Genomic DNA, 115,343 nt, shown 5'->3' with positions numbered 1-115,343 from the left:
GATGGCAGACTGAAAGCAGATGCCCTGGCAGAAGGCTTGCAAATGCATGTTGATCAGTTGATCAAAGCTTTTGATACCTACACGGCTGGAGATTACGCCACCACCTACCCTTCAGTTAGGGAAGCTTATGGACATATGTTTGGAACATCAAAAGGACTATCGGGAGCAATCGTAGACCAATTCCCTGACAAGTTCAAAGCAGAAATGCCTTCTGAAATGCCTAAGACTGGAATGGGCGGCACTGCTTCCCAAGGACTTCCATTTGAGGCGATCCTAATCTCAGCCATTCTGGCGATAGCCGCTGCAGGATTCGTAACTGTTCGACGTCTCGCTGCTGACAAAAAATAATAAGCTAGATTGAGAGAAGGAATCTCCCCTTCTCTCTTCTGACTTTTTACTGAGGTGATTCATTTGAAAAAAATTCTTATAATAGTTGCTGCACTGATAATGGCAGGCTGCTCAAGCCAACTCGGTGCTGAAACGGCAGAAGAAACTCAAGCTCCAAATAATGAGCAGCAAGTGGCTTCTGTATCTGTCCCTTCCTCAGAATCAAAGGTTGAAATCATTAAAGATAACCGGACAGGGATCGTTCCTGTGACAATTGAAATTCCTGCAATCAGTGTCAAAACACAGATTGAACAAGTAGGCACCTTGAAGGACGGTCGCATGGATGTTCCGAAAAACCCTGACAATGTTGGCTGGTATGAGCCTGGCACATTACCAGGAGCTCCAGGAAATGCTGTCCTCGCCGGACATGTAGACGACCTGACAAGCCCTGCTGTTTTCTATGACCTTCACAAACTGAAAAATGGCGACAAAATCATGGTAACGGACGCCGAGGGCCAGACACTGACCTTTGAAGTCTACGAGCAAAAAACCTTCCCGCGTCTGGATGCCCCAATCGAGGATATCTTCGGCTTCTCATTTGCCAGCACGCTCAACCTCATTACCTGCAGCGGCGACTTTGATCCCAAAACAACCGAACGTGCTGAACGGACTGTTATTTATACCAAATTGGTTGAGGATGAAAATGATCGTCTCTGATGTATAAAACTGCTGCTAGAGACAGAATGAAGGCCGCCTCCTAAATACAAATATCGAACCAAACTCACTATAAGTTAGCAAAGAAAAATGCTTGGAGAAACTCCAAGCATTTTTTACATATACTCTATATTTACATTAGAACCCTATTGTGTACATTGTTTACAATTCATTAGGATTTATAAATCAAATTATTTCTACTAAAAAACGTCATTTTTGCTTACCCCAAAAATTGAGAGTATGCAAATCCTCGAACGTAGACAAAAATGATTTGTGACAATCTCTGTTTATCTCCTGTTTCCTCCATTTTTCATATTTGCTAAAAAAAAATTAATTTTATATGCTTGTCGCAAATGAAAAGGAGGAAGAAAAATGTTCAATTTAGAACCAGAAACAAAGGAAACAAATATTCGTTGTCCCAGATGCGGAAGCAGGCTTTTAGAAACAAGTCAAAGTGATAATTTATACTGTCCAAGTTGTGAAGATGATATCGATGCAAGTGATTTCTTGGACTAAGCCTACTTGGTATCGAAAAAAGCACTAAGCAGTCATGCTTAGTGCCTTCCCTCTTATTTCTTAAAAATCCCGAATGGCTTGCCGATTGGCAGGACAACCCTTCCGAAGTGGGTATTCAGCACATTGGCTGCTGATCCGTAGAATGAAAGGATCGCAATACCCAGTTCCGACACGGCCGCCAGCATATGCGAGGCCTCATGGATGATATCGAATGAACTCAATGAAAGACCAATGAATAAAAAGTCGATCAACACGAAAATGAAAAATAAGACTTTATTCGTTTCAAGTGCTCCAATCGTCATGAATACACTGAAAATCAGATAACCGATGAAGGCCATCCCCAGTTGCTTCCCATCACCATCTGCGGCGAGGTTTTCACCGAAAAAGCCGAGCTGGATCAGCCAAGTCGTTCCGACACCGAACCAGAAGAGTCCGAACGCACCGAAAGCTGTCATCCCGAAAATATTATTATGCTTCCCATCAAGAATCGCAGCGTAAAGCTGTGCCAGTCCGCCAAGGAAAATAGCCCAAGGAATGATGAGTGAAACGCCATCTGTGAATCCAAGCTTCTGGGAAGACGCCACCAATGTAACCATCGCCAGTCCAAACAAGCCAAGGGCTGATGGATCTGCTGTTGTAATTTTAATCTGTGTTTGATTCTGAGTATCCATTTCTGCCTCCTATAAATAAATGCGCAAGCGCCTTGTTCTAGCACTCTACATTTTAAAAACATACTTTTGTACTTTATAGGATTCAAGTGTTGTAGTCAATATGATTTATTTGTCAGTTGCTGCCGTTTTAGTACTAGAACACTACTGCAAAAAATTTCAACAACCATGAAAAAGAGACGGATACTGAATCTCCCGTCCCTTCAATATTTTCGATCTAGCATAAATTCCTCGAGGTTCATTTTTCACCATGAATTGGCAAACCTATTTTTCTTATTGTACTTCTTCTCTCTGTACATCTGATTATCAGCTTCGATGAACAATTCTTCCATTTTGCCGATTGACGTGTGGCCAAAGGCATAGCCCTTGGAAAGGTGAATTTTATACAACCTGTTTCCATCGCCGTTCAGATGATCAAACTGCCTTTGAATCGCGGCCATTATAGCCTCTGCCTGCTCAGGAGTGCTATTCACCATCAATATGGCGAATTCGTCACCGCCAATTCTTGAGACAATCACATCATCGTTCGAGAAGTTTTTTAAAATGGCGGCCGCTTCCTTGATTAGCTGATCGCCCACTTTATGGCCATATCGATCATTAATTTTCTTCAAATCATCCAAATCGAAAACCAAAATCGAAATCGGTGTATTGACCTGATGATCATACCGCTCCATCATGGTTTCAAAGTATTCCCGATTGTATAGACTGGTTAAAATATCATGTGAAACCTTAAATTCCAGCTGTTTTTGCAGCTTAACTTTATCACTGATATTCCTGATGATTCCCTGGATCGCAACGATTTCACCTCTCTGATAAATCGGTGTCGCATGTTCCTCGAACCAGATATATTCACCAGCATCATTTTTCCAGCGCTGGATGATGGGTTGATTATAGTCAAGCCCGCCGGAAGTTTTTTTCATCAAGATTGGAAGATCTTCAGGATGAATCCTTTCAAACGCTGTATATGGGTTCCTCATGCTCTCTTCAACAATATTCGGACTCAAGATTGAATTGATGGATGGACTTAAATATCGGTATTTAAACACTGGCTTCAGTTCCAAGTAGTAAATGATATCCTTGGAGTACTCTACCAGATTAGAAATGGTCGTTAAATAGTTCATCCTTTGCTGTATTTTCTGCCATAACTGATACACACCGTAAATAAAAACCATTCCTAAGATGAAATATAGAACGTTCATGAACACCCTTCTTCTCTTCTGAATAATCCTGTAAGTATAGTAATATTTTACTATATTATACATTCAAATTACATTTTTTGTTAGTAATAAGATGCAAGATTTTTAGAAAAAAGAAGATTGGTATTCCATCATTTTTGCGAGTAGGTGCTGATTAACCTTTTACGATTTTCCGATTTTATCAGCTGCCACATCGGTATATAGGTAATGCTGAAAACGATGAGTGCCGCGGCTTCAAGGTTCAAATAATACATAATCCCGCTGCCAAAAAAGCTGAGGATGGTCTTAGCTTCTGTCGGACTCGCCAAGTAAAAGAAATTCGTATCGAACAAGAAATTGAAAAGGAAGATTGGGACAGCGACGATGTTCACTACTAGATAAGCGAAAAGAATGGCTTTGCGGGGGATTCTGTAGCCTTCAAAAAGGATGAAGTACAATACGGCAATCGGAATGACTGAGTGATTGAGGAAGTATTCGATATAGTCGAAATGAGGAAAGGTATAAGACATTTCAGGTGTAACCATGGCTAAAACCGCTGGTAAACTGCCAATGAAGTAGAGCACATAAAAACCTTTTACGCTTTTCCTTAAAAGAAGGTACATCGCCAGGAAGGAACTCATCGAGCACAGATGCAAAGGCAGGTCGCCGATTTGCCATTGCCCGGTAAGGATGAGCCAAAGCTGGTGCGAAACCTGGCATGCCACCAGAGTCCAGAAGATCGTCCATTTCAAAATATTTTTATGGTGCCTGATTTGGTTTCTGAATAACACCAATCCCAGACATACCCCAAAGAAAATTCCAAGAGTAATCAAATGCTCAGCAGAAAACAACTCAAACCCCTGCATTCCCGAAACAGAAAACATGATGTCATCACCTCGCTGTCCATTAAAATGTTGTTAACTATAAATATATGCGCGAGGTTTGAATTTGAGACTGTGGAGATTAGGAGATCTTATTAATTATATGGACCTTTCGGGGGAATCGTATCCTTATGGGGATGGTTCCCTTTACATAAGGCTATGTTTCGAGTGGAATCGTATCCTTATGGAGCCGATTCCCTCTACATAAGGGTATCTTTCGGGGCTAATCGTATCCTTATAAAACTAATTCCCGATTAAGTCCGTATAATTGTGTAAAAATAAAGAGTCATTTTATTCACTCTTGGCAACACTGTTTTCAACCACGATAAACAAGTGAAAAGAGGAATATAAATGACTCAAGTACAGTTTAACCTGAATGTTGATGTTTTAAAAGAAGCTATTGTAAATTCCAATCTTGATATGGTGATTAAATCTGCCGTTGTGTTGGTATTAAATGAGTTTATGGAAAAGGAAAGAGACGACTATTTAAAGGCTGCACCTTATGAACGTGCTGTCGAACGTCGTGACTACCGGAACGGTTACTATGAACGTGAGCTGTTGATGAGTATTGGAAATATAGCCCTAAAGGTTCCACGGACGCGTAATGGAGAATTTTCAACCACCGTTTTCGAAAAGTATGCCCGGTGTGATCAAGCTATGGTCCTCTCCATGTTGGAGATGGTTGTCAATGGTGTTTCGACCCGGAAAGTGACCAACATCGTGGAACAGCTTTGTGGAAAGAATGTTTCCAAGTCCTTTGTTTCATCCCTTACACAGAAGCTTGATCCCATTGTAAATGAATGGGCTGGGCGACCTTTGAATACTACCTACTACCCTTACGTTTTTGCAGATGCCATGTATATAAAGGTGCGAGAGCACCATCGTGTCGTATCTAAGGCTGTTTATATTGCAACAGCCATTACAGAGAATCATACACGTGAAATCCTTGGCCTTAGTGTTGACCATACGGAAAGTTTTGAAAGCTGGAGCCGTTTTTTTCAACAGCTTAAATCACGCGGACTCCAATCACCAAAACTTATAATTTCAGATGCCCACCAAGGACTACAGAAAGCCATCCAACGTGAATTTATTGGCACTGCTTGGCAAAGATGCAATGTCCATTTCAAACGGAATATTATTGATAAATTGCCTAAAAAGGATTCAGCCGAAATCCGCATGATGATTAAGCGAGTATTTGAAGCAGTTACGATTGAAGATGTACGCCGGTTCAAGGATGAATTGATGAACCGTTTTAGTAATGAGTCAAGGTTTGGAAAAGCGCTTGCTATATTAGATGAAGGTTTCGAAGATACCATACAATATATGAATTTCCCAGAAGCTATCAGGATCCATATCCGAAGCACCAACTCATTGGAACGGCTGAACCAGGAGGTTCGTAGAAGAGAAAGAGTGATTCGTATTTTCCCTAATTCCCAATCTGCGTATCGTTTGGTTGGCGCTGTTCTGATGCATTACCATGTGTCAGACTACTCAAAGAGGAAATCTTTAAAGGGTCGGGTATATTAGCCGCATTTTCAGCTCCACTTCCATCATGGATGATTACATCTCCGGGAAGGGATATCAAATTGAAAACCATTTGACATCCCTTCCCGAAGATGAAGAAAAGAAACCATGGAAGTTTCGCAAAAAAATGAAAGGGTTTGGTTGAGATTACTTGCCGTTAATTTTACACAATAACCAGGACTTGACTCTAATTCCCTCTACATAAGGGTATCTTTCGAGCGGAATCGTACCCTTATGCGACTGGCTCCCTTTACATAAGGGTATCTTTCGGACTTAATCGTACCCTTATGCGACTGGTTTCCTTTACATAAGGGTATCTTTCGGGGCTAATCGTACCCTTATAAAACCAATTTCCTCTACATAAGGGTACCATTCGAGCGGAATCGTACCCTTATGCGACTGGTTTCCTTTACATAAGGGTATCTTTCGAGCGGAATCGTATACTTATGGAGCCGATTCCCTCTACATAAGGGTATCTTTCGAGGCTCGATTGAGAATCATACGGCTCACCAGCCCAATGAATGGCGAGTGTCTCCATTCATTCCTGCCATACAATTAACCTTTTACAGATTTAATGATCATCGTTGACGGGAATCTTCTAGCCTTATATAAAGAATAGTAACGATCGGACACTTCCTCATCCACGCCATCAAATTCAGATGACACTTCGCTTTCAATCACAGACTCAATCGTAAAACCTGCTTTGATTAATTCATTTATGTAAGTGGACATTTTCCTTTTTGGAATGATTACCGGCGCTTCCTCTCCTTTAAAGTTTTGGTATTGTATCATCCCTTCGACCTGATAGGATCCATCGAGACAGAGTTCTCCGTTCTGGCTTTTCAAATGACCATATAACGGATGGTCCCAGCTGAATATGAAGGAGCCGCCTGGCTTCAAATAGTTATGGATCAGTCCGAAAGTAGCAGATAGGTCTGATGTCCAGCCGATTGCATAAATGGAGTAAACCACGTCAAAGTATTGTTTTGGCAAACCAATTTCAGATTCCATTGGTGCACAGAACAAATGGTGTTCTACATCCTTAAGTGTTCCTTCTGCAGTCCTTATTTGTTTCTCTGACAAATCCACTCCCCAAAGTTCACTTGCTCCCTTTTCAGCCATATAGGCAAGTGAATGCCCGCTGCCACAGCCAATATCAAGGACCTTTTTATTCTTGAGCTCGCCAAAAAGGCCTAACTCATCTTCACTTTGGGCAAAAGGGCCATAGCTTGGCAAAGCGTCCTTCCCGTTAAAATGATGTGCCACAGTATTCCAGCTCTTTTTGTTTTGTTCGATCATCTCAATTGACAATTCAATCGCTCCAATTTCATTTAAGACTTCACTCAAATTTTAACATATTATTCCATGCAATAAACTTAGTATTCAGACAAAAAAGAAAGCACAGGGTATGTCCCCGTGCTTCATCCATGCCTCAGATACAATGGCAAAGTGAAAGTAAATTCGCTGCCTTTTCCAGGTTCGCTTGTCACCTGGATTTCTCCGCCATGTGCTTCGATGATGTATTTTACAATCGCAAGGCCAAGGCCCGTGCCGCCGGATTCCCTGGAACGCGACTTTTCGACGCGGAAGAATGGATTGAAGATGTTTGGCAGATCTTCTGCACTTATCCCTTGTCCATTATCCTTTATGCTAACCTGAATAAAACTGCCCTGTTCCTCGATTTTAATGATGATTTTCGTCCCGCCATACTTGACGGCATTATCAATCAAGTTCACCATAACCTGCTTGATCCTGCCGCTGTCGATATTCAGGCTGACCGATGGCATTGCCCCCGCCAGCACCAGCTCTACACCTCGATAATCCAATTGCGCACTGTGGAAAGCTTCCTGAAAAAACTCGGAGCTGTTCACAAGATTCTTATCAATCGAGAGCTGCTCCAGCTCGAACTTGGAGAACTCAAACAAGTCTTCAATGAGCCTGTCCAGCTGGTCGGTCTTTGATTTGATGACCCGATAATACTTATTCTGCATCTCTTCATTTTTAGCAATTCCGTCTTCAAGGCCCTCAACATAGCCCTTGATTGAGGCAAGCGGCGTGCGCAGATCATGCGATATGCTGGCAATCAGCTGCTTTCGCGACCGTTCATATTGCTGCCTTTGCTCGATCGATTTTTTCAGGTGCTCACGCATCAGGTTAAAGCCCTGTATGAACCGGCCGATTTCGTCCTGTTTTCCGTATCTGATTTTATAATCCAGGTTCCCTTCAATGACTTCCTCAGTCGCATGATATATTTCCTTTAAAGGATGAAGGACCGTCCTGGAGATAAACCAGGTCCACAGCAAAATGAGAGCGGCCAGTACTGTCAGCCCGATCGCAACCCCGCCAAGAACGGCATAGATCATTTCTTGAAACTGCCTGAATGGCGGCACAGAGAAAGAATTGGCCTGGATTTCCGCAGACAATTCCCCCTGTTCTTCGGTCAGTATGTCTACAGTAAACTTCCCAAGCCTATCCGGCCATATAGATGCATCGCCACGTTTTTGATGTGCGGCAGAATTAAATACCGGAGCTCCTTCAGCGGAAAAAACCGTCAGCTCAATATCATATTTTTTCAGGAGCGGCCTTATCTTTTCGTAAAAGAAAGCCGGTTCTGCCAGATAATCAGCATTCTCGTGAATCGTTCTTTTGACCTCAGACAGGAGAATATTCAGTTCATCCTCATTCCCTGATTGTTGTTCCACACCTGAAGAAAATAAAGTTATAAATAAAATCGATGCCACAATCGGCAGCACGATAATGCTGATGAAAGCGAAGATCAGCCGCGGCTTCAACCCCCATCTCATGTGTTTCCACCATCGAATTTATAGCCTATTCCCCAGACCGTTTTTATATATTGTGGTTCTGACGGGTCTGATTCAATCTTCTCGCGCAGCTTTCGCACATACACAGTGATCGTGTTCGTATCGCCCACATGCTGGTATCCCCAGACATTCTCGAGCAGCTGTTCTTTTGTGAATACCTGCCCTTTATTGCCTGCCATGAACGCAAGCAGCTGGAACTCTTTGGCCGAAAGCTCGACCTGATTTCCAGCAGAAAACACTGTGTATTCTTTTAAATTAATCTCAAGTCCCGGGAACCTAATTACCTTCTCCGGCTCTTTTTGCACAGACAAATGCTTGAACCGCCGAAGTTGCGCTTTTATCCTGGCAACAAGCTCTCCCGGACTGAACGGTTTGGTCACATAATCATCCGCGCCAATTCCGAGTCCGATAATCTTGTCGGTATCGCTCTTCTTCGCACTCATGATGATAATCGGAATATTCGACTCCGCCCTGATCCTGCGGCAAAGCTCGATGCCGTCCATTTTTGGCAGCATCACATCTAGCACCGCCACCGTTGGCTGATGTTCATTGAATTGGTTTAACCCGTCAAGCCCATCATAAGCCAAAATACTGCCGAAGCCCTCCGCCTCCAGATAATCGGAGACAAGCTCGGCAATTTCCCGTTCATCTTCAACAATCAGAATCAAATCTTCTTCCATGCTCATTACCGCCCTATTTTAAAAAAATGAAAGGAAACCACAAAAGCGGTTTCCTCTTTCATACCATAGTTAAGCTTAAGCCGCAACGTCACGCTTTTTAAAAATGTACAGTGACAGAAAAGCGAACAACGCGAAGTAAATCAACAGCATGACAATGGAAAACGTCATCGTCATTCCTTCAACAAGCGGTGTGCCCGTTGTGTACTGCTGCAAGTCCGTGTTCGCGAACAGGATAAATTTTGCCCAGTCGTACTGGCTTAAAAGCTGGACGAGCTGCGGTCCCGTAAACATAAGGAACAAAGAAATCCCAATCGCGAGCGAGCTGCTCCGGAAGACGGTCGAAATCATGAAAGCAAGAGTCACCATCATGACAAGGTCGATGCTCCTGAAGCCAAACAGCTGGATGATATGGGTGACCATATTCTGCTCGACGACCTGTCCATTGCTATAGGCCAGGTATGGTGTTTCTGCACCGCCGAGCCCGAAAAAGAGGGTTCCAAACAGAAAGGATGCGCTGAACAATAATAGTAGCATTAAGAGTGCGAACATCAAGGTCGACGCGTATTTTGCCAGAAGGATTTTCGTCCTGCTGACCGGGCGAATGAGCAACAGCTTGACGGTTCCCCAGGAAAATTCACTCGCCACCATTCCAGCGGCAATCACAATCGTGAACAAAGCCGCGATTCCGGTGAATGTCGTCGCATCCACCATATAGCCCCAAAGTGAATCCCGTTCGATTGGTGCAACATCATTTTCGATCCGATACTCATTCAAGGCAATCCTTTCTTTCATCATTCGCTTTTGCGCTTCAAGCATTGGCGTCGACTCTACACTTTCTGTCAACTGTGCATTCTCAGCGCTCAGCTGAGCCTTCCAATCAGCATTTCCGCCAGGATCCAACACAAACTTTGTAAAAATACCAACAAGGGCCACGACGAGAACCATGATCCCGATCATCACCCATGTTCCCGCCCGCTTATATATTTTTATATTCTCATTATGCACCAATCTGAAAAAATGGCTCATTTATTTCCCCTCCGTCATTTCCAGGAATTTTTCCTCCAATGTCTTATTCCCGGAAGAGATTTTATAGATACTGAATTCATTTTCCGCAAGCGCCTTAACAAGTGCTGGTATGTTTTCACGGCTGGCAGAAACCTGCAGCTCATTCCCATTAATCTTCGGATTGAGTTCAGGAAGTGTATTTTCAATAAACTCCTTGGCTTTTTCAAGCGGTTCCACTTCAATCACCGTGTTCACCTTATCTCCAACAAATTCCCCGACACTTTCCACACTCACCAGATGGCCATCCTGGATGATGCCAATCCGGTCACACATCATTTGCATTTCCGAAAGCATGTGGCTGGATACAAACACAGCGATTCCTTCCTCATGGGCAATCTTCCTTATATATGTGCGGATTTCCCTGATTCCGGCAGGGTCCAGGCCGTTTGTCGGCTCATCAAGGATCAATAAAGCCGGAGAATGCAATAAGGCCTGTGCGAGTCCGAGCCTCTGCCTCATTCCGAGCGAATAGCCCTTCACCTTTTCATGGATTCGCTTCTCGAGCCCGACCAGCTTCACGATTTCATTGATTCTTTCCTTCTTCACCGGAACCGGCAGCATCCGCGCATATTGAAGCAAATTATCATAACCTGAAAGGAACTTATACATCTCTGGATTTTCAATGATTCCGCCAACATGCGAAATCGCCTTCTCAAAGTTTTTCTGTATGCTGTAACCATTGATTAGCACTTCACCTTCCGTGATTCCCATCAACCCGACCATCATCCGGATTGTCGTCGTCTTCCCCGCACCATTCGGCCCCAGGAACCCAAACACCTCACCAGGAAACACATCCATGCTGATTCCATGGATAATCGTTTTATCTCCAATCACTTTCTTTAAATTCTTTATCTCCACAATCGGCTTTTTCATAGGTCATTGCCTCCCTTTTACATTCTTTATTCTGCCAACAAAAACCTAAAATGCTCTTATGAAATTATTAATAAATGATTAAAATGCACAAAAAAAGAGAGCGCCCATTGGTCACTCTCCATTCTGAAGAATTTTTTAAAAATCCCTAAAGCCATACTTCTTTGTAATCCTCGATATACTTCCTGATGCTTAATGGTTCCTTCCCAGTTACCTTTTCAAAGTCATGCTTTATGCCTTTTGCCAGGCCCAATTTCGTCGGCATGTGGATGCCGGCAACCACATTGATAAAACTCTCATCATTTCCCGTAGAGATCATATAATCTTTAAACTCTTTTACGGAAGGGTTAGAGTACTCAACCTTCGTATTCATCACTTCTGACATGATCCTGGCCACTTCATAAAAATCCAGCGCTTCCTTTCCGGTGATGACGTAATTTTTATTGCTGTGCCCTGTCGGATCAGTCAAGGCAATCGCCGCAACCTCGGCAATATCCCTGGCATCGACAAAGCTCGTCTTCCCATTTCCTGCAGGCACAAAGATGCGTTTTCGCTCTTTTAGCTCTTTGAGTAAGAAGTCATTCAAATTTTGCATGAAGTAGCCTGCCCGCAAAAATGTATAAGGAATTCCAGCCTTTTTTATTAATTTTTCATTTTTAAAATGGTGGATGAATGGCATGAATTGGACGTCCTTCACTGAAAGGTAGACAATATGGCGGACGCCCTTCTGCTTGGCCAGTGTGATAAAGGCTTCAAACTCGATACGCTCTCCAGGCGGGTACATCAGGAAAATCCCATTAATTCCTTCCAACGCCTCCTCGAAAGTATCTGGCTTTGAAAAATCGAGGGCGACAAAATCGAACGCTGAACCATGCCGCTCCCTTGCCCGGTCCACATTCCGGACACCACATTTCATTGAGACTTCCCTGTCCTTTAATTTCTCCGCTACTTCATAACCAACCTTGCCATTGAAACCAGTCACTAATATTGTCATGTTCATCCACCTTATCATTTTTGTAGACCAGTCTATATAATTCACTTTTCAAAAAATCCCAGCACTACTCACTTCAAGAGTGCCGGAATATTTTTAGCCGCCAATAACAGCGGTTCATTGTTACCCATTGTAAAAGATAGCAGAGAAGCTCCCTCAATCATGCTGTTGATGACTATTCCAAGTTCTCTCGCCCTGTCTTCTTCATATCCCGATTCAAGCAATTTGTCGGTAAACACTTGCTGGAAACTCTCATAGCCATTTTGGCAGGCTTTTCGAATTCGTTCGCTGAAAAGAGCGGTCTCAAGTGCGACTGCTGCAATGGGGACTCCTTCTTGGATGGCATCATGTTGATATTGTTCTGCCATTTTTTCAATAAAGTCCTGAATCGCTTCAGCGGCATCTGTTTTTTGATCCAACCCGCGCTTAATGCGTTCCCTGACATGCTCAGCAGTCAATTCCACAGACTCAACCGCAAGCTGTTCCTTTCCATCAGGAAAGTAATAGTATAAAGAACCCTTCGGAGCACCGCTTTCTTTTAAAATATGATTCAGTCCGGTACCATGGTAACCCTGCAGCTGAAACAGCCGTGATGCCGTGCTGATTAATTTATCCTTAGAAGTCTCCTTCACATCACTCACCCCACATTTTTATATTATAACAATCGGTCTACATATAACATAAGCAATGGTGAAAACATTGTGTCAATCGCGACAAAGCGCTTGTCACTTATGGATAATCCAGTTTTTTACGGCCCAATGATGTAAAAAAAAGAAGCACAGGACCTGAACTGTCCCGTTATTGTCAGACTAAAATACTAACATTTACGTGGCAGTTCAATTCCCATGCTTTGATGGTATTATTCATCAGCTGTGATCACGAACAAGTTGAGCAGGAAAATATACAATGGATGTGCGAGCAATCCCCCTATGATGAATAAACCAGTTACAGGATTCGGGTCATCTCCACCATAAGTGATTGGAAATAATGAAGCGAATATATACAGAAAAAGCACAAAATAAGGTATCCACAGGACAATGGTCCAATAGTTCGCCTTTCTTCTGCCCAGCCACTTATTTGTTAAAGAAATCATCAGAAGTGAGCCAGCTGTTATTTCAAATAGAATCATTACGCCAGTCAAAAGATTGACCGTATCAACTCTCCAGTTTGTTAACCTGTTTATTCGATATACATTCACCATAAGTTCAACTGGGAAAAACACCATTAGAGCGTACAAAATACTGATGGCATTTACTCTAAAAAAGTACTTCATGATGGTTCTCCTTCGAGACAAGAAACTTACTTATCCTAAGTAAAATGGAAAACGGTCCTATGAGAAAGACTCACAGGGTACCGCCCTCTCTCTTCATTTCAACCTCTTCCATAACAGCAAATTCAATACAAGCAGCAGAACAACATAACCCATAGCTCCGAATGGCACCTTCAACGCTAAATAGTGCAGCCCCACGAAGACGGGGATGATTAACATCAGCAGGAACAACCTGATATCCCCACTTTGCTTTACGGCGTCAAATGGCTGTGAAAAGGCTAGTTCCTTTTCTCCTGCGAGATAGCAGAGCACTGTAAAAATCAACGCTGCCACTAATACGGCAAGCAGGTCATCAAGGACTCTCAGCCCGAACAGAAAGCTAAATATGATCGATACCAGCAGGAACAATGGCAAAAATAGCTGGAAAAGGAATGCCTTCAATGCCGCTTTATTAAGAATGAAAGGATTTTTCAGCGGTGAGACTTGATAAATCCATCCCCCTTTATAGGAACCGGAATGCGCAAGCATAATGACGGATGCCGGGATGACCAGCATGACTGAGTAGATGGTCAAATAATAGCTGCTCGCCCTGAATTCCTCAAAACTCATCATTCCATAGCCGTTGAACATGAACACAAACGGAATCACGACGGCAAACCCGAGGGAAGGATACACCTTCAGCTTGAAATCGCGCTCGTTTTTCATCATGATCCTCGTGAACCGGAAAAATGGCAGCTCCTCTTTGGAGATAAAGAAAGGCAAGGAACGAAAGACCTTCCACATGCCGCTTGCTTTTTTCTTGCCGGTCTGAGCGGTCAGCTTTTGCAAATTGCGTTCGAAGTCCGGAATCATTTTCACATACAAAAGGATGGAAACAATAGGTCCAAGCACAGCTAAAAGGGTCAAAATCAGATTGCCGAAACTCCTGTTGTCCCCTAGCAGGACATCGAATAGGCCGGCAAACCACATGGGCGGAAGCAACAGCTGCCACCAGGCGAAATCCAGATGATAGTCTAGATTCACCAATTCAAAAGAACGCGCCACGACCTGGTAGCCAATCATGACCCCAACAGATAAGGCAATCTGGACATAGTTGATGATATCCTTTAGCTTTTCACCGTCAAAATATCGCAAAATGAATAAATACAGCAGCGCCGTGAACGCGATGATGAAGACATCGGCCAGCGCAAATGAAACGAGCAGCAGGCCTGTGAATAAAATCCCTTTAAAGATTACGCTGACTACCAATGGAATCATTGTTGTGGCAAGGGTGATGTACAGCAAATAAATCGTCACATGCAGCAATTTCGCCATACTCACTGTCTTTGACTTGACTGGCTTGGTGTCGAGGACACTTTTATCCCGCAAGTCGAGCAGCACCGATGAAAAATCGGAAATCAGTGTCGTCATGATGATGAACATGAAGATACTGAACAGGATGGATACCTGGAACAGATAGTTATCATTTAAAAATAAAAACGGGATCAGCATCAAACCAAACAAGCCATAGATCCACAAAGACTTGAAAAACTCATTCGTCTCCGGCTTATCCTTCTTCTTTCGGGATTGATTGAACACGGTCGGCTTGCGGCGCTGGTCCATTGTCAGCTTGACCTGAAGAATCCGCCGCATCGTCTTGTACTCTACACCCATTTTTAAAAAGAGAGGTTTGAACAAATCAAGCAGCTTTAATATGAAAAAGTTCTCCATCGTCACCCCTCCCTGACAATGGATACAAATTCAGCGGCACGGTCCTCATGCTCATGGAAACCGGTCATCTGGTTGAAAATATTCTCCAGCGAACCCGCCTTGCTCTGAGACTTCAATTCTTCAAAACTTCCATTCGCCACAATATGGCCGCCGTGCAGCAGGACAATCCGGTTGCTGATCTTCTCAACGACATCCATGATATGGGACGAATAAAAAATCGTCTTCCCCTCAGCTGCGAACCGGGCAAGGATTTCTTTGAACACCATCACACTATTTGCATCCAGGCCAGTCAACGGTTCATCCAGGAACAGCAAATCGGGGTTATGTAAGAAACTAGATACAATCAGCGTCTTCTGTCTCATCCCTTTGGAAAAGGATGAGATCCGCGAATGGTAGACATCACTCAGGCCAAACACATCAAACAGCTGCTCCGCTTTCCGGTCGGCATCGTCATAATCCATGCCATACAGCTCGGCAACGAACGTCAAATACTCCTGGGCCGTTAGCGAATCATACATTTCCGACGTTTCGGGAATGTAACCGATTCTCTGTTTATAGTCGCCGCCCTGTCCGGCGATATCCTTCCCAAAAATCTCAATCTTGCCGGAATATCCTTCTTCAAGACCGAGCATCAGTTTTACCGTCGTACTTTTTCCCGCGCCATTCGGCCCTATATATCCAATGATTTCTCCACTATTAACCTTTAAATCGATGCCTTTCAGCACCTCTTTGCTGCCATACGATTTTGTCAGGCCGTTAATCAATAATACCTCCGAAGACATGACTCTCCCCCCTTTTAAAAATGGTTCAAAATACCATATTCCCATTCTATCATAGTAGTAAAATACTGGAATGGCATCTGGGGTATCATGCAGAAAAACCCTAATTTTAGATTAGGGTTTTTCTGCATGGCTAGCTATTCGTCACGAGTTGATCTCTATTGGTCAGAGAAATATTCCCTTTTGACAGTTTAACTGTAATGTCCGACATGTTTGCGATGTTTTGGTCATGTGTCACGACAATCACGCATTTCCCTTCATGATGGGCCAAGTCCTGAAACAATTTCACAATTTCAAGTGCAGTATTTTCGTCCAGGTTGCCGGTCGGTTCATCCGCGACAATCAAGTCGGTATCACAGCAAAGTGCACGGGCAATCGAAACACGCTGCTGCTGTCCGCCGCTTAAGGTCAGCACCTTTTGCTTCGCCTGTTGAGCGGTGATTCCCACCCGCTCGAGCATGCTCAAGGCAAATTCCTTTTTATTCTTATGGCTTGCCCCGGTGATTTCCATCGCGGTCGTGACGTTCTGCAATGCGGTCATATAAGGAAGAAGATTGTAAGATTGAAAGACAATCGAAACATACTTATTGCGAAATTTGGTGAGCCCGATTTTCTTGATATCCTTCCCTTCGAATAAAACAGTGCCTTCCTTTGGCACATCCAATGCGCTGGCAAGGGCCAGGAAGGTTGTCTTGCCCGAACCTGAAGGGCCTATGATTGTGTAAAAGGTCCCCCTGTCAAAGTCGACATTAATGTTTTTGAGTATTTCCTGCCTTTTATTTTCCTGCTTGTACCAGTAACTGATGTTCTGAAATGCTAATAATGCGCTCATTTTTCCATCTCCTTTTTTATAAATTAATCCTGTCTGCTCAGAATCGCCTTAGGCTGTAATCGCAGCACAGTCAAAGATGGCAACAGTGCCGATACAATCGCTATAAGCATTCCAATCATCGCCAGGAGAGTAAGGTCATCTCCCGTCACACTTACGTCAATTTCCTCAATCGTTTCAGCCTGTTGAATTTGGCTCCCCGGCATAATGCCTCCTCCGAAGCCCATACCTCGTCCGCGGAATGAATCAGGTGCAGTGGTTTGCTCTGCGGCCTCCAGCTCTTGTTTCAAAAGTTGGTCGCTTACCTGCTTTGCCACTTCATTCCCGCTGACTGTCGCAATCCCGAGGGAAACCGCTGCAACGAGCAAGATCTCAACGATGAATTGTCCGGCGAGCTTCCAGCGACGTTCTCCAATCGCCAGCAAAACACCCATCTCATATTTCCGTTCGCGGATCGACATCATCACAATCAAACCTAGAATGATCGCGCCGGCAATGGATACAAGATAGACAATATTATTCGAAAAACTGGCCACATTCTCAATCGGGCCGACCATTTGTTGATACAGCTGGTCATCGGCATCCAGTTTAAAAGTCTCGAAATCAATATTGCTTTCTTTTTGTGCCTGGGTGATGAAGCTCTCCATCTCAGCAGGATCATCAATGTAAAAAATCGCGCTATCGATACTGCCTTCATACTCACTGCCTTTTAGCATGGCTGCAGCTGTATACGGCACATACAGCTTGTTATAAGGAATCATGGCGGTGAAATCCATTCCTTGTTCCGCTGTGGAAGTCGTAGAATAGATTCCTTTGATTTGTAACTCAAGGGTGATGGCCTCATCCCGTGGGTTTGCCACAGAGATGGTGTCCCCCACTTTCAAGCCATTCTCTTCTGCAAGTGTCTGTTCAATAAGAGTTAAATTTTCCCCCTGATCTTCTTCAGTCAAATGCTCCCCTTCTACGATGGTGGCTGTGCCGTCCATGAATTCAGCAGTGGAGTCGGTAAAACTCACCCCTTGCAGACTGATATCACCCTGGGCCATGCCGCCGCCCATTCTGCCGCCACGGCCTTCTGCTTGAGTGTTCGTGCTATCCTCAGTTGCTTCACTTTCTTCGTTTGTGATTGGTTCAAAATTTGAGGCTAAAGCTGTAGTTGATGAGAAAAAATTATAACCTTTGATTTGTTCATACGAGGTCAGTTCTTTCGCTGTCTCTGCCGGAATCGGGGTGGACTGGATCCGTCGGCGTTCACCGCTTGCTTGCTGGGCCTGCATCTTCTCACGCATTTTTTCCATATCAACCTGCAGCGTAACATCCGCTCCAAGCTTCTGACGGGCAAGATCACTGGATTTCTTTGCAGCCGTCTGGATGGACAGACCCGCCAAGACAAGCACACAAATCACAGAAAACACAAAGATTTGCAGCAAACTCTTTCCCTTCCTGGCCTTCACACTTAAAAACGATCGCTTTAAAAAATTCATAGTTTCTCTCCTTTTACCAAATTGGGTACAAGGATTAGCTTAAGTGGAAAATATGAACAATATATGACCAAATTATTACCTACTATGAAACAAAAATAGAACATTTTCATTACATTAAGACGCTGCATTTACTGGAATGCAAGATTTTGCGCTAAATCGGGGAAAGGAGCGTCCCTGCATTTACCGAAAAGGAGAATTTGACGCTAGTACGGGTAAAGGAAACCTTTTGCATTTACCGAAAATGAGAATTTAACGCTAGTACGGGAAAAGAAAGCCTCCTGCATTTACCGAAAAGGAGAATTTAACGCTAGTACGGGAAAAGAAAGCCTCCTGCATTTACCGAAAAGGAGAATTTGACGCGAGTACGGGTAAAGGAAACCTCCTGCATTTACCGAAAAGGAGAATTTGACGCTAGTACGGGTAAAGGAAACCTCCTGCATTTACCGAAAAGGAGAATTTGACGCTAGTACGGGTAAAGGAAACCTCCTGCATTTACCGAAAAGGAGAATTTGACGCGAGTACGGGTAAAGGAAACCGATTAAGTCCGTATAATTGTGTAAAAATAAAGAGTCATTTTATTCACTCTTGGCAACACTGTTTTCAACCACGATAAACAAGTGAAAAGAGGAATATAAATGACTCAAGTACAGTTTAACCTGAATGTTGATGTTTTAAAAGAAGCTATTGTAAATTCCAATCTTGATATGGTGATTAAATCTGCCGTTGTGTTGGTATTAAATGAGTTTATGGAAAAGGAAAGAGACGACTATTTAAAGGCTGCACCTTATGAACGTGCTGTCGAACGTCGTGACTACCGGAACGGTTACTATGAACGTGAGCTGTTGATGAGTATTGGAAATATAGCCCTAAAGGTTCCACGGACGCGTAATGGAGAATTTTCAACCACCGTTTTCGAAAAGTATGCCCGGTGTGATCAAGCTATGGTCCTCTCCATGTTGGAGATGGTTGTCAATGGTGTTTCGACCCGGAAAGTGACCAACATCGTGGAACAGCTTTGTGGAAAGAATGTTTCCAAGTCCTTTGTTTCATCCCTTACACAGAAGCTTGATCCCATTGTAAATGAATGGGCTGGGCGACCTTTGAATACTACCTACTACCCTTACGTTTTTGCAGATGCCATGTATATAAAGGTGCGAGAGCACCATCGTGTCGTATCTAAGGCTGTTTATATTGCAACAGCCATTACAGAGAATCATACACGTGAAATCCTTGGCCTTAGTGTTGACCATACGGAAAGTTTTGAAAGCTGGAGCCGTTTTTTTCAACAGCTTAAATCACGCGGACTCCAATCACCAAAACTTATAATTTCAGATGCCCACCAAGGACTACAGAAAGCCATCCAACGTGAATTTATTGGCACTGCTTGGCAAAGATGCAATGTCCATTTCAAACGGAATATTATTGATAAATTGCCTAAAAAGGATTCAGCCGAAATCCGCATGATGATTAAGCGAGTATTTGAAGCAGTTACGATTGAAGATGTACGCCGGTTCAAGGATGAATTGATGAACCGTTTTAGTAATGAGTCAAGGTTTGGAAAAGCGCTTGCTATATTAGATGAAGGTTTCGAAGATACCATACAATATATGAATTTCCCAGAAGCTATCAGGATCCATATCCGAAGCACCAACTCATTGGAACGGCTGAACCAGGAGGTTCGTAGAAGAGAAAGAGTGATTCGTATTTTCCCTAATTCCCAATCTGCGTATCGTTTGGTTGGCGCTGTTCTGATGCATTACCATGTGTCAGACTACTCAAAGAGGAAATCTTTAAAGGGTCGGGTATATTAGCCGCATTTTCAGCTCCACTTCCATCATGGATGATTACATCTCCGGGAAGGGATATCAAATTGAAAACCATTTGACATCCCTTCCCGAAGATGAAGAAAAGAAACCATGGAAGTTTCGCAAAAAAATGAAAGGGTTTGGTTGAGATTACTTGCCGTTAATTTTACACAATAACCAGGACTTGACTAGGAAACCTCCTGCATTTACCGAAAATGAGAATTTGACGCTAGTACGGGTAAAGGAAACCTTCTGCATTTACCGAAAAGGAGAATTTGACGCGAGTACGGGTAAAGAAAGCCTCCTGCATTTACCGAAAATGATAATTTAACGCTAGTACGGGAAAAGAAAGCCTCCTGCATTTACCGAAAATGAGAATTTAACGCTAGTACGGGTAAAGGAAACCTCCTGCATTTACCGAAAAGGAGAATTTGACGCTAGTATGGGAAAAGAAAACCTTCTGCATTTACCGAAAAGGAGAATTTGACGCTAGTATGGGTAAAGAAAGCCTCCTGCACTCACGAAAATAAGAAATTGGCGCTAAAATCGGTATAAAGGAATTCGTTCTTTTCGATTTGAGTGATTACTGTTTAACTTTAATGACCAGTTTGCAGAATGCGGGCTCCCTAAAATCCTCCAAAAAAGCTTTTCCCTAGTGTTCCACTCACACTACTTTTTCCAAAAAAATCTGTACGACCAAAGCCACCGTCATCAGCCGCAAAATCGGTTTAACATAACGAGGATTCAGCTTGCTGGCGATCCTGACGCCGATCTGTGCTCCTGTCACTGAACCGAGCATCAAGGCGAGGGTCACTGGCCAAATCACGGCCCCTGTTGAAATATAGGTGATCGCCGCACCTAAGCAGCTAGAAAAAGTGGCAAGGCGGACATATCCGACCGCACGGATGTAGGCGATATTCAAATGATCAAACAAATACAGCATGAGAGTTCCTTGCCCTGGCCCAAATAGTCCATCATAAATTCCGATTGCGTATAACCCCGGAACACTTTTAGCTGAAGGCTTTAATGGCTGATCCCCTGACATGCTCCCTTTCCCCAGAAATGAGGCGATGAAAGCAAAAACCAGCAGGCCAATCGCCACGAAATACATATCATCACTGGAGATCTTTGAAGCAATGAAGCCCCCACTGACTCCGCCAATCAGACTGACAGGGATGATCCAGAACGATTCCTTAAAAGTGATTTTCTTTTCCCTATAAAGATGGTAAAAGCTCGAGAACGAGCTGACCGTATTCGAAACCTTATTTGCGGCAATTGCCGAATGGACTGGTATACCCAAAACGAGCATGGAAGGCAAGCTGATCAAGCCTCCGCCACCCGCCAGAGTTCCAATTGTCGTTGCTAAAATTCCAATGAAGAACAGAATGATATAATCCATATTTTAACACCTCCTTAATCCATTATATTCTTGTTTACTCAATAAGAAAATTTAATGTTTTTAATGATTATCCATAATATTTACTTATATAACGCACCAGCAACACACATACCCTCCTTGATGTCGATTTAAATTCTATCAAGTTAATTAACAGAAGAGCGCATGACCGATAAAAAAGGAAATGGCAGGCTCGCTGTTGAAATTAAAACTACATCTGATGTACCAAGTATAATAATCGGAGGTTTTACCTATGAAAAATGATTCAAAGCCTGTCAGGCTGCTGGTTGGTGATAGAGTGTATTTAAGGCCGCTCAGCCTGGAGGATACGGAAACATATTTCCAGCAATTATTTGACCCTGAAGTCAGGAGACTCACGGGCACGACCCGAGCATTCACAAAAGAAGGAATCCAACGCTACATCGATGGAAAATCCCAGGATTCCTCCACTGTCCTCCTGTTTATCTGCCTGAAAGACACGGATGAGGTCATTGGGGACATTGCCTTGCAGGATATTGATCCAATCAACCGGAATTGCAACATCCGGATTGCTGTAGAAAGCAAGTATCAGGGAAAAGGCTATGGAACCGAAGCCATGCCGCTTATGCTCGATTACGGATTTGGTATTTTGAACATGCACCGAATTGAGTTAGAGGTGTTCTCTTATAACCCCCGCGCAATCCATGTGTACGAAAAACTCGGGTTTAAACAAGAAGGGATACAGCGTGACTATCTCTACTACAATCATAAATACCATGACTGCATAAAAATGAGTATTCTAGAAGATGAATTCAGAGAGTTATATGTAAAGTGATTTCTAGACAGTGGGAGGAATAGGTAGAGGGCCAGTAAACAGTCTGAAAATCCGTGAATATATCCAAAATATTAAAGGGGCATAGTGTAATGTGACCACATGCTCTTTTTCATTCATTGTGGTAAGTTCACGAAATGCTTGCAAAAAAAAGAAGCACAGGGTAAAACCTGGCCTCAGCCTTCCATTATGTTCATAAGCTTGAAAGCTGCCAAACTAGTCAGCATCAGCCCAAATACAAGCATGATTCCTCCAGCAACCAAAAAGGCATTGATATAACTTTTGACCATGAGATGATAATATGCTGTGTCCGCTCCTCCGCGGCTAGCCAGCCAGGAGTCAGCCATTGACGAACCCAAAGACACGCTTGAAAACGTCAGAATCACTCCTAGCAAACTGAATAGAGCGCCAATCATCACAAAGCCTTGCAGCTTTTTTTTCATGTCTCTTTCACTCCCCTTCAGCAGTCAATCATCCTCTGCTGGATGAATAAATCCATAACATACAAGGTACTTCTCGTTTTTTTCCAATCGGTTGCAAAGTAATCACTTGCCACTCGATAGAAATGTATTCAACGAGAAAGCTAAAAAATCCTTTTTTAAGCTTTTTTACAAAAAAAGCAAAGTTTTATCTAGGTTTTTAAACACTTATTCAAACACTCCGCTAGATGGAGGAATAGAGATCCTAATTCCTTTGAATTTCCAGGAAAGTTTACTATGATTGAATAAGAATCTATTCAAATTGGAGGGTGTTACGATGGAATTAACGGTTTATTTAGCTGGGCAGATTCACGATGATTGGCGGGATCAGGTGGCACAAAAGGCGAAGGAAAAGAATTTGCCTCTTGTCTTCGTTGGTCCGCAGACGAACCATGATCGCTCTGATAATATTGGTGAGGATATCCTTGGAGAACAGCCGGGCAATGTGTATAAGGATGATGCGGCATCTGATATCAACAACTTCAGGACGCAGGTTTTAATGCAAAAATCCGATATCGTCATCGCTCTTTTCGGCGAAAAGTATAAACAATGGAACACCGCAATGGATGCAAGCGCTGCGATCACAATGAACAAACCAACGATTATCGTCAGACCACAATCCTTGATTCATCCTTTGAAAGAGCTATCCAATAAAGCGAATGTAACGGTAGAAAATGTCGACCAGGCATTGGAAGTCATCAGTTATATTTATGAATAAGTGGAAGCGCAGGATGCACATCCCTGCGCTTCTTGAATAAAAATGAAGCATAGGCGCTCCTATGCTTCATTTTTCATTATTACTATTCAGATGCAATTGCTGAATCTTTTATTCTAACGTTAACAGTAGCAATTCTTCTGTCGTCCATTTCGGCAACGGTAAACACGATATCCTGATATTCAACCTCAGGGTGTTCACCCGCGGCAGGGATATATCCAAGCTGGCCAAGGACAAATCCGCTTAGTGTATCATATTCTTCGCTTGGGAGTACTATTTTTAGAGCATCTTCTACTTCATATAAATTAAGCGTTCCCGTCATCATATATTGGTTAGCATCTACCTGGACAATTTCAGCGGCGTCAAGTTCCGGTTCATCATACTCATCGAAAATATTGCCGACGATTTCCTCAAGCAGGTCCTCGATCGTCACTATTCCATCCGTTCCGCCATATTCATCAATCGCAACCGCCATATGGATATTGCTCTTCTGCATCACTTTAAAGAACTGATCGAGGCGCATGGATTCCAGTACGAAATTTGGTTCGCGAAGCATGCTTCTCAAATCAAACTGTTCCTGATCCTCACATTCAATGAACGGAATCAAATCCTTTGTATGGAGAATGCCAACGATATGGTCGATGCTTCCTTCATACACAGGCATTCTTGTGTACTTTTCCCTGTTCACTATGGAAACCGTATCTTTCAGGCTGGTATCAACAGAAAGAGCGACAATATTGGTCCTGTGTGTCATGATGTCAGAGATTGTCTTATTATCAAATTCAAAGATATTGTTGATCATCTCTTTCTCTGTATCCTGGATGGTTCCTTTTTCCATACCCACATCGACCATCATGCGGATTTCTTCCTCTGTTACATTCTCTTCATCCGCATTTGGATCGACTCCAAACAGTCTGACGATCCCATTAGTGGATAACGTCAATAACTTAACGAATGGAGACGAAACCTTGGATAAGACTGTCAAAGGAGCAGCAGCGAACATCGCAATTGGTTCAGCTTTCTGCAACGCGAGCCGCTTCGGGACCAATTCTCCAAGTACGAGAGTAAAATAAGACAGCACTAATGTGATTGTAATGACAGATATTAATTCCAGCATGCTTTGTGAAAGCGGCACACCCATTTCGCTTAAAAATGCTGCCATCCGTCCAGCAAAGCTTTCAGCTGCAAATGCACTCGCCAGGAATCCTGCCAGCGTGATGCCAATCTGGATTGTCGCCAGGAAACGGCTTGGTTCAGACATCAGATTGTACAGCATTTGCGCTTTGCGGTCACCGCCTTCAGCCATCAATTTTACTTTATTGTCATTCAAAGAAATCAGCGCGATCTCTGATGCCGCAAAAAAAGCGTTCAAGACAATCAGGATCAATAATACCACTATCTCTGTTCCCAAAAGGGATCAACCTCCAAATACATATTTCTCATAATTGTATCACATCATTTAAATGTCAGGACATTAGGAGCTTTTCTCCCTGCCGGTCCTTTAGCCGCAAATTCATTTCCAATGACTACTATTCTTTGCAATTATCGATTATATCCTTTTGACATATTTAAGCAGCTTGTTTGACTGTCTTTTCCTTCGACATGAACCAGCCTGTTGCTGCTATGCCGACGAGTACCGTGTAGAAGAACAGCTTCCATTCCAAAGAATGGGCGAATTCATAGGAAATGACTCCGATATCTTTATGCCCTAGTGTCAACACAGCCAGTTTGACACCTACCCAGCCAACGATAGCGAACGCTGCAATTTCAAGGCCTGGTCTCGACTGAAGCAATTTGACAAACAGATTGGCTGCGAAACGCATGATGATCAATCCGATTAGCCCTCCTGCAAAAATGACGAGGAACTTGCCGCCATCCATTCCGCCAATCGCCGGCAGGTTTGTGTTCGGCAGCGTCATCGCGAGAGCTACAGCCGCCAGGATTGAATCAACCGCAAACGCGATATCTGCCAGCTCTACCTTGAAAACAGTTGCCCAGAAGCCAGACTTCTTTTTCTCATCTGCTTTGTTTTCATCTTCCACTTTCTTAAAATAAAGCTTTCTGACTATGTGGTTAATGGCAATGAACAACAGGTAGAGAGCCCCGATTGCCTGTACCTGCCAGACATCGACGAGAAAAGAAATGATGAATAGAGACCCAAATCGGAAAACAAAAGCCCCTGCCAGGCCATAGAAGAGCGCCTTTTTCCGCTGCTCTTCCGGAAGATGTTTGACCATGATCGCTAAAACCAAAGCATTGTCCGCTGCCAGTAATCCTTCCAGTGCAATCAATAGCAGCAATACCCAACCGTATTCAAATAAAATCGTCAGTTCCAATCGCTTTTCCCCCTTTTAAAATTAAGATGCATTCCCGCTTTTCTCTGCCAAGCGCCTGTCTTCAATCCGTTCCTCGATTTTTTCCAGCTGCTTCTGATCCTCCAAAAGCTCTAGCCTGTTTGCCTTCAGCAATTCCTCAAAAGTCACTTTTTTCTTTTTCAACTGATCCATCTCCTTTTCAGTAGTTTCATAGATTGAAAGTTCATATTTGTCTGCGGTCTGAAAAATAGAAAAAGACCTTTACCAGACATGGCAAAGGTCTTAAGAAAACAAAAAAGACCTTTACCAAATAGGCAAAGGTCTTGCTAACAACGTCAGGCGTTGCCAACAAAGCCGGGAAGTGCGAAACTTCCGAAATGACGACTCTGCTGTAAAAGCTACTCCCCTTTAGGAGAACTATTCAATTAATGTAAGTACAATATAATTCATGTACAGGCACTGTGTCAATATGGAATATGCAAACAAGATAGTGTTCACATTCCAGTACATTACTTTCTTTTCACCGGAATCCAGATTTCACTCTTGAATGTAGGCGAAGATACATCTTTATGTTCATTCCAGAGGATTTCGGGTCCTTCTGCCTGTTCGTAGGCTGCAGATGGAAACCACTCTGAATAGATTCGGCCCCACACATTTTGAAGGGTCTCTGGGAACGGGCCGATTGCTTCGAAAACCGCCCATGTCGTCGGTACAACTTCCAGGGAAGCAAGATATGGCGGGCAATCTTTCGTTGTAGCGGCACCAATATAATGATCCAGTTCCCCTTTCTCCTCCATTCGTCCTTCGGAAAAATTCACCGATGCGCTCACCAATCCCAGCGGTTCCGTATTCGACAGTTCCTTCATCTCCTGAATTTTTTCCATATTCAAGCTTTGCCACATTTCAGCAATTTCCGGATTCACACCGTGGTAGACCAGCGGCACTCTTTTCATGATTCCAACAATGCGAAATGCATCTTTCTCGACAATTCTGTAATTCATTTCAGAACCTCCCTTTATTGTTAATTGGAAGGTCATAGACGGATAGGCTTTTAAAGAATGACCTGGCATCCTTGCTTCTGATGGAGTGATTCCATGCAAGTTGTGGAACGCCCTTGTAAAAGAATCTGGCGAAGTATACCCATACTTCATCGCCACATCGATTACCTTGACATCGCGATCCTTCAGCTCGAATGCTGCCAGCGTAAGCCGCCTCCGCCTAATGTATTCAGTAAGCGAAACACCCCCGAGAAAAGAGAACATCCTTTTAAAATGATATTCCGAACAATAGGCCCGCCTGGCCACTTCCTTAAAATCGATCTCTTCCGCCAGATTCTCCTCAATATATCTCATGGCCTCATTCATACTCTCCAGCATATCCATGTCACGACCTCCTTCCTAATCAACAATAACAGGACCTGAATCCATTCACCCGACAATCCCTGCACCGTTTTTGCAGTGCTGAGGAGCTCGAATGACTATTCATAACATCAAAGTATTCCACTTATTGTCATATTTTACTACAGTTCATTCCAGTTGAGTGTTACCCTTTTAGTAGATAGAGTTAGGAGGAATATCATGAATACCTTAGAAAAAGCCATTCAGGAGGCCCAGTCCAAGGTTGATTTTTCAGGAACAGCCTTGGCCCAGGATGAGAACGGAGAAGCTGCAACTGCTAGCTTTGGCTATGCTAGTCGTGCCGATGGTTTAAAAAACAACCTGGGAACTCGTTACGGAATCGCATCGGGCTGCAAGCTTTTCACAGCGATTGCGATTTGCCAGCTGGTGGAGCAAGGAAAGCTTACTTTCGATACTAGACTGAAAGATTGCCTTGATCTAGAGTTTGCTAATTTCAGTGACGAAATCACGATCCATCATTTACTGACGCATACGTCCGGTGTGCCTGATTATTTTGATGAGGATGTCATGGATGATTTTGAGGAGCTTTGGATTACGAGGCCGATGTATCATATCCGGAGCCTAAAAGATTTTTTGCCTATGTTCCGGAATGAGCAAATGAAGTTCACTCCTGGGGAAAAATTTCATTACAATAACGCAGGCTATATTTTGCTGGGCCTCATTGTCGAGCAGAGCTCCGGGATGGAATTCACCGCCTATGTAGAGGAATATATTTTTAAAAAAGCAGGAATGACGGAGTCTGGTTACTTCTCCTTTGACGCCCTTCCTTCAAATACCGCTTTGGGCTATATCGACTTGCCTGATGAAAGCTGGAAAACCAATATCTATTCACTTCCGGTAAAAGGCGGTTCTGACGGAGGCGCTTACGTCACGGTTGAGGATATGAGCAAACTGTGGAAGGCGCTTCTTGGCGAGCTTTTACTAAAAGATGAGACCTTGACCAAACTACTGACTCCTCAAGTACAGGTAAATGATACAGGCTATTATGGATACGGAGTCTGGATTAAGAAGCAGGACGATGACATTTTCAAATATCATGTCATGGGCTATGACCCAGGAGTCAGCTTCCATTCCGCCTACTATCCAGCTGCCCAAACCATTGCAACAGTATGCTCCAATAAATCAAGCGGTGCTTACGAAATCATGGAGACAATTGAAGAGACATTACAGGTTAAGGCTTAACGCGAGAAGGGGCGGTTCCCAAGATGGAACCGCCCTTACGCGTTTCTAATCTTCAAATAAGAACTGATACTCTTTCTGCCCCTCATATTTCTCTTTTAATATATCCAGTGCCTTTCCGTGAGCGATATGGAGTGCTTCTTCTGCTGTTGTCTCATAATCTGGCAGAACGCCTTGTCCTTCCCAATTGTCGCCTGTGAACGGGCTGATCGATCTCCCAGAGGGAATGAACAAGCGCAGTTTTGGCGTAACTTGGTGATAGTTGCCTGGCTGTGCCCCTCCGCCAGTGCTTTCCCCGATGATGGTCGCCCTTCCTAAGTGTTTGAGTGCGTATGCAAACAATTCTCCCGCTGAAAATGTCTTCATACTCGTCAAGATGAATACCGGTTTTTCGAGGAAAAGCTTCCCTGGTACATATGGCTGTGTCCAAACCTGGGACGTCTTATCATCGCTCCGATTGTAAAAGCTCTCGATATGGGTAGGCTCTTTTAAAAGATAAGAGGCAATCAGTGCAACCATAAAGGCACTGCCTCCAATATTTTTTCGCAAATCGATGATCAGGGCATCACTATGAGCGACAAAGTTCATCGCAGAAATAGCTGTCTCAGAAGCCTCCGGCACAGTAACCATATCGTAAAAAACCCTCAAATCAATATAGCCGATATTTCCAGCCAGCCGCTCTACCTTATGGAAGCCAAAGTTATTCTTCTCAGCTACCCGCTTATACTCTTCCATCATCTCCTCAGATTCATCATTACCCTCACCTTGAAGCCAAATGTGCAGATGGTTATCACCATTGATAGACTGAATGTCATGTTCAAACAACTTCTTGAATTCCTCATAGGTCTCAGCATCAAAATAATAGCCATCCTTCATCCGGTTCTCCAAATGGCCACAAATCGCTTCCGCTACCTCAGGAAACACATAATTCGCCCTCAACAAGTCCATACTCCTGATGACAAAGTGATGGAACTCGCTCTTCAAACTCAAATGATCCACTGGAAGTCCTCCCAAAACATTTACTATTATTTAAAATTCAATAAGATAGGTGAAAATCCTTTGCTTGTTGAGAACAAACAAAAAAGTGCGGAAATCTTATTCAGACATCCGCACCCGCTGTACTTCATCAATCTCTTTCTTTCGCTCGCTGTGTATCCCTGATATTCTTCTGGACCGTAATGGCAGCAAAAATACTAAGGACAAAGGACATTGCATAGAAGCCTTTCTCGCTCAAAATAATGCTTCCTGCATTGTACAATCCGATTGCCATTAAAGAAATAGAGACGATCAACGCAAACCAGCTGATTCCGTAGTAAATATTCGTAACGGGGATGTCCTCTTCCTTATCTCTCACTGCCTTTTGCAGAGATACCGCTGCATAAAGACCGAACACCAATACGGCAAAATAATAGCCTTTTTCGTTCAGTTCCATCGTTGCATTGAATAAACCAATCAAATAAGCTGAAACACCAATTAACAGAGCTCCCCAGGAAGCCCCTTTAAATGCCGAGGTAGGTTCTCCTTCTTTCCTCTCCACTTTTACCTTCGGCTTTCTTTCAACCGCTTTATCCAAAGACACCTCATGCTCATTAGACATCCTGTCTCTCCTCCAACTTTTACAAATATGACTCATATCTAAATACATTATATAGAAGTTGTTTACAAATAATAGATAAATTTGTTATTTTTTCTAAAATATAAGAATTTACTGCCTTTGAAAAAAAATAAACGGAGAAATTCCGCTTAAATTGAAAACCTCCCTAATTTCTTTAAAAATAAGGGTCATATTTCCGCTTATTTCATCAAAATCGTCGAATTTTGATCAATTTTTGGTAGTTAATCGGAAAAACTCCGCTTATTTCGGCTTCCTGAGTGGCCTTTTTAAACATTAACCGGAATCTCTCCGCTTATTCCAGCTTACTAAGTGACCTTTTTATACATTAACCGGAATCTCTCCGCTTATTCCGGCTTCAAAAGCGCCCTCTATAGACAATAGACGGAGATTCTCCGCTTATGATATATGCATGAATGATAAACAGAGCTTTGTAAATAATAAAACCGGAAACGAAGGAGGATTTTTATGGAGAAAAATCAACAAGCTAAAGGCAATTCCAGATCTGCTATGCAACCTGGATACTCAGGAACAGATGCAGAACAAGTTAAACAGCAGATTCAGAAAGATATAGCTGCAGGCCAGGGGGCCATGACTTCCCGAGAGGCAGGAGCCATGCGCGATTAAAAAACCACTTTAAGTGGTTTTTTTCTTGATTAACGCGGGACGATGATTTCTCCTGAATCCGGATTGACCATCACCCGCTGTTCTGCATCCATTGATTTCACCTTAAAGGAATAAAAGCTTGTGAGGGAGAAAGGATGAAATCCAGGATCCATCACAGGTATGGTCTGCTCTTTTTCGTTTATGATCTCATATTTCTCCTGGACGATTTCCTTCGCCTGATTATAGGTGTAGTCAGGGAGAGAGACATATAGAATGCTTAAATAAAGCAATACAAAGATCGAATACGGCATTCTCCTTTTTCCCTTTATATCCGTCCGAAAATATAGAGCATGTGTAACGAGGAGTATAACTGGCAGAGTTGATGGCCAGACGCCAAGATAGAAAGTTTGATCAACAAACATGATGATGAGAAAAGTGACCAAAGAAATGCCCCAGCCCAAATATGATTTATTCATCGCCTTCATGATTCTTCCTCTCAATCCGCACTCCAATTTTTATAGATTAAGTTCGACTTTCATCATCCAATTCCTTCTTATGAGCTGTTGCGGTTCCAAGACATTTTTTTCGTACATATCCCGGTTTCCCCAATTACTATACAATAGAGGCAAGATACAAAATTCAATATTAATGGTGAGGTAACGATGAATAAGTACGTTGAAGCACTATATGAGGAAGCATTAAAACACCGGAATAGCGCGGAAGCAGTCAGGCTTTCCAAATACATGAGGAATCAATTTGACTATATTGGTTTGAGAGCTCCGCAGATGCAGGAAGTTTTCAAACAGCATGTGAAGACTTATGGCCTGCCTGCAAAGGAAGACTTGCATGAGGTCATTACTTCCCTCTGGGAGCTGGACGAACGCGAAATGCAGATAAGCGGGGCGTACCTGTTAGATTTAATGAAAAAGCAGTTCACCGAAGAGAATCTCCGGCTTCTTGAATACATCATCACGACCAAGCCGTGGTGGGACACGGTCGACCATATCGCGAAAAAGCATTTCGGTTATTATCTTGAAAAATTCCCGCAGCAACGGCAGCCTATTATCGACAGATGGATCGCCTCGGATAACATCTGGCTGATCCGTTCCTGCATCTTATTCCAATTAGGCTACAAAGAAAGAACCGACGTGGCCATGCTCGAGGATATTATCTCAAGAACCTGCCATACGAAGGAATTTTTCATCAATAAGGCCATTGGCTGGGCACTGAGAGAATACGCAAAGCAAGACCCTGAGAAAGTCATCGAAATGACGAACAGGCTTCCTCTTTCGAACTTAAGCAAAAGGGAAGCCTTGAAGCATATCGGCAAGAAGTGAAGTGACGGCGCCTTATGGAAAGGAGCACAGGGATTTTACCCTTGTGCTCCTTTAACTTTCCTAAATAAAACGATGATCATTACACAGAAAAACGTCATTCCGATAAAAGTAAAGAGGAAGAAAAACGGAGAACTCGTCATGCCGAAAGCTACTTCGTTCTGTAGCGAATCAACACGATTCCACGATTCCTCTATATCCGGTGTGAAATTAACCGTTTTGATGTAACCAATGACCAATATGCTGACAAAATAGATTACATGAATGGCAATCGAGCCAATGGCGGCTTGGAAAAACAGCTTCATATTTTAGCCTCCTTGTAAGAAAAGGATGATAAAAGATCTCCGTTCCTTTTTTTGTATCAATCCAGCGAAATCTTCACCTGATCATCCAAATATTTCATCGAGCTATACCCGTAAAGATTGAGCCTTTTAGGGATGACTTTGTTCCCATCTAACATTAAGATGTGGTCGGTAACGAAATGGCGGGGCTGTTCAATTTTTTCATAATCGAGTGTCGGTGAATTCATATCGTATTGAACACCATTCTTATCCACGATCACTCCCTCCGTTTCCATCCCGATTGAAATCGATTCATTTTCATCTTCACCTACAACATTAAAGTGAAGTGTTTCAAATTTCCTGTTTTCAATTTCATGATTGCTGATGACAACGGTGGTGGGTTGGCCAACTTCAACTTTATCGATGCTGATGGTACTTCCTGCATATTCAAACGTCTGAGGATAAGGCTGATTCACATCCAATTCGATACTTTTATGGTCTTCGAATGAAAAATAGGCAGAATGAAATTGAACGGTAACGTCTTCCGGTTCTTCTCCATAAAACGGGTCATAATACATCTGGAGGATCTGCCAATTTGGTTCAGGCTGCAAATAGTTATACCCACCGCCAAACTGGTCTGCTTTCACTTTTACATTGTTCACTTCTAAATCGTCAAATTGAATCCTATCAATCCTTTTTTCTTGTCCATCCATCGGAATACCATATTCCAAAAGCGTGGCTGTCGGGGCCATGATCAATTTATCGAGGCGAATCGGGATTCCTTCGATTTCTGCTTGCTCATTCAGTTCATATTCAATAGAAGGCTGCTTAGTAACCGGGACCTCGAATTCCCACTCACCTGTCTTAAATCCATTGCTCCTATAACCAAAGCCCATCCTTGCCTCTTGTTCGTCGAGAGCCAACTCTTGAATTCTTTCAATATTCATTTTGATAACGCCACTTTCTTCCTCAAGAGGCCGCAGTCCCACCTTTCCGTGATAAACATTCTTTTCCTTCTTATTCATCTCAGCTTTAAGATCTGGAAATTGATATCGCGGATAGGTATCCTGCTTCATGATTTCCCTCTCATTTTCTATGGAAAGCCCATCTTCGAAATTCATTACATATTGTTTATCCTCATTTGTATCTTCAATTTCGTAAAAAACGAGTGTCTGATAATCATCAGCAACGACGCCTTTAATTCTGATTTTCACGCCATCGCTTTCCGCTTCCAGGTTCACACTTTGGCCAAGGCCCTCCTGCAGGAAGGTACGCAATTGCTCATCTTCTTCGGTCCAAGCATAATAGACGTTAGCAAAAGCACCAGTAAAGAAACCGATCCCGAGCACGAATGCAAATATACTTACAAAAACAAGTGCAACATTCTTACGCTTCTTGCTCCTCAGCTTCTTTTGCTTCTCCTTTTCTGCCAGCCGCTCTTTGACTTTAGCGATAAAATTGTCCGGCACAGGCAAGTCACTCATCCACTCAGCATGATGCAACATCAAGGTAACATCCTGAAAGGCAGCCAAATCCTCCTGGCATTCTGCGCACTCGTAAAGATGAATCTCAAACTCTATCTTCTCCGGTCGCTCCATCGTTTTTTCAAGATAATCAATGTAGTTTTGCTGATATTCCTTACATCCGTTGAAGGTATTGGTTCCGTACAATTGTCTTCTGACCGACTGAGTTCCCGAGAACAACAGCTCTTTCATTTTATCCGCTGAAACTCGTAAAATATGCGCAGCTTCCGCCCGGGAATACCCTGTGCCATACGTCAGGATCATTGCTTCTTTTTCCTCTTTTGGAAGCGGATCAAGTGCATGAAATAAATCCTGATGTAATGGACTTTCGGCTGATGATGCCAGCATGCCATCATCAGCCGAAAGCTCCTGGCAAATATCAATGAAAATCGAAGCAACCCATAATTCGAAAGAAGAATCCTGTTTATATCGAGGCAATTCCTTATGCACCTTAACGATCGACCGGTAAAATAACTCCTCCATTTGCTGTTGATTACGAAGGTAAAACCAGCCTAACGCATAAAAGGATTGCTGACGCTGCTCGAACCAATCCACGACAGAATCGATCCCTTTTTCCCGTAAAGTTACGATCGTAATGGATTCCATCGCTGGGACCATAATCATTCCCCCCTTTTAACACGCTCTATCTCTTTAACTCTATTTTACCTTTAATTCCCTATTATGCTAGCAATCTTTGAAAAAAGGGAATATTGCCTAAGTTGGGGATCTTTACGGCTGGTATCTTATCCTTTTGTTAGTGGATTAGACTTCATAAGGATACGATTCCGCTTGTACCGTATCCTTATGTGGCTGATTTGGACTTCATAAGGATACGATTCCGCTTGTACCGTATCCTTATGTGGCTGGATTGGACTTCATAAGGATACGATTCCGCTTGTATTGTACCCTTATGTGGCTGACTTGGACTTCATAAGGATACGATTCCGCTTGTACCGTATCCTTATGTGGCTGACTTGGACTTCATAAGGATACGATTCCGCTTGTACCGTATCCTTATGTGGCTGACTTGGACTTCATAAGGATACGATTCTGCTTGTACTGTATCCTTATGTGGCTGGATTGGACTTCATAAGGATACGATTCCGCTTGTACCGTATCCTTATGTGGCTGGATTGGACTTCATAAGGATACGATTCCGCTTGCATTGTACCCTTATGTGGTAGAATTCCCTTCATAAGGGATCTTTCGCTTAAACTGGCATACGGACACACCCTCCGCTACTAAATTTAATCAAAAAAAGCACAGGCTCTCCCTGTGCTTTTTACGATGTTCTCTTCCCTTCCATTGTTCACTTCCGTAATTTTTTCAAAATCCGATAATGCCCTTTTCCAGGGATATATCCGAGGCTTCTATTAATAAGCTGCATTGGTGCGTTCTTTTCCTCCGAATCGGTTGTCAGCGTATGGGCCCCTGCTTTCATGGCTGCCTCTATGGATCGCAATTTCAATGCCTTTGCGATTCCCCGACCACGATACTCTTTTAAGATACCTGTATAGTTTGTATACAGCACCCCTTCATCTTCCGTACTGAATAGTTGAGATACACCAATAAGACGATCTCCATCAATGGCAAGGAAAACCCATTCCTTTCGCGAATTGGCTTCTGGAAGGAATTCTTTTCTCCATTGCTCAAAAGGAGGAAGGCTCGAGTATTGGCCAGGATTATCTTTGGCAGTTTCCACGCATAATTCATATAATTCGGTTTCTGTTTCCACTCGCGTTAAGTCTGCTAATGTCGTCAACTGAATGCCTGACTGGATAACTTGTTCAACGGTATCGCCGTATTTAGCATTGTTAAATTGATTGAGGTCCAATTCCAAATCAAAAATATGTGCGTCCACTACAAAGCCGCGGTTTTGAACGAATGGAAGCGAATCATCAATCCAATCCATTACGATAGAGGACAATACAGAAGCATGATGCTCATTCGCCCAATTTTCAAGATGGGCAAGGATCTTTCCGCCTATCCCCTTCCTTCGAAAGTCAGGGTGAACACAGAAGACGCTTCCTAGATTTCCAGGTTCAACCCAGGGAGCACGAAACGAAGCGCCATAACCAATAATCTGCCCCTTGTCATCCTCAGCAACTACCCGTGTCCTGCCAAAACCAGCCAACAGACCATCTTCGTTCATTTTAAGATTAGATACCGTTGGAATTTGCCGATCTTCCTCTTCAATAGATTGAGCAGTAGTGGAGCCCGGATCAATCATATTAAGAAGACTTGTGAGCTGTTCATAATCCTCTGGAACCTTCATATCTCGAAGTTTTATTTCACTAGATTTACTTAAGGACATATGTATTGGTGCCTCCCATTTTTATATTCATATTAATTTCTACATTATATGGAAAAACACCTTTTTCAGAAGGATAACTATACGGTTTCCCTATGAAACTAATGCGCGACGGGAGGACTGATTAAAACATACTTTTGTGGTGACTTATTTTACTAGGCTGGGTATAATAAATTCATAAAGAAGGAGGTGAATAAGATGGCGGAAATATTGAATAAGATTTTAGATCGGCTTGATTCCATGGACAAGCGGTTTGACTCTGTTGATGCCCGTTTTGATTCTGTTGATGCCCGCTTTGATGCTGTCGATGAAAACTTTGTTGCTGTTGATGAACAGTTTAAATCTATGGCGACTCGTTTAACCAACTTAGAGAATGGGCAACAATCCTTGCAGTTAGAACAAAGTGAGATGCGGAAGGAAGTGGCATTTTACTATGGCTCACTGATGAAGAAGCTGGATGAAACGAAATCAGAACTATCCAGTGAAATTAAGCATGTTTCCAATATTCAGAAGCAGCATCAGGATGTTTTGGAGATACTGAATGAGAAACAACAGTAATTTTTTCACCTATACCATCTCCTAAATATCCTACACCAAATGTCCTCAAGACACTTTACCTTTCCTATATTTATCCATAACCAAAAAAATCGCCTGCCTCCGGTCCATCATTCACACCGGAGGGCAGGCGATTTCTGTTTATTCTAATCCTTGGATCACTAACTCTTTTACTGGCAGGAAGGTTTCGCCGGTATCCATGTATCTGACATTGACCTGGTCGCCTTCTTTTACATAAATCGCCAGTGGGTTCGTTTCTGATGAAATGATGTAGTTCTTTTTATTATCCAGCAGGATGGAAACAATTGTGTAGTCGCCTGTTTTTTCTTTGTAGACGCGCAGCACGGTTCCATTCGTTTGCTTTTCCTCTGCCTTTGAACTGCCATCGACCGTTCCGCCGCCACGCTGGAGCGCGGTCTTATACTTTTTCAATGCATCATTCGGAGTGTTTCCGTATACGGAAATCTCCGGGTTCGCTGCTGACACGATAAAGTAGTTTTGCAGGAAGCCGTTCGAATCAAGTACACCTGACAACCAGCTTGCCTCGCCATAGAAATTATAGATGATCGGCATTTCACCGTGCCATTTTTTCTCGATGAATTTCTTTTCAATAATCTGCAGCGCACCTTCAGAATCCATATAGGATTCTTCGAGATTGCCGGTATAGAAGGTCGCCTTCCCCGTGCGCGAGTTGGTCAGCGCATATCCGAGCATCGAGTCGACTCCTTCTTTCGGGCTGGTAAAATCGGTGAAGTAATACATATCGCCATTTTCATCGAAAATCGGGCTGACCTGTGCCTCTGTTCCTTCATCTGAAGGCAGCCTCACATCTGTCTTTCCGAACACACTGTTCCAATAACCATGGACATAATTCCCGAAATAGCTGTTTTGCAGACTGACTGCCTCAGGAGAAACCGCACCATCAATGAATTCCGGAACATCACCCAAACCATAGGATTCCGTCTTCCCTGATGCAGGGTCCACGACGACGACGCCTTTCACATCAAAACCATTCCTGGCTGAGATGAACTCACCGAAAGTCCTGATATAATAAGGTTTTCCTTCATCATCAATTTCCAGCTGCGTTTCTCCGTAAAAAATGGTCTCAGGATACTGCATCCGAATATGACGTTCGAGATTTTTATTGAAATAAGAAGATGGTGTGTATATCATCTCCGACTTCATGAATTTCGGGTTTGCTGATGAATCAGTGGCACTCACTGTAAAATAACCTGGTGTCGAGTCACCGTTCAACCATTTGAAAAAGCCTGAAAACTCCACGGGAGCAATATAGACATACTCGCCATTGACTTTCTGGATCTGCAGATTCCCAAGCTCATAGTAACTCGTATTCGGAACCTGGCCGAACGCCTTCTTCATTTTATTGCGAGCGAACTGTGGAGGAACACTCGCCGGCGTTTCTTTTTCATCAAAAGTCGAAATCTCCGTCTTCTCCTCCATTTTCGCCGATTCATATTTTTCCCCTGCGTTAAAAAGAAAGGCAATCATAAAGTATGCGCCAATTAGTAGGGTTGCCAGGAATAAGATTCCTTTCACCATTCTTTCCTTCCCCACCGCAAAAAACGTTCCGCCAAATGTGATCAGAACCGCAAACGGCCACACAGAAGAAAGATTCCGGTCCAAATTAAATGCATAATAGAATGCAAAAGTCCCTATTGTAACAAGGACAATCACAGCAATCATAAAGGAAGATCTCATCTTCCAACCCTTATCTTCTCCTCTTGTAAAAGGAGTAAGAATCAGAGCAGAAGCTAATCCAACTAAAAGAGCAAATAATATTATATTTCCCATAGAAAAATCCCCTTTTATTTTTGTATTCTCTATATACGAATCAACCAATATAAAGTTTCATAGAGACGTTTTCATGGAAATATTTGTTTAAAAGTGCAATTAAACCTTTTTTCCATGCAATTCTAGGCTGTGTTTACGCAATTAATGCTGGGATTGGTGCAATTAGTATGATTTACGGCGCAATTAGCCTAATTTCTTAAGAGAATCAATTTTCCAGTAACAGATAAAGCACAGGGTACTTGTCCCGTGCTTCGGTCATTTTTCCAGCATCAAAAAAGCAAGGGTACACATGTCCCTTGCTTCGGAGTTGGGTTCACTTGGATTCACTTGGGCTCCGCATTCAAAGCGATTCCCGGATGACTTTCTTTGAATGCACCACCGAAAGTACAGCAAAAATGGAATACAAAGCAGTGTAAAGTCCCATGACAATCAGCATCGGCCACCATAGTTCTGTACCGAAGAAGAACCAGCCGGATTGGACGGCGAAGTAGCTATGCAGCAGCCCGATTGCTAGCGGGATTCCGAAGTTGAACGCCTGCTTTGCCTGGATTCCTTTCAGCAAATCTCCCTGGGTGAAGCCCAGTTTTCGTAAAATCGTATAATTCGGTTTTTCGTCTTCTGTCTGGTCCATTTGCTTGAAATACAAAATGCAGCCTGATGTGACGAGGAACGTCAGTCCAAGAAAGCCGACTATGAACATGGTCAAGCCCATCTGTTTCTTTTGGATGTTTTCACTGTCCAGGCGGGATTCATTCATCCCTGCTTCATGGTACTTATTTTCATTGAACAGGTCATTCGCTTTCTCCAAATCGTTTTCACTTTGAATCTCGATTCCAATATAGAGAGAAGAGCCTCTTTGAATCTCAGGGTCCGCATCTTTCTTGAGCTTTTCGAAAACAGTCTCATCCACCACGGCTACCGGAGAGCTCCCGAAATACCGGGAAACCGGATAATCCTTTTTCATCCCCTGATAATTCAGCGGAATGGAGAGATTTTCCCCAATGATCTCAATCGGCCCTGAGTCCTTCATCGAGATGAATTTCATCATGATATCGCTGTACCCTGTCAAGTAGGCTTCATCCTTGCTTACTTCCCTCTGCCCTTCAGACTTCTCGCTGATGACCGAAACACCCATGGATCGAGGGTCCTGCGTATACCCCTCCATTTTCATGCCAATGATGTCCTCTGCATTCATGACCGCCTGAAGAACCTCAATTCTTTTTTCCGTAAAATCAATGCCCTCTGCATTCAATTTCTCCATAAAATCGCTAGCAGAGTTCTCATCCACAAAGGCAAAGTTGTCTGGCACCATATTTTTCGCACTCTGCTCAGCGGAATAATAGGAGATATAACTTAACGACAACAACCCGATCGCCAATGCCGATACTGTCGTGATGATCGTCAACAGCAGCGCATTCGACTTCATCCTGAACATGATCGAGGAGAGCGAAAGCACCTCATTTATACTCAAATAACCGTCCTTCTTTTTCCGGATGATATTGGCGATAAAACTGACAGACCCTTTGTAAAGCAGATAGGTCCCGAAGATGACCGAAGCTAAAATGAACACCATGGCCGCGAAGAGTTCGTTCACAGAGGTGAAGTCCCCTTCGAACAGCATCGATGACACATAATAGCCGATTCCAATCAACGCAATGCCAAGGACACCCATCAACATCTCCCAGAAAGAGAGCTTCTTCACCCGGCCTTCCGTTTTTGATACCACCCTGAACAAGCTCAGGATGCTTTGTCTTTTTATAAAAATAAAGTTCAGCACCATCAGCAAAACAAAGATCAGCGAAAAAACAATCAGCGTCTGCGTCAGGGCTGTCATGGAAAAATGAAGCGTTGCAATCCCATCGACCTGGGTGATTTTGAACAGAACCATTATGATCAGCTTGGAAATTGAGAATCCAAGGAAAACGCCTGCCAGCAAGGAACCATAGTAAAGCAGGAAGTTCTCAACACTCAGGATCCGGAAAATCTTGCCCTTCGTCATCCCTACGAGTTGGAATAGACCGATTTCCTTGCTTCTCCTTTTAATAAAAATCGCATTCGCGTACGTCAGAAAAATAGCGACAATCCCGACAAGCAAGACAGATGCAGACTTGACGGCGGCCGCCCCTTTGATCGAACCCTTTGTTTCATCCATCGACGGGTCATATTGGAGAGTGACGAACGCAAAGTAAAGGGCGACACTGAACATCAGCGCAAATACATACAAATAATAGTTTTTCAGGTTCTTTTTCAGATTGCGGAGGATGAGTTGATTAACGCTCATGGTGCACACCGCCCAATACGCTCTGGGTTTTCATGATATCCTTGAAAAATTCCTGTCTACTCTGGTCACCTTTATTCAATTCTGTGTAAATCAGGCCATCCTTTATAAAAATAACCCGGCCGCAATAGCTTGCCGCAACAGGATCGTGTGTGACCATCAGGATCGTCGCCTGCCGTTTTTGATTCAAGTCGCTCAGTTTATTTAACAAGTCTGATGCCGATTTCGAATCGAGAGCCCCTGTCGGCTCATCGGCAAAAATGATGCTCGGATCATGGATAAAAGCGCGTGCAGCAGACGTCCGCTGCTTTTGCCCTCCGGAAATTTCATTCGGATACTTATCCTTCAGTTTGAGAATTCCTAGTTCACTGGCAATCTGCTCAAACCTTTGGTTCGCTTCCTTCCTCGGCGTTTTGCTGACTGAGAGCGGCAAAAGGATGTTTTCCTTCACCGTCAGCGTGTCGAGCAAATTGTAATCCTGGAACAAGAAACCCAAATGCTGCTTGCGGAATTCAGCGAGCTGTTTCTCCTTCATCCCGGTAATGTCTTTTCCTTCAATCTTGATGGATCCGTTGGACACCCGGTCGATCGAGGAAAGTACATTCAGCAACGTCGTTTTTCCTGAGCCAGAGGCCCCCATGATGCTCACGAACTCACCTTTGAAAATCTTCAGGTCGAGCCCTTTCAACACTTCTTGTTTATTAAATTTATTTCCATATGTTTTATGAAGTTTGGCAGCTTCCAGTAAAATCATGTCCGCACATCCTTTCTTTGATAGTTTCATTATAAAATCCTCGCACTATGCCTTCCTTCGATTCAGCTAACAAATGAACACAGGCATGTGACATTTTTGTCACATGCCTGTTATTTGCACAAATTCATTGCTTTTCGGGAAGGTAAGGGTGAATGTGCTTCCCTTGCCAGGTGCGGACTCCACATCGATCCTGATTTTCAGCGGCTCTGCCGCTTGTTTTGCAAGGTATAAGCCCATTCCAGTTGCGGCGTGATCCTGGTGATGGGCAGTGGACGTAAACCCTTTTTCAAAAATCCGCGGGAGATCCCTGGAATCAATGCCCCTGCCCTTGTCGGCAATTTCAAGGATAATCTGGCCTTCCCTCTCTGCACTTTTAATCTGGATATCAGATGCATCGCTGTATTTCACAGCATTCGTCAACATCTGCCGCAGGATAAACGAAAGCCATTTACCATCCGTCATGACCTCGTTGTATTCCAGATCAATATCGAAGCCAATCCCTTTTTGGATGCACCACGACTGCAGGGTTTTGACCTCCCCAAAGATCAAACTCTCCAGATCGGTCTGTTCAATATATAAGTCATTCTCCATGAACGGAATTCGTTTCTGATGCAGCTGCTGGTCCAATAAAAGATGGATGCGCAGCCACTCATAAGTCATTTCCCTTTTCAGCGCCTGGTCCACGAGCCGGTCAATCATCAATTTCAAAGCCGTCAGCGGCGTTTTCACTTCATGGATCCAGGAAAGCAGTTCATCCTTTTCCTGGTCCAGCCTCCGTTCATTTTTGGAAACTGATTTTTTTAGCGCTTCAAAGTGATATGTGATGCTTTCTGCTACCATCCCTTCAAACGGACTGAGCTGTTCCCTGTCTGAAAAATCAAGGAGATCCTCTGTATCCTTCAGGTCCTGGTAAAATTTCATTTCTTTCTGGTAACGAATCAAGATAAAAATCACAAATAGAAGAGCTGACAGAAATACATAATAAAGAATCGACTGTATGGATACAGCGGAATCTATATAAGCAATAAAAACGAGCAAAAACTGGAGGAGCAAAAATAACAGAATCCAGCTTCGCCGCTCCTTTAGATAGTTAATAAACATCAGGCATGTTCCTCTTCAACGGCCATATAGCCCTGTCCAATCTTCGTTTGGATTTTACTGCCCAAACCAATCTCATCCAGCTTTTTCCGCAGCCGATTGACATTGACCGTCAACGTATTGTCGCTGATGAACCGCTTATCATCCCACAAGCTGTTCATCACCTCATCGCGGCTGACAATCTTGTTTTTCTGATCGATCAGCAGCTTTAAAATGAAGATTTCATTTTTAGTCAATTCAATCCGGCCCATCTCATTTTCAACCATATTTTTATCATAATCAATCGTCGCCCCGCACCAGGTCTTCAACTGGTTCTGGGTCGTATTATAATTATAAGCACGGCGCAGGATTGCTTGGATCTTCGCAATCAGCACCTCAAAGTGGAACGGCTTTTGGACAAAATCATCCGCCCCCAGCTGCATCGACATGACCATATCCGTAGGATGGTCCCGTGATGACAGGAAAATAATCGGGACATTCGAATGCGACCTGATCATCCGGCACCAATGAAACCCATCAAACCGCGGCAGCTGGATATCGATGATCACCAAGTCAGGCTGCACCCTCGTAAAATCACCCATCACATCCCCAAAATCCGTCACCCCATGCACCTCATACGACCACTGAGTCAGACGCTCCCGAATCTCATGAAACAAAGAAGCATCATCCTCAATCAGCAAAAGCTTCAACACCATAACCACCACACTTCCACATCTATCACCTCTATTTTATAGGAAATATTTTCTATACACCAGAGATAGCAGGGGTGATGGGGAACAAGAGTTTAGGTCCTGGGTTATTGGTAACCGCATTTTCATGTTTATGGAATAAATGGCGCCAATCTGCTTCATAGTGACCTCATTTTTTGTTTCTGTTTTTTTAGGCAACTATGAAAGTGTTTTTTCCATTTTATAGAATAATCATGAGTCAATTAGCATTATTCAGGACTAACCGTACCCTTATGCGGGAGATTTACCTCCTATAAGGGCACATTTCCTGCTTTATCGTACCCTTATGCAGGCGGCTTGCCTTCTATAAGGGCACATTTCCTGCTTAATCGTACCCTTATGAGGGCGGTTTGGCTTCTATAAGGGCACATTTAGACATTAATCTTATTAGCTTCCTTAAGAGGCTATCAAAAGAAGGATATAAACTTCATATAATAGAATCAATATGTATCAGGAGGTGCGATTTTGAAAAAGTTACTCGCATTTATGGTTTTAAGTTTGTTCCTAATAGGATCTTTCCCTGCTGTATCAAATGCATGCTCTTGTGCGGAATTACCGACCGCTGCAGACGAACTAGAGCGTTCAGATGCTGTTTTTAGCGGGAAGGTCATCGAGATAAAAGAAGAGAAGGTAAAAGGGTACATGACGAAAAAAGTGCTGTTTGAGGTGACAAACACGTGGAAAGGCATGGATGAATCACAAGCGATCATCACGACAGGATTTGGCGGCGGGGACTGTGGTTTTCGATTTATCGAGGGGCAGGAATACCTGGTCTATGCAAAAGAATCAGATATGTACGGCGCAAAATCGCTTACGACCATCATGTGTGACCGAACCAATACATTTAGAGCTTTGCAAAACGATCTGGAGGTTTTAGGTGCAGGAGAAACCCCAACGAAAAAAGCCGACCTAAGCAGCAGCAATCAAAACTCAACTCCCTTTTATCTAGGAATTGCAGGAGCTTTAGCAGTTGTCACCCTCGCAGCTTTCTTTTTCATGAAGCGTAAGAAAAAGTAAGATTCTCCGTCAATTTCGCCTAGAAAAAGCAGGAGACTAACTGAAGGATGTGAATGTTGATGATTTCAATCATTACTTTTTTATTAGGGATTTTATTCGTAGGAATCGGCGTAGTTTCCTTCTTTCGCCCCTACCGATATTATTGGATGGTAAGATTCCTGATTATCCTCTTCGGAACTGGATTCCTGACCTATTCATTTGCGAGTTGGTTTGGAATGGTTGAGTAATGAAGCTGGGGGAAGATGTGCTGCCTCATAAACCTTCTCAGACAGTGGACTCGTAACCTTCTCATTCAGAATATTTTCCTATAAATAAAGAGAGAAGTGCTTCAATACTTCTCCCTGCACTCTACCGTCAGGGTGGCTCTTCGATGAGAACCACCCTTTTGCTTACGATGGCTTTTCCCCCTAAGACCTAATCCACGCATAACTACTCGACTCTGTTCCCTTCTCTCCCAGTTGGGATTCCAATATGTTACAATACCGAAAAGGGATTATCTACAAAGGAGGTCGGGCAAATGGCGTTTTTCATTTCCCTCATTTTCATTGTGATTTCAGCATTCATTTCCCTTATTTTTAAAAATGAACTGGAGCGGATGTTTCTTAGAGGAAAAGAGTTTTTCCCCTTTCACATCTGCAATGTACTGATTATCTTGATGGTGGCTTTTGCATCTCAGGCCGTAATGACGAGATATGTTTTCAGCCAACCATTCCATATCGTCCGGGACATCCTGATTCTGCTCGCGATCATCGTACCTGTATATATTTCCGGACACTTTGCCTTTGAAAAATACAAATCCGTTTACCGCAAATTTTCAGCAGCCGACAATGGGAAAGTTCTCGTACTGAACGAAAAATACTTAAAAAAGAAGAAGCGCTTTAAAAGCCTCAAACATTATAATGCTCTATCCCGAGCAGATCAAAATGATAGCAAAAGCTAGGGCTTACCTTCAGCCTAATCCAGCTTCATAAGGGTACCGCCCTCGCTGAACCACAACCTTCATTAGAAAAAGCAGGTGCCGCTCCACCGACGGATCACCTGCTTCTGATATAAATGATTCGCTTTTTAAAAGAGGAGCTTCCAAATAACTGCTGTTTCACTCATAACTCGCCACAGTTTGTTGAGTCCTTTCTATCTCCCTCCATATAGTCCGTTCCTTCTGTTACGGATTCCAACCCATATCCGGTTTGGCTGATCTCTAGTGACTCGTCGTTCTGTACATTGTTGATTACTTGGGGATCCTTATGCTTTTGTTTTTGATTTCTCATGCGTTCCTCCAGAGTTTTTTCTGTATTTTTCTCCTGGAGGGTTATTCTTATTCGCACGGACATCTGAAAGCCGGCACTCTGCTCCTCTCTATCTGCCTTCTACTCTACTCCAGTGTTTATTGAATTTTTAAGCTAATGACGGATAAAGCATCTCCAAAATGCAATAACTATAGGTAATAAAACGGATTCCGTTATATATGAGGTGCTTGATGTGGAGGCTTTCCCGATTATACACACGAACTTTTGGGATGCAATGATTGCTGTCCCTTTGGTGGTTTTGCTAACTCAAATAGTAAAAAACCTTATCAGAATACCGAAACCCTTTATTCCTGGAGTGGCCAATATCATTGGATTGGGCATTTCCATCTTTTTCGCACATCGCCATAATTTGTGGGCCGGGTTGTTCATGGGATTCTTTTATGGAAATGCAGGGGTTGGCTTGTATTCTTCATTAAAAACTCAACTTATGTCATACCGAAAATACAACTGAAGGCGAGCCAGTTAAGCAGCGGAAATCTTACCTGATAATTCATCCCTAGTTATTCGTTGCCTTCAATCCATCCTCTAAAATCAATAAATCTTCGAATATACCACGAATGATAAAAAAACCGTACAAATCATCAATGTGGATAAGATGTGGACAACTGCACTGGCCGATAATTCGATCAGTTCCAACTGCAACCCGAGATTGAAAACGATAAAATAAACCATCATGGCAAAGAATGAAGCGAACATCCCCTTCTCTCTAATAAGCTTCATCCGTTCGTCTTTCTGCTTGAATTGTGGATAAAGATAACTCAGGCAAAAGCACATAACGGCCATTCCTATCATGATTATTGTAATGGAAGGCGGAGCGGAATCAGCCATCATGCCAGCGAAAGCGAGGAAACCACTCATACCTAAAAAGAAAATCCCGAAGACTAAAAATGTAATTTGCTCTTTCATGACCTTTTTATCATCCAAAGAACTCATCCTTTCTTCCCCTCGTATGTAAACAATTCTTCTATTGTCGTACCAAATGTCCTTGCCAATTCGAATGCCAGCGGAAGCGAAGGATCATACTTCCCTTTCTCGATCGATATGATTGTCTGCCTGGACACACCGAGTGTGGCTGCAAGCCGGTCCTGTGAATAACCATGTTTTTTCCTGAATTCAACTAAATTGTTTTTCAACACGTTCACCCCATCTATTTCCATTTTATTGTAAAGCAAGCTTTACGTCAAGGAAACTTTACATCACTTCCAGGAAAAGAGGGACGTTTATGCCGTCCCTCGAAAAATTATTATTCACGAGAAGCTTGGAATGCTTCCTTGTTCCGCGTTAAAACTCAATACCAGTGTTTTCGGTTATTTCCCCACTAATGATTCCAATCCCTTTTATGTTGTTGGGATCAACCTCAGGTTGAATCGAGGGATTCAAAGGGTAAGTTTGACCATCAAACTCTAATACCCTGTAACTTGGTTCAATTCCCCCTCCGGCTACATACAAGATGATATCTTTCCAACCATTTGTTTTCGTTTCACTGATAAGGACTGGCGTTCTAACTAAACTAAATCGGGATATGACCTTATAGCTGCCATTGGCACGTTGTAAAATAAGGCCGCTGCATCCTCCTGTTCCACAAACAGCAGGGCCTGTCAGATAGACAAACGTCTCGGGCACTTCATCCCCGTTCAAGTCGATACGATTATAATAATACCGCACCTTGTCCTCTCCTCGCTTGATCCCAAATTCTTTACTGAACGCCCTTTCCAATTCAGGATCCGGCTTTGATTCTGATTTTACAAAGGTCACATTCTTCAATTGTTGAACTTGACTAGTCATCATGTTAGCTAGAGCTCCCTGTGAAAAAATGAAGATTCCACAACAAACAATCAAAGCAGAGAACACTGCCATACCAAACCTAGGCATGAAAATCCGCTTCAAATTTCACTCCTCCATTCCGTTCATTTCTCTTATTAGAGTGACCTAATTACGATCTTCGACTCACAAACTTGAGACATAGGCAGGGTTCCTGTGTATTTTATCTTTAACGATCCGATGAACCTTCTCCTGGTCTTCCCCATTTGCCCCTTATGCAAAAAAAGCACAGGTTACGCCCCCATGCTCCTAGTCGTTATTCCTCTTGTTTTAGCTGAAACCCTTTATTCTTTAACATACTATAAAGTTGCTCTATATGAGCATGGTCCTTTGTTTCCACTGAAATCTCCAGCAGCGCATTGCCTGGATAGATATGCTTGCCGATCCGGTGAAGGTTGACAAATTGTACGTTTGCATTCAGTTCAGTTACGGAGCTGAGCACTTTTTGCAGCTCTCCAGGCTTATCTTTTAAATGAATGGTAAAATGAGCGAACCGTCCGGATTCAACCAGGCCACGTTCAATAATCCGGGAGATGAAATTGACATCGACATTTCCGCCGCTTATAACTGCAGCAACCTTCTTGCCGGTAAGCTTCACCTTGTCATAAAGCAATGCAGCCAGCGGGCTTGCTCCTGAACCTTCTACCAGCAGCTTATTTCTCTCGAGAAGAAGAAGCATTGTCCTGGCTATTTCCATTTCATCGACACAAAAAATGTCGTCAACATACTCCTTGATGATCGTAAACGTCTTCTGCCCCGGTTTCTGAACAGCTATTCCATCCGCCATTGTTGGAGCGGATTCAACAGCGACAGGCTGGTTCTCTGCAAGTGACTGTTTCATGCTCGGACACGCAAGCGTCTGGACACCATATACCTTAATGTCGGGATTTTTCTCCTTTACTGCCAAAGCGACCCCTGCAATAAGTCCTCCCCCGCCAACAGGGCAAAAAATGGCCTCGACATCCGGCATCTGATCAAGGATTTCCAGTCCAACGGTCCCTTGGCCGGCAATGACCGGCTCATCATCAAACGCATGGATAAAAGTGGCGCCAAGCTTGTCTTTCAGTTCCAAGGCATAAGCTAACGCCTCATCAAACACGGCTCCTTCCAGTATCACCTCTGCTCCGTATTGCCGTGTTGCCAGTACCTTGCTGAGCGGTGCCCCCTTTGGCATGACAATCGTACACGGAATGCCAAGCATCTGGCTCGAATAGGCCACACCCTGGGCATGATTGCCGGCTGAGGCTGCCACTACCCCCTTTTGAAGCTCTTCTGGAGACAAAGATATTAACTTATTATAAGAACCTCTAACCTTAAAGCTCCCCGTCTTTTGCAGGTTTTCTAGCTTCAAATACACTTCATTATTCGAGAGGGTGCTAAACGTTTTAGAATAATCAAGTGGGGTCGAGTGCACAATCCCCTTCATTTTTTCACGCGCTAAAATCACTTCATCCAAATTCATTGCAGACCCACCTTATTTCCTCCATTTTCCTCTTATGTTGCTCAGGGGCAGAGAAAGTATGCGGAGACATGTGAGACAGAGGGCCGGTCCTTGCATCTCAACATTTTTCAACTTTAATGATCCTATCTATAATGTAAAAAGAAGCAAAGGGTAAACACCCCCTTGCTCCTCTGCCAAAAAACTAGTTTTATCTTCCTTTTATTTCAATATGACGGCTCCAGGCTGTTAACAGAACCGCTCCAACCACCATAACTCCCCCAATCCACGGGGTGTGGATCAGCCCGATTGAGTCAACAATCAATCCTCCAACAAATGCTCCAATGGCAATCCCAAGATTAAAGGCAGCTATATTCAAAGCGGATGCCACATTCACAGCGGTCGGAACATAGCGTTCGGCCAATCGTACGACCAAAACCTGCAGGCCTGGCACATTCATGAACGCAAACATGCCCATCAAGAAGATTGTGATCAGTCCAGCCACCTTGAATGGAGCTGTAAACGTCAGAATAAAGAGAATGATTGCTTGAGCAATGAACATCCATAATAATGCCTTTAAAGGATTTTTGTCGGCAGCCTTACCTCCAATGGAATTCCCGATGGCAACTGCCACTCCATATACAAGCAGGATGATGCTTACCACTTTCGGAGAGAACCCCGTGATGTCTTGAAGAATCGGAGTCAAGTAAGTGAAGGCGACAAAGGTGCCGCCATATCCAAGAGCGGTAATCGCAAAAGCCAGCAGCAATGGGCCGTTGCCCAGTATTTTCAATTGATCACTGAATTTAGCTGGCGGTGCCTCTTTCATATTTTTTGGTATTAGGATTGCACTTGCGATAATCCCGATCACTCCTAACAATGCCACTCCCCAAAAAGTCGCTCTCCAGCCGAACAGCTGGCCAATGAAGGTTCCAAGCGGCACACCGGTCACAGTTGCTACCGTCAACCCTGTGAACATAAAGGCAATCGCACTCGCTCTTTTATCCTCAGGGACAAGGTCTGCGGCAATGGTTGAGCCAATTGAAAAGAATACACCATGGGAAAACGCCGTGATGATCCTTGCAGCAAGCAACAGGCCAAAGCTGCTGGAAATGGCGGCAATGGAATTACCGATGATGAAGATGACCATCAAAGCCATAAGCAATGTTTTGCGGCTCATTTTATTTGTCAAAGCTGTTAAAATCGGTGCTCCAAATGCAACACCCATTGCATACCCGGATATCAACAATCCAGCCAAAGTAATCGAGATATTGAGATCATTTGAAATCGTCGATAATAACCCAACTGGTACAAACTCAGTCGTACCGATGCCAAATGCACTGATTGCCAGTGCCAAAAGGGAAAGTGTTCCCTTATTATTTTTTATATGTGAACTCATAAAAAGGTATCCTCCATTGCAGATTATTAAGTTGACCCGCGAAAGGCGCCTTTCGTGTCTGGCCAACATGAATGCAATTATGAAGGATACCGGAAAAGTTGAGAAGTACGCACTTTAAAGTTCCGTAGGCACCTGAAGGTTATATAGGCACCAAAAAGTGCCTTATACTACTTATAGAAATGTAGGGTTATAATGACACTACAATCGATCGGAAAGAAAAGAGGGTGCATTTTGAAGAAATACAATATACCAGTCGAAGCGGCTCTCGAGGTCATCGGCGGCAAATGGAAAGTCGTCATTCTTTGCCATTTGATCGAAGGCAAGAAGCGGACAAGTGAGCTGAAGAAACTCATGCCTGGCATCACGCAAAAAATGCTCACACAGCAATTACGTGAGCTGGAAGAAGATAATGTCATCTTGCGGGAAGTCTATAACCAGGTCCCTCCTAAAGTGGAATATTCATTAACGGAATATGGATGGTCATTGAAAGGGATACTGGATTCATTATGCTACTGGGGAGAGCAGCATATTGAAAAAAATTACCCGAATAAAGAGGATGTTTTGGTTACTCGTGACCCTAAGGAATAAGGAAGAGACAGCGGGCCGATTCCGCTGTCTCTTGCTATTTACCCTAATAGACAGTCGTTCAGGTTTATCGATTAAATAAAATTCACTGGACACCTGACATTTCTTTGCTGTTCAGCTTCTCCCTAAGTGCCTCTGTCTCCCAAACAAATGAAGATAATTCCTTCGCCCACAGCCCATATGTGAGCTTTGAAGGATGGACTCCATCACTAAAAAAGGCGCCATCCTCCTTATTGAATTTTGCCTTCCAATCTCGTACCCGGATTTTCGTATCGCTGTAATGGACCCCATCGAACTTTGATGCAGTAGCCAACAGCTCATTTCCTAAAATCTCAACCAAATTGCCGATGAATACTCTTATTAACAATGGAAATGCCGGAAAGTCCTTAATAGGCGGCATATTGGCAAAAACGATGGGCACATCCTCAAATTTGGATCTCAAGTCTGAAACTAGTTTTTCTGATTGCTTTTGCCAGGACCAGGGATTATTAAGGGTAAAGGCATCATTGGCACCAAGGCCTATCACAACCAAATCCACCTTCTGGTCAGGTATCATCGGAACGATTCTTTCTGTCACCTTTCTTAGAGTATAGCCGCTTTTGGCATACACTTCCCAGTGGATCGTCGCATTCATGTTTGCGGATAGTTCTTTTGCGAAAACTCCAGCGAACCCTTCATCATGGTGCGTGACCCCAACACCGGCGATCGAACTCTCCCCTAGAAAAATAACGCGAAACTCCCTTTCCCCTTCTAATCTCACACTGCCCGTATTCCCGATCGCCTCCGGTAACCGCGGTGTACGGGCTCGGACTCTTTTTCCCTGAAAATATAAAAATGGCAGAAAAGGGACCATGATTATACTTCCGAACATGTATCGTAACCTCAATTTTTCACGATCCTCTCACAGATTCATTCGCTATTAAGTTTAGTCAAATACATATTCAACAAAACAAAGGTTAATCCTTTCCTTTTTTAAAAAGGCTACCGTACAGCCGCCTTTCCTGTCATGCTTCATCAGCCTCAAGTCCTAGCGAAACTTCAAACCTAAGCGCGTCGATTCCTGCCCTTGCCTTTCCTATAATGAAAACACAAGCAAAGATAAAGGAGAATTCAACTTGATTACACATAGAGAAAAAGCGCATGAATGGATTCTGCACCTATCTATAAGCATCGTGGCCATCTATTTTGTATTTGCGCTATTGCCTACAGTACTTCCAATTTACAAATGGCTCTATTTAAGCGCTTTGCTCGTGGTTTTAGCATTGGATGGATATTTCGTCATGACGGGGCGGAACAGTCTTATTAGAATTAATAGAATGATTCTGTATTATTTAGGGGCGATTGTGCTTCTGACATTGACGATCTTTTATGTCTCAAAAGTGATTGTTTTTACCGATGTGTATGGGTTTGAAGGTTTGTTAAAAGAACATCTGCATACAGCAAAATATATATTCTTTTTCATCAGCTTTGCCCAGCCCATCCTCCTTCCGATCCCTGAAGCTGTTACAATCCCGGGTGCGAGCGCGGTATTCGGGCCGGGCGTTGCAGCAGCCATTGCCTTTCCCGGAACACTGCTTGGAATCTCGGTCATGTTTTTTGCCGCTAGATACGGAGGAAGGAAATTCATTTCCAAGTTCATCAAGGAACAGCAGCTAGAAAGATACCAGCAATATGTCTCGAAAAATGAAACGCTGATCATGTTCCTGCTATTCATCATTCCAATCCTCCCAGACGAAATCATCTGTGTAGGAGCAGGCATTGGGCAAGTATCACCCAAAAGGTTCTTACTGATTGCTTCAATCTCAAAATTTTTCACAGCAACGATGCTCGCATACTCAGTGGAATTGGCTGAGAGACTGTCTTTGACACCCCCGCAATTGATGTTTGGATTTTCAGCTATGGCCATTATTCTTTTTGGGATTACCGCCATATCGAAGAGATTTTTAAGCAAAGAACGCGGATTGTAAAAGAGGAACGGATCTACAGAATCCGTCCCTCTTTTTACATCAAAAAATTAAGGCAGGTTAACGCCTCGTGAGCTCACGTACAATGTATACCATTCGTCACGAGTCAGAGTCACATTGACTGCATCTGCACTTGCCTTGATCCGTTCAGGGTTTGCCGTGCCAATGACAGGCTGAATTCCTGCTGGATGCCTCATCAGCCAGGCGAGAACGATGGCTTCTGGTGTGGTTTGCTTTTCTTCAGCCAGCTTTTGTACCAGAGCTGCGGTGTTTTTGACACTTGTGCTTTCCTTATCAATATTTTTCCCGGAATAGAGCCCTTTTGCAAGGGAACCCCATGATTGAATCTGGATATTCTCCATCTGGCAATACTCCAGCGTTCCTTCCGGGAAGGTATTCTGGCGTGCCGCCTCCTGATTGACATGGACACCCGTATCGAGCCAGCCAATTTTATGTAAGCTCATTTCCAGCTGGTTGACGATGATTTTTTCATCCGTATGCTTCTGCAGTAAGCGCATTTGCCCGGCACTCATGTTGGAAACACCGAATGAACGCACTTTGCCGGAAGCCTTGAGCTGATGGAAGGCCTCTCCTACCTCGTTTGGATCCATCAGTGGATCAGGACGGTGCAGCAACAGGATGTCCAGGTGCTCAATTCCAAGCCTTGAAAGAATGCCATCCACACTATCAAGAATATACTCTTTTGAAAAATCGTACCTTGTCGGCAGTCCCGCTTCCTGATTACCGAAACGGATGCCGCACTTCGACTGGATGATGATTTCATCGCGAAGTCCCGGCTTTTCTTTTAAAACCTGACCAAAAACTTTCTCCGCTTTCCCCAATGTATATATATCAGCATGATCAAACATATTGATTCCCGAAGCCAGTACAGCTTCGACCGCTTCATGCGCCTGCTTGACATGTTCCGGCTCAATCGGCTGAGAATCCCAGCTTCCTCCCAGCCCCATGCAGCCAAAAACAAGCTCAGAAGCATTCAATCCATTTTCATTAATAGGCAGCTTTCTCAATCTAGATTCCTCCTGATGTAAAAGTAAAATCCTTTGCAAGCCATTCTACCATATTACGATGATGGATAATAATGAAAGGCCGTGGGTTGTAGCGCGTAACCGCCTTCCGATGAAAAAGTAGTGAGCAGGACTACTTTTGACAGCTTTTCTTCATTTGGCACCAAACCTGTCTTAATTCCTTCGATTTCTTGACAGCTTTATGCTTGTTGAACCCAAACCTGTCTTAATTCCTTCATTTTCTTGACAGCTTTTCGCTTGTTGAACCCAAACCTGTCTTAATTCCTTCATTTTCTTGACAGCTTTTTGCTTGTTGAACCCAAACCTGTCTTAATTCCTTCATTTTCTTGACAGCTTTTTGCTTGTTGAACCCAAACCTGTCTTAATTCCTTCGGGTTCTTGACAGCTTTTTGCTTGTTGAACCCAAACCTGTCTTAATTCCTTCGGGTTCTTGACAGCTTTTTGCTTGTTGGTGCCAAACTTGTCTTAATTTCTTCGGTTTCTTGACAGATTTAAGCTGTTGGCCCCAACCCTGTCTTAAGTTGCCCTTTCTTTTGACAGCTTTTCTGCATTTAACCCCAAACCTGTCGCAAGTCGGGCTTTCTTTTGACAGCTTTTCGGGGCCCTCGTGAAAGCTGTCTGAACTTACTTTGATCTACTTTTAAAAAGAGCTGCGCCCATGAAAAAAGAAGCACAGGGTACGTCCCCATGCTCCTGAAAAAAGGACGTTATTCCTCATGCTTTCATCTAAAACATCCATTACTCACCCGGATACTTCAGTCCCCACTGTCCGCGGATTTCATCCATCAGTTTCATGATTTCCAGGGATTCATCCAGGGGAACGACAGGGCTTTCAAGAAGGCCTTGCCTCAGGCATCTGCCTACTTCTACTATTTCAAATGCGTATCCAGCCGACTGTCTGTCATCGTTGAATGAATCTGCTTCCTCACCATTTTTATATAGGAAGGCAGATTTTGCACTATGGAATGACGGAATCCGAATATGACCCTCTGTCCCAAGGATATAGGCTTCATTCGTTAAGTCGACGCGGAAAGCACCATTAAGGGTGGCCGTCTTTCCACCAGGATAGGATAGCAGGATGGAAAACTGTTCATCCACTCCCGTTTCCCCAATATGAGCCGTGCTCAAAATCTTTTCCGGTTTTGTTCCGAAAATCATGGATGCAAAGGTGACAGGATAAATCCCCACATCCAGCAAGGCTCCTCCTCCAAGGGCCGGATTGAGCAATCGTCCCTCAGGATTCCATGGCGCACGGAAGCCAAAGTCGGCCTTCACCAACAGAACTTCACCGATTTCACCGCTGTCGATCCATTCTTTCACTTTCACAATCGGCGGCAGGAAACGTGTCCACATCGCCTCCATCAAGAACAGCTTTTGTTCTCTCGCAAACTGAATGACTTCTTCCAGCTCACCGCTATTGATAGTAAAAGGCTTCTCGCAGAGCACGGCCTTGCCAGCACGAAGACAGGCCAATACATTTTCTTTATGAAACGGGTGTGGCGTCGCAATATAAATCGCATTTACATCCGGATCTGTCACAAGTTCTTCATAGCTCCCATAGGCACGGGCCACACCATGCTCCTCCGCAAACTTCTCCGCGCTCTCTTTCGTACGTGAACCAACAGCACACTTTTCCGTATTCTCAGCAAAGTTTAAATCCCTTGCAAAAGCACTGGCAATTCCGCCAGTCCCTAATATTCCCCACTTGATCACTTTTTCGTCCATCGTTCATTCAACTCCTTAAGTAACGAGTAGCCCAATAGAAAACAGACCTTGTTTGTCCATTATACTACGATATTTTTCAAGCACACATGGAAGATCGTTAAAAAGCCATTCGCACTTTTTTTGGCGCTTGAACCGCCTGTGTCTCCATCGTGTCTAAGAAAGATTCTTTTTGGAGAGAATTCTACTAAAAGTTATAAGAGGTTATAGATATGTATTTGTTATTAGTCATTGTGGTATATATTATTTTTGCAAAAAAGTTCGTTAAGTGGCATAAGTGGAAAGAATACTACCCTACGGTCCAGTTCTATATTATCTGTAATTTATTGTATAATTTCCTCTTCTATCAACATACTCTATGGAAGTATAAAGCTGTTACAGTTGATTGGTTAAATCACACGCTGATCGAGATTGCCTTCACATTTTTCATTGTCCCTGTCGTCTTGATGATTTACCTGGAGTATTTTCCAAAAGAAAGGTTAAGAGGACTTTTGTATGTGCTGATCTGGGTGGCCTATTTCTCCGGGATTGAATATCTATTCGAGGCTAAAGGTTTGTTTGTCTATGAAAATGGCTGGAATGCTTGGTGGTCTGTATTGTTCAACATCATTACTTTTACTGTAGTTAGGATCCACTATAAAAACGCGCTGGCCGCATTCCTTATATCGGCACCTATTATTGCGGTTCTCCTATTATTTTTTCATCCAGCATTACACGATTTAAAATAGAAGGTGATCCGATGGATTCTCTATCCACTCCCTTATTCATAGTTCTTCTCTTCAGCATCTACATAGGGATGGCACTGTATTTAGAAAAACTGAGGAGAAGAAAGTAAGAAGGAGACCCTGTTTCTGTTCTCCCCCCTCATACTTTTAGACATTCAACCGGTGACTCTCCCCCCTTTTACCCATACGCTAAAAAAAGAGAAACACCGGGGGCGATCCCGATGCTTCACTTAAGTTCATATCGATAACAGACTACTCCTTCTGTCTGTTCGAACCCTTCCTGCAGGTAGAGGGCTTTAGCTTGTTCATTGTCTCCATTCACACAAAGCACACATCTGTTGTACCCTTTTTCCTTCGAAAACTTGATTGCGGCTCTTAACAGGACCCTGCCTAATCCTCTCCCCTGGTATTCCGGCAAAACAGCGACTGGTCCGATGTTCATGATTGGTGAATCTTCATATTCATCGTCCGACCCTCTCACCACTCCAACTGGCTCGTCGTTCTCATAGAGAATCATCATACCGCCATCCAGGTAATCAGACTCTGCCGGCATTTTTGCGACCATCTCGGGTGTAATCGCCGTTTCACTTCCCTTCAGCGTCGAGAACGCCGCATTCCTTACCAGGCACCAAGCATCCTCATCCTTGCCAGGCCGGAAACTCTTAATCTGATAACCTTTTGGAATAGCCGGTTCCCGAACCTCCAAGTCCTCCCTGACCAGCAGAAAAGTATATCTTTCCACGTCAAAATTAAGCTTTTCCATGACGACCTTCAATTTCTCGTTGAGCAAAGGAACAAATAGAAAAACATGATCCAATGACATTGTATGTTTTAAAAATGCCTCAAACAGTCTTTTATAGTCCTGGTCATCATGTGATTCACAATGAAAAATCCGGAATCTTGCCCTATTGCCCCTTCGATGGTAGTCATCCAGAATAAGAGAGGCAGCACCCTTTATTTGCCCATTTGAGTCAGTCATTATATAAGTAGGGTTTTCGGCATCCGCCTTGAAGTTCTCCAGATCTTCATCATACAAAAAGGAATCATCCAGTTCCTTTCGATGTTTTTTACAGTATTCAAAAAAATCTCCCTGTCGCTCCATTTTTAGTGCTTCGACCTTCATGATGCCCATCCTCTCAAATTAGTCATTTAATAAAAAGACATTTCTCTCTGGCCATACTTCAATAACAATTCTTTTTTCCACAGAATATATCCTGCTTTCAAGGTCTAGAACTTAGCCGAATGGGCAGCCGTCTTTTTCTCCATCACAGTCACTCTGAAGATGGGTAAATCTCTTTCTTTAAACTAATAGCAGCCAATAAATGCAAGCCCAATCCTTAGCATACAAAAAATTGATTTTATCTAATATATTCTTTATATTTAACTAGAAATGACCATTTTGATATCAGAAATTAAGGAGAAAATCATGAATCCTAATAATCAGAAACTCTATGATTTCATCACTGAAGACCCTTCCATTCTCACCAATAAATGGTTAAGCAAGAGAGCCAACGATCCTACAAGCGTATACTCCTCTTGTGACAACCATCGAGCTGAGGACCGATTAAGGGAGCAAAATGGACTTTTTATTAGAACGGTAGCCAGTGTACTGGTTACCAGCGAAAACGAAGTGAATCAAGAGATTAAAACTTGGGCTCAAGCCGTTGCGATGGATCGTGTCGAGACAAGAACTCCTCTCCACGAGGTCATTCATCAATTCAAGGTATTCAGAGGTATTTTCTGGGAGCATGTTCACCTGTTCGTCATGGAGAATAAAGGGGAAATTTCCGATACAGAAATCCTGCATTGGAGCACATTGATCCACTCCACATTTGATACCATCATCGAAACCTTTGCTGAAGAATATTATAACTATTACAATGATCGAATTTCTGTCCAAAGTGAATTGATCAATGAATTGAGCGCCCCGATCATACCACTCTCAGATTCTATCGGAGTATTGCCGCTTGTGGGAGATATCGATACCCAGCGTGCAAAGCACATTACAGAATCCGTCCTGATGCAAAGCAAAGATTACCATCTAACACACCTGTTTATCGATTTATCAGGCGTCTCCATTATTGATACAATGGTAGCAAATCAGTTATTCCAAATTATCGACATCTTGAAGTTAATCGGAGTAAAAGTACATATTAGCGGGATCCGCCCAGAAATCGCCCAGACAGCAGTCCAACTAGGCATCAACTTTCATAAAGTACCAACACAGGCAACCTTAAAGCAAGCATTGAAGGCGAATAAGATTGTCCTATCGAATACTATTGACGATCAAAAGTAAAAGCAAAGGAATCAACCTTTGCTTTTTCCTTTTATTAAGCATTGGAATCTTTGTACCAAACCCTAGAAGTCAAACACAGTATCCTAGGCATCCTGCTGCCTTCCCCATCTCTGATCAACACAGAACCCTAGCCTCCGAAACCTTATGATAGAATCTTAGATTTAAAGTAAATGATTTCAGGGTCGCCTTCATCCAAGTTTTTGACAATACCACTCTCGACAAATCCATTTGCTTCAAAGACCTTCTGCATGCTTTTGTTAGAACGATTGGCAGAAGAGAAAATTTTGTCAGTAGGAGCAGTGCGAACCAGATCATTCATCAATTGACTCGCAATACCCTTTCGTCTCTTTGCGGGAGATACAATAACCAGGGATATAAACGTACATTCAAAAAAATGAGTATCATATATCAAAAATCCAGCAACATCCTCATTTTCATTCACTAGAATACAACGCCCTTGTTTAATCGCTTGCTCAATAAAATCTTTTCTGCTTGTATTTCCTATCACTTGACGGTCTACTTGAACAATCGTGTTTAGATCTCTTAACTGTGCCGTGACTACTTTCACAATGATTCCCCGCTTAAAAGATCCTTCTTTAAATAGAAATGCTTGAATTCTCTTCCCACATTATCCAGTGTGCCGTAAACGGTATAACCATTCTTTTGATAAAAATCCAGCGCCTGAAAGCTCAGAGTATCCACCTTTATAAAATCGCACTTGCTCTCTACGGCGATTTGTTCCATTTCTCCTAACAATTGAGTTCCATATCCTGAGCCGCGGAGATCTTCATCGACCATAACATATGTATTTCCAGCCAATTCCAACATACCTCTCCCAAAATGCCCCCACGAACATTCCCATCCTCATCTAATAAAAAGAAATTCACTTCTCGATATCTTCCTCTTAGATCTTCAGGAAAATGCTTTAAATTATATTCATAAAGTTTTTGATTAACATGGCTTTTATTTGTCTCATTCATCTCATTGGTTATACGAAATTTCATATTGCACCTCTTTGTCAATTGATGCTTGGACCCTGTATATAAATCTTAACATAAATTTCCTTTACGTTATTTTGTTCCCAGAGGACGGTTCTGCTGTCTCAAGATTATGCCTTCTAAAAAAATGGAAAGGAGCAGTTTTTCGTGTATTTATTTCCAACATTTCTCAAATTGCAAATAATTAGTAGTATAATTGTTATATATAGATAGCTAATTCGTTAGCTGCACTTTTTATTGGACCGGAGGCGTAAGATAATGGATAATCAATATTTTGTTGGTTGGGGAACCTTAGCATTAATAAATGCTGGACTTGCACAAGGAAAGAATAGGACCGGATTGAATTGGTTTTTGCTTTCTCTTTTATTAGGTCCTTTAGCAACACTATTTTTGTTATTTGCTGAAAAGAGAAGTTAGCTAGGAGGGTGAAAGAGACAGCGGATGGTTCTGCTGTCTCCTAAATAAAAAGCACAGGGTACGCCCCCGTGCTAAGTATTTGCCTTAATCCTCATTCTGCTTCAAGAGTTCCTGCTTATACTGAATCACGCTAAGCAGCTTGGCTCCCCGCAAACTCGGAATCATAGTCTCCAATTCGCTGAGCACCTTTTCCTTCTCCCCGACATGGACCAGCTCATCCAATTCCAATAACCTGCGGTAAAAAGGATTCTTCACTTTATCTTTGTACTTCCTATATGATTCACGATCCCCCTGCTCAATCGCAATCCCAGCAAGGGAATACCATTTATACATATTGTCCTTTAATCCTCTCGCCATCTCTTCCGCTTCATCATACTGCTTCCTTTTTACAAGCAGGTTTACATGACTCAGCTTTTGATAAAAAGGAGATTTAATTTTATACATCCTGTCCTCCGCTTCCTCCAACTCATCATTGAAAAAATAATAATGAAACTGAAATTGCGGATGCTTCGATTTCTTCATAAAGTCCATGATCTTATCCGGATCCTTCTCAAAAAGAAACGGATAAAAGCTCTTGTACATAAAAACTAAGATAATAACAAGATTAACCAAAATAATGAGCCATAGTGACGCTTGCATCAAGCCTAATAACAAATCAGCAAAAAATATCACAATAAAGAACCAAAACATGGTTTACTCCCTCTTTTACTATTAATAAATACCGTTTGTGCCTATATTTCTATCGGTAAACAGGCAACCCATTTCAAGTTTCCGTGCATGGAAGCCCGTCCGTCTGTCCCCATTTGGTTTATATAGCGACTTTTTTGTTTTTATAGCGAGTTTCTCATTTATATAGCGACTTTTTCGGTTTTATAGCGAACTGGAAAAAACAGCCGATTTTTTCCAGCGAAATAAGAAGTTTACTAGTTGTCTTTGCAACTAACCAAATCCCATCTATCAAGGCCGAGGCCAACAACAATAATAAATATTCCCATTTTACTGCCTCCGTGTGGAATTTTCGTATATTAGGCAAGGGTTCCGATTCTCACTTTTGTAAAATGAGAGCTACTGGACCCGCCGCACTTCTACCAAAACAGCTAAAAGCTGAAACCTACTTAGTTCGCCTTTTCAGTTCTTCAATAATCATTAATGTACATAGCATGATAGTGGCACTTAGAAAAATAATGGCAAAGATCAGTCCGGCCATAGCCGAGTTGAAGACACCGCTACTAATGGTTCCATCTCCATCTCCAAGACTTCCACCAATGAACATAGTAAAAACCACACCTATAATTAGAACGAAAGCAGAGTAAAGATACTTTTTCATAAAAAATCCACCCTTTTAAACCTATGTAATTCAGTAATTGAACATTGGCCGTCAAACTTGTTCATCGGATTAAAATCCAGCCCCAACCCGATTCAAGTACATTTTCGCTATTTGCTCCTGACCAATGACTTTCAGTTTGATGTGTTCATTCTCTGATTGCAATGCCTCAAGTCTATTATCAAATTCATCCTCAAATTCCTTTGTTAAATCTCCGATGATAAAAAGATAGGCAATAGAGGAACCTGAGTTTCTTATACATCTTTCCAAATCATCTATCGGTCTTTTCGTCTTCACTGCCCCGATATAGTTCTTGCACTGAACTGGAATATCTTCGTGTAAAATAGACCCATCGATTGGGTCTAGAATCCTCATCGTGAGATCCCAGCCGAGTCCAGAATCGCCCTGTTTCTTGACTTCAAGCCCAGGAGTCGAACGAATAAGGTCTGCAACAAATTTTTCAAAGTAAGCGCTCGGCCATTTGGTAGAAATCCGCTTATAGGTTTGAGTAATGACATCTTCTTCGAGAATTTTTGATTCGAACTCAGCAGTATGTTCAATCTCATTGGCTTTCAAGAACTCTGCATCCCCTTGCAGTGATTTTTCCACAATCCAATCCAGTTCCTCTTTGGCAAGATCCTCATAAATCTCATAATAATGGCCTCGTTTCGAGAGATGGTGCCTCAATGACTGTGATACTGCCTGGGATTCCACATTGATAGACGTATCCGTTAAAAGCTTGCACTCAATATAATGATTAAAATCACTCTCTTGCGGCTCTGTAGAATGATACTCACCTGTCACTTCAGCAATAACGAATTTTCGCAACGGCCTGTTCAACTGAATGATCAGCCGATCCCCTTTCGTCAACCTGTTGATTAAAAACTGCGTGTACCGCCATACAATTTTTTCTTCCGCCGTCCTGGCAGATGAAGGTTTTGTCTTGATCAACCTCAAGTCAGAACCGGCACTGCTCCATCCAAACCTCGCCCGTCCCTCCTCCAGCTCTGTTAGCATCCAATCTTCGTGACCTTTCCTTATTGACACAAACTTAAAATAACGCGACATATTCATTCCCTCCTATTAGCATCCATTTTTTCATAATAACCGCAGAAATCACTGCACACCCAGGCGGGATAAACTGTCTCCAACTGAATGGACCCATCCTTAAGCTCAACAATCTCTTCGAACGCATCCTCCATCATCCTGCAGCCGCACTTTGGACAAAGCTCCGTCTTCATTAAGGCTCCCCCTTATGAATCTAGATAAATACCTTTTTCATCACTTTAATGATAGAAATATCTGATTCGCGGATAGATCCACGATATACACCCGCAGTTGAAAAATTGATTTCCTCGCCCTTGGCATTGTAGGTGCCATCTTCATTCAGTTCTTTGGCAAGAAATCGATTCTGGTACATAATGATGCCCGCTGCTTCCATTTCCCAACAGCCAATCACGACGTATTTTTTATCTCCCCGGGAAAAGTCGTTAGCCCTAGTCCCCTTTGAAAAATCGAAAATACTATTCTCTTCATAATCACCAACATACAGTTGGCCATTCTCAAGAATACCATTTACAAATTTCTCGCTTTGCACAACTGAACCTTCTGTTAGTATGTTCACGATCATCCGCTCCTAATGGTCTATTTTTTAATTGTAGCATAATTTTCCAGTCGAAAATCAAAAGTGTGCTACTGGCTTCTGCTTTCCTTCATATCGTAAAAGAAACGAACTGCTTGCCGAGCTTATATCAGGCAAGCAAAGACTTGATATTCTAGAGAAATTAAACACAAGGGGCAACGCTATGAATCTGCCTTTTTTTGTTCTTGTTAACTGCCATAACCTACCACTGTCTATTCCATTGAAGAGCATCTTTAGTCATAGTATAGTGTACCCTTAAGGCATTTTGTCAGCCATCTAAGGACTATAGAACTAATCCTGTAAAGAGGTTATTTCTATATGAACGGTAAAGACTAAACAACTAATAGGAGAGGTGTAAAGAATGGCATTCGACTCGATTCTTACAAAGGTACTAGCAGGAGCAGTCTTTGCAGGAGGTATAACAGTAGCAGGTATCAACTACAACGGCACAGAGGATATTAACAACATTAAGGGCATGGCCGAGGATATGAGAAATAACTTTGCACAGGCAGTATCCGATAAGGATTACATCAAAGGTAAATTTCAAGACCTAAAGACTATGTACAAAGATGCTGCTACAGAGGCTAACAATACGATCGGCTCTTTAAAGACAGATAAGGCAGACCTTGAGTACTCAGTCAATCAGCTCACTGCTCAGCTAGAAGAGGCTCAGGCAGAGATTGCTAGACTACAAGAGGCAGGAATATCAGAGGAAGAAAAAGCCGAGGCTCAGGCAGAACTGCAGAATGTAATAAATGGACTTGAGGAACAGCTGGACAGAGCGAATACAGAGATTGCAGGACTAGAGGCAGAAGTATCCAGATTGACAGCAGAGACAGACTATACTTCTGAAGACAAGACTCAATATGATGTAGAACCTGTAGAAATCGAGGATAACTGGGAGTCTGCACCTACAGACACTCCTGATGCAATACTGGATAACTTTTACCCAGAATTGGTAGACCAGGATGCCATCGAGCAAAATGCGGAAGGTGTAAAGGCAATGGATCAGGCTGTACCGCAGATTGAAGCAGAGCTGAATAACTTTGACACCTATGTAGACATCATCGGAGTAGAGGCAGTAGATGGACAACTGGCTTATGTCATTACCCAGGATACCAATGCCCAGGTTCTAAAAGATACGGGTGCTAATTCTGATGCAGTAATGAGCCTTGCTATCGAGCTGGGATACGACAAGTTAGACTTTGTGATGCCTAATCCTGAGGGAGAGCCTTTCCTCGCCTTTTCTATAGGTGGAGATGGCTACATTATTAGATAATGTCAACCACGAGAACTGTGATTCGTTTCATTCAAGATTCGAATGCACAACAATTCCTGCTACATTAAGCCTTATCCACCAATAGGATAAGGCTTTCTTTCTTAAAGAAACCGAGTATTCAAGAAACCTTGAACCGCCATACCTGCTTCTATCGGAAGCTGCATCCAAACATAGGCGTGCATGGAACCTTCAATTTTAATGATTTCATGTGAATCCACAAGCTTTGAAAAAGCATCCAAACTTCTCCTGATTTTTTCATCAGCATATTCCTCTTCACTTGGCATAAAAAGAACGGGACATTTTATCTTCTGATAATATTCCTCAAATTGAAGGTCCCAGTATTTTTCCATGTACTCCATCCTTACGTGATTCCGGTAATGACTGGTTACGGTGCCGTCATCCAGCTCTTCTGCCGTACTCTCAAGGTAGCTCAGGAAATGGTCATTCAGAATTCCCATCCGTTCAACCGGCTTCTTCACTTTAGAGAGGAACTCGGTGAGGGAAGGATGTTCAGGCATTCTTCGTTCCATCAGCTTCTCCCTCTGCCTCTCTTTTTCAACAGCAATTTCTTCTGCAGTCCCATTGAAGATTCCATACTCCCCAAACTCATTGTATAGAGCACCCTCACAAACAAGCGACTTCACCATGTCAGGGTGGGACGCTGCCAAACTCAACCCAATCTCAGCTCCCATCGAACTGCCTACAACATGACAGCTCTGGACATCAAGAGCTTGGAGCAGCAAGTATAAATCATGGGCAAAATCATCAACATGATAGCCCGTCGTTGGCTTATCCGATTTCCCATGCCCCCTGAAATCAGGAGCAATAACTCGATACTCCTCACTGAACATGTGCAAAATGCCATCCCACATATTCAAAGTCCCTCCGCTAAAATGGAGAAACAAGAGAACAGGTTTATTTGAATCCGAATACTTCACGTTCAACTCTATTGAATTAGGTAATTTGACTTTTCTTTCTGTCAGCATATTAGACTCCTCGCTTTCCTTTTTGCTTCGAAAATGAACGACTAGAACAGGGATAAGTAAGCAAACAAAAATACCAGAACAATATACTTATAAGCCCTGTTATCTGTAGCGAATCTTTCTTTAATATCCTTCGTTAAAAAAGAGAGCAAAATAATGATCAAAGAATAGGTAAGAACTTCCTTAAGTGAAGTCTGTCCAGTAAAAAAGGTTAAAACCAGAACAACACTCACTATTGCGATTAAAAGAATTGTAATATACTCAGGTTTAAACTTTATGGCGCTTTGCAAATTCATCCTCCTCTATAAGACTATTGCTGATAGAAAAACCGACGAAAAAGCTCATTTTCATGCACGCTTTTTCACACGGATCATACTAATCCGATCCAACCTCACCTTACATATGATTTACTACTCATAATTTTAAACCAATATATAACAATTACAATGAAATTCCCATAATAAGAGACAGCGGGGGCTACTCCACTGTCTCTTAGAATTACATAGAACCGCGATGTGTCATTTGTTTCATTTTCCTATAGTTGGATTAAGCCTCATCAGCAACAAATGAGGCTTACCCAACTTTGCCAGATTAGTCGTCTAACTCGATAAAATCGTTATGCTTGAACACCATTGAAACTACTGTCTCTCCACCTGTTTTGACACCGGACAACGCTACGACCACTTCTTCACCATCCTCGTCTAAATCTCCTTCTAACGTAACCCTGAGCATGTTGTTACCTTGGAATGTTTCTGGACCAGCATCCACTTTCACAACTGTGCAACTTCCTGCAGGTATATCGACAGCCAGTTCTGTATAGGTTCCAGTAGAAATCGTAATCGGAACTGCAACTTCTGGAGAAATACCCGGGTACAAGAAAGGATCACGGCAAACTTGCACAGATAAATTCACAGTAGACTGCTCGTCTGCAAGATTTTTAAAACCTATCAATAGATACTCTACTGCCGTTCCATCCTGAAACAATGGTACAAAAAACGGTCCTGATGTGAGCTTTTTTCCCAATTTCATTTCCCCCCTTTCCTTGTTGATACTATAATTTATTCACTTCCGTACTTAATGTATGGACAAACTGTGTATGTAAAATATCTATTTTTCCATCAATAGTGAAAAATGGATGCTCAACAATTAGACATTTCTCCGCTCTTATAGAATGGAAGCTTTACAAAGGGACTATCACTTCTACTTCAAAATACATGAAACAGAAGAGTTCTCGTGTTTATTGGTGGGAACCTCCCTGGATCACCCAATCGTTTTGTGTTTACACCATTTTTAGAGATTGCTCATGGTTCGTTTCACAACAAAAGCATAGGGTCTGTGAAGTTCCCTATGCTTGGTAGATATATGAACAATTAATGTTACTATCATCACTCATGAATTTATCTCTTGTGATCGCTAAGCTCCCACTAGTTCACTAGTGTTCTGATCATAAAGCTCCAGGGCTGCGGAGGAGATTTTTTGATAATCTTCTTCTAACCAAACATGTATATCAGACTCATAATCTTTTGCAAAGATTTCAAATGACAGATTCCTAATAATCTTGTAAGAAGCATACGGATGAGGAAAATCAGGGTCATTTTTTGCATCATTTAAGAATTTCTTTAGTAGTGAGTGATCTTTGGTATAGATAAGCTCAACTAGTTTTGCCCGGTATTCTAATTCAGCGGACGGCAAACCAGGAAAGGATTTGTAGTCAGCTATATGCTGAGCTTCGTGTTTTAAATAGGATACCTGAAAATCGTCGTGATCTAGGTTTTCATACCGCTTCGCATTACAATACAATCCATCTTCTTGTGCCCATCCACCGACTGTTCTATTGTTAAAAGTGGCGAATCCCATCCAGCCTTCTAGCAAGAAATCGGACATCATGTGTACAGTCACTTTGATCGATTGGTGAGGAATTTCAACTTTAAAATCAATTGGTTCACAACGTTTCCATATATATGCGCCTCTATATGGAGGAGTAACGCCGCCCAAGAAGTGATAGCCTTTTTTAGCAAAAATAGCAGCCAGCTCATTTTCAGTTTCATCAATCATGAATGGTGACTCAATTTCCAAGAGACTTTTCAATCTATTGTTCAAGTCTGCCTCCGCCTCATGAAGTGAGTCTGCATTGGTCAATACGGTTCGAAAATAATGATGATAGGCAGCTAGTACATCTTTAATCCACCTATCTCCATCAAGAATCTGTTCAGCATATTCTGGATAATAAAACCTTTCCATATACATTTGATGTATTTTTTCCATTTCCTTTGTCTTTGGCTGGATAGAATCAAGGTATTTCATTGCTGTATTTAGATCTCCTTGAAGACACAGTGAATAAAATCGGTCCATTTATTTCTCCCCTTTTAATAGCCTGTTAACAAGAATGCAGCCAGACTGTTAATTAAGTTCAACAAAAAGAGCGTTAATCCTTCATCTTGGATCAACGCTCTGATTACTGATCTCTTTAAAAGTGGTTTTCTGTTCACTAATTCACTGTAATTTCTTCCTCTTGATGGTCGTGAATCTCACCCTTTTCAACATGAACCTTTATATGATAAGTACCTGATTTCGGGAATACTTTTTCAAAATGATAGACACCATTTTCCATTTCAGCCGCTTCGACAAATTCATGGACGGAATCCTCTCCATGCCAAATCTCGAATCGGACTGCTGCTTCTGTTAAAGGCTGATTATCGTTTTTAATTTGAGCTGATAGATTCACTTTCTGATTCACTTTAAAATCTTGGTTAGTATCCAGGTCAATTGATACGTGACTATGATGGTGGTCACCTTCTGCTGGTTCCCCAGTCTCGTGGGAGTCCGTTGATTCATCATGTTGATTCTCTGTTTCACTGCCAGTTCCAGCAGGATTTCCAACCGTTATTTTTTCACTTGGCATATTATGCATCGATCTTGCAGTAACATGAGCCGTTACCATATACTCCCCATCTTCTTGAAAGCTTTTCTTTATTTCATACATACCTTTTCCTTTGTGAGCTGCCTCAATCATTTCCGAATCCTCGTCTCCAACTTTGCGAACTTCGAATTTGACTTCATCAGCATCTTCCACTTTTTCTTCCCCTTGTGTCACTTCCGCCGCCAGAACGACTTCGTCACCTACCGGAATATCTTCTGGAGCAATAAGGTCCACTTCCAATAATTCAGGTTCTTCCTCTTTGTTTACATCCGATCCTGAATTGGTGCATCCTGTAATAAAAATAAAAAATAGAGTAATGAATAGAATCAGAAATTTTTTCATTTTAAACACTCCGTTCAATCAATTTGTTAGTTGTAGTTTTAAGAATTCGTGGATTTGCTTTTATCGGGTTTGCGTTTGTTTTTACTGTTTCCACTGCTTCAAACTCCTTAATCATATTCTGCAAGTGTGAGAAAAGAATGAACTTTAGTTTGAAGTTTAACATTTCTTTAAAGCTATTTTTTTGTTAGTTTTTTTGCAAAGGGATCGCGAAGTATACTTGTAGGTATAAACCATTTAAAGACGGCATTTTATGCGGGTATCCATATTGCCCCAAACAAGCTGGCAGTTTTGTCTGCCAGCTTGTTTAAGATTGAATCAGATCTAACCGCTACCTAAGATTGATATTAATCCTTGAATATGAAAAGTTAATATAATTTTTAATAGATACTCTACTTAACCTGTTTTGAGTTATAGTTAGCGTAACAGGAGATTTAACGATGAGGGTGTGATGAATTTGCTTTTGAAAAAAAGTGCAGTGAAAGGTGAGAAAAACGGGGTTACCTTTTTGAATGGAAAAGTTCGTTTCCAGGGTGTGGCCTTGAATGTTTATAGTTTTGCCGTGGATGGGGTGTTAATCGATACCGGGGCACAATCCTTGAAAAAGTATTTTGAAGCCTTCATCGATGAGGTGGATTTCCATCAGGTCGTGCTGACCCATTTTCATGAAGACCATACTGGCTGTGCCGCCTATGCCGCCAAATCAACACAGCATCCTATCTATTTAAATCAAAATTCCATTCAGTCTTGCTCCTTGAAGGCGGACTATCCTTTTTACCGACAGCTTTTCTGGGGTCGAAGAAAGCCATTCCTCGCTCAGCCGATGCCTGAAACATTCACTTCCAACACCGCAACCTGGGATGCCATCGAAACCCCCGGCCATGCACATGACCATAAAGCACTTTTAAACCGAGAAACAGGTCAATTGTTCACAGGTGATTTATTTGTTCAGGAGCGCACCAAGGTGGTGATGACAGACGAAAGTATCCCGCAAATCATCGACTCTATTAAACGGGTATTGACCTATGACTTTGAGGAGATGTTTTGCAGTCATGCAGGGTATGTAGAAAATGGACGTGTTGCGCTAACCCGCAAGCTTGATTACCTGCTGTCCATCCAAGATGAAGTCATCATGCTTCATGAAAAAGGGGAATCTGCCAATGAGATTTGTAAACAACTCTTTCCTAAAAAGTACCCGATCATAAAGTTTTCCGGAGGAGAGTGGGACTCTCGCCACATTGTCAGCTCCATTTTACGAGGATAGCAAAAATAAAGATTTAGGATGAGAAGCAAATCGACGTACCCTTTGCTTCTCCTGGTACGTCCCTTCAAAGTCCAGATTGTTAAATTCAAGAAGTGGATGAATCCTTCCTAAAAACCCTCCATGCTTCTTCGACTTGGATTCTGTCAGAAAGGCTAGATACTGGATGTCCAGAGATACTGCTGGCAATGGCAGTTAGGATTGGCTCTTCACTGCTGCTTCCTTTTGAAATCCTCAGAGTAGTATCCAATACTTCTGCTTTAAGGGCATCAGCCTTTTCCACTAATGAAGCTAACTGCTGTGGCTGTTGTTCCATATCAAAAAAATCAACGGAGATAGCATCGTACGTTTTTCCTTGCCCTGATTCTATGAAGATCTTATCATGTTCTTTCTTCATGAACTGATGATAAATCGATGGCTTTACCCAGAAGGCAAGAATTCATGCTGTGTTTGAATCGTCTGTCTGTCCTGGTAAAAATCCTTTAAACACCAGAAGCATAGGGTGCAATTCCCTATGCTTCAGAAAAACCAATCTATTGCTTTGTTAAAAGTTGTTCCACTTGTTTTTTCAGTGTTGGTATCTTATTTTGGACAACATCCCAAACTATTTGATAATTGATGGAGAAATAACCATGTATCATTATATCCCTCATACCTGCCATCTTTCTCCACTCAATATGCGGATTAGCTTCTCTAATTTCATCTGGAATATTCTTCGTTGCTTCTCCGATCACTAAAATGTTTTTAATCACTGCGTCTAAGACTAAGTCATTGTCGATTAAATCATCATATGATAGCCCTTTTGTATACTTTAACACCTTATTAGCAGCGATTAGTATATCCTCCAAAAAGATTTCCGGATCCCTATGCATACTTGGCACTCCTTAAAATGCTTGGCTTCAGGGCAGGCTTGATATCATTTATAATGACGAGATCGACTGGTTTTTGAAATGTATCTTCAAGGTAAAACTTCAAATCCATATAGTTATCAAAGGATAAATGAGAATCACTAAATTCAACAATCACATCAATATCACTGGAATCTTTTTGTTCTTCCCGGCTATACGAACCAAACAGGCCAATTCGCTTAACACCGTATTTTTCACTCCAGGTATTTAGATTTTTTGAGAATACATGAAGGATTTCTTGTTGTGATACCATCTTATCACCGCCATTTCCTCATAATTCATACCAACATTATAACATCCCTCTTTTTATTTATTCTCCAGACGGAAGAAAAAACCCTTGCACTACGCAAGATCTCTGCAGATAAAAATTATTCACCCTTGAGACAGTAGGACGGAAATGCTGTCCCTTGCTCTATTCCTCAGGGTGGGTAAAATGGAGCGCGAAGTAAAAACACAATATCTTTAGTTTAGAAGGTGAATATTCATTAAGAGAATATGAAGAATTAAAAAGAGATCTTCGGATTATATAATTCACAATAAAGATACAATCTAGCTAGACACTGAACACTGCCTAACTAGATGGTATTTTTTCTTCAGTCGACAGTATTCATTTCTACTATTTCAACCTACTCCACTCTCCTAGCCGCTTGCTGAATAGGATCCCATACGCCATTATACGGTGGAGCATATGCCAGATCTAAATCAAGCAGCTCTTCGGTTGTCATGGAATGGAATAAGGCCGTCGCCAGGACATCGATTCGTTTATCGACTCCATTTCCGCCAATGATTTGCCCGCCAAGTACCTTATGTGTCTCTTTATGATAGACCAGTTTCAATTTCATTTTTTTATCATCGGGATAATAACCAGCGATATCCCTTGCTGTGATGGTTACAGAGCCATATGGAATGTTCAGCATGCTGGCCTCTTTTTCTGATAGCCCTGTTCTGCCAAGGGTTAAGTCGAAAAACTTAATAATCGAAGTGCCGACTATTCCTTTAAAGGTTTTATGTACATCAACCATGTTCAATCCGGCGATTTGTCCTTGCTTATTGGCATGTGTTCCTAACGGGACATGGTCGTCCTTCTCTTTTACCCGGTGATATTGGGTGGCACAATCTCCTGCTGCGTAGATATCCTCCACACTTGTTTGCATATAGGCATTTACCTGGATCGCACCATTTCCAAAGGTTTTGATTCCTGTTCCTTCTAAAAAGGAAGTATTGGGCTTCACACCTACAGCGACTAGCACCAAATCTGTGTCATACTCCCCTTTATCGGTTTTCACCGATTTCACAAGGTCACTTCCGCCAAATGCTTCCACGGATTCACCCATTTTCAACACAATGTTTTGCTTTACTGCTTCTTCGTGGATCAGTTCGGCCATGTCTGGATCAAAGATTTTAGCTAATTGCTCATTTCTTTCAATGATGGTGACCTTCTTGCCGAGCTCCGCAAAACTTTCGGCCATCTCAAGCCCAATGTATCCGCCGCCAATCACCGTCACATTCTTTATATCTCTTTCCAGATAATCCATGATTGCTTTTGCATCCGGGATGGTCTTTAATGAGAAAATACCTGGAAGTGTCACACCGTCCCACTTGGGAATGACCGAGCTTACACCCGTTGCAATCAGAAGGCGGTCAAAGGCAAGGCTGAATGCCTCACCATTGCTATGGTTTATTCCGCTTACCGTTTTATTTTCTGCGTCTACCTTCTGGACTTCATGAAATACACGAGCATCAATGCCGTACTTCTCTTTAAAATCAGACTGAGTGCGCGCGATTAACTTATCTGTGGACTCAATCTTCCCGCTGATCACATAAGGCAGGCCACATTGTCCGTATGAATACACGCCACCCTTTTCCAATACAGTGATTTCATGTCCAGAACTGTTCCGGACCATTTGCATGGCAGCGCTCATACCCGCCGCATCGCCGCCAATAATAAGTATTTTCATTTTCATCTTCATCCCTCCACTCCTTGTGTATCCATTTATGATTCAGTTTTAAACATTGGGTTTTATCATTTTTAGGATCAGAGTGTTCTAAAAAATCCGTACGCGAATACCGGTAAATTCATGTTAGTTTTCCCAATTTCAGAATCCTATCGCTAATAGTTCTCCAAAAAGAGAAGACTCCCTTCTTTCCGTAAGAGGAAAAAAAATCAATAGATAGGTTCTACAAAATCCCTCTTTGGGAAAAACAATAGTTTGTTGCCGATTTTGCCATGAGACCCCTCCCCATAGTCCACAAATTTATTGATAATGCAGCCTTCATGTTAAAATAATGACGACATCAGTAACAGGAGGATTCAAGCTTGGTTAATCAGTTGGTCATCGAAGCGGAAAGATTTATAGTGAACTGTTATGGAGAGCTGCAAAAATCGGAACAGGAAATTGAAAGCAGAATTCAATTCATTAAACAGGAAATTGCTCAAACTGGGACTTATGAACATACCTTTGAGGAACTTGAACATGGTGCGAAAATGGCGTGGAGGAATAGCAACCGCTGCATCGGCCGTCTTTTTTGGGATACTTTGACTGTGTTTGATGCTCGAGACCTGCAACAGGAAGACGAAATAAAGCATGCCTTGTTCCATCATATAGAATATGCAACGAATCAGGGGAGGATCAGACCGACAATCACCATTTTAAAACCAAAAAAAAACGAGAAGGATTCTGCCCGGATCTGGAACCATCAGCTTGTACGGTATGCAGGTTATGAAACGGAAACTGGTATCATCGGTGATTCAAGCTCTATTGATTTTACAAAAACGTGTGAACAACTTGGCTGGTCAGGGGCTGGAACAGATTTTGATATCCTGCCATTGGTTATTCAAGTCGACGGCAATCAGCCAAAATACTACCCCATACCCGAGAGCTTAGTGCTTGAGGTCCCGTTGCGCCATGAGGAATTTGAATGGTTCGAGGATTTAGGCTTGAAATGGTATGCCGTTCCGTTCATATCCGATATGAAGCTTGAAATTGGCGGAATTGAATATACAGCCGCCCCATTCAACGGCTGGTATATGGGAACAGAAATCGGCGCACGAAATTTGGCAGATGAAAACCGCTACAACCTTTTGCCAAGAATCGCAGATCGAATGGGATTGAATAGGAAGAAAAATGCTTCCTTATGGAAAGACCGGGCCCTTATTGAACTTAATAGCAGCGTTCTCTATTCATTTAATGAAGACAGAGTGGCAATTGTCGATCACCATACTGCGGGAATGCAGTTCACGGTTTTCGAAGAAAAGGAAAAAGGAGCTGGAAGGGACCTGACAGGAGACTGGACATGGCTGATTCCACCAGTATCTCCTGCCACGACGCATATCTTCCACAAATCCTACGAAAACGAAATCGTAAAGCCCAATTATTTTTATCAGGAGAAACCCTATTAATGAGGGACATGTGGGACATGGGGACGGTTCTTCACATACTATCCAGCAATAAAAAAGGAGCCGGATACTGAAATCCTAGCTCCTTTCTTTTGTATTCTTTGTTAAAGTAATGCACCCTTATGTTTAAGTACATTTGTTCACAAACTTAGATGTATAACAGGAATGCTGCACTTTAGTTGGAATTAGAAGTGTTCTTTTTTACTCTTGAAATTACAAAATAAGCAACCAGATATATTAGGCACAAAAAGAGGAATACTATTAAAACTGAAAGTAAGAACTTATCTTGATGCCATACTGTTCCACAACATCTTATTCCATAAAAATAAGGTAAAGGCGGATCAATGTTAACTACTGTCAGCTCCACAAATCCTATTGGAAAACCTATAAACATAGGGAAACTCTCTTTTAACTCGTCATATGTTTTGATCATTTTTCCGTCAAAAAAAGCGGTAGAATAAACAAAAATGCAGGATATAAGAAACATCAATGGTAGAACTACAAACTTTTTTAAAAAGGGTCGCATTTTTAAATCACCTCAAAAAAACCCCTAAAATATCTATGTATGATTATTATGCAAAACTGCACCTTTAGTACAAGAGGAAACCTCGGCTAGACAGTAGTCGAGGTTTCCTTAATTTTTATTTTTTTAAAGCTTTTATAACGTTAAATAATGGCAACAGTGATACCGGTAGATAACAATAATGGCAGCCAAGTTCCGATGACATCTTCCAAAGTAACTCCTCCTTTAGAAGTGTTTACGATTCTACTATAAAATAAGTTTTACCTTATTGCACAAACCTGCACAGCTTGTTTTTAAATAATTTCGAGTTAATAACCATAATTCTGAGACATATCAGTAAGTATAAAAGCAATATATAACAGAGTTATAGTTATTACTATTAATAACGTAAGTTTATATTTCTCCATCATTTAACCTCCTTTGTTAGTATTTAGCCTAAGTTTGATGAAAATATGCTTGAAAGTCAAAAGGATAAAATAAGAAGGCACTCTAGGTGCCTTCTCAATTACTGATTAGTTTTAATTGTTATTGTATGGCTATCGGTTACTGGACCGTTTACGCCATGAACAGTAACATAAGCAGTAACTTTTCCCGATGTAGGGTAATCCATACTAAAAGATGTTGTATAAGATTTTAAATCGTATGCCCAAACAGCATGCCCCCTACTATCTGTGAACTTTACATCAAAATTCGGGCCTGTAGTTGATCCCCCCGAGATACTTACCTTCCAAGTAACAACTTCACTAGTAACATAAGAAGATTTATCAGTATAGAGGTAAACCTCTAATGGCCAAGATTCTGGATCAATACTTGCTTTGGCCTGACTATTAAACGGTAAAAGAACTGTTGATATTAGAAGAATAAAAATAGATATTTTTTTTATTAAGTCTATCATACTTTAAAATTCCTCCAATCAGTAAGTTAAACCTGGATTATAAATAGATGTACTATCCTTTACGTATTCTTCCCCACCAAAGCTTACACCTGCAGCTATTCCCGCACCTTTTGGTAGACCGATTGAGATACCAAGGTCTGATTGCCATTTGTCATGTCCATACCAGCTGGCAAAGCCAGAGTAAGTTGTGCTTTTCACTTTTGATTCATCGTTAGCCTCTAGATAAACATATGCAGTACCAGTTGCATCCCAAGCATTACCTGTTATATCATATTTCCAACCCACACCAGCTAAACGATCCTGATCATATGGAGTAGAGTGTGATGTTGATTTCCAGTAAGGATCATAACATGTTCCCCCACTTGTCCAGGAACAATATTTTTGTTTGTTAGTAAAGCCCCATGATTTAGCGTACCATCCCTCACTCCAAGAAAGTGCAAATCCATCTTGCAGTCTATAAAAAGGCATTTTTGACCAGTTATAGTCTCCAACAATCTTTATATAAGGGTGCCCATTGCTTTGTCCGTAATCGATGGCTACGGTATTTAAGTAGATGTCATCTACTAAAGCCATAGTTGAGAATTCCCCTGTTGCCTCTGAGACTTCACCTGTTTCCTCATCGAATGAATATGCTTTTCTTGAAAAATTCAATACTTTCTTAGCTTCTTTGTCCTTTGCAATCTCAACCTTAGATTCCCAATTTAGATATCCAATTTGTTCTTCTGTTAAACCAAGTTGGAGCAACCTTTTGTTTACCTGCTTTTCGTTCCACTTCTTGCTGTCGGAGTTCTCTACTGAACTTGCTAATGCACTAGTTGTAAAGGACACCAAGAGTACAAAAACCAAAATTAGTACTTTTTTCACTTTTAATCATCTCCTTTTATCAGAATAATCAAATAGTAATATATTTTTTGAATTTTTTGGTATAAAATAATAGGTGGTAGAATTTGTATTTTATAAATATATGAAAAGGAGGTTTAGTATTGAAGATTGGCAATAGAATTAAATATATTAGGACAAGAAGTAAGCTTTCCTTATCTGATCTAGGTCGAGGAATCGTATCTGCAACTCATTTAAGTAATATCGAGAGAGGTAGATTTAACCCTTCCGATGAGATTCTAGCCTCTCTTTCAGAAAGATTAAATGTTAGGTTGGGGTATCTGACTAATTACAATAAATTTGATTCGGAAATCCAAGACTTATTGGTTAATCTTTTAGATTCCTTAATTCTTGGTTCTCCAGATGCAAAATTAACTGTAGACAAATTATCTCAGAAACCTATAAATAATATTCTTCAAGAAACCATCTTTTTAATGTTAATCTCATGTTATAAATACAAATGTAAATTAAATCCAATAGAAGAAGAAAATCAATTAAGTTTTTATGAAATAGATAAGATTAGTTCACTAGATCCTCTCCTAATAAAAAGCTTTTATTATTATAAGGGCCAGAAGCACTTCTATAAGGGAAATTATAATAACTCCCTTAGGTACTTTAACGAACTAATTAAACTAACATATTCATCAAAAGAGTATTCATTTTTACTATATAACCTCGCCCTTCTTGAATATTATTCAAAATTTTATATAAGAGCCGCTAAAAGTGCGGAAAAAGCACTTAGTTATAGTCTCAGCGCGCATAATTGGGAGGTTAGTTTTGACATTTATAATTTACTAATGGTTATACACTGGGAAGACAAGGATTTAGAGATTGCAAAAGAATATGGCTCTAAAGCTCTAGAAATAGGTGAAATCAAAAACTATTCAGAATGCCACAGAGTATATCACAATTTAGGTTCCATACACCTAGAGGAAGGCTCACTGGATTTGGCAGTGGATTTTTTAAATAAATCAATTTCACTTAAGAATAAGATGAGTATTTATAATTTTTCTAGCAAATTCAAATTGTTAAAATGTTTCTTTTTAAAAGGGGCTGATGAGAGATTTAAATCTTTACATTATGATCTTCTTAATAACACAAAAACAAAAAAGGAAGAATTAATTTTAGAATATTTCAACGTTGTTTTTTTGAAAAGAGGAAATACAGGGGATATTGTCAAACGTATTAAAGAAATTATTCCTTTATTAAAGAAACACAATCTAAAAGAAGAATATATTAGTTGTCTTAAAGAGTTAGCAGTACACTATAGCGCGCAAAATTCTTATAAACATGCTTTTTCTTGCTATGAAAAACTAAGTTTAGCTTTGGAGGCTGATGTAATTTGAAGAAAGTCTTAATGATTATTTCAATGTTAATTCTTTTCACCCCTATTACAACCAATAACTTTACAGTAACATACAACAATAATAACAACTTATATGCTGACCCAGATATAAAACCACCAAATAATGATGAACCAGTTGAAGTGCCAGAAGTCTTAACATAAGAATTGAATTGAAATCTAAGGCTATAAAAAAGCTTTAAAACTTATTGGAGAAGAGATTTTCCTTAATGACTGAATCGTTGATGTTAAGGATTAGCAAGGTCAAATTATTAATTCTGTGCCATTTCTCATTGAAAAAAACTTAACGTTTGAAATTGCCCCCTATAAAACATCCACTACGTTGCCTCTAAAGCAGCATGTGGCTTTTATGGGGGTTTTTTATATGGATACTTTGTCTGCAAGTGTAGCTACTTGAGTATAACGGGGTCGTTTTTGAAGTACAAATTTATATTAACATAGCTTTTTGCACGGTAATTCGTAGTTGAATTAACCGATACTTTAGCAGTAAAATAGCACAATAAAAGCTCGGAGCAATTATGCTCCGAGCCTATTTTATAGTAGCACTATGTTGAAGATTAGCTACCCGATAGTTCAAGTGAATTTTTTCACATAATACAGATTATCCGTCTTAAATACAAATCCCCTTTAAATTAATAAAGGGGATTTACTTTATTTATCCGAATCATGATTAAAATATATGGGAATGAAAGACAAACCCTTTTCTTTTCTAACCTTTTCAGCTTCTTCTGGATTTCCAGCCTGAATTTCACTAAGAATACCAGATGTTTGTGATATGGCAACTTCTATAACCTTTGACTTTTCCTGATTTTTCACTTTTCCTATTACAGTTCTATCAATTGAAGAATTTTTTGTGTATTTTTCAAGATATAAATCCATTTCTTTCATTTCATCATTCGACAGTGGTTCTGCTGTAAATCCATTTTCAGCTAACAATGCGTCTATATTGGGTTTTTCACTACCTTCCGCTTGTTTTTCTATAGTTCCACTACCGAAGATTAATCCTGCTGACATGATTCCTACTCCCACTAAACCACAAATTATTCTTTTCATTTTATGATATCCTTTCTATATTCAATTATGTATAAAGGCGATTTTATCATTAAATTATAACATTATTCAGTCCTCTGCATTGGTATTTTTTGTATTATTTTTATGAACTAACCTGCCCTTAGCTTAATAAGGAATTCACAAAAAGGCGGTTAATCCTTCTAGATCAACGCACCCGTTAGTGAAAGCTAAAAATTTATTCATTATCCATAATAATTTCCTTTAACTTTTTACTTTCAACGAAGTATTCTAAAGGGCTATTCTTAAAACTATCTCCCGAAGCGATTACTTTAAAGATGTTATCCCCTTTGTAGCCGATATAATAATCGTTGCCCGAGGATTCGACGTTTATAGTAAAGTAAGATGCTGAAAATTCTTCCTCTAAAGTTCCATCTGTTGGAATAGGGTCAATACTTACTTGATTTTCATTTTTCCCTTCCTCAACTAATAGAAATTTAGCGTTATTATAGGTCTCAATAGCTTCCTTCAACAATTTTTCATTTTCAATCAACCTGATATTGTTCACAAGGGTACCATCTTTATGAATTTTAAGCATTCCAAAAGTAATTTCATCTGGGTTTATGGTTTTCATTTCTTTATTTGAACAACCAGCAGACATAAATAATATTAAAAATATTGTTATAAATTTTTTCATTTATCTATCTCCCTTCTATGTTTACTTTACCAAATAATTGTAAACCTTTTTCAACTATCCTGCTTCGTTTGTTTAATAGGAGTAATGTTAAGCTAAATTCTCAGCTATCCTTTTCAATTCTTTTGCACGAGTTGCAATAAATACACTCATATACTTCTCTAAAAACAACTTATCTGCAACTGTTCCAAATATACCTAGTGGTGACTTATACTGAAATATATCGATCATCATTGTTCCGTCCGTTTGTTCGATAAACTCGTGAATATGAACAAAGGATTGAAAAGCTCCTTTAATCATTACATCCACAAATTTATGAGGCTTTTCCATTATAGTTACTTTCGCAGTCAGCCTTTGTCTAATCCCAAAGTGAATTGCTAGTTCAATAAGGAATTCATCAAAAAAGGTGCTTAATCCTTGTTGGATCAACGCACCTGTTAGCTGAAGATAAGGATATCATTATATATGTTTTTTCACTAATACAAACTGAATAATCGGATAAGTTATATACGCTAAGCATAAGGCAATAAATAATAAAAAGTTTCCTCCTTTACTAATAAAGAAGAAGTCAACAACCCAAAGTATTAACAGGGAATAAAATACAACATAATAACTAACGTAAGCACTACTCTTAATTATTTGTTTGCCCATTTCATCTCTTTGTACTTCTTTTCGAGTTCCCCATGTAAAAAACTGTCCCCAAGCTACTACTAAAGCAATAATTAAAAGAAACTCCGTTACACCGTATGTTGCACCATCTATCACAATATAACTTAGTAATGTTCCTCCAAAATACATAGTAATGGCAATTAAAAATAATAAACCTACAAGGTCTTTCTTACTCATTTTTTCACATCCCCTTTCGATTCATATAAGAAAAGTTGGTCAACAGTCACACTTAAACTATTTGCTAATTGAAATGCGAGCGTCAAACTTGGGTCATATTTATTATTTTCAATAGCGTTGATTGTTTGCCTACTCACGCTACAGAGTTCAGCTAACTTTCCTTGTGAAAACCCCTTCTTTTCTCGATACTCTTTAATCAGATTTTCCATGAATTTCACCACCAAATCGCCAAAGTGTAAAACACTTTTTACACCTTAATGTTAAAACAAGGTAAGTGATGTGTCAAATACTTTTTACACATCACTTACCATATTTATTTACATGTTTATTTCACTAACCTGCATCTTTACTCTAATGTTTTCGACTGAACAGCATCTTCGAACTGCGTAATACCTTTACTGTACATAAAATTAATATTTTTTTAAGTCTGCAATTTATTATATCCTCCTTGTATAGTTAGAAATGAAATTTATTTAAAGGAGTGTTTTTGAATGTTTATAAAACTAACGAAAGAACAACAACAATTAATGATTGCTGACATCCAAGATTTTTTTTCAAGGGAAAAAGGGGAAGATTTAACTGAATTTGCTGCAGAAAGAGTCTTAGACTTTTTCAAAGAGTCTCTTGCTCCTCATTTTTATAATGTTGCTGTTTTGGATGCCAAGCATGTGTTAGAACAACAGTTTTCATCAATAGAAGAAGAGATACTCACCCTTGAACGTCCTATAAAAAGATAGAATTTATTTAGAGTGAATTAATGTTTTAATTCACTCTTTTTGTTGAACTAAAGGAGTCTACTACCCATCTGTGACTTGCTAATTAAACATTACTGCCTCTTATGTTAAATACGGATATTATAAAAAAATGGGTTAACCCGCTCTGAATCCAGGCACCCAGTTAGTTCAAATGCAATCTATTGATTATTCAAGATCTTGGTAGTAATCAAATGTGATGCTATTAGAGAAAGTAGCATACATACTGGTTCAAATTCATCAAATATCCCTTTAAATGAGATAGAATCAACAATAAAGTATATTGCAATAGTCAGAAATACCAAGGTAAAAAGATAAATTAAACTCCACTTAATTCTTAAATTAATTAATTGTTCTTTATTAAATCTTTCATTCAAACCGCACCACTCCTTTTCAAAAAGCTTCTTTAACTATTCTCCTTCTTTTGTTTAATAAGGAATTCAACAAATAGGGCAATAATCCTTCCTGGATTATTGCCCGCGCACTTCCCATTTGAATTTTCCATTGTACTGTTTAAGTCGTTTTTTAACCTGCTCTAATTCATAAAAACTGGTATGTGCTTTTTGGACAATTTCTTCATTTGATTTGCCTTCTATTAATAGAGTCCTGATAAGTTCAAACCTGGTTACTTCAAATTCAAAAAAACCATTATACTCTTTAAGCTGATTTTTTATGTCTTTTAGCTCAACATAGCTGGTTGTTGCCATTTGAACGATTTCTTTGTCTGTTTTCCCCATTTTTAAAAGGGTTCGAACGATACTATATCTTTCACGTATTTCCCCTGTTGCCAATCCCAGTCCATATCCATCATCCCAAGCTATATCGTAGCATTCTTTACAAAGAAGACACGCATCTTGTTTTTCCTTAACTAATCCCAAAAGTAATGGTAAAGAAATGAATGCGATGAAAAATAATGTTTGTTTCACAAAGATCACACCTTTTTCAACTTATTATGACCTTTTAGTTCAACTAAATTTTTCAAATAAACATTATTTTTTCTTTCACTAAACTCCCTCGTTATTGACTATTTAAAATCACCTGGGATTTTAACAAGAACATAATTACTAGTCCACATTTGAGTGGTGGCAATTAATCTCCTTCCGTCTTTTTCAAAGAACAGGCCAGCACCATCTTTTTCTTTAAATTCCCATCCATTTGAACCAATCATTTGTTTGATCGTTTCATCAGCAATCGATATACCTTTGTTCTCACTTCTTGTGATATACCAAATAGAATCGCCTTCTACTGCAATTTCTGCTATTTTACTTTCCGATTCTTTTAGTTGATCAATGGCTTCTTTTGCTGATACATTCTCTATTGGAAGAGAGGGATAGTATAATTTATTTACAAATATGAACACAGCTATCATACCTAATGCTATACCTAGTATAAATCCAACCTTTTTCATCTAATTCCCCCTTATTGGGCCAAACCAAGCCCTTTTATAGATTTGCTCTTCTACTAAAACCACCGTTCTATTTCGACTCCAGACTGGGTAGAATGTCTTCGAACTCATTAGCAGCCTAAATGAACCATTAAAGTTGTAAATACTATGTATAAGTGTTAGCCTGTACAGACATAGTGTTTTTTTCCTATGTAAAGGAGTAAGTACACTATGCTTAGTAAGGATGAATACTTACTATTTATTAGAGAACTTGGACGTCTACAAGAAGATTTCAAAAACTGTAGCGATAACCAAGTACGTAATGCTATTCATCAAGACATTCTTCTACTCCGTAGGGCATTATCTATGACTGCTAGAAAATAGCAGTTTTTTTAATGCGTAAAATGTATCTATTTTGAAACAAATACACTTTCTTCTTAAAAATCCCTGCTTCGTTTGTTCAATAAGTAGTTCAGCAAAAAAGCGTGTAACCCTTCCGCATCAACACTCTCGTTGAATATGAATATATAAGGATGGTGGACTTTTAAACAGGCAAATCGATAAACTCTAGTTCCATTTCTGCTTCTGCTTTCGAACGATAAACCGTAATTTTACCATAGGGTTTCAAGTTGTCTTGCCAGGTTCCTATGTTACTCAGAAAATCTTCTCCGTTTACAGAAATTATCAAGCACTCTAAATGCCTATTGATATAACAAATTGGTGCGTCACTTTTCAAATCACATTGTTTACCAACAGTTCCGATAAACCCACCTTTACTATCTTTTGCCATAATATCTACATATGGAACCGTATAAAATTCTATATGTGGAATATCATCGTCAAAGATAAATTGAATATCATAATCGTTAGCATATTTTTGATACTCCTCATTTTTATGATTAACACTCATAGGATAAATTGTTGTACCTGCTGGTATAACCTCTGTATCTTTTAAATTTATATTTATGGCTCCCATTAGTTCGGTTCTATCTAGATAAACTTTTCGCATCTCAACCTCCGTTTAATCTTATTTTTAGTAAATGCTCATTATTTTTGTTATTCCTTAGTGAACTAAACTGCCCTTATGTAAAATCCCCTAAAAAAGGGCGGCAATCCTTCCTTAGATCAACACACCCTAAAAATTTAAGTACGTTTGTTCACCAACTTAGTTTTAATATATGAGCTGCTTCCTACTTAGCCTTTTCACATCCATATAGAAGTAAAGCTTACAGAGCTAATTGCTTTAGCCTGCAAGCTTCTATAATCTTATGCGCCTCTATTGCTCATACGCTTATTCCAGTTCTGCTTAAATTCTGGGATCGCATATGGAATTACATAATCATCGATCACCTTGTTCACTTTTTCTACTGGAACGAGATTGTAAGAAGATAATTTGATTGTCTTCTTGTTTATCGTTTTGATGGCGAGATACTTCAATGAACTGCCAGTCCATTTCATATCTGTGATTTCATCAATTCGAACTGCCTTGTTTTTTCCTTTAAAATACCCATCCTGAACCGTGTATACTGCCTTACCGGTTAGGATAGCTCTTAACACTTTTATCAACATTGTGCTGATAAGCAAGAAGCCAATGCCCCCAATTATAACTCCTATAAATGCTCTTACTACCCCTGATGTAGGAACTATGTAAAATAAGATGAAGAGGGCATGATACCGCCACCAGTCAACAGACAACCTGCCCCTCCGCTGGTATAGACTACTTCAACTCGATCATCGTAAACTTTTATATTATTCTCTTGCATTTCATTTTCCATATGGCACCTTTTCCAATGACTATATGACATTTTATTGGATTAATTTAGAAGCATAGTTTCTTCCTAAAGCAATTACGAAAAAGAAACAAAAGGCTCCTTATTTCAACTCCCGAATGGGACAATATACCGTCCCTGTGTCCCTAAGTCTCACACTCAGGCTCCTTTATTCCCCATGCGCTTTTCCCAATTCAACTTTAATTCAGGTGTCGCATGAGGAACTAGATATTCCTGTATAACCTGGTTCACCTTTTCTTCACCTACCAGGTTATACGTAGGAAATTTGATTTTCTTTTTGTTTGTGGTTTGGACAACAAGATACTTTAAGCTGGAGCCGCCCCATTTGATATCTTTGATTTCATTGATTGGAACATGATCTTTACGACCTTTTAACAGTCCAGACTCAATCGTTAACAATGTCTTGCCTGAAAGGATCACACTTATGAGCTTGAGTAAAATGGATCCTGAAAAAATCAGTCCGATCAATCCGATCACGATACTGAAAAAGCCTCTTACGAAACCGGAATCAGGCGCAACAACAAACAAAACAAAGGCGGAAAGCAATGTACCAAATAACGCAGATGACACCATGCATCCGGCACCTGGATTCGTGTAGAGGATCTCGACCTTTCCTTCTGAAACTTTTACATTATGTTCTTCCATATAAAGCTCACCTTTCACATAAGAAAAGCTTACAGAGCTAATCGCTTTAGCCTGCAAGCTTCTATAAAGTTATGCACCTTTATTGCTCATACGCTTATTCCAGTTCTCCTTAAATTCTGGGGTCGCATATGGAACGACATAATCATTAATCACCTGGTTCACTTTCTCTTCAGGAACAAGGTTATAAGAAGATAACTTGACGGTCTTTTTATTTGTCGTTTTGATTGCCAGATACTTCAATGAACTGCCAGCCCATTTCATATCTGTGATTTCATCAATCCGGACTGCCTTGTTTTTCCCTTTAAAATATCCATCCTGAACTGTATATACTGCCTTTCCGGTTAGGATAGCTCTTAACACTTTTATCAACATTGTGCTGATAAACAAGAAGCCAATGCCTCCAATTATCACTCCTATAAATGCTCTTACTACCCCTGATGTAGGAACTATGTAAAATAAGATGAAGAGGGATGCCAAGAACATGATACCGCCAGCAGTCAACAGACAGCCTGCCCCTCCGCTGGTGTAAACTACCTCTACTCGATCATCGTAAACTTTTATATTATTCTCTTGCATTTCATTTTCCATATGGCACCTTTTCCAATGACTCTATGACATTTTCTTTGATTAATAGGTCCACTTTACTGCTATCGCACTGGTTCACATAAAAAGCATCCTCATTTTTTTCAATGATCCAGTTATTCTTGCGATCGTTTGTAAATAACACCACATTCTTTGCTACTGGTTCCTTTTGCTCAGTGAACTCCATAAATAGCAGCGTATTTAACTGGCCATTTGTTGTTTTCAGTGTTTGATAGAATTGCTGCTTTTCCCCCTCCATCACAGGGAGACCGAAGAGCTTTTGATTATCTTCCAGCGAGTCCAGCATCTGTTCGAATTCAGGCTGGCTTATTTCAAATCCGCTGCTACTGCTTTGATTACTTATTCGGTAAAATCCAGATATGATCTCTCCCGCCATTTCTGCAGATACTATTTCAAAAACATGTACCTGCTCATCATAAAGCAGAGAATGCTGGAGGACCGTCTTTCCATTGAAATGGAAGGAAACCGACTCCTCCCCGCCTTCTTCCCCATGACGGGAAGCTTTGATTGATTGGTCTGAGTAATTTAACATGGAGATGACCTCTGCCAGCTCTTCCACTAGCGTAAACTTATGATTTTTGTATATCAAGAGATCTTTCGACAGAAGCGAACGAGTCGAGATTTGCAGCAAAAGATCCATTTTTTCATCGTCCAGTTCCCCAAAATAAACCTGCTTCAAGGCATTCCCCTGCTCAAAATATCCTTCGCTGTAAAAACAATAAATTAATTCCTCAATAGAAAGTGAAATTTTATCCATGTTTCCCTCCTAGCCCCCAAATCCAAGGATTGATTTTGCTCCGCTCAAAAGGCCTGAAGCATGTTCTTTTACATTATTAAAACCATCCTTTACCTTGCTGACACCTGAAGCAATCGCCTCGGTTCCTTTATGGATTCCATCTTTAAAATGCAGGGCTGTTTTATCAACCCATGCAGGAGTTTTGTCAGCAATCTTGTCGCCAACCCAGCTGCCTACAAACCCTCCGATAGAAGCACCGACAACTGTGCCTACAGGGCCGAACACACTTAGAAGAGCCCCGCCTGCTACTGCTCCAGCGACAGAGGTTGCAGAAACAACCGTCGTTTTATATACGGCACTGCCTACCACTTTCGCGTTTTCTTCTTTCAATTTCTCGCCGCTATACATGTTATAATTTTCGGTAATTTTAATCCCTGCGCCAATTGTCTCGGCTCCCGCTGTTATCAGTACGGCCAGTGCGGCATTTGATTTTCCAAGTCTTAATCCGTTTTTCAATACACTACCCGCATTATTTTTCACTGCATTAAGCATCGTTCCGCTTTTGGCATCATCCATAAGCTTGGAAACGCTGTTGCTAAGGCCTGCTATATCTTTCGGAAAATAATTGGCCGCCCGCTTATAAATAAGTTCAGATAAGGTTTTTTTGCTAAAGGCTCTGGTAGGACTGACCATCAACCGTGCAAGCATATTCATTTTAGAGCTTTCAATCCTATGAATTATGCTAGCCATAGGCAATCGCATTTTACCCAGTAAAACATCATCGACTACCTGGAACTTGCGCAGTACTCCATCAATATCCGCGAACCTGAATCCAAGCAGGTGCATGAGTCCTGCACCAGCAGAATATTGAGCACCATGCAGGAAGTCCACCCATCTGCCATAAGTATTATTGTACGTTTCATATAAATTACTGGCAAAGTGCCCATCAATCTGTTTCCTTGCCGCCTCAATCGCTTTATTGACAGCGTCTGCCTGGCGATTCACCCGGTTTTCCGAATTCGCATAACGGTCGGCGGATTGAATGGTAAAAGACTTCAGCTGCTTCATATGCATTTCGATTCGGTCTGTGGAAGCCGAAGCACGCCGAAACTGGCCGCTAATCCCATTGCGTCCAAGTATTCGCGGATCAACGCTGCTTCTTACTCCAGAAATCCTATTCTCGAAACTTTGCAGCCTGCTAATCGTTTGACTCAAGCCTGAAACGGAATTATTGATATCATTGATGTTGAATACAATTTTTGAAGACAAGGACCTTCACTTCCCGTTAAAAAAATTTACAAACAACACCAATGAGTTGGTGAAGTTTTCCATACACTTCATTATAGTTGAGAACGTTTTTTAATTAAATATCATTACCTGAATATAGGTTAAAAGGATGATTTAACCAGTTAGAAATCAAGGTCTTTTTACCCAATAGATTCGGTGACTAAACTTGATTTTTAACAAAAGTCCAATTGACCAGTGTAAAATCAGTTCCTCTCCGGCATAGACATACAGTAACAGTTCTGTTCTATGTATCTTTTATTATTAATTCGATTGGTATGGATAGGCAGATTACCAATCGCTCAGCACAACATCCCTTTTCAAGAAATGAAATGACCCCCGTGAATATGATTACCGAGTTTCAACCGACTTTCATATCATATAGCTCCTCAAAATAACGCTCCTGGAACTTCTTGTTCAAAATCCCGGTAAAATAAGCAATCGGATTCTTCACTTCCACCTTCGATTTCAACTTCCTTACGAGCTGTTTGAAGGAGTCAAGGGAAACAGATAACAGGAGATCTGCTTCTTGTTCATAGTTGTTACGGTAGGCAGCGACCATGCTCATTCGCCAGAATTCTTCGATTGACTTTGCGGCTGGGAAAAAGTATTTTACAAGATTGACGAATTCATTTGGTACCCGGTCACTGACAAAAAGATAATTTTCAGGTGTTTGGTCAGCAACGGGTTTTGATTCCTGGATTTTGAATGATTGTTCTTCAGCAGCCTTTTCTTCACGTTTATTATTCTTTTTAATGTTAGTTTCAGAAGGAATGATAGTTTTATATTGGTGGCTCAATTGATCGCCATCCGGTAGTTCATTCATCGGGAAACGATTGAATACATACAGGTTGCTAGACTGTGACCCGTTCTTGCGCGCCGTTTCATATACAGTGAAAATACCAATCTCACTAGCCTTCAAGATCATCCTCTTAAAAGTAGAACGGGAAATCCCCATCTCCCTATACTCCTCATAAATCGCCTTCAGCACCGTCCCAATCTTGGCATTCGCCACTCCAGGAACCTTTGCAGCAAAACGAGCCAGCCGCTTCAGACCAATCAACTCACCCTTACTGAAAAAACGCTTCTTATCCGCCATCCACATCTCAAAATGATTGTTAAACTCCTTCAACGAACCAAACTGTGAATACTCCGTAAAACTCTCAATAACCGCCGATTTAATTGTCATGCTAATGCACCACCCTTTCACCCTTTATATATGGATGGGAGGGTGGAAAGGACAGGGTGGGGAGCTGAGGTTTATGGCGGTTTTGTGAACAGTTAGATAGAAGACTTTAGAGCAAAAAAAATACGATAAGCAGTGTGAACTGCTTATCGTTGTCTTTGGGTTTCAACTATTTAAGCTTATAGGCTTGTAGCAACTTCCGGGAATGAGAACGTTCTATGTCCTTACATATTGTATACATCAATATTTATTATTTGAGACCCAACCCATGTCCCGTATCTTCCTCTCAATCAGAAAGACAGCATCTCCAAATAAAATTAAATCAGCATCTATTCCCTAACCGCAAAATTTCTTTTAAAAACAAACAAATTGGTACTCAAACGCGTACCACTTTGCACAACTAAAGATGATAGCTTTGCCTTATAGTGATTAGGAATGGGTGTTAGCTATGGCAGAGAAACAGGTGAATATCAATATAAAAAAACTGCTAAATGATTATGGCATCTCTTTACGAGAGCTTTCCCGATTAGCAGACATTCGTCATGCTACACTTAGCGAACTGGCTAACAATAAAAGAAAAAGTATTCACTTTGATCACATCAAAAGAATTAGCGAAGCACTTGACATCACAGACATCCGTAAAATCATAGAGATTGAAAACATAGAAGATGATAAGGAATAAAAGGTGAATATTATGAATGCAGACTACTACCTCTCCTGGGATGTAACCCAATTTAAAAATGAATACGGCGATGAAATAGAAATGGAAATAATCCAATATCCAAACGAATATCTAGTCACCGTAAATATTTGCGACGAACAACCACCATACAGAGACATCACCTCCACAGGCACACACCCAAGAAGCAAAAAGCATGCAGCCAAAAAGGCAATGATCCTACTTTACAAACAAGCATACCCAGAATTATTTAACCGCAAATAAGAAGCTAAGCAGACAAAATAACATCCCTATCTTAAAATATTAAAATCCCAGAATGTGATATAAAAACCTTCTAAATATCCCCTAAGAAAACACATGGTCCTCCGGTTCATAAATTGTTAAAATATGCAATTTACTGAAACAGAAGAACCATCCCCGCATTTCCTTATGTAAACCTTTTTTCATATAAATTGAAGCAAAGGTTTCTCAAGTAGTCTTGTGAGTAATTTCTTATATATAAGCTCTTTTCGCGTCCACCTTCTAAAAAGAGTATAAAAAAATAGCACCCTCTTGTGAGATGCTATGTAATTTTTAGTATTTAGTTATGAAGGGTTTTGCTAAGCGTGTACCCCATTAATGTCTTTTCAATGATACCCGTTTCGAATAACTTTTCAATTCCATTGATGATTTCTTCTTCAGAAAACCTATTTCCCTTATCTTCTGACCAGCGCTTAAACTCATCAACAATTTCTTCCTGAGATAACTCCTCTTTCTCTTTCAATAGATAGGTAACGGTCGATAAGCATTCCAATTCATGGGTAGAACGGAGGTTGTTCACATAGTCTGCCGCTTTTTCGATAAAAGGCTCTAAGGTCCCTAATTTTAATTCTACCTGACCACTCACAATTTTATTATAGAGAATTCCGTATGCCTCTTCGGTATTATTTACGCCATGATACTTCTGAAATTCTTTAATATTCCTGCTAATAATGGCAATCGAATTATCGTACGGACCACATTTATGTCTAGTGAAATTGAAATAATTTTCATTAGAAAAAACATCCATATAGAAAGCTGTTTTTTGAAGTCGTAACGTATCAAATTTATCAAGGTGATGTTTTATATTCATTAATACAAGTGCTGATAGACTTAAATTAGGTTCTACTTTTGGTTGAGCTACATAGTTTTGAGATGGTTCGTAAATAAAAATTTTGACCTTCTCATCCACTACTGTTAGCTTCTCTTCAATCAGTTTCTTTACCTCGCTCCAAACAAGACCTCCATTCCCACTTCCTAAAGGTGGTATGGCAATTGACTGAACCCCTAACTTTTCAATTAATGGTACAAGCTCATCTAGTCCTTTTTCTACATATTCCATCTTAGACTTTGCTCTCCACTTATTTTTAGTCGGGAAATTCACTATAATCTTACTGTCTTCCTTATAATAGTGAAGCTTTCCAATCTGTAGTTCACCTGTTTTACAAGCCTTTACATAATCTTTATTGTTCTCTGGGAATTTTAATTTAAACTGATAAGCAATTCCCTTTCCCATATAGCCTTCGCAGTTTACAGTATTAACTAGAGCTTCAGCTGAAGAACTTAACAAGTCACCGGTTGTATAAATAATCACGTTTTCACCTCACTTTCTTTTCTTAGGTTATTCTTAAAGCCATGGTCCTATATTGATATAGGGTGGATTTTGGGTTATCCCTTCAGATTTTAGTTTTTCTTCAAGGATTTTTCGCGTTTCTTCACTCTTTACATAAATACTTTTAAATACCTTTGGTGGAACAATAAGATCGGTGAGACACTCTGCCATTTTCACACTCTTTGTATAACGATCTTCTGTTCCTAGTGTGTGCATTGTATCCCAATCAATGGCATCAAAGCCTTCATCGTACTCAAACAATTGGTATGTTTCTTTATTATTTAGGGGGTGTCGCGGCAGTATTTTAAACTTATTATACTTAGCATTTTCCCTGGAAATGCAAATATAAATGAATTCTTCATCAGGGTATGTGCTTTTCACTGCAACATCGAATGAAGAATAAGGATGAAAATGAAAAGGTATATACTCATCAAGCCCAAGTTCAGTCCGTTTAAAAATAATCTCTTGGTCTGCAACGTCAAAAAAGGGAACTTCATTATCTTTAACTATTTTCCTTGATACTAAACCGTTTGCCAATATGGAGTCTAAGTTCGACAATCTTGTCAAATGATATAAGAGTTTTCCCGTTTTTATATTTCCAATCGCCATGTTTGAATACCACCTTATTATAATACTGCACAATTTAGCAAGCCGTGACTTTTATTCTATTATTATACCATATTGTGGAATGACCACATCGGGAATTTCCTCGCAAAGGTACAGTATCAAAGTCCCTCGAACATCATAAGCGCTCTCTATTTTCATTCTTATGCCCTTCATTGCCATAATCAAGGCAACTACACCATCAATGCGTTCTAAGGTGACATAGGGAGACATACGGCCGGTTCTTAGGTATCATTTGGGAGTCGAAATATCTTTTCAATTAGTGCAATTCTCACCGCTAAAAGAGCCTTATCCACCAAATGATAAGGCCCTACTCTTTATGCAAGAACAATCTTCGCACCAACTTCGCAGGTGTTGAGTGTATGTGGGCAACTTATGAGAGGCAGTTGTATTTTTATAATAATCTCAGAAATAGGAGGGCCGTAATACTTGATAGTTAAATAAAACCAGATAATCGTTCTTATTATGGTTTCGGAATATTAAAATTTCTAAGAAAAGAAAGCTCCTTATACAATAATCCTGTTTGACCATTTAACAAGGAACTATTTATTTTTTTTCAATTTACTTACCCATTCAGTTAAAATTTCTTCTATATCTTCATCTTTAATTTGATGTAAATCCATTTTAAACCCAGAATCACACATATCAAGTATGCTAACAGATTCGTAATCTCTTTCATCATTCCGATCTGTTAGAGGAATTCCACTAGCCCCCCATGTAAGAGCCATAACAGGATTATGAGTTATCCCTGCAATATTAAAAAGGTTCTCTCCAATTTTCTTAAAGTGAATCATTAAAGTTCTTTCTAAAAAGAGTACTATATCAGTAACAAGCGCTTCGTTACAAATCCACTCAACCGGGCATAACAATTCTTCCCCATCATTTGAGAATTCAACCCAAAGTTGGGCAAAATGAACTCTTTTTAACTTTCCATTGTATATTGGATTGTTTAATTTTTGAGTTACGATATGCCCGTTAGTAAATCGCTCACCACTCAAAGTTTGTCCAATATATATTAACTCTTGTTCGTCGCCCTCACCAACTGTAATAAAATAAATTGGAAATAATCTTCTTTTGGCTGAAGGTGTGTCATAGAGATTTGTATTATTTTTAGCAGCAGCCACTACTGATTTAAAAGAGGTGTTAACTAATGAATAATTATCTATTTTAAACTCATGGGCCAAATGCGCATCCTTAAAACCCCATATCTCTATTATTATGGAACTTAAATCAAAAGTATTTTTGTCCGGGAGTTGAATAGGAACCAACTCATTTTCAATACAATGTTTTATTGTATTACTTGGATCTGAATGTCGATCCCTATTTTGTACCTTATATCTCTTTAAACTCTCCAAAAGATCACTCATAGTAAAAACCCCTATCTTATTTATGCAATATTTCACGCTAATGTAACATTAATTTTCAAAATTTGATTTTATATTAGCTATTCTCTTCTCCAATTCATTCAAAACAAATTCAATCTGATTAGTGTTGCTATGATTCTTATACGATCTTTGCATAAATTGATACTTCTGATGAAAGTATTCAAGCGCCTTAAGCGCTACCTCTCGGCCCATAACTATTGCAGCGTATTCATCTGCTTCGAATTCGCTCTGAAGATGTTTTCCTGCAAGCCTTTCCTCTGTGTATATATCCATTACTTGTTGTGATGAATATCCTGCTCCCATTGTCGAGCTTTTATGTTGACATTCACTATGTCCTATCTCATGTAATAATATAAACTCTTGAATATCTGCTGAGCATTTTTCAAATGAATCACCAATTATAATACAACAACTTCCATCTTCAAAGTTTGCCAACGCTGCTTCCATATCAAATTTAGGATCTTGTATTACTGTGTATCCTCTATAATTTGTAACTTTTATGAGATTGCCAGCTTGGTCACGTTTTAATTGGAATTGTAGTAACGTCATTTATTTCTGCCCCTTACTTCTACCATTTAGACTTATGTTTTGTCGTTAGTTTTGCTCTTTATCCTCACATCTTAGGAACGAGGCTACGTGGGAATCCATTTAGTGAGAAAATTTATACCCAGGTGTCTAAATTCATGATGTATATTTTTAATGAAGGGAAATAACTAATGAAAAAATCAAACTAGCTCTACGTGTTTACCATTTCCCTTTTTCAATGCCAAACATAAAACTAATCTTTGGATTTCAGGCAAGTATTCTTCATAAAGAGTGTTATTAAAGACATTATTTTTGTACATTTCGGCAGTGATTGGAATTTCTTTTTTCCCGTTCCACAGCCAGTCTACAGTCACACCTTTACCTAAATTTCCTTTCTCTTCTATATTGTCATCAACGACTATGCCAACAGCCTTAATAATTAAGCTTTTTGTCGATATCGACATTGATTTTATATAGATGAAATCACTAATCCTAATCTTAGATAGCATTTTATGAAGACTTGGAGCTTCTGTTTCGTTCCATCCAATACAAGCACATTGATTAGATAGAAACTCCTTCGTTTTATCTCTATGTCCCCCATAAGCTGCACCGATTCCATAAACCCCCATGTATAAACACCCTTTCTTTTTCAGATTAATGTGTACGATTCCTCATCATAATCAATTACTTTAATGGAAGTTTCTCATTCTCTTTTTTATTACAGTAATATCTAATGTCACAGTTGGGACAATGTTGTTTTGGACGCTTTTTCACTTGATAATTCCTGCTTACTATATTTTTCACAGTTGAATCAAATGTTTCCATTGTCTCCCTTACAGAGCTCGCGCTTTTTTCAAAGCTTACATAAGGAGATTGTTCTGTTTCCCCTGTGTAGTATAGATGCATCTTACTTACTTTTACTTTTTCTTTTTCTTCAACTAAGTGAGCATATACTTCTAGCTGTTTTTGGTAATGAGTTAACCGCTCTTGATCCAGATTTGGTTTCTTTTCCGATTTAAAGTCGATTATCTCAACAGTTCCATCCTCTCCACGAATTAAATCAACTTGGCCTTTAATAATATACTCCTCTTTTACAAGTGAAAGCTCTACCTCCGCCCCTTTCACTTTTGACCAATCACTTTGATGCTTATCAATATAACGTTTAACCTGGTGCAGTGCAGCTAGTTGCTGTGGCGCCCCTAAATACACTCGCTCTCTGTTTGTTAAAAATTTATAATTTGTCTCGAACCATGAATCGATATTTTCAGATGTTATTTCATGTTCTTTTCCGTTTAAAACAGCCTTATGAATATCTTCAATCGTTTGATGAACTAGTGTTCCAAATATTTGTGCTCCCTGCCGGACCGGAGTGAATGATAAGTCTTTAAAAAACTTATATTGAAGCGGACAAGTGTTATATAGATTTATATGAGAGGTGAAAGAATATGTCTCTTTAAAGTTAACATCTTTCACTTTCTCATATTCTATTTGAGCAACAGGTACACTTCTCCAATTTGGCAAACTATTATATATACGACTAAAAGAATAAGAAGGACATCTCCATCTCCCGTTTTGCTCCTGCCCTGTCAACACAAGTAGATTCTGGGCTCTCGAGAATGCAGTATAATACAATCTCCAAAAGTCATAATAATGCACCTTGTGTATTGGCTCGAAAGGCTCTTTCGTGCTGTATTCTAATTCGAGTATTTCCTCTACCTCTGAATAACTTGGTTCAGGATCCTTATTTAAAGAGCCCACCACTACAACCGGAAATTCCAAACCTTTTGATTGATGAATAGTTAAAAAAGATACACATCCACTTGGCGCATACTCCGAATCATCTTCATATTCATTTATTCCGCCTTCTGCTAGAAAACGTATATATTGATTCCAAAAGCTGCGCAGTTTATTATCAATCTTTGCTGGAGTAATAACGTCCATTCTTTCCTGATATTCGAACTTTACAAGGATTTGAGAGAATATAGAAAGATTTCGCCCAGCCCTACTATCCATTGTTTTTCCTGTATAATCATCTAAATATCTTCTAAATAACGGGAACTGTAACAATTGATAAAATAAACCAGAGAAACCATAATTCAGATTCTCAGCTAGATTTTTATGTATTACAGCTTTCTCATCAGCCCATTCTTTTAGTTCTCTATTTTCTGGTTTATTTAATTCCATCAGGAAATGATGAAGGCATTCATCATGATAATTCCAATCAGCTAGTCGAGCATCAGGCCTCCACATTCTAACAGTGCTTATCTGTGGAAAAAGGAACATATACGCTCCAAGTAATAATCTAACCTCTTCTCTCTTAAAAAACATATTCGAACGAGGAGAATATACAGGGATTCCTTTGTCCTCTAGGAACTTAGAAAGTTGAACTACCTTTTGATTCTTAACAGACCAGAAAAGAAATGCCACTTGATTCCAGTCTGTAATTGCTCCTTGGTCTTTTAAAGTCATTAAAAAATCATAGACTTCCTGATGCCAGTCTTTCTTTCTTATATCACCAGAAACTTTCACTACTGATTGTATGTTATGAAATTGTTTTTCGGGTGGTTTTATTTCTTTCTTATAACGGAATGACACACCTTGTTCTGTCCAATTCAATTCTTCCATCCATTTGTTATAGTGATTAATTATGTCCGGGTGTGAGCGATAGTTGGTGTTAAGTTGAATATGTGTACAGCTCTTAAAATTAGCAGGAAACTCCAGTATATTTCGAATTGTAGCGCCTCTAAACCTATATAAACCTTGGTCATCATCACCAACTACACAAAGGTTCTCCTTATTATTTGTCAACTTCATGATAATTTTTTCTTGTATAGTATTCGTATCCTGATACTCATCAATCATGAGGTATTTAATCTTCTCTTGAAGTGATTCTCTAATCTCCGGATGCGCTTCCAAAAGTTTATAAGCTTCCAATTGAATAGTTGAAAAATCCAAGGCATTCTCATTTTCAAGTAGGTCCTGATATAGTTCATAACAGAGACCTAGTGCTTTAATCTTTTCATTTTTAGATTTAATTAGCTTCTTTGAATTGATTAATTCTTCGGATATTTTATTAATTAACTTTAACAATTGAGCCGACTGGTCCCATTTCCGACCGCCTTGGAGAAGTAAATCAACATTTTGGACAGTCTGGAAAGTCCGTAAGTTTTGGTAAATAAAAAATTGTTGATCAAACTGATCCATCATTCGGTAGTTTTTTTTCAGTCTGGTATAATCTCTATTTTCTTCAAGAATCCTTAAACAAATTGAATGTATGGTGCCAATATACATCTCGTTCAAGTTAAAAACGATATTCTCTCCACTCAATCTGTTTGATACCCTCGTCTGCAACTCCTTAGCAGCTTTCTCTGTAAAGGTCGCAATTAAAATTTCTTCTGGACTAACATTTTTCTTTTGTATTAAATAAGTGATTCTTTCAACCAGAGTATGTGTCTTTCCTGATCCAGGACCAGCAATAATCAAGACAGGACCTTCTGTAGTAGTTACGGCTTTCTCTTGCATTGGATTTAATTGATTTGCCAAACGACACATCTCCTTTATAGGGAAAATTTACTATATAAATAAATGTTACAATAAATGTCTATTCTTGGATACGAATATAGAATTTTTTATTAATGTAATTTTGGTCTAGTAATAAAAACCTCCTAATTGTGGGAGTTGGAAAAGAATCTTATATAAAAAAGCTCCTTGCTATGAGCAAAGAGCTGATTAGATTATTTATACTCTCCATCTTCCTCCGCCACCTGCGGCATCTCCCTAAAAAACTCATTCTCCTCATAACTCTGCTGGATATCCCTAACCCGCTCAATAATATAAGCCTCTAACTCCTTATCGGTACAATAAACAAAGCACCCCTTCTGTCCCCGGGTCATCAATGTACGGTAAGTATTACGAATAATTTCATCAGCAAGCTGTTTAGCTTCTTCAGGTTTCTCCTTGAGCATTTTCTTCAAGCCTTTTAATGAGTTATCAGTTTTGGCACGTTTGGTATAATCGGTGATCACTTCTCCATCCCTATATACCAGATCATCGCCAATAATTACACCAACATAATCAAACTCAAGTCCCTGGCAGGTGTGTATACAGCCGATTTCATTTACTGAGCTTTCGTCAATTGCCCATGTTGCGGAGTTATCGAGATTCCAGCTCATGCTAAACTTGTGTTCCGGTAACTCAATATCGTGAAAATTGGTGTTGGACTTCCCTTCCTTGATCCAGTTCCAACAGTAGCCAGCCACCATGCGCGATTTGTTATTCTTTTTGTTCAGCCTTTCGATTTCATCGCGTATCTCGTTTGGATCCTTATAGATGCGGAAATCATAATTTGTTCCGATGTAGTTCGAGTTAGCTGTCTCCCGAATCTGCAACACGTCGTCAATCCAGCTTAGATAACCATCCGAGCCATTACAACGAAACTGTGATTCCAGCTTGACCGTTGACACCTCAGCTCCTAGTTCACCAGCAAACTTCTTGATCATGCCGATACTTCCGATATCCTTCAGAGTAACCCGCTGTCGTTCATCAATAAAAAAGACTGCCAGTTTTGAAGCATTGATAATTTCCTTGACCTGATTTTCACCAAGGTTGCTGAAAAGTCCGGACTTCTCATTCAGGCGATGGGCTTCATCAACTACCAGAACATCAAATTCATTTGCTGGTGCATTGATATAGCTTCCTGATCCAACGAATAAGTTATCGATATGGCCTTTAAGGAAGTTTTGCTTTAGCTTGGTCGCATAAATGTTTCTAGGTGCTGCATTTTTAGTGACATATTGAGTAACTAAACTGCGGTTCGTAGCCTCTACCATCAAGTTAATCGCCAATACAGACTTCCCTGTACCTGGTCCGCCCTCAACGACTAATACCTGTTTCGTGTTTGTCCGCAAGGCTTCACTAGACAGATGCAACGCCGTCTCATAAATCACTTTCTGGTCATCAATCATAACAAACTCCCTATTCCCCTGGAGCATACTATTCAATGAATCCTGCAGCGATTTGGACGGCCTAATCCTTCCTTTATCGATCGTATATAAAATTTCCTTATTATCACCGTGTTTGATATACCTTTTGATAAAATCGCGAAGTTTACCTGAATCACCTTTTATAAAAACTGGCGCTTCCTCTATATAATGTTCATAGACCGGGTCAGTCAGCGGATCCTTTTCGCCCTGGGTTATGTAGTTATGCAGGTATGCACATGGATATAGTTGAATATCTTCCTGTTGTGCATTTTCATTGTAGTCCTTGATCAATGCTGCATAGGACCACGCCTGATAGGAAGGATGAGTAGTCTCCCGCACCCCGCGATTGATCAACGTTTTTACAATCGCCTCTTTTCCTTCAATCTTCTCAACACTTTCCCACTGTTTTAATTCAACAATAACAATCGATTGCCGGGCATTCTGGTCAGAACCAGAAATAAGGAAATCCACACGCTTCGAGGTGTGAGGAATCTTGAACTCAATTGCAACTCCGGCATCCTTAGGGATTTCACTATCACTCAATACTCTGTGCATATACTGCATAGAGTTGTGCCAAGAACGAACCTCCCGCTCATTGATTCGACCAATCTTGCTGTTGTAATTGAAGACAATATTATTCACCAACTCATCATCAAAAACATCTTTCAAGAACTCATCCTTTGTCGCCTCATATACGATCAACTACCCTCGCCCCTTCTGCATTTTTCCATTTGTTGCTCAACGTATTGGTTTTTTAAAAATGTAAATATCTCTCATTTATTTTATCATTCTTAAGGGTGAGATGGTGAAGTCTTAAATAAAGAACCAATTCACTGCTTGATATTTATTCAAAGGAAAAACCTATTCTTAAACCTCCAAAAAAGTCCAAGCTACTTCTAACTGTTATTCAAGAAAATTTTAGGAATATTACGCTATACCTCTTACATTTTCCAACAATTTAATACAATATTATTCATTATCATGACTATATACGATACAATTTACATGAAATTACAAAAAGTTTTATCTTTTGGATTTTAACAATTCCCCAATAAGTAAAAGTGGGAAGAATAATAACTATTATAAAACTTTAATAATATAACTTATTGTGGATTGGGAGGGAATAATATTGACACAGAAAGTAAGAAATAAAATAAATTTTATCAATATTAAAAAGTTTAGAAAGTTAAGGAACATAAAATTAGAACTAGGAGACAGACTGACAGTCATTGCAGGTCATAATGGAATAGGTAAATCAACTATTCTAGGACTAATTGCAAATGGGTCCGAATTTAAAGGACGTAAAAGTTATTTTGATAAGATTTACCAAAGCCAATTTCAGGAAATTTTCCATTTGGATATCAATACTGATTATATTCAAGACAAGGAAAATAAATATAATGTAATAATGGAGTATGACTATAAACAAAAAAAAGTTTATAAAAAATGTACAGTATCAAAACATGGAGATGACCGACTTAAAATAGTTCCTCGAAACGCTAATGAAGAAGGAACACTAACGAACACAACAGTTGAAGATGTAGGAGCAAATGCTAAATTTCCAATTCCGACACTTTACATTGGGATGAGTAGAGTTATCCCCATAGGTGAGTCTGATAAATCATTATATTCCCTCAAAACAAGCAGTAATATAGCTGAGGAAGACATTAATTATCTTAATGAAAATTACAAACAAATTATTGGTAACGAAAATATTAGTGATGAGAAAATTTACAAACAAAATTTACGTCATACATCTAAAAGATCTATTGGACCAAACTTTAAAGATTATCCCTATCAATCAATTTCTTTGGGTCAAGATAGTTTAAGTTCAATATTAACAGCACTTGTTTCTTTTAGAAAACTTAAAAGAGATTTGGGTGATAATTATAACGGTGGAATATTACTTGTTGATGAAATAGACGCATGTCTACATCCTTCTGCACAAGAAAAATTAATTAAAGTTTTGGATAGGGCTTCAAAAGAACTCAATCTACAAATTATTTGCACTTCCCACTCTTTAACAATTATTAAAGAAGTTTTAGGGAGAAAAATACAAACAAGTCAGAACCCGGCTGATAATAAACTTTATTATAATGTGCTATATATACAAAACACCATTAATCCTACTGTTATGAATAATGCAACTTATAAAAAAATAAAAAATGATATGTTTTTAAGATATAGTAATTTCTATGATGATTCTCAAGAAGTTAAAGTTTATTTAGAAGATAAAGAAGCGCTCTTCTTCTTTGAATCTATAATCAAAAATTCAGATTCACTAAACTTAGAGGGCATGCGGTTAGATTATATTAGTGCAAATATCAGCTGTGATACACTATTAAAATTACCCTCAAAAGATTCATATTTTAAAAGCGTAATTATAACTTTAGATGGTGATGTTAAAAAAAGCTCTAATTATTTACAAATAATAGAAGAAAATGACAATATTTGCGCTCTCCCTGGAGGATATTCTCCTGAACAAATGATCCATCTATACTTAGAGGAATTAGTAGATTGCACGGATCATCCTTTCTGGATTGATAACCAAGATTTACATATACATTCCCAATTGGTTCGAGATAATATTATTAAAGGGATAAATGATAAAATTGCTTATGCAAATGATAGAAAAATTAGAGAGCATTATAAAGATTGGTTTAAAGAACATAAAATGTTATTTGAACGAACTCATATAATTAGATACTGGATGCAAGATAACATAGACGATTTAAGTGAATTTTTTTATCAATTCAATATAGCTCTTAACCATATTAGAAATCATTATATAAAAAATGATAATTGATATAACTAGAAATGGAGGTGATTTTTTTGCCTATAACAGATTCACCTTTAAGGTATCCTGGTGGAAAAACACAGATGAAGAAATTTATTGTGGACATTTTGAACAGCTTGCCTTCTAAAGAATCTATGACTTATGTTGAGCCTTTCGCAGGGGGGGCAGGTGTAGCCTTATTTTTACTATTTAATAACTACGTTTCTAAAATCCATATCAATGACTTAGACCCTTCAGTATATAAGTTTTGGCATTCAGTTATATTTAATACTGAGCATTTCATTGAAAAGATTAATAATACTCCTATAACAATAGAAGAATGGCATCATCAGAGAGAAATTCAAAGAAATCAAATGAAATATACTGATTTAGAAATTGGATTTTCAACATTTTACTTAAATCGCACTAATGTGTCAGGAATAATAAATGGTGGACCAATTGGTGGTAAGCAACAAAATGGAAAATATAAAATTAACTGTAGATTCAATAAAGAAAACTTAATTAATAAAATCCGGAAAATCGGTCACTATCAAGATAAAATAACTATTTCCAACCTGGATGCTTCTGAATTCATAAATAAAGTAATCTTAAAAATGGACCCAACATCAACATTTATATTTTTCGATCCACCATATTATATCCAAGGGCAAAACTTATATGCAAACTATTATCAACATAATGACCATTTACAAATAAGTAAAAAAATAAAAGCATTAAACACCTTTTTTTGGATAACAACTTACGATTATTCACCTGAGATTGAAAAAATGTATCAAGGTCAAAACAAAAAAATATATAGTCTAAATTATTCAGCAAATAATGTAAGAAAAGCTAAGGAAATACTAATCTATAGCCCTACCATTACATTACCCAACAGTTTAAATATAAAGTTTTTAACTAATAGTCATTAATATCTTTCACTCCTCACATTACCCGAGGAGTTTTTTATATTAACCGGGATTCGCATCGGAACGCAAAAGAAATAGCCCAAACCTTTAAATAGGTTGAGCTATTTTGAGGATTATTACTGTAATACAGCTCTTGCAAAGTCTTTTAAACTGCTAACTCCTGGTTGTAAACTAATTGAAGCATATTTATGTGCTAGTACTATAGGAAGTAATGCACTATCATAAACATCTACTTTAAGTTCATTAATTAGACTTCCAATTTTCCCAAGGTTAGGATAAGTGCCTAGTTCAAATATTTTCTCTGTAAAAAGCTCCTCATTACGGTTCATGGGATAAAGTACACTTAGAACATAAGGCTGGCTAAACTGATTGAAATAAACAATATCTTGTCCATAATAAGTTTCTGCCCCAAACAAATTATCATTCATTTTTGGTTGTATATATTTATGGCGATAGTCATCACTAATCAACATAAATTTGTTTTTAGGAAGTAACAACAAATCATTAGCTTCACTTGAGTTATCTCTAATGTGTGTCATTAAAAGCGATATATAGTCTACTATTGTTCCAGTTTTTGATAGCCCAATATAAACTAAAGGATTGAGTGAACGAGAGATAAGCTCTTGATTGATTTTATTCAGATACCTGTGGATAGCCCTATTAACTTTAGCAGGTTCACCATAAATAGCTAATGGACCATCTATAATGAAACCAATTTCACTTAAAGCAGCATACTTATGGACTTCTTGCATATCCGGATTTTCTAACACACTCATAATAAAGTTAATTGGATAGAGATGTTCCACAACCTTAGATAATCTGCTTAAAATTCCTGTTGAACCTAACTCTTCATCAATTAGTTCATGCAGACGCAGATAATCTATTAACAGAATATCCTCACCGCAATTTGGACATTTACAGGATTTTTCTAGATTGTTTAATTTACTTTTGGTGATAAGAAGTTCATTTAATTCTTCTTCATTGCCTTTATAACTAGTGCGAGTATCTCTAAAATATTCTCTTGCACACTTTTCGTTTACACAATTCAAGTTATTTCTAACCTCATCCTCAGACAAAATATTATATAATGTATCTAGTAAATTTATACTTTCATCAGAGAATGTACGAGATGAAATAAAATAATCGTTAATACGAAATCTAATGGAATCCCTTATATTGTCTTTTCCTTCAATTTTTGTATTAAAAATCGGTAAATCTAAGGAATGTGTATGCGCTTCTGTAATCTTGTTATATTCGATAGGGTTTACAAGGCCATTCTTAATTATATTTGCATTAGTATTAAGCTTGACCAAGTTCATACTAAATTGGATAAAACCCACTTGAGCACTAGGAAATCGATCACTAACTGATACACTATCAAAGCTTCCATCGACAGAAAATATTGATCTCAATCTCGGCGAGTCTAATGGTATATCCACAAAATTTTCTAGTAATTCTTTTTCAGTAGGAACATTATCATATATGATTTTATATTTAGCTAAAGATTCTTGTACTACAGGATTAGAAAGAATTCGATTATGTGCTAACTTATTTGCTAATTCATTATTAAACGGCATTATTCCCCACCTTCAAACTTTTTAATTTGAACCGGGATTACAAAGTTTTGTGACATTGTTTTAATTCTTGCAAAACCGACATCTTTAGCCTTTAATAAGGATTCTTTAAAGTCACCAAAATCATAGTACTTTGAAAGAATTTTAATTTCATCTTCATTATTTAAATGTGTTACAAACCAATTCTCAGTGTTTGATAAAATATTTTTATTTATTGAAGAAGGCTCCTGAGTAGAGTAAACCAAGCCTATGCCATACTTTGCACCTTCTTTAGCAGTCCTCGGCCAAATATCAGTTAAATCCATATCCTTGCCAATTAAGTTATGAGCTTCTTCTACATAAAGTATAACTTTAGGAGGGAAATTCCCTTTAGTAAATTCATCTAAATTATTGTAGAAAATCTTTTCTACTATCTTCTTAGTAATCCGATCTCTAATTTCTTGAGAGCCATTTGAAATATCCAGTACAATTGTCTTACCGGCAATCATGTCTTTAATAATTTCCTCAACATAATCTTTTGAGTTTTCATTATGGTATACACTTGCTCTAACCTTTTTTATAGAAATGAAGCCTAGGTAAGGTGAATTCTTTGAGTTTTTTTGATTAATAATATTCATCAAAATTGCAGTATCGTCCTTTATTAGGTCCCCTCCACTACTTGAAGGAATTTTTATTAGGCGATCAATTTCATCTATTTTTGCTAGATTAGCTCCAAATTCATCTAAATCATAGGCTTTATTAAGATCGTTAATAATAGCCGCTAAGGAAGTAGATAGCTCTGTTAACTCTCGGCTCCTTGCAGTTAATTTAGCAGGGATACGCTTGCCTTCATCAGTATAAGAAGTAATTTCATCTGTGACTTCTGCTATTAAATTATTTAAATTGCGAGCTGCATTTTGTAATGCTGTTTTACTAAATGGAATTTTCAAAGTTAGAGTGTTTGAATGGCAGCCAATTAAATATAGCAAGTATTTATATAACGTTTTATTACTTTCTGCACGAGTTTTAATATTTCTTGGAGCATCTTCGTCATACCACGCACTAACATCCATATTCATAAAAGTTTCAATATCAGTGGCTTTTGCAGAAGGAGAAACATTTAATAATGAAACTATGAATTCATGGGCTAACACTAAGTTGTTAAAAAAGTTAAATCTTAACTGCTTAATTTCTGATGTTTCTTCTACTTTAGAATTTATTGTGTAAACAATGGAATTTGGTATTTCGTTTGATATAGACACTTTTTTACCATCTGAACTAGAATCTTGAACATTTGGAAATGCGTATTCCCCATTCAAATCAAAAACAATTTGTGAGAGTGTGATATTATGGACACTGCAATTTTTATTGATTGCTTTTATAAGTGTTTTTACAGTATTTGATTTACCAGTCCTTGTCATACCAAAAGTAGCAGTTCTTCTTGAAATAAAATCAAACGGATTAACCATTACGTTCACTGATGGAACCTTGGATTGCATACGGTTGGTTGAAGTATACCTAATTGTACCAATTTCATATTGGTTTGCATTATTGTAATTTGTTGTATCAATTCCATCTCTTTTTAATTCTTCAATAATGGATTTTTTTCTTAATGGATCAATAAAATTCACAATATTTTGAAGAGAGTTAGCCTGTGGCTTATATATGTATAAAGACTTTGTACCAAAATAATTTTCTAAATCCGCTCCGAAATTTAATTCTCCACTTTCTTCATAGAATGTACCTAAAATACGACATTCAAGCCCAGTAAAGCCCATTTCATTTTTTGAATATCTATCAAAGTCTAAGGAAACATTGGCTTGCGCATCTAAATCAGTATCTTTAAGGGACTTAATTTTGTCAACACGCGTCTGTAACCAGATATCTTCATTAGGTATTTTACACTCGGAAATTACTCGAAGTAATATTAATTCTTGATCAATCTCCTCTGCCCCAATGAAATTCTCCTTATTAAAGGGTGCGGCAATCAAAAAACTGTTATGAGGAACCCCGAAAGCTTCCATTTTCCAAAAATCATTTGTAACTAATGATACTTTTTGATATTTGACATCAAAACTAAACCCAACAAAATCTGATTCATTAACAATTTGCATTAAAGGATTGTCCTTAATTTGGTCACGCGCTTGGTTTTCAAATTCATTTTTAAATGACATATATAATCAGTTCCTCCGTATCCATATTTTTATATTATTATACTATATTTGGAAGATGTTGTTGAGATACTAACGATAATTTTATTCAGAATATAGTTTTAAAAATGTAAGAGGAAATTGCACTTGTCTATAAAACTATGGTTTATAAAAAATAAATCAGGTTACTGATTAAAACTTTAGGGCCATAAAATTATCTTATTGAGATATCTATTGTTTGATAGGCACGGATCTGCAGCAGGAGAAACACTGAAGTTGTTCTCTCATCCCATCAATCCTACAAAAAAATCTTTTCCCCCTCATTTATTTGCCTAACCTTCCCAAAAACCCCCTTCGCCACAGCCAAATCAAAATGAGCCGCCCCAACCGATTTAAAAATAGTAATATCGTCAACTCCACGCTCTACCTGTTTCACATGAATTTCACTCAAAGTACCAGAAAGCCGATCAAACGACCATTTCCCTCGCTCCACTGCATCAATGAATTCCCCGGCTTCCGCTTTCATTCCCTCATAATCATCGGCATAAATCAATGTTGCTCGTTCTATAGCTCTTAACGGAATTTCACGCATTTCAGGTAAGTAGCTGCCTACGCCGATGATATGTGTCCCTGCTTTTACATAATCGGCATCGAATACTTCCTCAGTTGACCGGGTCGCGCAGCAAATGACATCGGACTGGGCGACTGCTTCGTTCCGGTCGACTCCGGTATGTATTTTAGCGGTAATACCTGCCTCTTTGAGCTTTTCGCCGAATGTGTAAGTTTTATCAATGGATCGATTGATTAAATAGATGTCTTGAATCGGCAGCACGTTCACAATTCCCAGTACTTGCTCGAATGCCATTCCGCCGGTACCAATGACGGTCAAGACTTGGCTGTCGGGCCTGGCGAGATGGCGGGCTGATATGGCACTTAGTGCTCCGGTTCTCAATCGTGTCAGATAGGAAGCTGACAGTAGGCTTATATGTCTTCCTGTTTGTAGTTCTGTGAGTAAAATAGCTCCCTGTGTGGTCGGAAGGTCAGATGAGCTGTTATCAGGAAAAATCGAGACAATTTTGGTCGCTGCCATTGAGGTTCCATCCGAACTCGGCATATAAAGAACAGATCCGTTGCGTTCCGGGACATTCAGTACTGTCCGATGAGGATTTTCAACACGCCCTTCATGAATGGCTACCAACATGGCTTCGACATCGCGAATGGCATCTTCGATTTTATAGATGGATTGGATTAGTTGTTCGTTCAATATAAGCATATAGAATCTCTCCTTTTATCAGAAAAGCGTAAGCGCCTTGGTCAGCCCCGACAAGCGCTGGAGGGCCGACCGGTGAAGTCGTTCTTTGACTTCATTGGGCGGACCGAAGCGACTCGAGGGGCTAGGCGCTGGAGCTGGACATTTCTCGAAGTGAAATTTATACTTTCTTATCTCTCTTAAAAAAACTCGGCCAAATTATTTGGCCGAGCTCATTTTACCAGTAATCACAGTTGATTCAACGCGGCTTTTCACTGCCCAGATGGCAATCAGTGATACCACTGCAGTGAACATGATGTAGAGTGCAACTGGGACGTAGGAATTATCGAATGCTGCGAGCAGCGCAGTGGCAACTAGTGGCGCTGTACCGCCAGCAACTGCAGCACCGATTTGATAACCTAGTGAGACCCCGGTATAGCGAACCTTGGCATCAAAGATTTCCGAGAACATGGTACCAAGTACTGCGGTAATCGGAGCCCAAATGATCCCCAGACCGATGATCGTTGCCAAAACCAGCATGAGTACACTGCCTTGGTGAATCATCCAGAAGTATGGGAAGGCGAAAGCCATCATCGCTACTGTACCGGCGATATACAATTTCTTACGGCCAATGCGGTCTGACAGACTTCCCATGATTGGGATCAGGATCGTCGTAATGACGGTTGAAACCATGACCGAACCTAACACAGCGGAGCGGCTGAATCCTAGAGTGCTTGTCGCGTACGAAACAATGAACGTACTGAAAATATAGAATGGAGCCGTCTCCACCACTTTCGCACCGATGGTAATCAGCACTTCTTTCCAGTAATAGCGAAGTGTATCGACGATTGGCAGTTTTGGAATTTCACCTTTTTGCTGAACTTCCTTGAATTCTGGTGTCTCATCGATTCCTTTTCGGATCCATAAACCAAAGACCACGAGCAATGCACTGAAGATGAACGGCACGCGCCAGCCCCATGACATGAATTGCTGCTCTGGCAATAAACTCATGAGCCAAAGAGCGAGTGTCCCCATCACCATCCCGATCGTTACACCCATTTGCGGAATGGAGCCGAAGAATCCTCTGCGTTCTGCTGGAGCATACTCAGTCGCAAGTAACAGAGCTCCTCCCCATTCCCCGCCGATTCCAAGTCCCTGGATCAGACGAAGCGTAATCAAAATGATCGGTGCAGCTACGCCGATTGCTTGATATGTAGGCAGAATACCCATTGCGAATGTCGCAGCACCCATCAAGCTCAATGTTAGAACAAGTGTCTTTTTCCGGCCGATTCGATCCCCGATATGACTAAAAATGATTCCTCCGAATGGACGGATGAAAAACGAAAGTGCAAATGATGCATACGCTAAAAGCAAGCCTACTGTTGGATCTTCGTTGACAAAGAATAATTGATTAAATACAAGTGCGGCCATTGTTCCATATAAAAAATAGTCAAACCATTCAATGGAACTGCCAACAAGGCTGGCAATCAATACACGCCAGGTCGTCTTCTTATCCAGTTGTTGCATTTTCCCTTCCCCCTTTTTAAAATTGAAGTGGTACTTCAATTAAATTTTAGATAATGGTTAATATTCTGTCAACTTTGTTCAGATTGACACAATCTCCTTCTATGTTAAAAATAGTAATTAGGAAGGTGGGAGTTTTATGATCGGTGTGCGACTGAAAGAAATCCGTAAAGAGAAAAAAATGACTCTGAAAGAACTTGCAGAAGGAGCCGGTGTGTCCATCAGCTTTCTTTCACAAGTGGAGCGTGGAAAGTCTAGCGTCACATTAGAGTCACTTCGTAAAATATCCGAAGTTCTAGGCGTCAATCCTAGTACCTTTTTTCCAAGTGATAATGAACCTGTGAGTGAACCTTCATTCCATTATAAAGACCTGACACAGCAAGTCCCAAACCCAGACTTTCATCCCATACTCGTCACACTCCCAGCAAACCAAAGTGACGGACAACCCTTTGCACATAGCGGACATGAATTTGTCTATGTACTAGAAGGAACATTGACACTGCAAATAGGCACAAGAATGATTGAACTCCAGCAAGGAGAATCCTGGTTCTTTTCCGCCAGCGAAACGCATTACTGGTACAACCATACAGATCAGACGATCCGGTTTTTGGTTGTGTCGTCAAGGTAGGTCGATTCCGTGGGATGCACATCACACTGCCGCTGTCGCACCTTCGGGACAGCGGGGCCGCCCCTTATCCTAGCCCAAATAAAAAGAGGGCTCTCCCCTTTACTCACTACTGAACATTTGTGCTATCTTTATAGTTTGTAATTCTTTTTGCACAATGCTTATTGATGCTTTTCAAATATTAGGTATGGCATACATAGCCCTCCCCCAAAAATAAAAACTATTCCTTTTTAAAGACTAGTTTTTGAACTCCCGATTAAATAGCTTTACCTTCCCCATAATCCTTTATATTCAGTGACAGAATATAATTTGATTGAGTGCGCGGATAACAAGTAAAGAAGGTCAGGTTACACTCCTTGCTTCTTACTCTCCCACTAATTCTGTATACACGACCAGCCTTTCTTCATATCCTCCTTCCTCATGATTAAACGATCCGGTACAAGTGATTAAGTTGAGGTTTCGTTCTGGACTGTACCCAAAGATTTTTTCAATCGGAGCTTGATCTGGATAATAGGATGCGATTTCTTTCACTTTGAATGTTAGCTTCTCGCCGTTCATTCCTTCAACATGGACGAGATCACCTTTCTTCATTTTTTTTAAATGAAAGAAAGCACCAGGGCGATTTGCCCCATCTACATGCCCGGCCAAGACGGCATTGCCGTTGCTTCCTGGTCTCGGACCTGGCTTGTACCAGCCAACGGTTTCAATGTTTTCCGGGACACCCATTTGGCCATTAGCAAGCTTGCCTACTTTTACAACAGAAGCTTGCATTTGTATGGATGGAAGCGTGATTGTTTTAGGGTCAATACTCTTGATATCAGGCAAGCCCATTTCAGGAGGAGTATAGGTAATTGTTTGGCTGGCAGGCACCTCATTCGTGTCTGCTTCAGCTTGTGGTGCTTCCTCGACTTCTTGGGTAACTGGAAGGATTGGAGCGGCCATATACAGTGTATTTCCAGGGATGGTAGTTAATAGCACGATCAAGTATAGAAGAGCGATTTTTTTAAGAAGATTATTCATGATAAGCCTCCTGTAAATGGGAATAGAGGAGGGGAATTTCCCCTTCCTCTATCAAACTACTTATTCTGCTGATTGTTCTTTGCGCTTCACAAAAGGAATTGCGGCAAACAATAGGATTGGAAGTGCCCAAAGCATCCACATGATTTCCTTTTCCTGGCTCATTCCACCCATACCTGTCTCGGGCATCTCTGGCATTCCTGTGAACATTTCCGGGAATTGTGCGACAAAGGCCGAACTGAACAGATTCGCAGGTGTGAACATATGCTCATATCCTTCGCGAGCCTTCATCCAGGTATTGGTGTAATCGCCTTCATTATAGCTGTTAAAAGCACCGACTAACTGGTCTACATGTGTTTGAAGGCCTTGAGCAAGAGCATCTGCTTCGACTCGTCCTTCCGTTGCTGTGCTGATGAACTTCGAGAAGTCCATACGATATTGATTTAGATTATCCAGTGCTTCTTGCTTTGCCGCATCATCAGTTGCAGCGGTTGCTTTTACATAGTCGACAAAATAGCCGATATGTTCACTCCACATCTCCTTGAACTTCATGCCGGCTTCTTTCCCGTAGACAGAAGCAATAGCTGCGGACAATTCTTCCGTGTTTTGATTCAGCACCTTAACATTGGCATCAAATTCAGGATCGCCATTGATGCCATTTTGCATGGCCTGCTGAGCGAGCGCGAAATGCTCTGATAAGAGGAAATTTAAGTTCGAACGTAAATCCGCAGCTTTAGTCACTGCCTTGGTATTGTTGAACTTATCGGGATTCTGGCTAACGATTGCGCTTGATAAGCCTTTGCTTGTCATATATAGGTGTTCCATAGCGTCACTTTGAATCATATAAGCTTTTTCATAATCGCCCTCGACGAAAGCGTTAAAGCCATTGATCAATTGATCAACATGCGTTTGCAGTCCCTTGGCTAGCTGCTCTTCAGCAAGTTTTCCTTCTGTAGCCGTAGAAATGAATGCGGAGAAATCATTTTTATATCTTTGGAGATTTTCCAGAGCTTTTTGCTTCGCCCCTTCATCGTTCCCCGCTGTTGCTTTTACATAGTCTACAAAATAGCCAATATGGCTGCTCCACATTTCATTGAACTTACTGCCAGCCTCATCACCGTAAACACTGCTAATGGCTGCCGTCAAATCTTTCGTGTTGCCGTTCAATGCTTCAGCTACCTGATTGAAATCCTTCTCGCCATTCGCCCCTTTTCTCATCGCAGTCATGGCAAGGTATGCATGCTCAGAGAACAAGCGGTCAAGATCCGAACGCAAATCAACCGCAGCATTCGTGACGGTCGGCTTTTCCACATGCTCATCTGCAAGCACATTATAACCAGGGACTAATAGAGCAACACTCAACGGAACAGAAACTAACGCTTTCTTAAAATTCATCAAATACCTCCAAAGTTTTTTTAGCCAGCCTAATCTCAAGTTAGGTTCGGAAAGAAAATAGTCCAAAAAGGCTATGTTTGTCACACTCTGTAACTTCCCCGCAATAACAATGTTAAACATTTTCCAGCACATTGGAGGACATAGGAACGATTCGAGGGTTCTCGCGTCCCATTGAAAATTATATTTTCGCGAATGGAGATAATCTTTTTCCCGATAGGCTAAATGGGGTTATGCACTTAGGTCCAGTGTAATAGGATGAACAAATATGTAAGTGAAAGCGGGGGAAGAGGATGGGCGTTTTATCTTAAATCTGATTGCCACTGTCTTAGTGGAACTGGTCAATGCTCTTGTAAACATTCTGCCGATCAATGGGCAGAATACCGGGGAAATTTCAAATACGCTGGATGTGTTGTGATGGTTAGGTTTTCGGGATCTGGGGAGTGATTTATTTTTTATTGTTTATTTGGACATTCAGACAGTTTCCTGCTTCAAGAAGGGATTAACTGTTTTACAAAACGCTTTATCTACTGAGCTCTGTCCTTAATATTGCCTGGGTTCTTTTATGGCAGTATGAATTTTCCCTTCTGAGGGTATTCGTGATGATTGGTTTGCTGCTGATACTTATCAAGCTCTATCATCTTACCAAAAATGAAGATCACACTTTTTGGGATCCGCTCCCCTTCTCGGTCTACTTCGGATGGATAGCATCGCCACCATTGCCAATATCAGCTATTAATTGAAGCATACCGGATGGAACGGATTCGTTTTATCAGATGTCGCATGGACACTGTTCATGCTGGGGCTTGCCACACTTCTGGCTTTATATTTTCACCATAAAAATAAGGATCGCATCTATCCCCTGGTATTTGTCTGGGCCTGTATCGGAATCGGGGTTATAAACGCTGCCTCTCATCAGACAATAAGCATCACTTCCTATGCCCTGTCAGCCGTCTTCCTCATAACAATTAAGATCATGCTGGAGAAACACAGGGACGGTTCTGGTGTTTCATAAATTGTTAAAATATGCTATCCACTGATATGGAAGAACTGTCCCCACGTTTCCAAGGTGGAACATTACATAAAATGTATCTGATTTTGCTCCGAGAATACTTTGTTGGGAGCAAGCTTCTTTCCAAATGCCAGCATGAATATAAACATGAGGAAGGGGACGAAGTAACTTACCGATTCCAACAGAAAATACTCATCTATCCCTTTTTATTATAAGGTTAATATTTTTGAAGTTTTTTGCTCCGCTGAGAGGATCTGTCACCCCCGCTACACTAAACCTCCATCCTCCACCCCGACACCGCGAGCCAGCGCTCATACCGTTCATAATCAGGCATGATTTTTCCGACAAGCCGCCAAAACGAACGGTCGTGATTCATATGGACCATATGGCACATTTCATGGACGACAACATAATCAATCACGTCCATTGGTGCCATGGACAGCTTCCAATTGAATGTCAAATTCCTCATGGAATCACACGTTCCCCAGTTCGTCTTACTGTCCGTGATTCGAATCGAGCGCGGCTTTATTTTGAATTCGCTTTGATAAGATTTAACCCGTTTTTCGACTAATGCCTTGCACTGCTGATAGTAAAATCGCTTCAAAGCCTGTTTGATGCTCTCTTCATTTTGCTCTTTCACGTATACATGGAGCTTGTCTGCTTCGAACACGGCATTGTCCTTTTCGATATCTGCATCCTGGGAAATCAGAATGTGATAGAGCCTCCCCAAATATAGAAACTGTCCGCCTGGTCCGTACTCTTTTTCCCTACCGGCTGAGGCCCGCTCTTTCATTTCCTTCGCCCTTTGCAGGATCAAGTCCCATTGGCCTTCTAGGATTTGAAGCACACTTGCATCTGAGGTCCCCTTAGGAGCGTGGACTTCGACATGGCCGTACAAATCCATATAAATGCCGATTGTTTGCCGATTTTTATAAATCACATCATACCCGATTGTTTCACCCAAAAATGTATGGAGCATGTCATCACCTGCATTTTATTCTACAAATACGCCCCAGCCATCAGAATGGCCGCCGTAAGGCTTGCTTATTTTATCCAGCTTTTCCTGCACTTTTTTTAATTCGCTATGGTTAAGGAGCATCCTTTTCGAGCAACCGCAAGCCCACTCATCTGTCTCATCATCCTGCTCGAGTAAGCCATGAAAGCCTTCTTCCTTCAATACGGGCAGAAGCTTCTCGCCAGTTGCCTTATCCGGTACAGCTATAAAAAACTCGACTGACTGCGGCTTTTTAAAACTGACACCTTCATTAAACAAACTGCGCAATGCTTCTCCATCCGCGTCGTTTGGAAATTTCATCATCCATTCCTCCATTTGTGTGCCCTTCTATGTTGTCATTATCATGCACTTGCTAAATTTCTGCTAATCATTTAATTATGAGATTGGTGTGTTATAATGTAAATAACCTTTTGCTTTAAATTTTTTACTTTACCGGTTCCATGCCCCTGCTCGTTCGTTGAGTAGGGGTTTTTTTATTGCTGTTATTTTTGGAAAATAAAAAAACAGACCCTTTTGGAGTCTGTTTCGGTATGCTATATCAAAATTAAGCTTTTTGAACGTTAGCAGCTTGAGGTCCACGTGCACCTTGCTCAACGTCGAAAGTAACTTTTTGACCTTCGTCTAATGATTTGAAGCCTTCAGATTGGATTGCAGAGAAATGAACGAATACATCTTCTCCACCTTCGCGCTCGATGAATCCGAAACCTTTTTCTGCGTTAAACCATTTAACTGTACCTTGTTCCATGTTTGTTGCCTCCTAGTGCTAATGCACATTGTATTACTATCCTTGCCCAAAGTGATTATTAGAACGAAGAGTCGAACTTTACACCGAACAAAAATAATTCTACCTAAGAATAACAAGATTTAGGAAAAATTGCAAGGGACTTTAGTTGGATGAGAATGTTACGGTTCAACTGCGATGAAAGTCAAAAACACAGGGACGGTTCTGGCGTTTCATAAATTGTTAAAATACGCTATTTACTGAAACAGAAGAACCGTCCCCACGTTTCACGTCCCTATTCTTCTTCAATTAAAAACCAGCACCCCCGCTGGTTCAACTTATCACTTTGTTTTATAAAACCTGTCCCTGACCCTTTTTAAACGTGCATGATAGTTCAGGATATCAAGTCTGGCTTTTTCAGCTTCTGGTGCGATCGGCCGCAGCTTTTCAATTTCCCAGTAGTCTACAATCACATCAAGTACCTGATCAAAATACTCAAGCGGGCCGTAGTTTGCTTCCTTGGCAATGATGGACATCCGGTCTTCAAAGTCAGGCATGACGGCACCCGGCATTTTGAAGTTCATGATCACATTCCCCAGGTAGTAGCAGTAATTCGGCTCCAATTGCAGATGATATTTGATGACATCCCGGTAAAAGGCATAATGCAAGGTCTCATCCTTAGCCAGACGACGCAACAGGCTTGATAAATCCCGGTCATGCGGACCCGCTACCTTTGCCACATTATTATAAAAAACCATGGTTGCGAGCTCTTGCATAGAGGTATACACCATCGTCTCAAATGGCGTATGGAAATCAGGGTTCCAGCCATTTTCAACGGTTTGCTTATGTAGCTCGTGAAGCCGA

121 protein-coding genes and 2 pseudogenes (2 of these 123 cut by a window edge) are annotated in these 115,343 nt (G+C 40.5%); 32 read left to right on the top strand and 91 right to left on the bottom strand.

Annotation, left to right across the window (positions count from 1 at the left end):
• The 3 genes from LGO15_RS03595 to LGO15_RS03585 all read left to right on the top strand — a co-directional run.
• A protein-coding gene (locus tag LGO15_RS03595; protein WP_226086777.1) for a copper amine oxidase crosses the window boundary here: on the top strand, positions 1-348 show its 3' portion. The gene continues 999 nt to the left of window position 1, outside the view; the window shows 348 of its 1,347 coding nt (coding positions 1,000-1,347); its start codon lies beyond the left edge, outside the window; it ends in the stop codon at positions 346-348.
• A 63-nt stretch (positions 349-411) separates the two neighbouring features.
• Complete coding sequence (locus LGO15_RS03590; protein ID WP_226086776.1) at positions 412-1,044, top strand: class F sortase; 633 nt, start codon at positions 412-414, stop codon at positions 1,042-1,044.
• Positions 1,045-1,413: 369 nt separating this feature from the next.
• Positions 1,414-1,557: a hypothetical protein gene (locus LGO15_RS03585; RefSeq protein ID WP_226086775.1), complete on the top strand. Its 144-nt coding sequence runs from the start codon at positions 1,414-1,416 to the stop codon at positions 1,555-1,557.
• 53 nt (positions 1,558-1,610) lie between these two features.
• Here LGO15_RS03585 and LGO15_RS03580 read toward each other — a convergent pair whose 3' ends face one another.
• The 3 genes from LGO15_RS03580 to LGO15_RS03570 all read right to left on the bottom strand — a co-directional run bounded on the left by LGO15_RS03580 (position 1,611) and on the right by LGO15_RS03570 (position 4,284).
• Positions 1,611-2,228 carry an acetate uptake transporter gene (locus LGO15_RS03580; RefSeq protein WP_167833441.1) on the bottom strand — a complete coding sequence of 206 codons (618 nt, stop codon included), beginning with the start codon at positions 2,226-2,228 and terminating at the stop codon, positions 1,611-1,613.
• A gap of 242 nt (positions 2,229-2,470) precedes the next feature.
• The gene (locus LGO15_RS03575) at positions 2,471-3,424 is read right to left on the bottom strand and encodes a sensor domain-containing diguanylate cyclase (RefSeq protein WP_226086774.1); all 954 of its coding nucleotides are present in this window, start codon (positions 3,422-3,424) and stop codon (positions 2,471-2,473) included.
• A gap of 128 nt (positions 3,425-3,552) precedes the next feature.
• Positions 3,553-4,284 (bottom strand): YwaF family protein, encoded by a 732-nt coding sequence (locus LGO15_RS03570; protein WP_226086773.1) that lies wholly within the window; start codon positions 4,282-4,284, stop codon positions 3,553-3,555.
• Positions 4,285-4,632: 348 nt separating this feature from the next.
• On the opposite strand from LGO15_RS03570, the gene LGO15_RS03565 reads away from it, so the two are divergent.
• Positions 4,633-5,808, top strand: a complete 1,176-nt coding sequence (locus tag LGO15_RS03565) for an IS256 family transposase (protein ID WP_226085015.1) — start codon at positions 4,633-4,635, stop codon at positions 5,806-5,808.
• A gap of 552 nt (positions 5,809-6,360) precedes the next feature.
• Here LGO15_RS03565 and LGO15_RS03560 read toward each other — a convergent pair.
• From LGO15_RS03560 to LGO15_RS03505, 12 genes are all read right to left on the bottom strand, one after another.
• On the bottom strand, positions 6,361-7,104 hold the full coding sequence (locus LGO15_RS03560) for a class I SAM-dependent methyltransferase (RefSeq protein WP_413231390.1): 744 nt from the start codon (positions 7,102-7,104) through the stop codon (positions 6,361-6,363).
• Positions 7,105-7,226: 122 nt separating this feature from the next.
• Complete coding sequence (locus LGO15_RS03555; protein WP_226086771.1) at positions 7,227-8,609, bottom strand: sensor histidine kinase; 1,383 nt, start codon at positions 8,607-8,609, stop codon at positions 7,227-7,229.
• Positions 8,606-9,307, bottom strand: a complete 702-nt coding sequence (locus tag LGO15_RS03550; RefSeq protein WP_167833437.1) for a response regulator transcription factor — start codon at positions 9,305-9,307, stop codon at positions 8,606-8,608. Before LGO15_RS03550 ends, LGO15_RS03555 begins: the two co-directional genes overlap by 4 nt.
• A gap of 75 nt (positions 9,308-9,382) precedes the next feature.
• Entirely contained in the window at positions 9,383-10,333 is a 951-nt protein-coding gene (locus LGO15_RS03545) for an ABC transporter permease (protein WP_167833436.1), read from the bottom strand.
• The gene (locus LGO15_RS03540) at positions 10,334-11,245 is read right to left on the bottom strand and encodes an ABC transporter ATP-binding protein (protein WP_167833435.1); all 912 of its coding nucleotides are present in this window, start codon (positions 11,243-11,245) and stop codon (positions 10,334-10,336) included.
• Between the two features lie 145 nt (positions 11,246-11,390).
• A complete protein-coding gene (locus LGO15_RS03535; RefSeq protein WP_167833434.1) occupies positions 11,391-12,236 on the bottom strand; it encodes an SDR family oxidoreductase in 846 nt (281 codons plus the stop codon).
• A 68-nt stretch (positions 12,237-12,304) separates the two neighbouring features.
• On the bottom strand, positions 12,305-12,865 hold the full coding sequence (locus LGO15_RS03530; RefSeq protein ID WP_226086770.1) for a TetR/AcrR family transcriptional regulator: 561 nt from the start codon (positions 12,863-12,865) through the stop codon (positions 12,305-12,307).
• Between the two features lie 227 nt (positions 12,866-13,092).
• Complete coding sequence (locus tag LGO15_RS03525) at positions 13,093-13,506, bottom strand: hypothetical protein (protein ID WP_226086769.1); 414 nt, start codon at positions 13,504-13,506, stop codon at positions 13,093-13,095.
• A gap of 93 nt (positions 13,507-13,599) precedes the next feature.
• The gene (locus tag LGO15_RS03520; protein WP_226086768.1) at positions 13,600-15,213 is read right to left on the bottom strand and encodes a hypothetical protein; all 1,614 of its coding nucleotides are present in this window, start codon (positions 15,211-15,213) and stop codon (positions 13,600-13,602) included.
• A gap of 2 nt (positions 15,214-15,215) precedes the next feature.
• Complete coding sequence (locus LGO15_RS03515) at positions 15,216-15,995, bottom strand: ABC transporter ATP-binding protein (protein ID WP_167833430.1); 780 nt, start codon at positions 15,993-15,995, stop codon at positions 15,216-15,218.
• 130 nt (positions 15,996-16,125) lie between these two features.
• Entirely contained in the window at positions 16,126-16,824 is a 699-nt protein-coding gene (locus LGO15_RS03510) for an ABC transporter ATP-binding protein (RefSeq protein ID WP_167833429.1), read from the bottom strand.
• A 23-nt stretch (positions 16,825-16,847) separates the two neighbouring features.
• Positions 16,848-18,305 (bottom strand): ABC transporter permease, encoded by a 1,458-nt coding sequence (locus LGO15_RS03505; RefSeq protein ID WP_167833428.1) that lies wholly within the window; start codon positions 18,303-18,305, stop codon positions 16,848-16,850.
• Positions 18,306-18,940: 635 nt separating this feature from the next.
• Between LGO15_RS03505 and LGO15_RS03500 the strand changes: the two genes are divergently transcribed.
• The gene (locus LGO15_RS03500) at positions 18,941-20,116 is read left to right on the top strand and encodes an IS256 family transposase (RefSeq protein ID WP_226085015.1); all 1,176 of its coding nucleotides are present in this window, start codon (positions 18,941-18,943) and stop codon (positions 20,114-20,116) included.
• A gap of 658 nt (positions 20,117-20,774) precedes the next feature.
• Here the strand turns inward: LGO15_RS03500 and LGO15_RS03495 are convergent.
• Positions 20,775-21,509: a sulfite exporter TauE/SafE family protein gene (locus LGO15_RS03495; protein WP_167834133.1), complete on the bottom strand. Its 735-nt coding sequence runs from the start codon at positions 21,507-21,509 to the stop codon at positions 20,775-20,777.
• Positions 21,510-21,759: 250 nt separating this feature from the next.
• On the opposite strand from LGO15_RS03495, the gene LGO15_RS03490 reads away from it, so the two are divergent.
• On the top strand, positions 21,760-22,320 hold the full coding sequence (locus tag LGO15_RS03490; protein ID WP_226086767.1) for a GNAT family N-acetyltransferase: 561 nt from the start codon (positions 21,760-21,762) through the stop codon (positions 22,318-22,320).
• A 173-nt stretch (positions 22,321-22,493) separates the two neighbouring features.
• Here the strand turns inward: LGO15_RS03490 and LGO15_RS03485 are convergent, their stop codons facing one another.
• On the bottom strand, positions 22,494-22,760 hold the full coding sequence (locus LGO15_RS03485; RefSeq protein ID WP_167834135.1) for a hypothetical protein: 267 nt from the start codon (positions 22,758-22,760) through the stop codon (positions 22,494-22,496).
• Positions 22,761-23,073: 313 nt separating this feature from the next.
• On the opposite strand from LGO15_RS03485, the gene LGO15_RS03480 reads away from it, so the two are divergent.
• A complete protein-coding gene (locus LGO15_RS03480) occupies positions 23,074-23,514 on the top strand; it encodes a YtoQ family protein (protein ID WP_226086766.1) in 441 nt (146 codons plus the stop codon).
• Between the two features lie 82 nt (positions 23,515-23,596).
• On the opposite strand, the gene LGO15_RS03475 is transcribed toward LGO15_RS03480, so the two are convergent.
• The 4 genes from LGO15_RS03475 to LGO15_RS03460 all read right to left on the bottom strand — a co-directional run bounded on the left by LGO15_RS03475 (position 23,597) and on the right by LGO15_RS03460 (position 27,208).
• Positions 23,597-24,922, bottom strand: coding sequence for a hemolysin family protein (locus LGO15_RS03475; RefSeq protein WP_226086765.1), 1,326 nt, complete (start codon positions 24,920-24,922; stop codon positions 23,597-23,599).
• A 157-nt stretch (positions 24,923-25,079) separates the two neighbouring features.
• The gene (locus LGO15_RS03470) at positions 25,080-25,847 is read right to left on the bottom strand and encodes a TerC family protein (protein ID WP_167834138.1); all 768 of its coding nucleotides are present in this window, start codon (positions 25,845-25,847) and stop codon (positions 25,080-25,082) included.
• A gap of 21 nt (positions 25,848-25,868) precedes the next feature.
• Entirely contained in the window at positions 25,869-26,009 is a 141-nt protein-coding gene (locus LGO15_RS03465; protein ID WP_226086764.1) for an FbpB family small basic protein, read from the bottom strand.
• 326 nt (positions 26,010-26,335) lie between these two features.
• Entirely contained in the window at positions 26,336-27,208 is an 873-nt protein-coding gene (locus LGO15_RS03460) for an AraC family transcriptional regulator (RefSeq protein WP_226086763.1), read from the bottom strand.
• 195 nt (positions 27,209-27,403) lie between these two features.
• On the opposite strand from LGO15_RS03460, the gene LGO15_RS03455 reads away from it, so the two are divergent.
• Positions 27,404-28,426 (top strand): serine hydrolase domain-containing protein, encoded by a 1,023-nt coding sequence (locus tag LGO15_RS03455; RefSeq protein WP_226086762.1) that lies wholly within the window; start codon positions 27,404-27,406, stop codon positions 28,424-28,426.
• A gap of 45 nt (positions 28,427-28,471) precedes the next feature.
• On the opposite strand, the gene LGO15_RS03450 is transcribed toward LGO15_RS03455, so the two are convergent.
• Positions 28,472-29,422 carry a S41 family peptidase gene (locus LGO15_RS03450; protein ID WP_226086761.1) on the bottom strand — a complete coding sequence of 317 codons (951 nt, stop codon included), beginning with the start codon at positions 29,420-29,422 and terminating at the stop codon, positions 28,472-28,474.
• Between the two features lie 127 nt (positions 29,423-29,549).
• The gene (yiaA, locus tag LGO15_RS03445; RefSeq protein ID WP_167834141.1) at positions 29,550-30,020 is read right to left on the bottom strand and encodes an inner membrane protein YiaA; all 471 of its coding nucleotides are present in this window, start codon (positions 30,018-30,020) and stop codon (positions 29,550-29,552) included.
• 483 nt (positions 30,021-30,503) lie between these two features.
• Between yiaA and LGO15_RS03440 the strand changes: the two genes are divergently transcribed.
• Positions 30,504-30,662, top strand: coding sequence for a hypothetical protein (locus tag LGO15_RS03440; RefSeq protein WP_167834142.1), 159 nt, complete (start codon positions 30,504-30,506; stop codon positions 30,660-30,662).
• Between the two features lie 29 nt (positions 30,663-30,691).
• Here LGO15_RS03440 and LGO15_RS03435 read toward each other — a convergent pair whose 3' ends face one another.
• A complete protein-coding gene (locus tag LGO15_RS03435) occupies positions 30,692-31,141 on the bottom strand; it encodes a hypothetical protein (RefSeq protein WP_226086760.1) in 450 nt (149 codons plus the stop codon).
• A 162-nt stretch (positions 31,142-31,303) separates the two neighbouring features.
• On the opposite strand from LGO15_RS03435, the gene LGO15_RS03430 reads away from it, so the two are divergent.
• Positions 31,304-31,978 carry a DNA alkylation repair protein gene (locus LGO15_RS03430; RefSeq protein WP_226086759.1) on the top strand — a complete coding sequence of 225 codons (675 nt, stop codon included), beginning with the start codon at positions 31,304-31,306 and terminating at the stop codon, positions 31,976-31,978.
• A 35-nt stretch (positions 31,979-32,013) separates the two neighbouring features.
• Here the strand turns inward: LGO15_RS03430 and LGO15_RS03425 are convergent, their stop codons facing one another.
• The 3 genes from LGO15_RS03425 to LGO15_RS03415 form a co-directional block, all read right to left on the bottom strand.
• Positions 32,014-32,280, bottom strand: coding sequence for a hypothetical protein (locus tag LGO15_RS03425; RefSeq protein WP_226086758.1), 267 nt, complete (start codon positions 32,278-32,280; stop codon positions 32,014-32,016).
• Between the two features lie 56 nt (positions 32,281-32,336).
• Positions 32,337-34,397, bottom strand: coding sequence for a DUF4179 domain-containing protein (locus LGO15_RS03420; RefSeq protein ID WP_226086757.1), 2,061 nt, complete (start codon positions 34,395-34,397; stop codon positions 32,337-32,339).
• 691 nt (positions 34,398-35,088) lie between these two features.
• A complete protein-coding gene (locus LGO15_RS03415) occupies positions 35,089-36,093 on the bottom strand; it encodes a GNAT family N-acetyltransferase (protein WP_167834147.1) in 1,005 nt (334 codons plus the stop codon).
• A 195-nt stretch (positions 36,094-36,288) separates the two neighbouring features.
• On the opposite strand from LGO15_RS03415, the gene LGO15_RS03410 reads away from it, so the two are divergent.
• Positions 36,289-36,648 (top strand): hypothetical protein, encoded by a 360-nt coding sequence (locus tag LGO15_RS03410; protein ID WP_226086756.1) that lies wholly within the window; start codon positions 36,289-36,291, stop codon positions 36,646-36,648.
• 138 nt (positions 36,649-36,786) lie between these two features.
• On the opposite strand, the gene LGO15_RS03405 is transcribed toward LGO15_RS03410, so the two are convergent.
• From LGO15_RS03405 to LGO15_RS03385, 5 genes are all read right to left on the bottom strand, one after another.
• Positions 36,787-38,457, bottom strand: a complete 1,671-nt coding sequence (locus LGO15_RS03405) for an MFS transporter (RefSeq protein WP_226086755.1) — start codon at positions 38,455-38,457, stop codon at positions 36,787-36,789.
• A 340-nt stretch (positions 38,458-38,797) separates the two neighbouring features.
• Entirely contained in the window at positions 38,798-40,738 is a 1,941-nt protein-coding gene (locus tag LGO15_RS03400) for an ABC transporter permease (RefSeq protein ID WP_226086754.1), read from the bottom strand.
• Positions 40,728-41,489 carry an ABC transporter ATP-binding protein gene (locus tag LGO15_RS03395; RefSeq protein ID WP_226086753.1) on the bottom strand — a complete coding sequence of 254 codons (762 nt, stop codon included), beginning with the start codon at positions 41,487-41,489 and terminating at the stop codon, positions 40,728-40,730. The genes LGO15_RS03400 and LGO15_RS03395 overlap by 11 nt, the downstream gene beginning before the upstream one ends.
• A 99-nt stretch (positions 41,490-41,588) precedes the next feature.
• Positions 41,589-42,590 carry a sensor histidine kinase gene (locus LGO15_RS03390; RefSeq protein ID WP_226086752.1) on the bottom strand — a complete coding sequence of 334 codons (1,002 nt, stop codon included), beginning with the start codon at positions 42,588-42,590 and terminating at the stop codon, positions 41,589-41,591.
• Complete coding sequence (locus LGO15_RS03385; protein ID WP_226087810.1) at positions 42,590-43,279, bottom strand: response regulator transcription factor; 690 nt, start codon at positions 43,277-43,279, stop codon at positions 42,590-42,592. The genes LGO15_RS03390 and LGO15_RS03385 overlap by 1 nt, the downstream gene beginning before the upstream one ends.
• A gap of 501 nt (positions 43,280-43,780) precedes the next feature.
• Here LGO15_RS03385 and LGO15_RS03380 point away from each other — a divergent pair.
• The 3 genes from LGO15_RS03380 to LGO15_RS03370 all read left to right on the top strand — a co-directional run bounded on the left by LGO15_RS03380 (position 43,781) and on the right by LGO15_RS03370 (position 45,272).
• Positions 43,781-44,332 carry an LPXTG cell wall anchor domain-containing protein gene (locus LGO15_RS03380; RefSeq protein ID WP_226086751.1) on the top strand — a complete coding sequence of 184 codons (552 nt, stop codon included), beginning with the start codon at positions 43,781-43,783 and terminating at the stop codon, positions 44,330-44,332.
• Positions 44,333-44,391: 59 nt separating this feature from the next.
• Entirely contained in the window at positions 44,392-44,559 is a 168-nt protein-coding gene (locus tag LGO15_RS03375) for a hypothetical protein (RefSeq protein ID WP_226086750.1), read from the top strand.
• A 290-nt stretch (positions 44,560-44,849) separates the two neighbouring features.
• Entirely contained in the window at positions 44,850-45,272 is a 423-nt protein-coding gene (locus LGO15_RS03370) for a hypothetical protein (RefSeq protein ID WP_226086749.1), read from the top strand.
• Positions 45,273-45,432: 160 nt separating this feature from the next.
• Here LGO15_RS03370 and LGO15_RS03365 read toward each other — a convergent pair whose 3' ends face one another.
• Complete coding sequence (locus tag LGO15_RS03365; protein ID WP_226086748.1) at positions 45,433-45,600, bottom strand: hypothetical protein; 168 nt, start codon at positions 45,598-45,600, stop codon at positions 45,433-45,435.
• 253 nt (positions 45,601-45,853) lie between these two features.
• On the opposite strand from LGO15_RS03365, the gene LGO15_RS03360 reads away from it, so the two are divergent.
• Positions 45,854-46,090 (top strand): hypothetical protein, encoded by a 237-nt coding sequence (locus tag LGO15_RS03360; protein ID WP_226087809.1) that lies wholly within the window; start codon positions 45,854-45,856, stop codon positions 46,088-46,090.
• Positions 46,091-46,170: 80 nt separating this feature from the next.
• Here LGO15_RS03360 and LGO15_RS03355 read toward each other — a convergent pair whose 3' ends face one another.
• From LGO15_RS03355 to LGO15_RS03335, 5 genes are all read right to left on the bottom strand, one after another.
• Positions 46,171-46,572 (bottom strand): permease, encoded by a 402-nt coding sequence (locus LGO15_RS03355; RefSeq protein ID WP_226086747.1) that lies wholly within the window; start codon positions 46,570-46,572, stop codon positions 46,171-46,173.
• The gene (locus LGO15_RS03350; protein ID WP_226086746.1) at positions 46,569-46,772 is read right to left on the bottom strand and encodes a helix-turn-helix transcriptional regulator; all 204 of its coding nucleotides are present in this window, start codon (positions 46,770-46,772) and stop codon (positions 46,569-46,571) included. Before LGO15_RS03350 ends, LGO15_RS03355 begins: the two co-directional genes overlap by 4 nt.
• A 148-nt stretch (positions 46,773-46,920) precedes the next feature.
• Complete coding sequence (locus LGO15_RS03345; protein ID WP_226086745.1) at positions 46,921-47,427, bottom strand: hypothetical protein; 507 nt, start codon at positions 47,425-47,427, stop codon at positions 46,921-46,923.
• A 289-nt stretch (positions 47,428-47,716) separates the two neighbouring features.
• On the bottom strand, positions 47,717-48,922 hold the full coding sequence (gene ilvA / locus LGO15_RS03340) for a threonine ammonia-lyase (protein WP_226086744.1): 1,206 nt from the start codon (positions 48,920-48,922) through the stop codon (positions 47,717-47,719).
• Between the two features lie 187 nt (positions 48,923-49,109).
• A complete protein-coding gene (locus LGO15_RS03335) occupies positions 49,110-50,297 on the bottom strand; it encodes an MFS transporter (RefSeq protein ID WP_226086743.1) in 1,188 nt (395 codons plus the stop codon).
• A gap of 231 nt (positions 50,298-50,528) precedes the next feature.
• Between LGO15_RS03335 and LGO15_RS03330 the strand changes: the two genes are divergently transcribed.
• The gene (locus LGO15_RS03330; protein ID WP_226086742.1) at positions 50,529-50,885 is read left to right on the top strand and encodes a winged helix-turn-helix transcriptional regulator; all 357 of its coding nucleotides are present in this window, start codon (positions 50,529-50,531) and stop codon (positions 50,883-50,885) included.
• Between the two features lie 82 nt (positions 50,886-50,967).
• Here LGO15_RS03330 and LGO15_RS03325 read toward each other — a convergent pair whose 3' ends face one another.
• On the bottom strand, positions 50,968-51,753 hold the full coding sequence (locus LGO15_RS03325; RefSeq protein WP_226086741.1) for an SGNH/GDSL hydrolase family protein: 786 nt from the start codon (positions 51,751-51,753) through the stop codon (positions 50,968-50,970).
• 244 nt (positions 51,754-51,997) lie between these two features.
• Between LGO15_RS03325 and LGO15_RS03320 the strand changes: the two genes are divergently transcribed.
• Positions 51,998-52,849, top strand: a complete 852-nt coding sequence (locus LGO15_RS03320) for a TVP38/TMEM64 family protein (protein ID WP_226086740.1) — start codon at positions 51,998-52,000, stop codon at positions 52,847-52,849.
• Between the two features lie 47 nt (positions 52,850-52,896).
• Here LGO15_RS03320 and LGO15_RS03315 read toward each other — a convergent pair whose 3' ends face one another.
• Positions 52,897-53,874 (bottom strand): aldo/keto reductase, encoded by a 978-nt coding sequence (locus LGO15_RS03315; RefSeq protein WP_226086739.1) that lies wholly within the window; start codon positions 53,872-53,874, stop codon positions 52,897-52,899.
• A gap of 756 nt (positions 53,875-54,630) precedes the next feature.
• Complete coding sequence (locus LGO15_RS03310; protein ID WP_226086738.1) at positions 54,631-55,617, bottom strand: Gfo/Idh/MocA family protein; 987 nt, start codon at positions 55,615-55,617, stop codon at positions 54,631-54,633.
• Between the two features lie 209 nt (positions 55,618-55,826).
• Here LGO15_RS03310 and LGO15_RS03305 point away from each other — a divergent pair, with 209 nt between their 5' ends.
• Complete coding sequence (locus LGO15_RS03305; protein WP_226086737.1) at positions 55,827-56,342, top strand: CBO0543 family protein; 516 nt, start codon at positions 55,827-55,829, stop codon at positions 56,340-56,342.
• A 223-nt stretch (positions 56,343-56,565) separates the two neighbouring features.
• Here LGO15_RS03305 and LGO15_RS03300 read toward each other — a convergent pair whose 3' ends face one another.
• Entirely contained in the window at positions 56,566-57,462 is an 897-nt protein-coding gene (locus LGO15_RS03300; RefSeq protein ID WP_226086736.1) for a GNAT family N-acetyltransferase, read from the bottom strand.
• Positions 57,463-57,765: 303 nt separating this feature from the next.
• Here LGO15_RS03300 and LGO15_RS03295 point away from each other — a divergent pair, with 303 nt between their 5' ends.
• Positions 57,766-58,635, top strand: a complete 870-nt coding sequence (locus LGO15_RS03295; RefSeq protein WP_226086735.1) for an STAS domain-containing protein — start codon at positions 57,766-57,768, stop codon at positions 58,633-58,635.
• Positions 58,636-58,777: 142 nt separating this feature from the next.
• Here LGO15_RS03295 and LGO15_RS03290 read toward each other — a convergent pair whose 3' ends face one another.
• Positions 58,778-59,206: a GNAT family N-acetyltransferase gene (locus LGO15_RS03290; protein ID WP_226087808.1), complete on the bottom strand. Its 429-nt coding sequence runs from the start codon at positions 59,204-59,206 to the stop codon at positions 58,778-58,780.
• Positions 59,200-59,639, bottom strand: a pseudogene (locus LGO15_RS03285) (GNAT family N-acetyltransferase). Before LGO15_RS03285 ends, LGO15_RS03290 begins: the two are co-directional and overlap by 7 nt.
• A gap of 252 nt (positions 59,640-59,891) precedes the next feature.
• On the opposite strand from LGO15_RS03285, the gene LGO15_RS03280 reads away from it, so the two are divergent.
• On the top strand, positions 59,892-60,050 hold the full coding sequence (locus tag LGO15_RS03280) for a hypothetical protein (RefSeq protein WP_226086734.1): 159 nt from the start codon (positions 59,892-59,894) through the stop codon (positions 60,048-60,050).
• A gap of 84 nt (positions 60,051-60,134) precedes the next feature.
• Here the strand turns inward: LGO15_RS03280 and LGO15_RS03275 are convergent, their stop codons facing one another.
• The 5 genes from LGO15_RS03275 to LGO15_RS03255 form a co-directional block, all read right to left on the bottom strand.
• Positions 60,135-60,740 carry a hypothetical protein gene (locus LGO15_RS03275; protein WP_226086733.1) on the bottom strand — a complete coding sequence of 202 codons (606 nt, stop codon included), beginning with the start codon at positions 60,738-60,740 and terminating at the stop codon, positions 60,135-60,137.
• Positions 60,741-61,161: 421 nt separating this feature from the next.
• Positions 61,162-61,323, bottom strand: a complete 162-nt coding sequence (locus tag LGO15_RS03270; protein WP_226086732.1) for a hypothetical protein — start codon at positions 61,321-61,323, stop codon at positions 61,162-61,164.
• 123 nt (positions 61,324-61,446) lie between these two features.
• Complete coding sequence (locus LGO15_RS03265; protein ID WP_226086731.1) at positions 61,447-62,442, bottom strand: hypothetical protein; 996 nt, start codon at positions 62,440-62,442, stop codon at positions 61,447-61,449.
• 2 nt (positions 62,443-62,444) lie between these two features.
• A complete protein-coding gene (locus tag LGO15_RS03260; RefSeq protein ID WP_226086730.1) occupies positions 62,445-62,615 on the bottom strand; it encodes a hypothetical protein in 171 nt (56 codons plus the stop codon).
• A gap of 20 nt (positions 62,616-62,635) precedes the next feature.
• The gene (locus tag LGO15_RS03255) at positions 62,636-62,998 is read right to left on the bottom strand and encodes a hypothetical protein (RefSeq protein WP_226086729.1); all 363 of its coding nucleotides are present in this window, start codon (positions 62,996-62,998) and stop codon (positions 62,636-62,638) included.
• A gap of 379 nt (positions 62,999-63,377) precedes the next feature.
• On the opposite strand from LGO15_RS03255, the gene LGO15_RS03250 reads away from it, so the two are divergent.
• Positions 63,378-64,295, top strand: a complete 918-nt coding sequence (locus LGO15_RS03250; protein WP_226086728.1) for a hypothetical protein — start codon at positions 63,378-63,380, stop codon at positions 64,293-64,295.
• A gap of 101 nt (positions 64,296-64,396) precedes the next feature.
• On the opposite strand, the gene LGO15_RS03245 is transcribed toward LGO15_RS03250, so the two are convergent.
• The 5 genes from LGO15_RS03245 to LGO15_RS03225 all read right to left on the bottom strand — a co-directional run bounded on the left by LGO15_RS03245 (position 64,397) and on the right by LGO15_RS03225 (position 68,540).
• Positions 64,397-65,281, bottom strand: coding sequence for an alpha/beta hydrolase (locus LGO15_RS03245; RefSeq protein ID WP_226086727.1), 885 nt, complete (start codon positions 65,279-65,281; stop codon positions 64,397-64,399).
• A 41-nt stretch (positions 65,282-65,322) separates the two neighbouring features.
• On the bottom strand, positions 65,323-65,568 hold the full coding sequence (locus tag LGO15_RS03240; protein WP_226086726.1) for a hypothetical protein: 246 nt from the start codon (positions 65,566-65,568) through the stop codon (positions 65,323-65,325).
• A 301-nt stretch (positions 65,569-65,869) separates the two neighbouring features.
• A complete protein-coding gene (locus tag LGO15_RS03235) occupies positions 65,870-66,301 on the bottom strand; it encodes a hypothetical protein (RefSeq protein WP_226086725.1) in 432 nt (143 codons plus the stop codon).
• Positions 66,302-66,691: 390 nt separating this feature from the next.
• Positions 66,692-67,630: a hypothetical protein gene (locus tag LGO15_RS03230; RefSeq protein WP_226086724.1), complete on the bottom strand. Its 939-nt coding sequence runs from the start codon at positions 67,628-67,630 to the stop codon at positions 66,692-66,694.
• Positions 67,631-67,766: 136 nt separating this feature from the next.
• Entirely contained in the window at positions 67,767-68,540 is a 774-nt protein-coding gene (locus LGO15_RS03225; protein ID WP_226086723.1) for a FixH family protein, read from the bottom strand.
• 448 nt (positions 68,541-68,988) lie between these two features.
• Between LGO15_RS03225 and LGO15_RS03220 the strand changes: the two genes are divergently transcribed.
• Positions 68,989-69,801, top strand: a complete 813-nt coding sequence (locus LGO15_RS03220) for an MBL fold metallo-hydrolase (RefSeq protein WP_226086722.1) — start codon at positions 68,989-68,991, stop codon at positions 69,799-69,801.
• Positions 69,802-69,886: 85 nt separating this feature from the next.
• Here the strand turns inward: LGO15_RS03220 and LGO15_RS03215 are convergent, their stop codons facing one another.
• From LGO15_RS03215 to LGO15_RS03200, 4 genes are all read right to left on the bottom strand, one after another.
• Positions 69,887-70,237 carry a DUF4937 domain-containing protein gene (locus LGO15_RS03215; RefSeq protein WP_226087807.1) on the bottom strand — a complete coding sequence of 117 codons (351 nt, stop codon included), beginning with the start codon at positions 70,235-70,237 and terminating at the stop codon, positions 69,887-69,889.
• A 94-nt stretch (positions 70,238-70,331) separates the two neighbouring features.
• Complete coding sequence (locus LGO15_RS03210; RefSeq protein ID WP_226086721.1) at positions 70,332-70,670, bottom strand: HepT-like ribonuclease domain-containing protein; 339 nt, start codon at positions 70,668-70,670, stop codon at positions 70,332-70,334.
• Entirely contained in the window at positions 70,663-70,959 is a 297-nt protein-coding gene (locus tag LGO15_RS03205) for a nucleotidyltransferase family protein (protein WP_226086720.1), read from the bottom strand. Before LGO15_RS03205 ends, LGO15_RS03210 begins: the two co-directional genes overlap by 8 nt.
• 373 nt (positions 70,960-71,332) lie before the next feature.
• Complete coding sequence (locus tag LGO15_RS03200; RefSeq protein ID WP_226087806.1) at positions 71,333-72,664, bottom strand: CoA-disulfide reductase; 1,332 nt, start codon at positions 72,662-72,664, stop codon at positions 71,333-71,335.
• A 359-nt stretch (positions 72,665-73,023) separates the two neighbouring features.
• Here LGO15_RS03200 and LGO15_RS03195 point away from each other — a divergent pair, with 359 nt between their 5' ends.
• Positions 73,024-74,106 (top strand): nitric oxide synthase oxygenase, encoded by a 1,083-nt coding sequence (locus LGO15_RS03195; protein WP_226086719.1) that lies wholly within the window; start codon positions 73,024-73,026, stop codon positions 74,104-74,106.
• Positions 74,107-75,131: 1,025 nt separating this feature from the next.
• On the opposite strand, the gene LGO15_RS03190 is transcribed toward LGO15_RS03195, so the two are convergent.
• On the bottom strand, positions 75,132-75,521 hold the full coding sequence (locus LGO15_RS03190) for a hypothetical protein (RefSeq protein ID WP_226086718.1): 390 nt from the start codon (positions 75,519-75,521) through the stop codon (positions 75,132-75,134).
• Positions 75,522-75,539: 18 nt separating this feature from the next.
• Entirely contained in the window at positions 75,540-76,385 is an 846-nt protein-coding gene (locus tag LGO15_RS03185; protein ID WP_226086717.1) for a hypothetical protein, read from the bottom strand.
• Positions 76,386-76,504: 119 nt separating this feature from the next.
• On the opposite strand from LGO15_RS03185, the gene LGO15_RS03180 reads away from it, so the two are divergent.
• Both LGO15_RS03180 and LGO15_RS03175 read left to right on the top strand, forming a co-directional pair.
• A complete protein-coding gene (locus LGO15_RS03180) occupies positions 76,505-77,746 on the top strand; it encodes a helix-turn-helix transcriptional regulator (RefSeq protein ID WP_226086716.1) in 1,242 nt (413 codons plus the stop codon).
• Positions 77,743-77,907, top strand: coding sequence for a hypothetical protein (locus tag LGO15_RS03175; RefSeq protein ID WP_226086715.1), 165 nt, complete (start codon positions 77,743-77,745; stop codon positions 77,905-77,907). Before LGO15_RS03180 ends, LGO15_RS03175 begins: the two co-directional genes overlap by 4 nt.
• A 507-nt stretch (positions 77,908-78,414) precedes the next feature.
• Here LGO15_RS03175 and LGO15_RS03170 read toward each other — a convergent pair.
• From LGO15_RS03170 to LGO15_RS03150, 5 genes and pseudogenes are all read right to left on the bottom strand, one after another.
• Positions 78,415-78,816: a hypothetical protein gene (locus LGO15_RS03170; protein ID WP_226086714.1), complete on the bottom strand. Its 402-nt coding sequence runs from the start codon at positions 78,814-78,816 to the stop codon at positions 78,415-78,417.
• A gap of 193 nt (positions 78,817-79,009) precedes the next feature.
• Positions 79,010-79,468 (bottom strand): hypothetical protein, encoded by a 459-nt coding sequence (locus LGO15_RS03165; RefSeq protein WP_226086713.1) that lies wholly within the window; start codon positions 79,466-79,468, stop codon positions 79,010-79,012.
• Between the two features lie 87 nt (positions 79,469-79,555).
• Positions 79,556-79,843: pseudogene (locus tag LGO15_RS03160) on the bottom strand (SRPBCC family protein); the annotation flags it as partial.
• 81 nt (positions 79,844-79,924) lie between these two features.
• On the bottom strand, positions 79,925-80,311 hold the full coding sequence (locus tag LGO15_RS03155; protein WP_226086712.1) for a hypothetical protein: 387 nt from the start codon (positions 80,309-80,311) through the stop codon (positions 79,925-79,927).
• Positions 80,308-80,520 carry a helix-turn-helix transcriptional regulator gene (locus LGO15_RS03150; RefSeq protein WP_167834194.1) on the bottom strand — a complete coding sequence of 71 codons (213 nt, stop codon included), beginning with the start codon at positions 80,518-80,520 and terminating at the stop codon, positions 80,308-80,310. The genes LGO15_RS03155 and LGO15_RS03150 overlap by 4 nt, the downstream gene beginning before the upstream one ends.
• Positions 80,521-80,802: 282 nt before the next feature.
• Between LGO15_RS03150 and LGO15_RS03145 the strand changes: the two genes are divergently transcribed.
• Entirely contained in the window at positions 80,803-81,048 is a 246-nt protein-coding gene (locus tag LGO15_RS03145) for a DUF2164 domain-containing protein (RefSeq protein WP_167834195.1), read from the top strand.
• Positions 81,049-81,533: 485 nt separating this feature from the next.
• Here LGO15_RS03145 and LGO15_RS03140 read toward each other — a convergent pair whose 3' ends face one another.
• From LGO15_RS03140 to LGO15_RS03100, 9 genes are all read right to left on the bottom strand, one after another.
• Entirely contained in the window at positions 81,534-81,989 is a 456-nt protein-coding gene (locus LGO15_RS03140; RefSeq protein ID WP_226086711.1) for a hypothetical protein, read from the bottom strand.
• Between the two features lie 98 nt (positions 81,990-82,087).
• The gene (locus tag LGO15_RS03135) at positions 82,088-82,471 is read right to left on the bottom strand and encodes a hypothetical protein (protein ID WP_226086710.1); all 384 of its coding nucleotides are present in this window, start codon (positions 82,469-82,471) and stop codon (positions 82,088-82,090) included.
• Between the two features lie 520 nt (positions 82,472-82,991).
• Positions 82,992-83,456, bottom strand: coding sequence for a hypothetical protein (locus LGO15_RS03130; RefSeq protein ID WP_226086709.1), 465 nt, complete (start codon positions 83,454-83,456; stop codon positions 82,992-82,994).
• A gap of 257 nt (positions 83,457-83,713) precedes the next feature.
• The gene (locus tag LGO15_RS03125; protein WP_226086708.1) at positions 83,714-84,142 is read right to left on the bottom strand and encodes a DUF5381 family protein; all 429 of its coding nucleotides are present in this window, start codon (positions 84,140-84,142) and stop codon (positions 83,714-83,716) included.
• Positions 84,143-84,375: 233 nt separating this feature from the next.
• Positions 84,376-84,882 carry a DUF5381 family protein gene (locus LGO15_RS03120; RefSeq protein WP_226086707.1) on the bottom strand — a complete coding sequence of 169 codons (507 nt, stop codon included), beginning with the start codon at positions 84,880-84,882 and terminating at the stop codon, positions 84,376-84,378.
• 69 nt (positions 84,883-84,951) lie between these two features.
• Positions 84,952-85,470, bottom strand: coding sequence for a DUF5381 family protein (locus LGO15_RS03115; RefSeq protein ID WP_226086706.1), 519 nt, complete (start codon positions 85,468-85,470; stop codon positions 84,952-84,954).
• Positions 85,460-86,242 carry a hypothetical protein gene (locus LGO15_RS03110; RefSeq protein WP_226086705.1) on the bottom strand — a complete coding sequence of 261 codons (783 nt, stop codon included), beginning with the start codon at positions 86,240-86,242 and terminating at the stop codon, positions 85,460-85,462. The genes LGO15_RS03115 and LGO15_RS03110 overlap by 11 nt, the downstream gene beginning before the upstream one ends.
• 9 nt (positions 86,243-86,251) lie before the next feature.
• Positions 86,252-87,490 (bottom strand): hypothetical protein, encoded by a 1,239-nt coding sequence (locus tag LGO15_RS03105; RefSeq protein ID WP_226086704.1) that lies wholly within the window; start codon positions 87,488-87,490, stop codon positions 86,252-86,254.
• Positions 87,491-87,866: 376 nt separating this feature from the next.
• The gene (locus LGO15_RS03100; RefSeq protein ID WP_226086703.1) at positions 87,867-88,694 is read right to left on the bottom strand and encodes a hypothetical protein; all 828 of its coding nucleotides are present in this window, start codon (positions 88,692-88,694) and stop codon (positions 87,867-87,869) included.
• Positions 88,695-89,139: 445 nt separating this feature from the next.
• On the opposite strand from LGO15_RS03100, the gene LGO15_RS03095 reads away from it, so the two are divergent.
• Positions 89,140-89,373: a helix-turn-helix domain-containing protein gene (locus tag LGO15_RS03095; RefSeq protein WP_226086702.1), complete on the top strand. Its 234-nt coding sequence runs from the start codon at positions 89,140-89,142 to the stop codon at positions 89,371-89,373.
• 12 nt (positions 89,374-89,385) lie between these two features.
• Complete coding sequence (locus LGO15_RS03090; RefSeq protein WP_226086701.1) at positions 89,386-89,634, top strand: hypothetical protein; 249 nt, start codon at positions 89,386-89,388, stop codon at positions 89,632-89,634.
• Between the two features lie 316 nt (positions 89,635-89,950).
• Here LGO15_RS03090 and LGO15_RS03085 read toward each other — a convergent pair whose 3' ends face one another.
• The 7 genes from LGO15_RS03085 to LGO15_RS03055 form a co-directional block, all read right to left on the bottom strand.
• A complete protein-coding gene (locus tag LGO15_RS03085) occupies positions 89,951-90,982 on the bottom strand; it encodes a type II toxin-antitoxin system antitoxin DNA ADP-ribosyl glycohydrolase DarG (protein WP_226086700.1) in 1,032 nt (343 codons plus the stop codon).
• Between the two features lie 33 nt (positions 90,983-91,015).
• On the bottom strand, positions 91,016-91,609 hold the full coding sequence (locus LGO15_RS03080) for a DarT ssDNA thymidine ADP-ribosyltransferase family protein (protein WP_226086699.1): 594 nt from the start codon (positions 91,607-91,609) through the stop codon (positions 91,016-91,018).
• Positions 91,610-92,166: 557 nt separating this feature from the next.
• Positions 92,167-92,991 carry a hypothetical protein gene (locus LGO15_RS03075; protein ID WP_226086698.1) on the bottom strand — a complete coding sequence of 275 codons (825 nt, stop codon included), beginning with the start codon at positions 92,989-92,991 and terminating at the stop codon, positions 92,167-92,169.
• Positions 92,992-93,039: 48 nt separating this feature from the next.
• Positions 93,040-93,558, bottom strand: a complete 519-nt coding sequence (locus LGO15_RS03070) for a M48 family metalloprotease (protein WP_226086697.1) — start codon at positions 93,556-93,558, stop codon at positions 93,040-93,042.
• A gap of 176 nt (positions 93,559-93,734) precedes the next feature.
• Positions 93,735-94,163 (bottom strand): hypothetical protein, encoded by a 429-nt coding sequence (locus LGO15_RS03065; RefSeq protein WP_226086696.1) that lies wholly within the window; start codon positions 94,161-94,163, stop codon positions 93,735-93,737.
• A gap of 55 nt (positions 94,164-94,218) precedes the next feature.
• The gene (locus tag LGO15_RS03060; protein ID WP_226086695.1) at positions 94,219-97,077 is read right to left on the bottom strand and encodes an ATP-dependent helicase; all 2,859 of its coding nucleotides are present in this window, start codon (positions 97,075-97,077) and stop codon (positions 94,219-94,221) included.
• Between the two features lie 191 nt (positions 97,078-97,268).
• On the bottom strand, positions 97,269-99,218 hold the full coding sequence (locus tag LGO15_RS03055; RefSeq protein WP_226086694.1) for a DUF2075 domain-containing protein: 1,950 nt from the start codon (positions 99,216-99,218) through the stop codon (positions 97,269-97,271).
• A gap of 427 nt (positions 99,219-99,645) precedes the next feature.
• Between LGO15_RS03055 and LGO15_RS03050 the strand changes: the two genes are divergently transcribed.
• Both LGO15_RS03050 and LGO15_RS03045 read left to right on the top strand, forming a co-directional pair.
• Positions 99,646-101,322: an ATP-binding protein gene (locus tag LGO15_RS03050; protein ID WP_226086693.1), complete on the top strand. Its 1,677-nt coding sequence runs from the start codon at positions 99,646-99,648 to the stop codon at positions 101,320-101,322.
• A gap of 17 nt (positions 101,323-101,339) precedes the next feature.
• Complete coding sequence (locus LGO15_RS03045) at positions 101,340-102,224, top strand: DNA adenine methylase (RefSeq protein ID WP_226087805.1); 885 nt, start codon at positions 101,340-101,342, stop codon at positions 102,222-102,224.
• A gap of 113 nt (positions 102,225-102,337) precedes the next feature.
• On the opposite strand, the gene LGO15_RS03040 is transcribed toward LGO15_RS03045, so the two are convergent.
• The 4 genes from LGO15_RS03040 to LGO15_RS03025 form a co-directional block, all read right to left on the bottom strand.
• Complete coding sequence (locus LGO15_RS03040; RefSeq protein WP_226086692.1) at positions 102,338-103,798, bottom strand: hypothetical protein; 1,461 nt, start codon at positions 103,796-103,798, stop codon at positions 102,338-102,340.
• The gene (locus tag LGO15_RS03035) at positions 103,798-105,948 is read right to left on the bottom strand and encodes an ATP-binding protein (RefSeq protein WP_226086691.1); all 2,151 of its coding nucleotides are present in this window, start codon (positions 105,946-105,948) and stop codon (positions 103,798-103,800) included. The genes LGO15_RS03040 and LGO15_RS03035 overlap by 1 nt, the downstream gene beginning before the upstream one ends.
• Positions 105,949-106,222: 274 nt before the next feature.
• Positions 106,223-107,197 carry an ornithine cyclodeaminase family protein gene (locus LGO15_RS03030; protein ID WP_226086690.1) on the bottom strand — a complete coding sequence of 325 codons (975 nt, stop codon included), beginning with the start codon at positions 107,195-107,197 and terminating at the stop codon, positions 106,223-106,225.
• Between the two features lie 195 nt (positions 107,198-107,392).
• Entirely contained in the window at positions 107,393-108,691 is a 1,299-nt protein-coding gene (locus tag LGO15_RS03025; protein WP_226087804.1) for an MFS transporter, read from the bottom strand.
• Between the two features lie 145 nt (positions 108,692-108,836).
• Here LGO15_RS03025 and LGO15_RS03020 point away from each other — a divergent pair, with 145 nt between their 5' ends.
• Complete coding sequence (locus tag LGO15_RS03020) at positions 108,837-109,325, top strand: helix-turn-helix domain-containing protein (RefSeq protein WP_226086689.1); 489 nt, start codon at positions 108,837-108,839, stop codon at positions 109,323-109,325.
• A gap of 360 nt (positions 109,326-109,685) precedes the next feature.
• Here the strand turns inward: LGO15_RS03020 and LGO15_RS03015 are convergent, their stop codons facing one another.
• Complete coding sequence (locus LGO15_RS03015; RefSeq protein ID WP_167834028.1) at positions 109,686-110,342, bottom strand: class F sortase; 657 nt, start codon at positions 110,340-110,342, stop codon at positions 109,686-109,688.
• Positions 110,343-110,402: 60 nt separating this feature from the next.
• Positions 110,403-111,734 (bottom strand): copper amine oxidase, encoded by a 1,332-nt coding sequence (locus tag LGO15_RS03010; protein WP_226086687.1) that lies wholly within the window; start codon positions 111,732-111,734, stop codon positions 110,403-110,405.
• A 271-nt stretch (positions 111,735-112,005) separates the two neighbouring features.
• Here LGO15_RS03010 and LGO15_RS03005 point away from each other — a divergent pair, with 271 nt between their 5' ends.
• The gene (locus LGO15_RS03005) at positions 112,006-112,149 is read left to right on the top strand and encodes a hypothetical protein (protein WP_226086686.1); all 144 of its coding nucleotides are present in this window, start codon (positions 112,006-112,008) and stop codon (positions 112,147-112,149) included.
• 865 nt (positions 112,150-113,014) lie between these two features.
• Here LGO15_RS03005 and LGO15_RS03000 read toward each other — a convergent pair.
• From LGO15_RS03000 to LGO15_RS02985, 4 genes are all read right to left on the bottom strand, one after another.
• Complete coding sequence (locus LGO15_RS03000) at positions 113,015-113,722, bottom strand: M48 family metallopeptidase (RefSeq protein WP_226086684.1); 708 nt, start codon at positions 113,720-113,722, stop codon at positions 113,015-113,017.
• 15 nt (positions 113,723-113,737) lie between these two features.
• Complete coding sequence (locus LGO15_RS02995; protein WP_226086683.1) at positions 113,738-114,061, bottom strand: ribonuclease E inhibitor RraB; 324 nt, start codon at positions 114,059-114,061, stop codon at positions 113,738-113,740.
• 241 nt (positions 114,062-114,302) lie between these two features.
• Positions 114,303-114,503, bottom strand: coding sequence for a cold-shock protein (locus LGO15_RS02990; protein WP_026694123.1), 201 nt, complete (start codon positions 114,501-114,503; stop codon positions 114,303-114,305).
• Positions 114,504-114,820: 317 nt separating this feature from the next.
• Positions 114,821-115,343 carry the 3' portion of an acyl-ACP desaturase gene (locus tag LGO15_RS02985; RefSeq protein WP_226086681.1) on the bottom strand. Its footprint extends 368 nt past the window's final position, so only the last 523 of its 891 coding nucleotides appear in the window; its start codon lies off the right edge, out of view — the gene reads right to left on this strand; it ends in the stop codon at positions 114,821-114,823.

It is taken from the genome of Mesobacillus sp. S13, assembly GCF_020422885.1.
Lineage (GTDB): Bacteria > Bacillota > Bacilli > Bacillales > Cytobacillaceae > Mesobacillus > Mesobacillus selenatarsenatis_A.
This window is presented reverse-complemented; position numbering and strand designations above follow the sequence as displayed.

What these genes read in the sequence shown, in the direction of transcription:
- LGO15_RS03585 (WP_226086775.1), top strand. Translation starts at nt 1,414, where the DNA reads ATGTTCAATTTAGAACCAGAAACAAAGGAAACAAATATTCGTTGTCCC.
- LGO15_RS03580 (WP_167833441.1), bottom strand. Translation starts at nt 2,228, where the DNA reads ATGGATACTCAGAATCAAACACAGATTAAAATTACAACAGCAGATCCA.
- LGO15_RS03575 (WP_226086774.1), bottom strand. Translation starts at nt 3,424, where the DNA reads ATGAACGTTCTATATTTCATCTTAGGAATGGTTTTTATTTACGGTGTG.
- LGO15_RS03570 (WP_226086773.1), bottom strand. Translation starts at nt 4,284, where the DNA reads ATGTTTTCTGTTTCGGGAATGCAGGGGTTTGAGTTGTTTTCTGCTGAG.
- LGO15_RS03565 (WP_226085015.1), top strand. Translation starts at nt 4,633, where the DNA reads ATGACTCAAGTACAGTTTAACCTGAATGTTGATGTTTTAAAAGAAGCT.
- LGO15_RS03560 (WP_413231390.1), bottom strand. Translation starts at nt 7,104, where the DNA reads ATGATCGAACAAAACAAAAAGAGCTGGAATACTGTGGCACATCATTTT.
- LGO15_RS03555 (WP_226086771.1), bottom strand. Translation starts at nt 8,609, where the DNA reads ATGAGATGGGGGTTGAAGCCGCGGCTGATCTTCGCTTTCATCAGCATT.
- LGO15_RS03550 (WP_167833437.1), bottom strand. Translation starts at nt 9,307, where the DNA reads ATGGAAGAAGATTTGATTCTGATTGTTGAAGATGAACGGGAAATTGCC.
- LGO15_RS03545 (WP_167833436.1), bottom strand. Translation starts at nt 10,333, where the DNA reads ATGAGCCATTTTTTCAGATTGGTGCATAATGAGAATATAAAAATATAT.
- LGO15_RS03540 (WP_167833435.1), bottom strand. Translation starts at nt 11,245, where the DNA reads ATGAAAAAGCCGATTGTGGAGATAAAGAATTTAAAGAAAGTGATTGGA.
- LGO15_RS03535 (WP_167833434.1), bottom strand. Translation starts at nt 12,236, where the DNA reads ATGACAATATTAGTGACTGGTTTCAATGGCAAGGTTGGTTATGAAGTA.
- LGO15_RS03525 (WP_226086769.1), bottom strand. Translation starts at nt 13,506, where the DNA reads ATGAAGTACTTTTTTAGAGTAAATGCCATCAGTATTTTGTACGCTCTA.
- LGO15_RS03520 (WP_226086768.1), bottom strand. Translation starts at nt 15,213, where the DNA reads ATGGAGAACTTTTTCATATTAAAGCTGCTTGATTTGTTCAAACCTCTC.
- LGO15_RS03515 (WP_167833430.1), bottom strand. Translation starts at nt 15,995, where the DNA reads ATGTCTTCGGAGGTATTATTGATTAACGGCCTGACAAAATCGTATGGC.
- LGO15_RS03510 (WP_167833429.1), bottom strand. Translation starts at nt 16,824, where the DNA reads ATGAGCGCATTATTAGCATTTCAGAACATCAGTTACTGGTACAAGCAG.
- LGO15_RS03505 (WP_167833428.1), bottom strand. Translation starts at nt 18,305, where the DNA reads ATGAATTTTTTAAAGCGATCGTTTTTAAGTGTGAAGGCCAGGAAGGGA.
- LGO15_RS03500 (WP_226085015.1), top strand. Translation starts at nt 18,941, where the DNA reads ATGACTCAAGTACAGTTTAACCTGAATGTTGATGTTTTAAAAGAAGCT.
- LGO15_RS03495 (WP_167834133.1), bottom strand. Translation starts at nt 21,509, where the DNA reads ATGGATTATATCATTCTGTTCTTCATTGGAATTTTAGCAACGACAATT.
- LGO15_RS03490 (WP_226086767.1), top strand. Translation starts at nt 21,760, where the DNA reads ATGAAAAATGATTCAAAGCCTGTCAGGCTGCTGGTTGGTGATAGAGTG.
- LGO15_RS03485 (WP_167834135.1), bottom strand. Translation starts at nt 22,760, where the DNA reads ATGAAAAAAAAGCTGCAAGGCTTTGTGATGATTGGCGCTCTATTCAGT.
- LGO15_RS03480 (WP_226086766.1), top strand. Translation starts at nt 23,074, where the DNA reads ATGGAATTAACGGTTTATTTAGCTGGGCAGATTCACGATGATTGGCGG.
- LGO15_RS03460 (WP_226086763.1), bottom strand. Translation starts at nt 27,208, where the DNA reads ATGGATATGCTGGAGAGTATGAATGAGGCCATGAGATATATTGAGGAG.
- LGO15_RS03455 (WP_226086762.1), top strand. Translation starts at nt 27,404, where the DNA reads ATGAATACCTTAGAAAAAGCCATTCAGGAGGCCCAGTCCAAGGTTGAT.
- yiaA (WP_167834141.1), bottom strand. Translation starts at nt 30,020, where the DNA reads ATGTCTAATGAGCATGAGGTGTCTTTGGATAAAGCGGTTGAAAGAAAG.
- LGO15_RS03440 (WP_167834142.1), top strand. Translation starts at nt 30,504, where the DNA reads ATGGAGAAAAATCAACAAGCTAAAGGCAATTCCAGATCTGCTATGCAA.
- LGO15_RS03430 (WP_226086759.1), top strand. Translation starts at nt 31,304, where the DNA reads ATGAATAAGTACGTTGAAGCACTATATGAGGAAGCATTAAAACACCGG.
- LGO15_RS03425 (WP_226086758.1), bottom strand. Translation starts at nt 32,280, where the DNA reads ATGAAGCTGTTTTTCCAAGCCGCCATTGGCTCGATTGCCATTCATGTA.
- LGO15_RS03420 (WP_226086757.1), bottom strand. Translation starts at nt 34,397, where the DNA reads ATGGTCCCAGCGATGGAATCCATTACGATCGTAACTTTACGGGAAAAA.
- LGO15_RS03415 (WP_167834147.1), bottom strand. Translation starts at nt 36,093, where the DNA reads ATGTCCTTAAGTAAATCTAGTGAAATAAAACTTCGAGATATGAAGGTT.
- LGO15_RS03410 (WP_226086756.1), top strand. Translation starts at nt 36,289, where the DNA reads ATGGCGGAAATATTGAATAAGATTTTAGATCGGCTTGATTCCATGGAC.
- LGO15_RS03405 (WP_226086755.1), bottom strand. Translation starts at nt 38,457, where the DNA reads ATGGGAAATATAATATTATTTGCTCTTTTAGTTGGATTAGCTTCTGCT.
- LGO15_RS03400 (WP_226086754.1), bottom strand. Translation starts at nt 40,738, where the DNA reads ATGAGCGTTAATCAACTCATCCTCCGCAATCTGAAAAAGAACCTGAAA.
- LGO15_RS03395 (WP_226086753.1), bottom strand. Translation starts at nt 41,489, where the DNA reads ATGATTTTACTGGAAGCTGCCAAACTTCATAAAACATATGGAAATAAA.
- LGO15_RS03390 (WP_226086752.1), bottom strand. Translation starts at nt 42,590, where the DNA reads ATGTTTATTAACTATCTAAAGGAGCGGCGAAGCTGGATTCTGTTATTT.
- LGO15_RS03375 (WP_226086750.1), top strand. Translation starts at nt 44,392, where the DNA reads ATGATTTCAATCATTACTTTTTTATTAGGGATTTTATTCGTAGGAATC.
- LGO15_RS03370 (WP_226086749.1), top strand. Translation starts at nt 44,850, where the DNA reads ATGGCGTTTTTCATTTCCCTCATTTTCATTGTGATTTCAGCATTCATT.
- LGO15_RS03365 (WP_226086748.1), bottom strand. Translation starts at nt 45,600, where the DNA reads ATGAGAAATCAAAAACAAAAGCATAAGGATCCCCAAGTAATCAACAAT.
- LGO15_RS03360 (WP_226087809.1), top strand. Translation starts at nt 45,854, where the DNA reads ATGATTGCTGTCCCTTTGGTGGTTTTGCTAACTCAAATAGTAAAAAAC.
- LGO15_RS03355 (WP_226086747.1), bottom strand. Translation starts at nt 46,572, where the DNA reads ATGAGTTCTTTGGATGATAAAAAGGTCATGAAAGAGCAAATTACATTT.
- LGO15_RS03345 (WP_226086745.1), bottom strand. Translation starts at nt 47,427, where the DNA reads ATGATGACTAGTCAAGTTCAACAATTGAAGAATGTGACCTTTGTAAAA.
- ilvA (WP_226086744.1), bottom strand. Translation starts at nt 48,922, where the DNA reads ATGAATTTGGATGAAGTGATTTTAGCGCGTGAAAAAATGAAGGGGATT.
- LGO15_RS03335 (WP_226086743.1), bottom strand. Translation starts at nt 50,297, where the DNA reads ATGAGTTCACATATAAAAAATAATAAGGGAACACTTTCCCTTTTGGCA.
- LGO15_RS03325 (WP_226086741.1), bottom strand. Translation starts at nt 51,753, where the DNA reads ATGTTCGGAAGTATAATCATGGTCCCTTTTCTGCCATTTTTATATTTT.
- LGO15_RS03310 (WP_226086738.1), bottom strand. Translation starts at nt 55,617, where the DNA reads ATGGACGAAAAAGTGATCAAGTGGGGAATATTAGGGACTGGCGGAATT.
- LGO15_RS03305 (WP_226086737.1), top strand. Translation starts at nt 55,827, where the DNA reads ATGTATTTGTTATTAGTCATTGTGGTATATATTATTTTTGCAAAAAAG.
- LGO15_RS03300 (WP_226086736.1), bottom strand. Translation starts at nt 57,462, where the DNA reads ATGAAGGTCGAAGCACTAAAAATGGAGCGACAGGGAGATTTTTTTGAA.
- LGO15_RS03295 (WP_226086735.1), top strand. Translation starts at nt 57,766, where the DNA reads ATGAATCCTAATAATCAGAAACTCTATGATTTCATCACTGAAGACCCT.
- LGO15_RS03280 (WP_226086734.1), top strand. Translation starts at nt 59,892, where the DNA reads ATGGATAATCAATATTTTGTTGGTTGGGGAACCTTAGCATTAATAAAT.
- LGO15_RS03275 (WP_226086733.1), bottom strand. Translation starts at nt 60,740, where the DNA reads ATGTTTTGGTTCTTTATTGTGATATTTTTTGCTGATTTGTTATTAGGC.
- LGO15_RS03270 (WP_226086732.1), bottom strand. Translation starts at nt 61,323, where the DNA reads ATGTTCATTGGTGGAAGTCTTGGAGATGGAGATGGAACCATTAGTAGC.
- LGO15_RS03265 (WP_226086731.1), bottom strand. Translation starts at nt 62,442, where the DNA reads ATGTCGCGTTATTTTAAGTTTGTGTCAATAAGGAAAGGTCACGAAGAT.
- LGO15_RS03260 (WP_226086730.1), bottom strand. Translation starts at nt 62,615, where the DNA reads ATGAAGACGGAGCTTTGTCCAAAGTGCGGCTGCAGGATGATGGAGGAT.
- LGO15_RS03250 (WP_226086728.1), top strand. Translation starts at nt 63,378, where the DNA reads ATGGCATTCGACTCGATTCTTACAAAGGTACTAGCAGGAGCAGTCTTT.
- LGO15_RS03245 (WP_226086727.1), bottom strand. Translation starts at nt 65,281, where the DNA reads ATGCTGACAGAAAGAAAAGTCAAATTACCTAATTCAATAGAGTTGAAC.
- LGO15_RS03230 (WP_226086724.1), bottom strand. Translation starts at nt 67,630, where the DNA reads ATGGACCGATTTTATTCACTGTGTCTTCAAGGAGATCTAAATACAGCA.
- LGO15_RS03225 (WP_226086723.1), bottom strand. Translation starts at nt 68,540, where the DNA reads ATGAAAAAATTTCTGATTCTATTCATTACTCTATTTTTTATTTTTATT.
- LGO15_RS03220 (WP_226086722.1), top strand. Translation starts at nt 68,989, where the DNA reads ATGAATTTGCTTTTGAAAAAAAGTGCAGTGAAAGGTGAGAAAAACGGG.
- LGO15_RS03210 (WP_226086721.1), bottom strand. Translation starts at nt 70,670, where the DNA reads ATGCATAGGGATCCGGAAATCTTTTTGGAGGATATACTAATCGCTGCT.
- LGO15_RS03205 (WP_226086720.1), bottom strand. Translation starts at nt 70,959, where the DNA reads ATGGTATCACAACAAGAAATCCTTCATGTATTCTCAAAAAATCTAAAT.
- LGO15_RS03200 (WP_226087806.1), bottom strand. Translation starts at nt 72,664, where the DNA reads ATGAAAATACTTATTATTGGCGGCGATGCGGCGGGTATGAGCGCTGCC.
- LGO15_RS03190 (WP_226086718.1), bottom strand. Translation starts at nt 75,521, where the DNA reads ATGATAGACTTAATAAAAAAAATATCTATTTTTATTCTTCTAATATCA.
- LGO15_RS03170 (WP_226086714.1), bottom strand. Translation starts at nt 78,816, where the DNA reads ATGAAAAGAATAATTTGTGGTTTAGTGGGAGTAGGAATCATGTCAGCA.
- LGO15_RS03165 (WP_226086713.1), bottom strand. Translation starts at nt 79,468, where the DNA reads ATGAAAAAATTTATAACAATATTTTTAATATTATTTATGTCTGCTGGT.
- LGO15_RS03155 (WP_226086712.1), bottom strand. Translation starts at nt 80,311, where the DNA reads ATGAGTAAGAAAGACCTTGTAGGTTTATTATTTTTAATTGCCATTACT.
- LGO15_RS03150 (WP_167834194.1), bottom strand. Translation starts at nt 80,520, where the DNA reads ATGGAAAATCTGATTAAAGAGTATCGAGAAAAGAAGGGGTTTTCACAA.
- LGO15_RS03145 (WP_167834195.1), top strand. Translation starts at nt 80,803, where the DNA reads ATGTTTATAAAACTAACGAAAGAACAACAACAATTAATGATTGCTGAC.
- LGO15_RS03135 (WP_226086710.1), bottom strand. Translation starts at nt 82,471, where the DNA reads ATGAAAAAGGTTGGATTTATACTAGGTATAGCATTAGGTATGATAGCT.
- LGO15_RS03130 (WP_226086709.1), bottom strand. Translation starts at nt 83,456, where the DNA reads ATGCGAAAAGTTTATCTAGATAGAACCGAACTAATGGGAGCCATAAAT.
- LGO15_RS03120 (WP_226086707.1), bottom strand. Translation starts at nt 84,882, where the DNA reads ATGGAAGAACATAATGTAAAAGTTTCAGAAGGAAAGGTCGAGATCCTC.
- LGO15_RS03115 (WP_226086706.1), bottom strand. Translation starts at nt 85,470, where the DNA reads ATGGAAAATGAAATGCAAGAGAATAATATAAAAGTTTACGATGATCGA.
- LGO15_RS03110 (WP_226086705.1), bottom strand. Translation starts at nt 86,242, where the DNA reads ATGGATAAAATTTCACTTTCTATTGAGGAATTAATTTATTGTTTTTAC.
- LGO15_RS03100 (WP_226086703.1), bottom strand. Translation starts at nt 88,694, where the DNA reads ATGACAATTAAATCGGCGGTTATTGAGAGTTTTACGGAGTATTCACAG.
- LGO15_RS03095 (WP_226086702.1), top strand. Translation starts at nt 89,140, where the DNA reads ATGGCAGAGAAACAGGTGAATATCAATATAAAAAAACTGCTAAATGAT.
- LGO15_RS03090 (WP_226086701.1), top strand. Translation starts at nt 89,386, where the DNA reads ATGAATGCAGACTACTACCTCTCCTGGGATGTAACCCAATTTAAAAAT.
- LGO15_RS03080 (WP_226086699.1), bottom strand. Translation starts at nt 91,609, where the DNA reads ATGGCGATTGGAAATATAAAAACGGGAAAACTCTTATATCATTTGACA.
- LGO15_RS03075 (WP_226086698.1), bottom strand. Translation starts at nt 92,991, where the DNA reads ATGAGTGATCTTTTGGAGAGTTTAAAGAGATATAAGGTACAAAATAGG.
- LGO15_RS03070 (WP_226086697.1), bottom strand. Translation starts at nt 93,558, where the DNA reads ATGACGTTACTACAATTCCAATTAAAACGTGACCAAGCTGGCAATCTC.
- LGO15_RS03065 (WP_226086696.1), bottom strand. Translation starts at nt 94,163, where the DNA reads ATGGGGGTTTATGGAATCGGTGCAGCTTATGGGGGACATAGAGATAAA.
- LGO15_RS03040 (WP_226086692.1), bottom strand. Translation starts at nt 103,798, where the DNA reads ATGCCGTTTAATAATGAATTAGCAAATAAGTTAGCACATAATCGAATT.
- LGO15_RS03035 (WP_226086691.1), bottom strand. Translation starts at nt 105,948, where the DNA reads ATGTCATTTAAAAATGAATTTGAAAACCAAGCGCGTGACCAAATTAAG.
- LGO15_RS03030 (WP_226086690.1), bottom strand. Translation starts at nt 107,197, where the DNA reads ATGCTTATATTGAACGAACAACTAATCCAATCCATCTATAAAATCGAA.
- LGO15_RS03020 (WP_226086689.1), top strand. Translation starts at nt 108,837, where the DNA reads ATGATCGGTGTGCGACTGAAAGAAATCCGTAAAGAGAAAAAAATGACT.
- LGO15_RS03015 (WP_167834028.1), bottom strand. Translation starts at nt 110,342, where the DNA reads ATGAATAATCTTCTTAAAAAAATCGCTCTTCTATACTTGATCGTGCTA.
- LGO15_RS03010 (WP_226086687.1), bottom strand. Translation starts at nt 111,734, where the DNA reads ATGAATTTTAAGAAAGCGTTAGTTTCTGTTCCGTTGAGTGTTGCTCTA.
- LGO15_RS03000 (WP_226086684.1), bottom strand. Translation starts at nt 113,722, where the DNA reads ATGCTCCATACATTTTTGGGTGAAACAATCGGGTATGATGTGATTTAT.
- LGO15_RS02995 (WP_226086683.1), bottom strand. Translation starts at nt 114,061, where the DNA reads ATGATGAAATTTCCAAACGACGCGGATGGAGAAGCATTGCGCAGTTTG.
- LGO15_RS02990 (WP_026694123.1), bottom strand. Translation starts at nt 114,503, where the DNA reads ATGGAACAAGGTACAGTTAAATGGTTTAACGCAGAAAAAGGTTTCGGA.